General features: G+C 50.9%; 93 protein-coding genes, 1 pseudogene and 1 riboswitch (1 of these 95 running past the window's edge). Of the genes and pseudogenes, 25 read left to right on the forward strand and 69 right to left on the reverse strand.

Features of this window, described 5'->3' with window-relative positions:
* Positions 1 to 154 precede the first annotated feature (154 nt).
* Positions 155 to 685, forward strand: coding sequence for a hypothetical protein (locus WFK81_RS08890; protein WP_336786056.1), 531 nt, complete (start codon positions 155 to 157; stop codon positions 683 to 685).
* Positions 686 to 796: 111 nt separating this feature from the next.
* Positions 797 to 1,135, forward strand: coding sequence for a L,D-transpeptidase (locus WFK81_RS08895; protein ID WP_336786057.1), 339 nt, complete (start codon positions 797 to 799; stop codon positions 1,133 to 1,135).
* A gap of 23 nt (positions 1,136 to 1,158) precedes the next feature.
* On the opposite strand, the gene WFK81_RS08900 is transcribed toward WFK81_RS08895, so the two are convergent.
* From WFK81_RS08900 to WFK81_RS08925, 6 genes are all read right to left on the reverse strand, one after another.
* Complete coding sequence (locus WFK81_RS08900) at positions 1,159 to 1,944, reverse strand: glucosaminidase domain-containing protein (protein WP_336786058.1); 786 nt, start codon at positions 1,942 to 1,944, stop codon at positions 1,159 to 1,161.
* A gap of 147 nt (positions 1,945 to 2,091) precedes the next feature.
* Positions 2,092 to 2,892, reverse strand: a complete 801-nt coding sequence (locus WFK81_RS08905) for a TatD family hydrolase (RefSeq protein WP_336786059.1) — start codon at positions 2,890 to 2,892, stop codon at positions 2,092 to 2,094.
* A gap of 21 nt (positions 2,893 to 2,913) precedes the next feature.
* Entirely contained in the window at positions 2,914 to 3,663 is a 750-nt protein-coding gene (locus WFK81_RS08910) for an ABC transporter ATP-binding protein (RefSeq protein WP_336786060.1), read from the reverse strand.
* Positions 3,660 to 4,436, reverse strand: a complete 777-nt coding sequence (locus WFK81_RS08915; RefSeq protein WP_336786061.1) for an ABC transporter permease — start codon at positions 4,434 to 4,436, stop codon at positions 3,660 to 3,662. Before WFK81_RS08915 ends, WFK81_RS08910 begins: the two co-directional genes overlap by 4 nt.
* Entirely contained in the window at positions 4,426 to 4,728 is a 303-nt protein-coding gene (locus tag WFK81_RS08920) for a thiamine-binding protein (protein WP_336773078.1), read from the reverse strand. The genes WFK81_RS08915 and WFK81_RS08920 overlap by 11 nt, the downstream gene beginning before the upstream one ends.
* A gap of 31 nt (positions 4,729 to 4,759) precedes the next feature.
* On the reverse strand, positions 4,760 to 5,794 hold the full coding sequence (locus WFK81_RS08925; RefSeq protein WP_336786062.1) for an ABC transporter substrate-binding protein: 1,035 nt from the start codon (positions 5,792 to 5,794) through the stop codon (positions 4,760 to 4,762).
* Between the two features lie 146 nt (positions 5,795 to 5,940).
* Positions 5,941 to 6,053: riboswitch (TPP riboswitch) on the reverse strand.
* A gap of 190 nt (positions 6,054 to 6,243) precedes the next feature.
* Between WFK81_RS08925 and WFK81_RS08930 the strand changes: the two genes are divergently transcribed.
* Positions 6,244 to 7,557, forward strand: coding sequence for a glycosyltransferase (locus WFK81_RS08930; protein WP_336786063.1), 1,314 nt, complete (start codon positions 6,244 to 6,246; stop codon positions 7,555 to 7,557).
* Positions 7,558 to 7,617: 60 nt separating this feature from the next.
* On the opposite strand, the gene WFK81_RS08935 is transcribed toward WFK81_RS08930, so the two are convergent.
* The gene (locus tag WFK81_RS08935) at positions 7,618 to 8,571 is read right to left on the reverse strand and encodes a GDP-mannose 4,6-dehydratase (RefSeq protein ID WP_336786064.1); all 954 of its coding nucleotides are present in this window, start codon (positions 8,569 to 8,571) and stop codon (positions 7,618 to 7,620) included.
* Entirely contained in the window at positions 8,568 to 9,620 is a 1,053-nt protein-coding gene (locus WFK81_RS08940; protein ID WP_336786065.1) for a mannose-1-phosphate guanylyltransferase, read from the reverse strand. Before WFK81_RS08940 ends, WFK81_RS08935 begins: the two co-directional genes overlap by 4 nt.
* Before the next feature lie 304 nt (positions 9,621 to 9,924).
* On the opposite strand from WFK81_RS08940, the gene WFK81_RS08945 reads away from it, so the two are divergent.
* Complete coding sequence (locus WFK81_RS08945; RefSeq protein WP_336786066.1) at positions 9,925 to 10,494, forward strand: hypothetical protein; 570 nt, start codon at positions 9,925 to 9,927, stop codon at positions 10,492 to 10,494.
* Positions 10,495 to 10,551: 57 nt separating this feature from the next.
* On the opposite strand, the gene WFK81_RS08950 is transcribed toward WFK81_RS08945, so the two are convergent.
* The 3 genes from WFK81_RS08950 to WFK81_RS08960 are packed head-to-tail and all read right to left on the reverse strand — an operon-like array spanning position 10,552 to position 13,286.
* Positions 10,552 to 11,490 carry a GT-D fold domain-containing protein gene (locus WFK81_RS08950; RefSeq protein ID WP_336786067.1) on the reverse strand — a complete coding sequence of 313 codons (939 nt, stop codon included), beginning with the start codon at positions 11,488 to 11,490 and terminating at the stop codon, positions 10,552 to 10,554.
* 52 nt (positions 11,491 to 11,542) lie between these two features.
* Complete coding sequence (locus tag WFK81_RS08955) at positions 11,543 to 12,319, reverse strand: glycosyltransferase family 2 protein (RefSeq protein WP_336786068.1); 777 nt, start codon at positions 12,317 to 12,319, stop codon at positions 11,543 to 11,545.
* Positions 12,288 to 13,286, reverse strand: a complete 999-nt coding sequence (locus tag WFK81_RS08960; RefSeq protein WP_336786069.1) for a glycosyltransferase family 2 protein — start codon at positions 13,284 to 13,286, stop codon at positions 12,288 to 12,290. Before WFK81_RS08960 ends, WFK81_RS08955 begins: the two co-directional genes overlap by 32 nt.
* A gap of 397 nt (positions 13,287 to 13,683) precedes the next feature.
* On the opposite strand from WFK81_RS08960, the gene WFK81_RS08965 reads away from it, so the two are divergent.
* Genes WFK81_RS08965 through WFK81_RS08975 form a run of 3 tightly spaced genes read left to right on the forward strand, consistent with a single transcriptional unit; the run spans position 13,684 to position 16,670 of the window.
* Complete coding sequence (locus WFK81_RS08965; protein ID WP_336786070.1) at positions 13,684 to 14,367, forward strand: class I SAM-dependent methyltransferase; 684 nt, start codon at positions 13,684 to 13,686, stop codon at positions 14,365 to 14,367.
* A gap of 5 nt (positions 14,368 to 14,372) precedes the next feature.
* A complete protein-coding gene (locus tag WFK81_RS08970) occupies positions 14,373 to 15,467 on the forward strand; it encodes a glycosyltransferase family 61 protein (protein WP_336786071.1) in 1,095 nt (364 codons plus the stop codon).
* Positions 15,468 to 15,497: 30 nt separating this feature from the next.
* Positions 15,498 to 16,670, forward strand: coding sequence for a glycosyltransferase family 4 protein (locus WFK81_RS08975; RefSeq protein ID WP_336786072.1), 1,173 nt, complete (start codon positions 15,498 to 15,500; stop codon positions 16,668 to 16,670).
* A gap of 6 nt (positions 16,671 to 16,676) precedes the next feature.
* Here WFK81_RS08975 and WFK81_RS08980 read toward each other — a convergent pair whose 3' ends face one another.
* Positions 16,677 to 18,581: a DUF4214 domain-containing protein gene (locus WFK81_RS08980; RefSeq protein WP_336786073.1), complete on the reverse strand. Its 1,905-nt coding sequence runs from the start codon at positions 18,579 to 18,581 to the stop codon at positions 16,677 to 16,679.
* Positions 18,582 to 18,771: 190 nt separating this feature from the next.
* Here WFK81_RS08980 and WFK81_RS08985 point away from each other — a divergent pair, with 190 nt between their 5' ends.
* Positions 18,772 to 19,425, forward strand: a complete 654-nt coding sequence (locus tag WFK81_RS08985; RefSeq protein WP_336786074.1) for an acetyltransferase — start codon at positions 18,772 to 18,774, stop codon at positions 19,423 to 19,425.
* 27 nt (positions 19,426 to 19,452) lie between these two features.
* Positions 19,453 to 20,571 (forward strand): DegT/DnrJ/EryC1/StrS family aminotransferase, encoded by a 1,119-nt coding sequence (locus WFK81_RS08990; RefSeq protein ID WP_336786075.1) that lies wholly within the window; start codon positions 19,453 to 19,455, stop codon positions 20,569 to 20,571.
* A gap of 69 nt (positions 20,572 to 20,640) precedes the next feature.
* On the opposite strand, the gene gmd is transcribed toward WFK81_RS08990, so the two are convergent.
* The gene (gmd, locus tag WFK81_RS08995; protein WP_336786076.1) at positions 20,641 to 21,756 is read right to left on the reverse strand and encodes a GDP-mannose 4,6-dehydratase; all 1,116 of its coding nucleotides are present in this window, start codon (positions 21,754 to 21,756) and stop codon (positions 20,641 to 20,643) included.
* Between the two features lie 370 nt (positions 21,757 to 22,126).
* Between gmd and WFK81_RS09000 the strand changes: the two genes are divergently transcribed.
* The gene (locus tag WFK81_RS09000; protein WP_336786077.1) at positions 22,127 to 23,695 is read left to right on the forward strand and encodes an FMN-binding glutamate synthase family protein; all 1,569 of its coding nucleotides are present in this window, start codon (positions 22,127 to 22,129) and stop codon (positions 23,693 to 23,695) included.
* A 205-nt stretch (positions 23,696 to 23,900) separates the two neighbouring features.
* On the opposite strand, the gene WFK81_RS09005 is transcribed toward WFK81_RS09000, so the two are convergent.
* Entirely contained in the window at positions 23,901 to 24,467 is a 567-nt protein-coding gene (locus WFK81_RS09005) for a GNAT family N-acetyltransferase (RefSeq protein WP_336786078.1), read from the reverse strand.
* A 182-nt stretch (positions 24,468 to 24,649) separates the two neighbouring features.
* Here WFK81_RS09005 and kduI point away from each other — a divergent pair, with 182 nt between their 5' ends.
* The 3 genes from kduI to kduD are packed head-to-tail and all read left to right on the forward strand — an operon-like array spanning position 24,650 to position 27,005.
* A complete protein-coding gene (gene kduI, locus WFK81_RS09010; RefSeq protein WP_336786079.1) occupies positions 24,650 to 25,483 on the forward strand; it encodes a 5-dehydro-4-deoxy-D-glucuronate isomerase in 834 nt (277 codons plus the stop codon).
* Position 25,484: 1 nt separating this feature from the next.
* Complete coding sequence (locus tag WFK81_RS09015; RefSeq protein WP_336786080.1) at positions 25,485 to 26,252, forward strand: DeoR/GlpR family DNA-binding transcription regulator; 768 nt, start codon at positions 25,485 to 25,487, stop codon at positions 26,250 to 26,252.
* A 3-nt stretch (positions 26,253 to 26,255) separates the two neighbouring features.
* Positions 26,256 to 27,005 (forward strand): 2-dehydro-3-deoxy-D-gluconate 5-dehydrogenase KduD, encoded by a 750-nt coding sequence (gene kduD, locus WFK81_RS09020; RefSeq protein WP_336786081.1) that lies wholly within the window; start codon positions 26,256 to 26,258, stop codon positions 27,003 to 27,005.
* Positions 27,006 to 27,142: 137 nt separating this feature from the next.
* Here the strand turns inward: kduD and WFK81_RS09025 are convergent, their stop codons facing one another.
* Entirely contained in the window at positions 27,143 to 27,463 is a 321-nt protein-coding gene (locus WFK81_RS09025) for a YheC/YheD family protein (RefSeq protein WP_336786082.1), read from the reverse strand.
* Positions 27,464 to 27,470: 7 nt separating this feature from the next.
* Between WFK81_RS09025 and WFK81_RS09030 the strand changes: the two genes are divergently transcribed.
* Positions 27,471 to 27,740, forward strand: coding sequence for a hypothetical protein (locus WFK81_RS09030; RefSeq protein WP_336786083.1), 270 nt, complete (start codon positions 27,471 to 27,473; stop codon positions 27,738 to 27,740).
* Positions 27,741 to 27,818: 78 nt separating this feature from the next.
* On the opposite strand, the gene WFK81_RS09035 is transcribed toward WFK81_RS09030, so the two are convergent.
* From WFK81_RS09035 to WFK81_RS09090, 12 genes are all read right to left on the reverse strand, one after another.
* Positions 27,819 to 29,240 (reverse strand): M56 family metallopeptidase, encoded by a 1,422-nt coding sequence (locus WFK81_RS09035; RefSeq protein WP_336786084.1) that lies wholly within the window; start codon positions 29,238 to 29,240, stop codon positions 27,819 to 27,821.
* The gene (locus WFK81_RS09040; protein WP_336786458.1) at positions 29,237 to 29,596 is read right to left on the reverse strand and encodes a BlaI/MecI/CopY family transcriptional regulator; all 360 of its coding nucleotides are present in this window, start codon (positions 29,594 to 29,596) and stop codon (positions 29,237 to 29,239) included. The genes WFK81_RS09035 and WFK81_RS09040 overlap by 4 nt, the downstream gene beginning before the upstream one ends.
* 198 nt (positions 29,597 to 29,794) lie before the next feature.
* Positions 29,795 to 30,631: a carbohydrate ABC transporter permease gene (locus tag WFK81_RS09045; RefSeq protein ID WP_336786085.1), complete on the reverse strand. Its 837-nt coding sequence runs from the start codon at positions 30,629 to 30,631 to the stop codon at positions 29,795 to 29,797.
* A 4-nt stretch (positions 30,632 to 30,635) separates the two neighbouring features.
* Positions 30,636 to 31,529: a carbohydrate ABC transporter permease gene (locus WFK81_RS09050; protein ID WP_336786086.1), complete on the reverse strand. Its 894-nt coding sequence runs from the start codon at positions 31,527 to 31,529 to the stop codon at positions 30,636 to 30,638.
* A gap of 140 nt (positions 31,530 to 31,669) precedes the next feature.
* A complete protein-coding gene (locus tag WFK81_RS09055; protein ID WP_336786087.1) occupies positions 31,670 to 32,998 on the reverse strand; it encodes an ABC transporter substrate-binding protein in 1,329 nt (442 codons plus the stop codon).
* 117 nt (positions 32,999 to 33,115) lie between these two features.
* Positions 33,116 to 34,675, reverse strand: a complete 1,560-nt coding sequence (locus tag WFK81_RS09060; protein ID WP_336786088.1) for a response regulator transcription factor — start codon at positions 34,673 to 34,675, stop codon at positions 33,116 to 33,118.
* Positions 34,672 to 36,432, reverse strand: a complete 1,761-nt coding sequence (locus tag WFK81_RS09065) for a cache domain-containing sensor histidine kinase (RefSeq protein ID WP_336786089.1) — start codon at positions 36,430 to 36,432, stop codon at positions 34,672 to 34,674. Before WFK81_RS09065 ends, WFK81_RS09060 begins: the two co-directional genes overlap by 4 nt.
* A gap of 132 nt (positions 36,433 to 36,564) precedes the next feature.
* Positions 36,565 to 38,037 (reverse strand): rhamnulokinase, encoded by a 1,473-nt coding sequence (locus WFK81_RS09070; protein ID WP_336786090.1) that lies wholly within the window; start codon positions 38,035 to 38,037, stop codon positions 36,565 to 36,567.
* A 12-nt stretch (positions 38,038 to 38,049) separates the two neighbouring features.
* On the reverse strand, positions 38,050 to 39,309 hold the full coding sequence (rhaA, locus tag WFK81_RS09075; RefSeq protein ID WP_336786091.1) for an L-rhamnose isomerase: 1,260 nt from the start codon (positions 39,307 to 39,309) through the stop codon (positions 38,050 to 38,052).
* 20 nt (positions 39,310 to 39,329) lie between these two features.
* The gene (locus WFK81_RS09080) at positions 39,330 to 41,399 is read right to left on the reverse strand and encodes a bifunctional aldolase/short-chain dehydrogenase (RefSeq protein ID WP_336786092.1); all 2,070 of its coding nucleotides are present in this window, start codon (positions 41,397 to 41,399) and stop codon (positions 39,330 to 39,332) included.
* Between the two features lie 151 nt (positions 41,400 to 41,550).
* Complete coding sequence (locus tag WFK81_RS09085; protein ID WP_336786093.1) at positions 41,551 to 42,603, reverse strand: Gfo/Idh/MocA family protein; 1,053 nt, start codon at positions 42,601 to 42,603, stop codon at positions 41,551 to 41,553.
* Between the two features lie 13 nt (positions 42,604 to 42,616).
* Entirely contained in the window at positions 42,617 to 43,504 is an 888-nt protein-coding gene (locus WFK81_RS09090; RefSeq protein WP_336786094.1) for a sugar phosphate isomerase/epimerase family protein, read from the reverse strand.
* Positions 43,505 to 43,627: 123 nt separating this feature from the next.
* On the opposite strand from WFK81_RS09090, the gene WFK81_RS09095 reads away from it, so the two are divergent.
* Entirely contained in the window at positions 43,628 to 44,557 is a 930-nt protein-coding gene (locus WFK81_RS09095; RefSeq protein WP_336786095.1) for a helix-turn-helix domain-containing protein, read from the forward strand.
* A 33-nt stretch (positions 44,558 to 44,590) separates the two neighbouring features.
* Here WFK81_RS09095 and WFK81_RS09100 read toward each other — a convergent pair whose 3' ends face one another.
* The 3 genes from WFK81_RS09100 to WFK81_RS09110 all read right to left on the reverse strand — a co-directional run bounded on the left by WFK81_RS09100 (position 44,591) and on the right by WFK81_RS09110 (position 47,826).
* Positions 44,591 to 45,364: an IclR family transcriptional regulator gene (locus WFK81_RS09100; protein WP_336786096.1), complete on the reverse strand. Its 774-nt coding sequence runs from the start codon at positions 45,362 to 45,364 to the stop codon at positions 44,591 to 44,593.
* Positions 45,365 to 45,500: 136 nt separating this feature from the next.
* Entirely contained in the window at positions 45,501 to 45,854 is a 354-nt protein-coding gene (locus tag WFK81_RS09105) for a hypothetical protein (protein WP_336786097.1), read from the reverse strand.
* A gap of 28 nt (positions 45,855 to 45,882) precedes the next feature.
* The gene (locus tag WFK81_RS09110; RefSeq protein ID WP_336786098.1) at positions 45,883 to 47,826 is read right to left on the reverse strand and encodes a primary-amine oxidase; all 1,944 of its coding nucleotides are present in this window, start codon (positions 47,824 to 47,826) and stop codon (positions 45,883 to 45,885) included.
* A 224-nt stretch (positions 47,827 to 48,050) separates the two neighbouring features.
* Here WFK81_RS09110 and WFK81_RS09115 point away from each other — a divergent pair, with 224 nt between their 5' ends.
* Both WFK81_RS09115 and WFK81_RS09120 read left to right on the forward strand, forming a co-directional pair.
* Positions 48,051 to 49,466: an ammonium transporter gene (locus tag WFK81_RS09115; protein WP_336786099.1), complete on the forward strand. Its 1,416-nt coding sequence runs from the start codon at positions 48,051 to 48,053 to the stop codon at positions 49,464 to 49,466.
* Positions 49,467 to 49,468: 2 nt separating this feature from the next.
* Complete coding sequence (locus WFK81_RS09120; RefSeq protein ID WP_336786100.1) at positions 49,469 to 49,813, forward strand: P-II family nitrogen regulator; 345 nt, start codon at positions 49,469 to 49,471, stop codon at positions 49,811 to 49,813.
* 42 nt (positions 49,814 to 49,855) lie between these two features.
* On the opposite strand, the gene WFK81_RS09125 is transcribed toward WFK81_RS09120, so the two are convergent.
* Both WFK81_RS09125 and WFK81_RS09130 read right to left on the reverse strand, forming a co-directional pair.
* On the reverse strand, positions 49,856 to 50,557 hold the full coding sequence (locus WFK81_RS09125; protein ID WP_336786101.1) for a type 1 glutamine amidotransferase: 702 nt from the start codon (positions 50,555 to 50,557) through the stop codon (positions 49,856 to 49,858).
* 130 nt (positions 50,558 to 50,687) lie between these two features.
* Positions 50,688 to 51,425, reverse strand: a complete 738-nt coding sequence (locus WFK81_RS09130; RefSeq protein ID WP_336786102.1) for a DUF4184 family protein — start codon at positions 51,423 to 51,425, stop codon at positions 50,688 to 50,690.
* A 169-nt stretch (positions 51,426 to 51,594) separates the two neighbouring features.
* Here WFK81_RS09130 and argC point away from each other — a divergent pair, with 169 nt between their 5' ends.
* Positions 51,595 to 52,548, forward strand: a complete 954-nt coding sequence (argC, locus tag WFK81_RS09135; protein ID WP_336786103.1) for an N-acetyl-gamma-glutamyl-phosphate reductase — start codon at positions 51,595 to 51,597, stop codon at positions 52,546 to 52,548.
* Positions 52,549 to 52,648: 100 nt separating this feature from the next.
* Here the strand turns inward: argC and WFK81_RS09140 are convergent, their stop codons facing one another.
* The 11 genes from WFK81_RS09140 to WFK81_RS09190 form a co-directional block, all read right to left on the reverse strand.
* Complete coding sequence (locus tag WFK81_RS09140; protein WP_336786104.1) at positions 52,649 to 57,577, reverse strand: S-layer homology domain-containing protein; 4,929 nt, start codon at positions 57,575 to 57,577, stop codon at positions 52,649 to 52,651.
* Between the two features lie 345 nt (positions 57,578 to 57,922).
* Positions 57,923 to 60,331 (reverse strand): WD40/YVTN/BNR-like repeat-containing protein, encoded by a 2,409-nt coding sequence (locus WFK81_RS09145; protein WP_336786105.1) that lies wholly within the window; start codon positions 60,329 to 60,331, stop codon positions 57,923 to 57,925.
* Between the two features lie 200 nt (positions 60,332 to 60,531).
* Positions 60,532 to 62,724: a cadherin-like beta sandwich domain-containing protein gene (locus WFK81_RS09150; protein ID WP_336786106.1), complete on the reverse strand. Its 2,193-nt coding sequence runs from the start codon at positions 62,722 to 62,724 to the stop codon at positions 60,532 to 60,534.
* Positions 62,725 to 62,867: 143 nt separating this feature from the next.
* A complete protein-coding gene (locus WFK81_RS09155) occupies positions 62,868 to 63,329 on the reverse strand; it encodes a hypothetical protein (protein WP_336786107.1) in 462 nt (153 codons plus the stop codon).
* 335 nt (positions 63,330 to 63,664) lie between these two features.
* The gene (locus tag WFK81_RS09160) at positions 63,665 to 64,120 is read right to left on the reverse strand and encodes a GyrI-like domain-containing protein (RefSeq protein ID WP_336786108.1); all 456 of its coding nucleotides are present in this window, start codon (positions 64,118 to 64,120) and stop codon (positions 63,665 to 63,667) included.
* A gap of 4 nt (positions 64,121 to 64,124) precedes the next feature.
* Entirely contained in the window at positions 64,125 to 64,931 is an 807-nt protein-coding gene (locus tag WFK81_RS09165; protein ID WP_336786109.1) for a class I SAM-dependent methyltransferase, read from the reverse strand.
* A 146-nt stretch (positions 64,932 to 65,077) separates the two neighbouring features.
* Complete coding sequence (locus WFK81_RS09170) at positions 65,078 to 66,127, reverse strand: ABC transporter substrate-binding protein (RefSeq protein ID WP_336786110.1); 1,050 nt, start codon at positions 66,125 to 66,127, stop codon at positions 65,078 to 65,080.
* Between the two features lie 33 nt (positions 66,128 to 66,160).
* Positions 66,161 to 67,123 carry a galactofuranose ABC transporter, permease protein YjfF gene (gene yjfF / locus WFK81_RS09175; RefSeq protein ID WP_336786111.1) on the reverse strand — a complete coding sequence of 321 codons (963 nt, stop codon included), beginning with the start codon at positions 67,121 to 67,123 and terminating at the stop codon, positions 66,161 to 66,163.
* A complete protein-coding gene (locus WFK81_RS09180) occupies positions 67,116 to 68,156 on the reverse strand; it encodes an ABC transporter permease (RefSeq protein ID WP_336786112.1) in 1,041 nt (346 codons plus the stop codon). Before WFK81_RS09180 ends, yjfF begins: the two co-directional genes overlap by 8 nt.
* A gap of 4 nt (positions 68,157 to 68,160) precedes the next feature.
* Positions 68,161 to 69,666, reverse strand: coding sequence for a sugar ABC transporter ATP-binding protein (locus tag WFK81_RS09185; RefSeq protein ID WP_336786113.1), 1,506 nt, complete (start codon positions 69,664 to 69,666; stop codon positions 68,161 to 68,163).
* A 75-nt stretch (positions 69,667 to 69,741) separates the two neighbouring features.
* Entirely contained in the window at positions 69,742 to 70,803 is a 1,062-nt protein-coding gene (locus WFK81_RS09190) for an ABC transporter substrate-binding protein (protein WP_336786114.1), read from the reverse strand.
* A 245-nt stretch (positions 70,804 to 71,048) separates the two neighbouring features.
* On the opposite strand from WFK81_RS09190, the gene WFK81_RS09195 reads away from it, so the two are divergent.
* Genes WFK81_RS09195 through WFK81_RS09205 form a run of 3 tightly spaced genes read left to right on the forward strand, consistent with a single transcriptional unit; the run spans position 71,049 to position 75,369 of the window.
* Positions 71,049 to 72,842, forward strand: a complete 1,794-nt coding sequence (locus WFK81_RS09195) for a sensor histidine kinase (RefSeq protein WP_336786115.1) — start codon at positions 71,049 to 71,051, stop codon at positions 72,840 to 72,842.
* A 14-nt stretch (positions 72,843 to 72,856) separates the two neighbouring features.
* Entirely contained in the window at positions 72,857 to 74,410 is a 1,554-nt protein-coding gene (locus WFK81_RS09200) for a response regulator (protein ID WP_336786116.1), read from the forward strand.
* Positions 74,407 to 75,369 (forward strand): sugar ABC transporter substrate-binding protein, encoded by a 963-nt coding sequence (locus WFK81_RS09205; protein ID WP_336786117.1) that lies wholly within the window; start codon positions 74,407 to 74,409, stop codon positions 75,367 to 75,369. The genes WFK81_RS09200 and WFK81_RS09205 overlap by 4 nt, the downstream gene beginning before the upstream one ends.
* Before the next feature lie 48 nt (positions 75,370 to 75,417).
* Here WFK81_RS09205 and WFK81_RS09210 read toward each other — a convergent pair whose 3' ends face one another.
* From WFK81_RS09210 to WFK81_RS09250, 9 genes are all read right to left on the reverse strand, one after another.
* Positions 75,418 to 76,698 (reverse strand): glycoside hydrolase family 27 protein, encoded by a 1,281-nt coding sequence (locus WFK81_RS09210; protein WP_336786118.1) that lies wholly within the window; start codon positions 76,696 to 76,698, stop codon positions 75,418 to 75,420.
* Between the two features lie 137 nt (positions 76,699 to 76,835).
* Complete coding sequence (locus tag WFK81_RS09215; RefSeq protein ID WP_336786119.1) at positions 76,836 to 77,726, reverse strand: helix-turn-helix transcriptional regulator; 891 nt, start codon at positions 77,724 to 77,726, stop codon at positions 76,836 to 76,838.
* 2 nt (positions 77,727 to 77,728) lie between these two features.
* Positions 77,729 to 80,332: a LuxR C-terminal-related transcriptional regulator gene (locus WFK81_RS09220; RefSeq protein WP_336786120.1), complete on the reverse strand. Its 2,604-nt coding sequence runs from the start codon at positions 80,330 to 80,332 to the stop codon at positions 77,729 to 77,731.
* A gap of 138 nt (positions 80,333 to 80,470) precedes the next feature.
* Positions 80,471 to 87,016, reverse strand: a complete 6,546-nt coding sequence (locus WFK81_RS09225) for an OmpL47-type beta-barrel domain-containing protein (protein WP_336786121.1) — start codon at positions 87,014 to 87,016, stop codon at positions 80,471 to 80,473.
* A 170-nt stretch (positions 87,017 to 87,186) separates the two neighbouring features.
* Positions 87,187 to 88,359, reverse strand: coding sequence for a serine hydrolase domain-containing protein (locus WFK81_RS09230; protein WP_336786122.1), 1,173 nt, complete (start codon positions 88,357 to 88,359; stop codon positions 87,187 to 87,189).
* Positions 88,360 to 88,447: 88 nt separating this feature from the next.
* Positions 88,448 to 90,820 carry a glycoside hydrolase family 95 protein gene (locus tag WFK81_RS09235; protein WP_336786123.1) on the reverse strand — a complete coding sequence of 791 codons (2,373 nt, stop codon included), beginning with the start codon at positions 90,818 to 90,820 and terminating at the stop codon, positions 88,448 to 88,450.
* Positions 90,821 to 90,861: 41 nt separating this feature from the next.
* On the reverse strand, positions 90,862 to 91,695 hold the full coding sequence (locus WFK81_RS09240; RefSeq protein ID WP_336786124.1) for an amidohydrolase family protein: 834 nt from the start codon (positions 91,693 to 91,695) through the stop codon (positions 90,862 to 90,864).
* 16 nt (positions 91,696 to 91,711) lie between these two features.
* Positions 91,712 to 92,728 carry a zinc-binding alcohol dehydrogenase family protein gene (locus WFK81_RS09245; RefSeq protein ID WP_336786459.1) on the reverse strand — a complete coding sequence of 339 codons (1,017 nt, stop codon included), beginning with the start codon at positions 92,726 to 92,728 and terminating at the stop codon, positions 91,712 to 91,714.
* A gap of 16 nt (positions 92,729 to 92,744) precedes the next feature.
* Positions 92,745 to 93,680, reverse strand: coding sequence for an aldo/keto reductase (locus tag WFK81_RS09250; protein ID WP_336786125.1), 936 nt, complete (start codon positions 93,678 to 93,680; stop codon positions 92,745 to 92,747).
* 136 nt (positions 93,681 to 93,816) lie between these two features.
* On the opposite strand from WFK81_RS09250, the gene WFK81_RS09255 reads away from it, so the two are divergent.
* A complete protein-coding gene (locus WFK81_RS09255; RefSeq protein ID WP_336786126.1) occupies positions 93,817 to 94,683 on the forward strand; it encodes an AraC family transcriptional regulator in 867 nt (288 codons plus the stop codon).
* A gap of 224 nt (positions 94,684 to 94,907) precedes the next feature.
* Here the strand turns inward: WFK81_RS09255 and WFK81_RS09260 are convergent, their stop codons facing one another.
* On the reverse strand, positions 94,908 to 95,048 hold the full coding sequence (locus WFK81_RS09260) for a hypothetical protein (RefSeq protein WP_336786127.1): 141 nt from the start codon (positions 95,046 to 95,048) through the stop codon (positions 94,908 to 94,910).
* Here WFK81_RS09260 and WFK81_RS30960 point away from each other — a divergent pair.
* Positions 95,010 to 95,273 carry a phytanoyl-CoA dioxygenase family protein gene (locus tag WFK81_RS30960; protein WP_442956048.1) on the forward strand — a complete coding sequence of 88 codons (264 nt, stop codon included), beginning with the start codon at positions 95,010 to 95,012 and terminating at the stop codon, positions 95,271 to 95,273. The genes WFK81_RS09260 and WFK81_RS30960 overlap by 39 nt on opposite strands.
* A gap of 8 nt (positions 95,274 to 95,281) precedes the next feature.
* Here the strand turns inward: WFK81_RS30960 and WFK81_RS30965 are convergent.
* From WFK81_RS30965 to WFK81_RS09275, 3 genes and pseudogenes are all read right to left on the reverse strand, one after another.
* Positions 95,282 to 95,557 (reverse strand): annotated as a pseudogene (locus WFK81_RS30965) (AraC family ligand binding domain-containing protein); the annotation flags it as partial.
* 46 nt (positions 95,558 to 95,603) lie between these two features.
* Positions 95,604 to 96,521, reverse strand: coding sequence for a nucleoside hydrolase (locus tag WFK81_RS09270; protein WP_336786129.1), 918 nt, complete (start codon positions 96,519 to 96,521; stop codon positions 95,604 to 95,606).
* A gap of 84 nt (positions 96,522 to 96,605) precedes the next feature.
* On the reverse strand, positions 96,606 to 97,430 hold the full coding sequence (locus WFK81_RS09275) for an AraC family transcriptional regulator (protein WP_336786130.1): 825 nt from the start codon (positions 97,428 to 97,430) through the stop codon (positions 96,606 to 96,608).
* A gap of 116 nt (positions 97,431 to 97,546) precedes the next feature.
* On the opposite strand from WFK81_RS09275, the gene WFK81_RS09280 reads away from it, so the two are divergent.
* Positions 97,547 to 100,660, forward strand: coding sequence for a glycoside hydrolase family 2 TIM barrel-domain containing protein (locus tag WFK81_RS09280; protein WP_336786131.1), 3,114 nt, complete (start codon positions 97,547 to 97,549; stop codon positions 100,658 to 100,660).
* 46 nt (positions 100,661 to 100,706) lie between these two features.
* On the opposite strand, the gene WFK81_RS09285 is transcribed toward WFK81_RS09280, so the two are convergent.
* Positions 100,707 to 101,390, reverse strand: a complete 684-nt coding sequence (locus tag WFK81_RS09285) for an HAD family hydrolase (RefSeq protein ID WP_336786132.1) — start codon at positions 101,388 to 101,390, stop codon at positions 100,707 to 100,709.
* The gene (locus WFK81_RS09290) at positions 101,387 to 102,205 is read right to left on the reverse strand and encodes a hypothetical protein (RefSeq protein WP_336786133.1); all 819 of its coding nucleotides are present in this window, start codon (positions 102,203 to 102,205) and stop codon (positions 101,387 to 101,389) included. The genes WFK81_RS09285 and WFK81_RS09290 overlap by 4 nt, the downstream gene beginning before the upstream one ends.
* A 127-nt stretch (positions 102,206 to 102,332) precedes the next feature.
* Between WFK81_RS09290 and WFK81_RS09295 the strand changes: the two genes are divergently transcribed.
* On the forward strand, positions 102,333 to 103,205 hold the full coding sequence (locus WFK81_RS09295) for a dihydrodipicolinate synthase family protein (RefSeq protein ID WP_336786134.1): 873 nt from the start codon (positions 102,333 to 102,335) through the stop codon (positions 103,203 to 103,205).
* Positions 103,206 to 103,245: 40 nt separating this feature from the next.
* On the opposite strand, the gene WFK81_RS09300 is transcribed toward WFK81_RS09295, so the two are convergent.
* The 11 genes from WFK81_RS09300 to gntK form a co-directional block, all read right to left on the reverse strand.
* Positions 103,246 to 105,216 carry a glycoside hydrolase family 127 protein gene (locus tag WFK81_RS09300; RefSeq protein WP_336786135.1) on the reverse strand — a complete coding sequence of 657 codons (1,971 nt, stop codon included), beginning with the start codon at positions 105,214 to 105,216 and terminating at the stop codon, positions 103,246 to 103,248.
* 35 nt (positions 105,217 to 105,251) lie between these two features.
* Entirely contained in the window at positions 105,252 to 106,034 is a 783-nt protein-coding gene (locus WFK81_RS09305; RefSeq protein ID WP_336786136.1) for an HAD family hydrolase, read from the reverse strand.
* Positions 106,035 to 106,057: 23 nt separating this feature from the next.
* Positions 106,058 to 107,098 (reverse strand): Gfo/Idh/MocA family protein, encoded by a 1,041-nt coding sequence (locus tag WFK81_RS09310; RefSeq protein ID WP_336786137.1) that lies wholly within the window; start codon positions 107,096 to 107,098, stop codon positions 106,058 to 106,060.
* Positions 107,095 to 108,132: a zinc-dependent alcohol dehydrogenase family protein gene (locus WFK81_RS09315; protein WP_336786138.1), complete on the reverse strand. Its 1,038-nt coding sequence runs from the start codon at positions 108,130 to 108,132 to the stop codon at positions 107,095 to 107,097. The genes WFK81_RS09310 and WFK81_RS09315 overlap by 4 nt, the downstream gene beginning before the upstream one ends.
* A gap of 80 nt (positions 108,133 to 108,212) precedes the next feature.
* Positions 108,213 to 109,223 carry a LacI family DNA-binding transcriptional regulator gene (locus tag WFK81_RS09320; protein WP_336786139.1) on the reverse strand — a complete coding sequence of 337 codons (1,011 nt, stop codon included), beginning with the start codon at positions 109,221 to 109,223 and terminating at the stop codon, positions 108,213 to 108,215.
* 105 nt (positions 109,224 to 109,328) lie between these two features.
* A complete protein-coding gene (locus WFK81_RS09325; protein WP_317978605.1) occupies positions 109,329 to 110,162 on the reverse strand; it encodes a carbohydrate ABC transporter permease in 834 nt (277 codons plus the stop codon).
* Positions 110,159 to 111,064, reverse strand: a complete 906-nt coding sequence (locus tag WFK81_RS09330; protein WP_336786140.1) for a carbohydrate ABC transporter permease — start codon at positions 111,062 to 111,064, stop codon at positions 110,159 to 110,161. The genes WFK81_RS09325 and WFK81_RS09330 overlap by 4 nt, the downstream gene beginning before the upstream one ends.
* Positions 111,061 to 112,521 carry an ABC transporter substrate-binding protein gene (locus WFK81_RS09335; protein WP_336786141.1) on the reverse strand — a complete coding sequence of 487 codons (1,461 nt, stop codon included), beginning with the start codon at positions 112,519 to 112,521 and terminating at the stop codon, positions 111,061 to 111,063. Before WFK81_RS09335 ends, WFK81_RS09330 begins: the two co-directional genes overlap by 4 nt.
* A 309-nt stretch (positions 112,522 to 112,830) precedes the next feature.
* Positions 112,831 to 113,991: a MalY/PatB family protein gene (locus tag WFK81_RS09340; protein ID WP_336786142.1), complete on the reverse strand. Its 1,161-nt coding sequence runs from the start codon at positions 113,989 to 113,991 to the stop codon at positions 112,831 to 112,833.
* A complete protein-coding gene (locus tag WFK81_RS09345; protein ID WP_336786143.1) occupies positions 113,981 to 115,129 on the reverse strand; it encodes a benzoate/H(+) symporter BenE family transporter in 1,149 nt (382 codons plus the stop codon). Before WFK81_RS09345 ends, WFK81_RS09340 begins: the two co-directional genes overlap by 11 nt.
* 145 nt (positions 115,130 to 115,274) lie before the next feature.
* Positions 115,275 to 115,343, reverse strand: partial view of a gluconokinase gene (gene gntK / locus WFK81_RS09350; protein ID WP_336786144.1) — the final stretch only. The gene runs 1,470 nt beyond the window's last position; 69 of the gene's 1,539 nt are visible here — the last part of the coding sequence; its start codon lies beyond the right edge, outside the window; its stop codon occupies positions 115,275 to 115,277.

Genomic DNA, 115,343 nt, shown 5'->3' on the forward strand with positions numbered 1-115,343 from the left:
GGGTATGTCAATGCCGGAATTGATTAATGGTGAAAGAACGCTTAGAAATGAGCGTCCGTTTTTTTGTAAAACAGGCTGTTTCCCCACTGCTAAATCCATTCATTTTGGTATATAGTTACAGTACCACTTTTAATAGACGGGGGGTTACGGTCCTATGAACCAAATCGGCAGCTATATTGTTCCCTTACTCATTATTCTGTTTGTCGTGTACCGGCGCTTGAGGCGTTCGGTAGGTTTTCAGCCTTTCAATCCGGGCAGGCTGAAAATGCGCATCGGTATCTTCAGCATCATTGGCGTTCTGCTGCTGGCCTCCGGCTTCCCGCATCCCGCGATCTACATTTCCGATGCCATCGGTATCGCCTGCGGCGCGGTCATCGCTTATTATGCAATCAAGCACAGCCGCTTCGAACAGCGCGAGGATACGTTGTATTACCGTACGCATGTGGGCATCGAGACGCTGGTCGTCCTGCTGTTCATCGGAAGAATCGCCTTCCGGATCATCGAGATGTTCGGCACCGGAGGCTCAATCGCCATCAATCCGGCGTTAAACAACGAAACGGCCCAAATGCAGCAGTATACGAATGATCCGCTGACCGCGGCAACCTTCTTCCTGCTTGTAGCTTATTATATCGGCTATTATACGTTTATCCTTCGCAAGAGCGACGAGAAAGCGGCGGTAAGCTAAAGAAGCGTTCCTTCGGGAACGCTTTTTTTCATGCACCTATAATCGTAACCTTGCGGCTTGTCACGAATATCATGCCATAAGCAATAAAAATGATGATGAGGGGATTGCAACATGGCCGTTTACCGTATAATCGTCGATTTGTCGGACCGGATGCTTCATCTGCTTGACGGAAATGTTGTCGTGCACTCTTATCCGGTTGGCATAGGCAAGATGGTAACTCAGACTCCTTCTGGGGAGTATAAGATTATTAACAAACAGGAAAATCCGGGCGGACCTTTTGGCGTGCTATGGATGGGTTTGTCCAAACCGCATTATGGCATTCACGGCACAAACGACCCTTCCTCCATCGGAAGAATGGTATCGCATGGCTGCATCCGTATGTACAACGAGGATGTGCTCGCTTTATCCGACCTTGTGCCGATTGGAACCCGGGTCACGATTCGCCCCTGAAAGCAAGAAAAAGCGGCAGTCTCTTAAGGGAGGGCTGCCGCTTGCAAAGTGACCGTCTGGGTCGCCTGTTCCCACACCGCCTTGCGGTTTAATGCCGCCGCCAAGTCTCTCATCGTTACATAGCCGGTTGAAATATCGAGCCGGGATTCAAGCGGTTGGCCATTAACCGTTACCTCGCCTCCGGTCCAGCCGATGACGGCTGCAAGCGACTCTCCCAGCGCCCGGGCAGCAACCCAGGTTGTTCCTCCCTCTAAGTATCCGACCGCGGCAACTAGACCGTCTACGAGAATGGGAACCGTCTGCGAAGATCGGAACATCGTTGTCGAAGGTGAGGAAGCAAAGGCCGTATCATACTGCTTCAAGGAATATTGGTTAATGAGCGCAACCAGCTTACCCGGATAAGCAGGATCTGTCGCATAACCGCTCACATACAGCATGTTTGCTTGTTGTTCGGGTGTCACGGCTGCCCGGACGCGGACGTAGCGAGGCGTCGCAAACAACAGATCCTGATCCTTCATGAAATGATACACGCTGTTATAAACACGGAACGAGGAATTCATGCTGACCCTTGTTCCGTCAACCACTTCCCAGGTTCCTTTTACCACCGCTTCGCCATGCCAATAAGCATTGGGAGTGCCCGATCCGACCTTAATACCTCCGAGATTGTACCAAGGATGAATGACGCCGCCCGTTTCCAACATACACTGCGCAAGCCGCAAGGAAGGAAAAATCGATGATCCTTCGCGTCTGACCTGCAGAACAGTCGGGACAAGCGCAGCAATAAACTGCGACCTTGTAAGAATCGCCATCCGACCTCCTCCTTTTCTATCAAACTATCATAGAAGCTGTCCCTCCCAGTTTATGGCGTCCCGATCCAGTCTGTAACGGTAACAGCCGCATTAGTAACAAAAAACTCCGTTATGCCCATCATCGGGACTAAACGGAGTTGCTTGATTTTACAGACTATAAAATTCACGCGTATTCCGAAGCAGCTGCTCCCGCACTGTCCGCTCCGGAAGCTGCTTGATCGCGGCGATATGCGCGCAAACATCATGAACCATTTGCGGCACGGTCATACGGCCCTCGTATGAGCCTTCGAAAGGCCATGGTCCGTCCGTCTCCACCATCATTTGTTCCAAAGGATATTGCTCAACCAACGACCTGATCTCTTGCTCGTAGGCAACGTCCGGCGTAAGCGAGATCATATAGCCGAGAGAAACCATCCGCTGGATTGTGGCTTCATCTCCCTTAAACCAGTGGAAATGGACCTTCTTCACCTGATGACGCTCCATGATATCGCAAGCCTTAGCCCCGTCTTCATATACCGCATGCAGAATGATCGGACGGCCGAGTTCCGCCGCAAGCCCTGCAAATCGGTCAAGTAATACGAGATACGGCGCCTCGTCAAAAGGCTGCCCCGCCTCTTCCGCAGAAGTCCGGGAATAATAAGGCAAGCCCACTTCGCCAATGGCGAACGCTTCTCCGGCTGCATGTTTGTCCCTTATCCAGGCAAACAGATCATCCTGTTCCGCCTCCGGAAGCACCGGCTGCTCGGGATGATAGCCGTATGCGGGAAACACCCGCCCCGTGAACCGCGCGGCAAGCGATGCGTTTGTCCTGCAGGAATCCAAATGCATCGATACCGCAACAACCGCTTCGATTCCCGCTCCAAAAGCCTGCTCCAGCATAGCTTGCCGATCCGCTTCTTCATAGGAATCAAGATGAATATGCGCATCTATTGCTTTTCCCGGTTCCATTATAATCACTCCTCCTTCCGCTTAATGAAGAAGCTCGTGAATCTGTTGCTTCAATTCATTAAACAACGGTTCCCGCCATAACTGCGGGGAACGCGGTCTTTCGAAAGGCACTTTAATTTCTTCCAAAATGACCGCCGGCGCAGATGACAATACGATAATCCGGTCAGACAGCAGTAAAGCTTCCTCAATGCTATGCGTAACAAGGAGTACCGCTCGTTTGTTTTGCTCCCAAATCGACATCAGCCACTGCTGCATCTGCTGTCTCGTTAATGCATCAAGCGCGCCAAACGGCTCATCAAGCAGCATTAAGGTATGGGGGGACAGCAGCGCCCGCAGGAAGGATACCCGCTGCTGCATCCCGCCGGATAATACATGGGGATAAGAATCGGCGTATTCCTCAAGACCGATGCGTCCCAGCCATTCCCGCGCCTGGCGCCCCGCTTCCCTGCGCTCCACGCCCGCAACATCAAGCGCGAGCTCAATATTGGCCGACACCGAACGCCAAGGCATCAGGGAGGCCTGCTGAGGCATATACGAAATATGCCCCCGGCTGCCGGTTACCTGCTTGCCTTCAATCCAGACTTCGCCGGCTGACGGCTGCTCGAGTCCGCCAATCAGCTGGAACAACGTTGTTTTCCCGCTTCCGGATGGACCGATGATGGAGACGAATTCGTTCTCGGCCACGCTTAGCGACAAGCCGTTCAGAACATTTTTCCGGCCGGAATCAAAGCTTTTATGGATCCCTTTTAGTTCAAGCGCTGGAGCCGTCATGCTCTTCCCTCTCCTTTCGCCGGACGCCACCGGATGACCAATCTCTCGATGAGGGCAACCAGACCAAACAAAGCAAGGCTTAGCGCCACGATCAAAAATACGGAAGCAAATACCCTTGCCGGCTCATAACCCTTGGACGACAGAATCATATAGTGGCCTAATCCTTTGTCCGCTCCGAGCCATTCCGCAACAACGGCGCTTAATACGGCGTAAGAAGCGGCGATTTTGAGGCCCGAGAATAAATGGGTAACGGCATTAGGCAATTCGAGCCGCGTAAACAGCTGCCAATCCCCTGCTCCAATCATCCGCATGTAATTGCGAAGGGTCGGGTCGGTGTCCTTGAAGCCATTCAGCATAGCGACGGATACCGGAAAGAAACAGACGATCCAGACCAGGATAAGCTTGGGCAGAACGCCGTAACCGAGCCATATCGTTAGAATCGGGCCAATCGCGATAACCGGCACGTTCTGCGTTACGACAAGCAGCGGATAGACGGCTCTCCGTACAAAAGGTATAAGATGAAGGATAGCGGCAAGGATGATGCCGGCTGCCCCGCCTCCGCCAAATCCGATAAGCGCCAGCTCTACCGTTGACCAGGCATTGTCCATCAAGCGCGGCCAGACGTCTAGCATTTCTTTTACGATAGATGTCGGCGATGGGAGCTGCCACTCGGGAACAACGCCGACATCAACCGACAGCTGCCACGCAGCAAGAATAAGGATGACGAGCAGCAGAGAAGGCCAGACCGCATGATACCAGCCTTTATTGCCCATCCGGATACTTCTCCAGCAGCCGGCCCATGGAAGCCCCGTTAGCCGGATTGAAATATACTTTCACCTGCGAGATGACGGAAGGACAGCCCATTTCGGTCATGGCTTCATTCATGGATTGCACGATTTCAAACAGCTGCGGAAGCTCGCCTTCCATTGTTGTCTCCAGCGGAGCTACCCGGTAAGGCACACCGGATGCTTTAATAATCTCGATAGCGCGGTCCACGTACGGAATAACGCTTTCCCCGTTTGGTGTTGTTGGCAGGATTTGAATACTTACAAGCGCGTTAGCCATCATCGTCAGCTCCTCTTATCCTATTGTTTTTCTAAGCTTTCGGCAGGAAGTCGTTCGTGAACGCTTTATCGGCATCCAGCTCTTTCTCCAGCAGCTTGTGGTCGAACATCCACCCGGAATAGTTAACCCAAACTTCCTTCTTCTGCACGCCCCACTGAGGAGCGTCATCCGTATATTTCGGGCTAAGCCACTTCTGGCTTGCGCGAACCAGGTCGGCATTCAGATCCGGCTCCGCCTTGATCAGCACTTCCGCCGCATCCTCCGGATGGTCAATCGCAAATTGATAGCCCTTAGCGGCACCTGCAACAAACGCCTTAACAATCTCCGGTTTCTCGGCGATCATTTTCTCGCTAGTTTCCAGAAGCGGCGTATAGTAATCAAGCTTTTCGCTATAATCGGTCAAATAAACCATGTTCAGCTTCTCGCCGCGCAGCTCTGCTTCAACGCCGGTCCAAGCATAGTAGATCCATGCAAAATCAATGTCGCGCTTCACGGCCGTGAAGAAATCCGTGTCGCCGATGCTGAGCATCTTCACTTTGGATACATCCGCATTCTCTTCCTGCATCAGAGAGCCGATTACCGCTTGTTCTACCGGTGCTCCCCAACCGCCGTAGGTTTTGCCTTCGAACTTCTTCGGAGAGTCGATACCCTTGGAAGCCGGCGAAGCGAAGCCCGAGGTATTATGCTGGATCACCGCAGCAACGGATACAAGCGGCACACCCGCGATACGCGCCATGGTAAGCGACTCTTGGTAGCCGACGCCAAACTCCGCTCCGCCGGAAGCTACCATTTTATCCGCGCCGTCCTGGCCGGGCTGAATAATCTCGACATCAAGGCCTTGCTCTCTGAAATAACCTTTATCCCGCGCCACGTACAAGCCGGTATGATTCGTGTTGGGCGTCCAGTCCAGAACCACCTTCACTTTGGTCAACGGCTTGTCCGCTCCATTGCCCGCAGGCTCGCTTTCCGTATTCTTGCTGCTGTTCGAGCCGCATGCGGCCAGCAGCACAACGACCGCCAGCATGGCGGCAACAACAGCATACCTTCTCTTTGCACCCGATCTCATCTTTCTTTCTCTCCCTCTCTGCTTCACTTTGACGTTTGCTATTACGGCCGGACTACCTTCTGAAAATAAAAAAAGCCCTCCGATTTCCGGAGAGCCATACAATTCGTCAGCTTTATTACAGGTCTGCCTGTTTCCTTCAATAAAAGGCACACCTAAATAACAATTCCTACGCTGGCATTATCCAGATCAGGTATAAGGGTCGGAATTTTCTTCGGAATTCCCTCTCAGCTGGCCTCAACCAGCTCCCCGGTGCTATTCACTTACGTCAGTAAACCTCATTATACCCTTTTTGCTCGAAAAAGCCAGCTTCCTTTTAAAGAATCGTAGATTTAGGTTTAGACATACGCCGTTTTTGCGCCTGGTGGGTTGTTGTCCTTATAGTCGGGTGACCGGCTTGAATAGTATGTAGTCGAGTGCATATCCGCTAATATCGAGAGGATTGAACCGGGGTGAAAAGAAGACGCAAGACGGGCAAAAAGCCGCAGCGGCCGAACAAATCGAAGTCCAGAAGACGAAGACCGGGAGGCCGGTCCAGATCATACCGCAGACGAACCGACAAGCCGCAATCAAGGCGAAAGCAACATCGCCGCTCCAAAAAGCGCAGCTCCGGGCGGTCTGCCGAAGCGAAACGGGCAATGCCTCCATCCGACGCTTCCCGGGAGCCAGGCGTAAATATTATCGGTTTTGTTCACGCGGAGATGGGAATCGGCGAATCCTCGCGGCTTGCGGCAAAAGCGGTCGATACGGCAGCCATTCCGTTTGGCCTGCTTAATTTTCCGCTTGCCGTAGCCTCGAGGATGTCCGATTACAGCTGGTCGCATAAGCTGCTGGACAAAGCCCGGTACAATACCAATATCTTTCATATGAACGCCGACTTTATGCGTCCTGCGCGCGAGCATTTCGGGGACGAATTGTTCAACAGCCGGTACAACATCGGGTATTGGCATTGGGAGCTGCCGGAGTTTCCGGAAGAGCATGCGGAGGGCTTCAACCATGTGAACGAGGTATGGGTGTGCAGCAAATTCGTAGCCGAGTCCGTCTCCAAACGGGCTTCCGTTCCCGTTATCACGATTCCCCACTGTATCCAGGTACAAGTTGCGCCCAATATTAACCGCGCTTCCTTCGGGCTGCCGGAGAACCGGTTTCTTTTTCTTATGATGTACGACGTTCAGAGCTCGACCTTGCGCAAAAACCCAAAGGCGGTAATCGAAGCCTTTAAGCTGGCCTTTGATAAGAACGATCAACGTGCAGGACTTGTCCTTAAAGTAAACAATGCGGACTTCCGCCCAAATGAGCTCGCCGAGCTGAAGAAGCTGATTGCGGAGCGGAGCAACATGTATTTAATCGATAGAGTGTTGTCCAGGCATGAAGTGAACGCCCTGCTGCAGTGCACGGACAGCTATGTCTCCCTTCACCGTGCCGAGGGCTTTGGTCTTGGCCTAGCGGAAGCGATGTATTTGGGCAAGCCGGTCATCGCGACGAATTGGTCCGGCAATACGGAATTTATGAATGCTGCCAATTCTTGCCCGGTATCCTACCAGCTCGTTAATATCGGCCAGGATTGGGGACCTTACAAGAGCCATCAGATTTGGGCGGAGCCTAATGTAAGTCACGCCGCGGAATACATGCAGCGTCTCGTATCCGATACGCGCTGGCGGGAATCGGTTGCCGCAAGCGGCATGAGGACCATTCATAATGATTTCTCGCCTGCCGTTATTGGCCAACGGATCAAAAACCGGTTAAAAGAGCTGAAGCTGATCTAATGCAATACAAGGCCTGCCCGGCGGGAGAGAGATTGCTCTTCCCCGCCGAGTCAGGTCTTATCAAGCCAGTTCATTGCGCCAATAATTCAATAAATCCTTCAGCGTCTCCTCGAACGGAATTTCCGGCTTCCATCCGGTCTGCTTATAAAACTTGGCATAATCGCCTACGAGCACCTTCACATCGGAGGGACGAAGCCTTGTTTTGTCTTCTTCTATCGTAATATCCACCGTACTATAGCTGAGCAGCGTTTGAATCACTTCGCGAATCATATGGGATTGACCGGATGCAATATTGTAAATTTCGCCGGCTTCGCAATAGTCCAGCGCCATCCGGTAGGCTCTTACGACATCCCGCACATCGGTGAAGTCTCTGCTAGCCTCCTGATTTCCCACATACAATACCGGAGGTTTTAGTCCCTTCTCGATCTCCGCAATTTGCTTGGCGAAATTCGAGCTTACGAACTGCTCGCCTCTGCGGGGGCCATGATGGTTAAAGGTCCGCGTTCTGACAATATGCTGTCCATAGGTTTTGAAGTATTGATAGCCCAAGTAGTCCTGTGCGATCTTGCTTACCGCGTACGGACTTATCGGTCGAAGCGGGTTAGTCTCTTTAACCGGCACCTCATCCGCTTCCACATGGCCATACTCCTCGCTGGAGCAGGCAATTAGCACTTTGGTGGATATGCCAAGCTTTCTTATTGCTTCCAGCAAATGAACCTGCCCCATAATATTGTTGGTCATTGTCTCAGCCGGAGATTCCCATGACAGCGGCACAAAGCTTTGCGCCGCCAAATGAAAGACCAGGTCCGGCCGTACCTCGGCCATCATGCGCTCAACCGCTTCGGGTTCCATCAGCTCGCACTCATACAGGCACATATCCGGCAGCAGATGGCGAATATGGCGCAGCGAACTGTGACTCCGCATGGTTCCTGTCACTTCAATCCCCTCGCCGAGCAAATGCTCGGCAAGATGACTGCCTACAAACCCGGTTATCCCTGTAATTAGTGCTTTCATCCCTGCCGCCCCTCTTGATCGGCAGTGAGCGCGGCGATGGCATGCTTGACATTTTGTTCGTCCGATTTTCGGCAAATCAGCAAGCCTTCTTCAGTCGAAACAATAATCAAATCCTCAATGCCGATCGCTACAACCTGCTGCTGCTCCGAATAAATAATGCTGTTGCGCGTAGCAAACGGGTATATTTGCCCCAGCAGCAAGTTCCCGTCGCCGTCGGTATTGAATATCCTCTCTAGCGAGGTCCAAGTTCCTACATCATCCCAAATAAATTCGATAGGGATCGTATAGAGGCGCTCTAGCTTTTCTACCAGGGCAAAATCGATAGAAAGCTTCTGCAAACGGGCATACGAATGCCTGAACTCTTCATCCTCCAGATCAAATATCGACCACATCTGCGGCTGGTACTTCATCATGTAACCGGCGATCGTTGAAGGCTTCCATATAAAAATACCGCTGTTCCAATACATATTCGGAAGCTCTATCAGCTTCTCCGCTTTTTCCTTGGTTGGCTTCTCGATAAATGCTTTAACTTCTTTGATCCGCCCCCCAAACCGGTCGGCATGTTCCTCGGTTTCCATCGTTTCGATATAACCGTACCCCGTTTCGGCTCTAGAGGGAACGATGCCAAGCGTTACGACTACGCCGTCCGCCTTGGCTGCCTGTTCCGCCGCCCGCAGTGCATCCATCAATTCCTCCGTATCCGGAATGTACTGGTCCGAAGGCGCCGTAACCAGTACGTCATCCAGCTCCAGCTTCATGAAGTAACTGGCTGTCAATGCAATGCAAGGCGCTGTGTCTCTTTGCGCAGGCTCCAAAATAATACGGTCTTCCCCCAGCTCTGGAAGCTGCTCCTTCACGATGGGCAAATAGTTCTCACTTACGGCGACGTACACCTTTTCCTCGGGCAGACAGGAACGGAACCGAGCATAGGTTTGCTGCAGCATCGTGGCCTCTTCCGAAGCTAATGTCAGAAACTGCTTTGGCTTCGCAACCGTGCTTCTTGGCCAAAAGCGCGTACCCTTACCTCCTGCCATAATAACAGCGATCATAGAATTTCACCTCGAAACGGTAAATCTTCTTCTATTGAAACCTCTCTTCTAGTCAAGCCGGAGCTCCTTCCTTAACCGGTGCCGGATTGATAAATTACATATCTACAACTTATGCTTTGATAGAGCAATCCTAATGGACGAATAGCCAAAAGGGACGGAAATCAGGCATATGACTCCGCCCAACTATCTGAATCGAGCTAATCCTAATCTAGCAAAATAGACAGTCGTTCAAGGCAAATACCGTCTTCTCTATGAATCTCGCAACATATGATAGGGTATATTAACTGAAAGGAGAGGATTAGATATGGGAGAAACAGGTTTGACAGGCCTTACCGGTCTGACTGGAGCCACCGGTCCTACAGGTCCTACCGGCCCTACAGGTCCTACTGGCCCAACAGGTCCTACAGGTCCTACAGGCCCTGCCGGTCCAGGTGCTGGGGTATACGGAGCTAACGGAGGTGTCTTCCCGCTTGGTGCAATCGGGATCATCGGAACGGTCATTCCGCCGGTTGAAATTCTTGCCGTCCCCGTTACGGTGACTTCGGTAGCAGCCAATAAAGTAAAAATCGACGGGGTTGTTGACGTTGCGCTGTCCGGTACAATTCTTGGCGTATTGCTCAACCCAACGATCACCGTAGATCTGCTTCGCGACGGCGTTGTTGTAGCTTCGGTTACAAACACTACTTTCGCAACGGTAGCTCTTGCCGCAGTTCTCGATCTTGAAGTAACGATTCCTATCACTTACTTCGACACGCTGTCGGTCGGCGCTCACGAATACACGCTTGAAGTAGCCGTTAACTCGATCTCGGTAGCGATCACTGGTGCTACTGCTTCGGTTCAATACTCCTCGCTTGCAGCTTCGATCGGCGTCTAACCAAAACCCAAACAGCCTTTTCGCATCCAACGGAAAGGCTGTTCCTCTACATATTGTTTAGAGGGAGGCATCCCCCTTGATAAGCGCATTGGCAAGATGCCCGAAATCGATAGCCACGTTTCCCGTTAGACGGGCAAGCTCCTCGGTTATTAACACGGCTGCGATACCTGCGGAGACAAGCGCGATATCGAAATCGTACTGCCGGGCCAGCGCCGTAACTCTGGCAGCATCGCGAGCACCGTTTACCGGGGCGACTATCCCGGCGATGTGTATGCCATGCCGGGCAAGAACGGCGGCCAGCTGTTCCGCCAAATTGCCGATCAGAAGAACACGCCTGTTCTGAAGGATCGGCAGGAGGCAGCCTGCTGTGCATAAACTGTAATTAATAAGGGAATCCGTCCATTGGCGCTCCCGGAATGACAGGCCATAGGCTTTAAAAACCGGCGAAACAAGCAGCTGATAATTAGGCATTCTTGTTCTCGGTATGCCAACAATATCGGCTCGGATAACCGCCTCCGCCAATTGGTTGCGGATTTCAAGATCCGGCACACTAACTCCGGCATATTCCAGAAATTTCCCTTCCCTTCTTACTTGATCAACCGGCATAACGATTTCTTGAGCCATGGTAAGCAGTTCTCCGTCCCCCAGCCTCACGACAGATAACGGCTGCTTCTTCTCCATGGCATGAAGAATGGCATCGCTGACCTGTTCCGGAAGCAAAAGAGGAATGGCATGCTCCGTATGCATGCTTAACCCGGTTGCTATTATTTGCTTAAGGGAAAGCTCCGGAAAAATCATGTTTGGCGGCAGAAGCTGATCTACCAATTCCTCTCCGCCTGCATATTTCCCCTCCCGGTAACCTTTCTCGTAATCTTCCAGACAGCTGGCTTGCAGATTGGACTCCGTTTTGTTTCCCTCCGCTTCTGCTTGCTGGGCCGTGTCAGAGGGGGGTGTTGTTGCGCCTAGTTCTGCCGGAGTCCCGTTAAATTTGGGCAAGGCATGGATTGTACGCCGTTTTCTTCTTGTCGGTTTCTTTCGTTTCCTTGGTCTACCTTTTTTGCGAGGCGTCCTGTTGCGCATGACGTTCCCCCTTGCTGTTCTCATCGTGTAATTCAAGCGGGTCGATTCCCCATTTATCCGTAAACAGCTGCCGATTCCGTCTTACTAAATCCTCCAGATCCTCTCCTGCATAGCTGCGAAAAGAAGCACTGCCGTGATGATAGACAAATGCATCCTTGGCGATAGCAACCCGGTACCCTGCGAGATATGCCCGGTAACAGTAATCATCATCCTCGAAATGTCCGGGCGAGAACCGTTCATCGAGTACCCCGATCGTCTGCATCAAGCTGCGGGTAAACAGCATGCAAAAGCCGATGATTCTTTTTACGAATTCGCGTTGCCCATTCTCATCGATTTGTAATTGCGCGGCGAATTCGTCATAACGGCCAGTCATTGCGGTCTGCTGCCTGCCGCTTGCATAGTTTGTCATCGGTCCGACCAGCCCGATGGAAGTATCCGAATCGAGCACGCTGTGCATGCTGCTCAACCACCCGTCCGTAACAAGAACATCATTATTAAGCAGAAGCAGCCGTTCTCCTCTTGCTAGTCTCATCCCCCAGTTGCAGGCGGCCGGAAACCCCGTATTGATCGGCAAGGAAATGGCAATAATCCGTTCACGCTTCAAGTATTCAAGCGTACCGTCCGTTGAGCCGTTATCAATAACAATAAGCTCGTACGGGTCCTTCGTATGCTTCCGGATGGTTGCTATGGTCTCGCGCAGAAGGGGGAATGCGTTACAGGTCGGTATAATGATGCTTGTTAACACCTTTCGCACGCTCCCTTTTGCGCAAATGATCGGTATATTTGAGACGCGGGTTTTCCTCCCGCATCGCCCAGCCCAGCGCTTCCAAATGATCGCCCATAATCAACCTCGAGATCGGATTGTTTGCGCCGACATTATCCTTGCGGTGCCTGTTCTTCTTGAATACATCGATGCTGCCGCCAATTCCGATTCGCAAGCCTCTCTGCAAAGCGATGGCTTGCGCTTTGGGCGGAACGGCCAGATTGGCGGAACCGATTACCTCAATTGCCTTTCGGCTTAAGGCATGCGGAACCGCCGTCATGGAATTCACATTCAGGTCATCCCGTCGATTGGAGCGGTTCAGAAAATACTTCATAATCGAAACTTCATCCCAGTCGGAGAACATGCCGATGTAACGGGAAAGATCATTTAAAGCGACATCTAGGCCCCGATCTACTTCTGTGACAAAGCTTAGCTGCTGCTCAGCGGCAACCGGGATATCCGCGTCAAGAAAAATGACAACATCCGAGGTTGTGATTTTCGCTCCGATCGCTCGCCCTACATCATGGCCCAAAGCTTCGTTATAGTGGAGAATAATCGCTTTGCTGCTTGTTCTCGCCATCATGAAGCTCGAGTCGGTCGATCCGTTCACGACAACGACAATCTCATGAAGGGGCATTCGTTCCAGCTCCCGAATGGTTGACAGAATGGACAATTCCTCGTTCATGGCCATAACAACGGCGGCCACTTTCTTATTCGTCGGAAGCAGTACCCAATTAGGGGTCGCTTCTAATGGATGCGCGGAAAAACAACCGTCAACGAAAGCTTTCATTACCGGAATATATTTGCCGGCGGCAGTCGCTTTTCTAATTAATCCGCTTTCTTTGAGCCAAAGTTCCTGCACATGCTGCTGAAGGTCCGCCTCTTCATCAAATGAAGAAGTTTGAGCAGCATTTCTGCCGCGCTCCCAGGCCAATGTGGGTAATTGCATGTAAGAAGGTTTTCCCCTATCCGCAAGTCCCCGCTTGATGTTTTGAGGCTTGGATTTCCTCGTGCCGGCCGGTGTCGTGCGCCGCCTCTGCCGGGATGTCGCCGGTTTGCCAGAGTAGGCTGCTTTTCTTTTCCTGGCGAGGCTTTTCATATTAACACCTCGTTACTCTGATTGTGTCTTTCTGATTGTTTCCTTCTATGTTCCTGCCAATAGAATCTTCTTAGCGTCTGCCTCTGACATTGTATGTACGGACAATAGAATAGTAACGGCTTATGTACGGCCTCCCGCTTCATAAATGTGTATTTCGCCTGCACGTTTGTCCCTGACCTCTTATAGCAGACGAACATAAAATATTGCAATTCTTGTGCTTCTATAACGATAGATGGGGAGTTGACATATGGATTGGAAGTTTTACAGGCCAGAATTCGCAGCCGACCATGCACCGGAAATACCTGCGGGAATGATGACTGAAGGAGCTTGGTCCGGACACCGCCGCTTCGCGTACGATCTCGTCCGTTTCTCCAAACCGAAAGTAATCGTAGAGCTTGGCACCCTATACGGAACTTCTTTTTTCAGCTTTTGTCAGGCCATTAAGGATTCCGCTCTCGAAACCGCCTGCTACGCCGTGGACACATGGCAGGGCGATCCTCATACAGGGATGTATGGGCAAATCAATGACGGCATATATCAAGCGGTTCAATCGTTCAAAAACAGGGAATTTCCGAATGTCGGCACCCTGGTACGGGCCACCTTCGACGAAGCGCTGCCTAAGTTCCCGAACAATGCTATCGATATTCTTCATATCGACGGCTATCACGCTTATCATACGGTGCTTCATGATTACGCGAGCTGGCTGCCGAAGCTGGCGCCTAGCGGCATCGTCCTTTTTCATGACACGGCAGTCAAAATCATGGATTTTGGCGTTCATATTTTGTGGGATCAGCTTGCAGCCATCCATCCCCACATGCAGTTTCAACATTCCAACGGCTTGGGCGTGCTCTTTCCGAAAGGCGTGCCGGACAAATTCCAAGGTGTTCTTGCCCAGCAGCACAAGCTCATTCTTCGTTATGCCAGAGGGTAAAGATCATGAAATACACCATACCCAAAGAAAGTTACAAGAAGGCAAAGGATTGGGCGCAAACCCTTCCCGCAAACGAAGCCAAAGAACGATACAAAGTGATTTATCCAGCCGAAACGATTCAATTGCCATCTCCAAGAAGCGTTGACCCTCACCGCTGGATTTCAACCTGCCAGTATGATGAAGCTTTTGTCGTCAGCATTCCCGAAGGAAGGCTTATGACAAGCCACCTGTACGTGATCACGCCGGATAACAAACGGCTTGGCGATCTGGAGCTATATGACATCGGCTATGAGAACATGGTTCTTGAAGAACCTGACTATTATGCCGGAACCGTAGCCTCCTTGTTCTGGGGCTGGAACTTTCCAACGCCCATGAACCGCGGCACGCACGCGGTATTTGGGCACTGGTTCTTTGATATTTTGCCCCGCATTCATCTGCTGGAGAAAAGCGGAATATCGATTGACAAATACGTATTGCCCAAGCTTACCTATTCGTTTCAATACGAGTCATTAAAGCTGCTTGGCATTCCTTACAAGAAGATCATTCAGGCCGATCAAACGGATTTCCATCTGAAAGCAAAGACATTGATTGTACCGGCTGTACCGTTAATGATTGGAAAATGTCCGCCCTGGGCCTCGCATTATATCGCGGATCAAATGAAGAACAAGCGCAAAATCCGCAAACGCAATGGTTACGAGCGGATTTATATCACGCGTGAGGATGCCGAAGCCCGGCACGTGGTGAACGAAGACGAAGTGCTCCGCTACCTGCACACAAAGGGATTTAAGAAGATTGTGCTCACTCCAATGACGACAGAGGAAAAAATCGAAGTCTTTGCTTCGGCCAAAGTCATAGTGGCCCCGTTTGGCAGCGGCAGCATTAACGTTGCCTTTTGCGAACCCGGTGCATCCCTGATTGAACTGGCTCCCGTATCCTTTGTAGACAACTATTTCTGGAAGCTATGCTGCCATGCGGGATTGGATTATTACGAGCTGTTATGCAAGGTTGAACCCCAGGCGCATGTCGGCGCGGACAATATCATTGTCGATATCGGAAAGCTGGATCATTACATGCGGCTGAACGGCATCGTAAATGCTTAAACGTATTCTTAAATTACAGGAGGATAAAGCATGAATATCCTGATATGGTCTAATCAGTTCTCGATCGGCGGAGGGATGCGCCTCTTGTACAATCTGACAGCAGCCATTGCCCGCCAGCCGGGAGTAGAGCGAGTCAGACTAGTCGTCGCACCAAATTCGCCGCTTCGGAATTATGCGGAGCTTCAAAAAACGGGGAATATTGAAATCTGCTACAATAACTATCCGATTAACCATCCCCATTCCAGCTACCTGCTTGCGAATATGAACGTGGTATATTTCTTCTGGCCGCACACCGAACAATTTCAATCCATTGACCGACCTACGGTCTGCACCTTCCATGATACAACGATCTTTGACTTCGTTCCGCCGTTTATGAAAGGCGACGAGTTGTCGTTTCATTGGAGACTATCCAAGAAGTGGATCGATCATACGTCTTCGGTAGTTGTATCATCCCAGCATGTCAAGAACAGACTTATCGCCCATTTCGGCAACCGTTCGGAACAGGCCTTTGTGATCCCGCATGCGATCACTCCGATTCCAAATATCTACAACCGCAAGGTATCGCCGGAATTAGAGGCCCGAATTCCAACCGACTATATTATTTATCCGTCGAATACTTCTCCCCACAAAAACCATAACAACCTGCTGATGGGCTTTGCCAAGTCCCGTTACAAAAGAAAATACCCGTTAGTCTTAACCGGGTATTTGACCGATAAATTACGGATTCCGTTCCCTGACAGCACGTCCGAAGTGAACTGGATACCGACGCTTGTATCCACCATGAAGCGGACTGGTCTTCTTCTCGACCGGCAAGTCTACCCGCTTGGATTCGTTGGGGACCACGACATTCCGGCCTTGATCAAAAACGCCAAAGCTCTTGTTATGCCTAGTCTCTCGGAAGGCGGCGGCAGCTATCCGGTTGAAGAAGCTTTACGCCTCGGCACGCCGGTGCTCTGCTCGGATATTCCGGTTATGCGGGAGCATCTGTCCAGGCATAGCGCCAAGATTGCCTGGTTTGACCCGCATAATCCGGATTCCATTGCCAAAGCGCTGGATGATTTGTTTGACGATTACGACACTTATAAATTATCGGCCTTGCAGGGCGTCCATGACGCCACGCAAACCTGGGACGATATTGCCAAGCAGTATATTGAAGTATTCCGGATTACCTTCTGGCGCTACTACGGCAAGATTCTCTATTAATATGAATTAGATTCGGCTAATGATCGCCGCATAATCCAGAGCAACATCCGCCCATCTCCTATGCAGAAGGTTTGTTGCGGCTGCCTTCTGCTCGGGTACAACCGACTTCCCTTGCAAGTACAGTCTGCCGATGGATTCAGCCATCTCGACCGGATTGAAAGGATCAAAGGTCGCAAAGCTGCTCATATCCGGAATAACCTCCTCGACAATTGACAACCGGCCGAACGCAACCGGGGTATCCATCAGCAAAGATTCAACGATCGGGAATGGGCAGCTACCCTCGAACAAGGTTGGCACAACGACCCCTGAGGCATATTTGTACAACGATGGCAAGTCGGCAGACGGAATACGGCCTATAAAGACGATAGATGCTCGAATAGCAGGATCAGCAATAGCGTTTAACGCTTCTGTTATTTCCTGCTGCCTCGGGCGGTTAATCAAGTCATCCGTAAATATAAGCTTTAAACCGGAGGCTCTGCCCAGGTCCGTAAGCCGGAAACGGTGGAACGCGTCAATCAGCCGCTCATGGTTTTTGTGCAGCCTGATAACGGACGGGAAGGTCACATACGGGCCAAACAAATTGTATTTGACGCGGAATTCTACCTCCGTTTTAACGCCAAAGCTTGAATATTCCTCATGAGGCGCCGCAAATCGAACCACTTCCGTCTGATGAACCGGAAGATTCAAATACGTTAGGCCTTCATGATTGCGGATATACTCGGAATCAAACACAACAATCGCAGCATTCCTCGTTATTTTTTCCGCCAAAGAATGAATGTATTGAAAATGATCCATATCCTTCGAATACAGGTCCGGGAAATGCATATAAACCAGGTCATGAAGACAAACGATGTAAGGCCGGTGCAGGTATTGGGCCAGCCCCATGCCGACGTAAGGCACAATCCAGACATCCGCCGGCACAACCCTGTTGATAGTCGCCATGCTGTCGGAACGGTAAAAGTACAAACGGCTCGGATACATGGCCTTGAGCGGCGCGAAGATGGTTTCCGTCTCTTTCACATTGGCTTCCGTTGTTGCGATATGAAGATTAAAGCCGTTTGGCAAGCCTAACAGGCCTTCTGATAGACGGACGAAGAAACGTCCGATTCCTTCTCCGTCCATCGCAATTTGAGCGCCGAAGCATAGGAAAAGGCCGATATTCAAATTACCTGCAGCCCTAGCGTTTACCGCAGCTCTGGACTTTGGGGCGGGCGGATTTAGGGAATGCAGCAAATTCTGCGCTTCCTCCGACATCAGCAGCCGTGCCAGCAGTCCTTGCCTGGACACTCCTTGATGGACAGCGAGAACATCGTTTGCGACATTCGCGTCCTCCGGTTCGCGGCCTAATAGCTCGGCATAGATACCGTGGATAAAGTCCAAAGTATGGGCGGGGTATAAGCCCTGCAGATTAAAGGCTGATGTGTTATGCTCTCCGGACGGTTTTCTCGTGAATACCTGCTCGGCTTCGCCGCTCTGCATAATGGATGCTGCAACGGCGGTTCTCGTCAAATTGCCTGCTTCAAGCTTGCCTTTAAATTCGTAGAAACCTGCTGCATCCGGCTCGCGCTGCAGGAACTGCCGATACAGCTCCCATAAAAAGTCTTCATTATCCAGTTTAAATGCGAAATGCAAATAATCGATCATCCGGCTTCCAGCCGCGAGACTTGCCCGAACTCTCGTATTATTCGATCTTAGGCGGGCTAAATCTTCCGGCGAAAGGGAAGGTTCATCGGAAGCGACGGCTGCCGGCACGGCTTTCTTCTTTCTTTTGCTTGTTTTTTTGCCGCGCAGACGCCTTCTTCCTCTTCTTCTTGCAAGTCTCCTCGGCTTTCCGTTCTTCCGCCGTTTGCTTCGTGCTGTTCGGCTGCGCAAGCTGCGTCTGACCGACCTGCGTTTCTTCTTTCGCTTCATTGGCCTGGCCTCCCATCACTATTCATCTGTAGATAGAGTATTGTCACGGCCCGAAAAAGCAACGGCTCACGCCCGAGCCCTCTGGGGATTTCAACCATATTTGCCGAATTAGACGCCTGTCTAGCCGAAATTGAAGCATTTTATTGGCGATTGAATATGATGGGGATATGCGTAAAAGGAGTCGATCGTTTTGTTTCATCATGCCCTGCCAAATAAAACCGTCATAATCGGTGCCGGCGGACACGCCAAAGCGATTGTGGATATTTTGCGGCTTGACCCGCATGTGGAGCTGGTTGGATGCATCGGCCATGACCGGGCGGCAACCGTACTCGGCTTGCCCGTTCTTGGCGGTGACGAGCTGCTGCCTGAGCTGCTTAAGCAAGGGATCCGTCATGCCTTTGTGGCGATCGGAAACAACGCAAGGCGGCATGCTCTTGCGAAGCATGCGGAAGCTCTCGGGTTCGAGCTGGTCAATGCGATTAGCGCGCATGCCTATTTGGCTTCCGGCGTTACTCTCGGCACGGGAGTAGCGATTATGCCGGGATGCGTCATACAGCCGGATACCCGAATCGGCTCATATAGCATCATTAATACCGGAGCTACCGTTGATCACGACGGGAATATCGGCATTGCCTGCCATATTGCGCCGGGCTGCCATTTATCCGGCAACGTGACGGTTGGCGACGAATCCTTTCTTGGCACCGGTACGTCGGTGATCGACGGCATGCGAATCGGAGAAGGCTGCATGATTGGAGCCGGAGCGGCCGTAATCCGGCCGATTCCTTCGTTTTCGCTGGCTGTTGGCGTGCCCGCCGTTGTCAAACGGACTTTAGTTAAAGAATGAAGGTAACTCGGAGGGAGGCATAATTTCATGGTCAACAAATTTTATCCGGTTGCCGTACCCGTATTTAACGGAAATGAAAAGAAATATGTCATGGATTGCATCGATTCGACCTGGATCTCTTCTGCCGGAAAATATATAAACGACTTCGAAAAAAATTTCGCCGCTTATTGCGGCACCAAATATGCCATTTCCTGCAGCAATGGCACTACCGCCCTTCATCTGGCGCTTCTGGCGTTTGGTGTTGGACCGGGCGACGAGGTTATCGTACCGACCGTCACCTTTATCGCTACCGCAAACGCCGTTGTCTACTGCGGCGCAACGCCCGTCTTTATTGATTGCGAGCCCGAGACATGGAACCTTGATCCCGAGAAGATCGAGAGCTTGATCACGCCTCGCACCAAAGGCATTATTCCGGTTCATCTCTATGGCCATCCGGCCGACATGGATGCCGTCGCCAGCATCGCCAAGAAGCATGGCTTGTTTGTTCTCGAGGATGCTGCGGAAGCGCTTGGCGCGGAGTACAAAGGGAAACGGACGGGATCCCTTGGCGATATCGCAACGTTTAGCCTTTTTGGCAACAAAATCATTACGACCGGCGAGGGCGGCATGATTACAACGGACGATGAGCATCTGGCGAACAAGATGCGTACGCTTCGCGGCCAAGGCATCGATCCTGTGCGCAAATACTGGTTCCCGGTTGTCGGGTACAACTACCGCTTAACGAATCTGCAAGCAGCTGTCGGGTGCGCTCAGCTGGAAAACGTGGATTGGCATATTAGCGAGAGAAAAAGGGTTGCCGGACTTTATTACGAGAATCTCAAAGATGAACCTTCACTCACGTTGCCCGTCGAAATGAATTGGGCAAAAAACGTATATTGGATGTTCAGCATTGTTCTGAACGATGCCGATGAAGCCCGAAGGAATGAAGTAATGGCTCAGCTTAAGGATGACGGCATCGAGACTCGGCCATTCTTTTACCCGATGCATGTACTGCCGCCTTATCAAGGCATGCAGCCGCATGAAGATTTCCCCGTTGCAAACCGCATAACCGCGCAAGGCTTTAACGTCCCTACTTACGGCGGACTAACCGAACAGGATATCCAGCATATCTGCAACCGGATCAAATCGCGCGTTCGCGGCGTGTAACGCGTATATAGAATGAAGAAAGCCCATCTACTTATCCCCGAGGATTGTAGATGGGCTTTGTTATTTCGCTTATTCCGTATCCAGACTTACGTCGTATCCCAGCTTGCGCAGATTGACAACCCGCCGCGCATCCTCCAGATCACCCGCGACCATTTCGCCGACGAGATCCTTCAGGCTGCTTACGGGCTGCCAGTTCAGCTTGGTCCGTGCTTTGGTTGAATCCCCGATCAGAAGCTCCACTTCGGACGGCCGGTAAAATCGAGGGTCTACTTTGACGACGGTCGTACCATTCGGAATCCGGTAATCCGGATTGACGCAGGCTACCACGTATCCGTATTCCTCCGCCCCTTCTCCGTCGAAGGCTACCTCGATGCCCGCTTCCGCAAAAGCAAGGCGCACAAACTCTCTTACCTCCGTTGTTTGGCCGGTAGCGATGACGTAATCCTCCGCGGTTTCCTGCTGGAGAATCCGATACATCGCATCGACATAGTCACGCGCATGACCCCAGTCGCGTTTTGCCGACAAATTGCCAAGCGCCAGCACGTCCTGCAGCCCGTACGCGATCCGTGCAACGGCACGGGTTATTTTCCGGGTTACGAAGGTTTCTCCGCGAACCGGGCTTTCGTGGTTGAATAAAATCCCGTTGCAGGCATACATATTGTACGCTTCCCGGTAGTTCACCGTAATCCAATACCCGTACAGCTTTGCTACCGCATAAGGACTTCTTGGGTAAAACGGCGTCGTTTCGCTTTGAGGCACCGCCTGCACCAGACCGTAGAGCTCAGAGGTAGAAGCCTGATAGATTCTGGTCTTCTCCGTCAGCCCCACAATCCGGACCGCCTCAAGCAGCCGCAAAGTTCCGATACCGTCCGCGTTAGCCGTATACTCTGGTGAATCAAAGCTGACATGAACATGGCTCATTGCCGCCAGATTATAAATCTCGTCCGGCTGAATCTGCTGGACCAAACGAACCAGGTTTGTGGAATCCGTTAAATCTCCGTAATGAAGCAGCAGCTTCTTGCCGTCTTTATTCGCTTCGTCGGCAAGGCGGTCGATCCGCCCGGTATTCGCAAGCGAGCTCCGGCGCCTAAGTCCGTGTACGATGTATCCTTTCGCAAGCAGCAGCTCAGTCAGATACATCCCATCCTGCCCGGTAATCCCTGTAATGAAGGCGACCTTATTCATGGTTCCCTCCGTCGTCGTCGTATTGAGCAGGTCGGTGTCCTGCTATCTTCCATATGGTATGACAGGACAAACCGCCTCGGCATCGGACAAAGAACTATTTTCAGCCAAAATGAAATACTGCGCTTAAGATCAATACTATTGCCAGAACTACATATAGAATGAGGGATATCAGCAAAGCCGTCCGTCTGTTCATAGCATCGTCCCCTTCTGCATCGATATACTTTTTATTGTATGCTGGCGGGACATTCGCTGAGTTTGTACGGCGGTTATTTTTGTACGGGTTGTATTCATCCGGAAAGCATCCCCAATCCCGCTGTGATATAATGAAGACCTATGACGTTATTTCTCCAACCGGGAGGGTATACCATCTATGCTGCTTTCCATTTTACTTATTTTGGTTGCCATTATCGTGCTGCCTCCAGTTATCTTCTTCAGTTACATGTACGCTCTGTCAAAGAAACCTAAGCATTCCATTATTCGTTCGCATCCTTTCCTTGGCTGGCTCCGCTACTTGTTAGAGAAGCTGGGGCCCGAATTCCGGCAATACTGGTTTGACAACGATACGGAGGGCAAGCCGTTCTCGCGGGCTGATTTTGTCGGTGTGGTGTACGCGGCCAAATACCGTACGGATCTGATCTCCTTCGGCGGCCGCCGGGATTATGAGAAACCCGGCTTTTACTTGTCCAACGCCATGTTTCCGAAGCTGACGAGCGAACTAAAGATCGATAACGACACCATGCTGCCGGGAAAAAAATATGTCATCACGGACGAAGGCGTCTTCACGCGCCAGGAAAAGTTTATTTCCGAACAAGTGAGGCCTTGGCTCCTTCATGATGACGATGCGCTAATCGTGGGTGAAGACAGAGAGCAGCCGTGGAAGCTGAAAGGTTTGTTTGGCGCCTCCGCTACTTCTTTTGGCGCGGTTGGAGAGAACTACATTCAATCGACCGGCAGCGGTGCCAACATGGCGGGAGGCTCCTGGATTAATACGGGGGAAGGCGGCGTGGCCGATGTCCATCTGGCTACCGGCGTGGATGTCGTTTCCCAGATCGGACCGGGTCTATACGGCTTCCGGGACGAGACGGGCAAATTCTCCATCGAAGCGTTTAAGCGGAAAGCCAGCCATTCCAACATTAAAGCCTTCGAACTGAAATTCCACCAAGGCGCGAAAATTCGGGGCGGACATCTGGAAGGCTCCAAGGTAAACGAAAAGGTAGCTGCGGCTCGCCTTGTTCCCGTCGGCAAAACCGTCAATTCGCCAAACCGCTTCGAGTTTCTGACTAGACCCGAGGAAGCGCTGGAATTTATCCAAACGCTGCAGCGGGAAGGCGGAAAACCGATTGGCGTAAAAATCGTCGTTGGCGATCCAAAGCGGCTTGAGCCGTTTTTCCAAGCCATGATCGATATGAATATCTATCCGGACTTTATTACGGTTGACGGCTCCGAAGGCGGGTCCGGCGCTACCTTCAAAGCAATGGCGGACGGCATGGGGCTTCCGTTATTCGCCGGTCTGCTCATCCTTGACGATACGGCGCGAAAATTCGGCGTCCGGGACCGGTTCAAAATTTTCGCCTCCGGCAAGCTTATTACCCCGGACAAAGTGGCTATCGCTCTTGCGCTTGGCGCCGATGCCGTTAATTCGGCCCGCGGCTTTATGATGGCGAACGGCTGCATTATGGCGCTGCAGTGCCATACCGGCAAATGCCCGGCAGGCGTAACCACTACGGACGATAAGTACCAGGAAGCGCTCGCCCCGGAAGAAAAACAATGGCGCGTCATGAACTATATCCTCCAGATGCGGGAAGGACTCTTCTCCCTGGCCGCTGCTTGCGGCCTGAACAGTCCGCGCGAGTTCCGCCGGGAGCATGTCGTGTTTATGACCGACAACGGCCATACGGACCGCGTCGTGGATTTGTATCCGTACCCGGAAACGGTATAAATAATAAGGACTGTTCCAAAAGCTGGAACAGTCCTTATTATTTCATCGTACGTTGGATTCCCTCCAATGAAATCTGGATAAGGGAAACGATTCCGAGGTTTACGTTGGTTTCACTCCAATATAAGGGTCATGAATGAGCTGTTATTGTTCAAATTGGATTAATTATCGCTTATCATGATTTATATGGTTGGTCCAAACCTGTCGCTTATCTTTGAGAGGCTTCAGCAGAGGTTTTCTTGTAATAACGATAGCTCTCATCCTCGATCTTAATCTTTTTCTTAAATACAAATCCGCTTTTCTCAATCACCCTCATGGAGGCCGTATTGCGGATAATGGCCAGCGCCACTAAACTGTCGATTTTCGTATGCTGAAACAAGTACTCCACCATTCCTTTCACCGCTTGCGTCGTATAGCCTTTATTCCGGTGCTTATTTGAAATCGCGTACATGATTTCCCGCTCCGGAACGGGCAGCTCGTCTTTCATTCCCGTACAACACCAGCCAATAAATTCGCCGCTCGATTTCTCTATAATCCCCAGCCTTAATCTCAGGTCACCTACATCCCCGCCTTCGGACACGGCCTTAATGAACCTTGCATTCTCCTCCAGTTCATAATGAACAAACCATTCTTCCCTTTGCTCCCTGGACACGTTCCAGCCCGGCAGAAACTCATAAATTTCCGGCTGCCAGGTTAAGGCATGCAGGCTTTCCAGATCATCTATCGCATACTCCCTTAAATAAACAGCTGGACATTCAATTCGGATTTGGCTCATAACTATCTCCCCCAATGCTCTGCTTTCCCCACTATAGCAAGCAGCGGCCTCCTCCACATTGCCTTCTTTCATTAAAAATAAACTTTCCGTTCAAATTTAGGGTTGCAAATCCACCTCCCCCAACTTAAAATGAACTTATACGAACTCAAATAAACATATTTGAACAATGGAGGTTATTTTACATGGAAATCCGTTACGCATCGCATCCTCAAGAGGTAAAAGCATTTGATACAACACGTCTTCGTCAAGAGTTCCTGCTCGAGACTCTTTTTGTTCAAGACCAGCTGACCCTTACTTACTCGCACGTTGACCGCTTTATTATTGGCGGCGCCGTACCGGTAAGCCAGCCAATCAAGCTTGAAGCCGATACCAAAACCATGGGTGCGGCAACCTTCCTGGAGCGCCGCGAGATCGGCATCATTAACGTTGGCGGCCGCGGTTCGGTTACCGTTGACGGCACTGCTTACGATATGGAGAACAAAGACTGCCTCTACATCGGCCTCGGCGCGGCGGAAGTTGTTTTCACAAGCGCGGACTCGGCTAATCCGGCTAAGTTCTACCTGAACTCGACTCCTGCTCACAAAAACTACCCTACGGTGAAAGCGTCGATCAGCGAAGCTTCCCCTAACCATCTCGGCGCTCTCACAACAAACAACGAACGCACAATTTACCGTTACATCCATACTGGCGGAATTCAAAGCTGCCAGCTGGTCATGGGCCTTACGATGCTGAAGCCGGGCAGCAACTGGAACACAATGCCTTGCCATACGCACAACCGCCGTTCGGAAGTATACCTGTACTTCGACATGCAAGAAGACGGCAATGTCTTCCACTTCATGGGCGAGCCGCAGGAAACACGCCATCTGGTCGTGCGCAACGAGCAAGCGATCCTGTCGCCTAGCTGGTCGATCCACAGTGGTGTAGGCACAAGCGCTTATACGTTTATCTGGGGTATGGCCGGCGAGAACCAAATCTTCGAAGATATGGACGCGGTTGCACCTCAAGAACTGAGATAGCATGAATGCCGTGCGCAGACATGAATTAATTATGGAAGCTCTGCTGGCGAGCCGCGAAGTTACCGTTCAGGAGTTAAGCGAGAGACTGAACGTGACGGGCAAGACGATTCGCGAGGATCTGGCAAGGCTTGAAGAAAAAGGACTGCTCCTTCGCATACACGGGGGAGCAGTCCTTGCCCAAACGGGCCAGCTTGGCATATTGTCTCAGCAAGAGCCGCTTGTGCGGCATTCCTCCGAGAAGACCGAGATTGCGGAGCTGGCGCTTACTTTTATCGATCCGGGCGATATTATCGCACTGGACGGCGGCAGCACAACGCTCGAAATTGCGAAGAAGCTTCGAAATCAGCCGCTTACCGTCGTAACGAACGATGTACACATCATCGCCGAGCTGTCCCGGAAGGATGAAATCCGGCTGGTTGTGCCCGGCGGTTACCGTGTCCGCAATATGCTTGCAGGCTCGGAAGCCGAAGCCTACATCCGGAAGCTGAATATTAAGAAAGCTTTTTTGTCCGCTACAGGCGTTCACGCGGAATTTGGTTTCACGATATATACAGGCGACCTGACTGCATTCAAGAGAGCCCTTCTCGATACGGCGCAAATCTCGTATGCGGTTGTTGATCACCATAAATTCGGCCAAGGCGCTTTGTTTACCTTTGCGGACTTTCATGAGATTAATACGATTCTGACCGACTCGGGGATAACATCGGACACCGCTAGGCAATACCGGCAGACCGGTGCAAATCTTGCGATTTATGAAAGGATGAACTAATCGATGTTATTTGATTTGACAGGCAAAACAGCAGTTGTAACCGGTACATCCGGCGGTCTTGGCCAAGCCATGGCGCTTGGTCTGGCAGAAGCAGGCGCATCCATCGTTGCGATCTCTTCCTCGAACAGCAACGCTACCGTCGCCGCAATCCGCGAGCTTGGCGGGCAAGCGGAAGAAATCTCCGCCGACCTCAGCAACGCCGATATTCTTGAAGATGTATTTAACCAAGCCTGCGGCTTCTATGGCAAAGTGGATATTCTCGTTAACAATGCCGGTATTATCCGCCGCACGCCAGCTGCCGACCATGCGGCGAAAGACTGGTATGATGTGATCGACCTGAACCTGAACTCGGTCTTCTTCCTCAGTCAACTGGCTGGTCGTCATATGCTGGAGCGCGGCAGCGGCAAAATTATCAATGTCGCATCGATGCTCAGCTATCAGGGCGGTATCAACGTTCCCGGCTACACGGCAAGCAAACATGCGGTTGCCGGCGTAACAAAAGCATTAGCGAACGAATGGGCCGGCCGAGGCGTACAAGTAAACGCAATCGCCCCAGGCTATATGACCACCAACAACACGGCTCCAATCCTGAAGGATGAAGCCCGCACGAACTCAATTACCGAACGGATACCTGCCGGCCGTTGGGGGACGCCGGATGATCTGAAAGGTCCGGTTGTTTTCCTCGCTTCCTCTGCATCCGACTATTTGAGCGGTCATATCCTCAATGTAGACGGCGGCTGGATGGCACGCTAAAGTATCCTCCTAAATACGAAACGAGCCTAAGAAGCGATTCTAAAGGCTCGTTTTTCTTTATTTTCCGTATTTATTTGTGCCCGACAGTTTAAGGCGAGTAACCCTGCCAAGCTCCTATCCGTATATTAAACCATCGGTCAAGATCCATGCTTGCACAAATAATGCGCGTATTGCATCGGCCGCATATACACCGCACTTTGCTTGCCAATGCTATTATATAGCGTTTTCTGCGGCTTTCCGTTAAGCTCAATGATCCAAGCGCGTTCCTTGTTGTCCAACGCAAAATCAACGCTGAATTCTCCCAAATGATAAGTGTTGTTTTCGTCCATTATTTCAGCGCATCTTAAACTGAGGTCGTGGATTGAACGAGTAATGCGATCGGCTGTATCGGGTGAATATAGCTGATTGAATAGATCTTGCGACAAACAAACCTTGTCGTAAATGCTTGTATTAAACATAGTTTGGTTGACCGGCTATGTAACATGGACACCGAGTGCTAACAATGTAACTTTAATTGTAACCATCGTTCGTGATGATGGTGCTGTCATTGCTACTGCAATCGATACGCCATCGATGGCTAACAGTGCATTTACGACTGCTCTCACTACTTGTGATGAAGCGCCGTTGACCGGCACTCATACCTATTCTCTGCGAGTTACAGGGACAGGGTTGACCGGAGGGCAACACATCACGATAAACTTTGCTGGTCTTACCGCTGCCGTTTTAAGCACTTAAATCATAGTGATTCCCAGCGGCATCGAAAGCCCTTTCAGAATGACAACAAACCCAGTACCTCGCCGGTACTGGGTTTGTTCATGCATTTTGAAATTGTTTAATTCGATCGATCAGATTCTTAAGGCTGGATTCATCTTCGGCATATTGCCTGACATCTCCTCCGAGCAGATACTCGGCTTCCCCCCTGGTCATGGTGACGCTGTAAGCATTAGTTACGGTAAACGTGATCGAATCCACGTTATCGATCAGACTAAGCAGCATAATGGCATTCCGGTAAAAACCGTCTTGGTTTGCTTCCATTTCTTCTTCCGGATGTAAGTCATCCGTTCTATCATAATTAACCGTAACCCCGTAAGGCTGCGACTTGGTTTGAAGAGAAATCCCCTTCCCTTCCAGGCCAACCGGCTTAGGCATAGCCCCAATCAATCCGCCTACCTTTACGTGATTTCCGACATACAGGGTTTTATTTTTCATCAGTTTATCAAGGTCGTATCCGGAATACGTCTCTTTGTCCGGGGTTACGGGCAGCATCGACTGCTGCAACGGCTTTGGATTGGCCGTGAATCCCGTAACAAGCACGGCAACAACAAGCATGGAAGTTGCTATAACCCAGGAAGTAGGCTTGCGGTAGGCAAGAATATTCGTAATCCTTGCTTTCACGTCGCTTTCTCCAAAAGCAAGGGGCCCGCCCATTGGCCATCTGCTTCCGTTCATGGATATGGTTAACAACGTGGAAGCATAGCTTCTTTTTTCCCCGCCCCCCATCTGCTTCATCACCCGTTCATCACAGGACATCTCCATGTCTTTGCTCATCAATTTATAGGAAATCCATAAGACAGGGTTAAACCAATGGATAACCAGCAGCAAATATGCAGCAGGCTTGATCAAATAATCCCGTCTACTGATATGAACCTGTTCGTGGGCAACGATATAAGGAAGCTCTTCCTTAGATATACCGGTCGGGATATAAATTCTTGGCTTCAAAAAACCAAATACAAACGGCGATCGAATCCGATCCGTTTCAAAGATCCGATCCTGTACAAGCGTTGCCGTTCTAAGCATGGACCATAGTCTAAGGTACATGACAATACTGTACAGCAAGATAACCGCAACGCCCGTTACCCAGATCAGGCTTCCCAGCCATAAGATAAGCTGCATCGGATTTACGCTCGCCAAAGGCGTGGCAGACGGAAGAGGAACAAGCTGCCGAAGGCTACGAATTCCGATATCCAATACCGGACTTTTTTGCATCCCGATATCCTGCGGCACATATTCCATCAGACCTGTCGCGGAACTGCTCCGGGGCCGTACGACTTGCAACAAGCTGAAGCCGGCCGTAAAACTGACGGGAACGAGCAGTCTTAATGCTACAGCCAACCAGAGAAAGTAGGAAAATCGTTTGGGCAGACGCTTGAACAATAATCTCGCCAGCATGACAGCGACAGCCACATACCCCGCCGTAATGCTCATATTAACAACCGTAATAAACATACCCGTCATTGCGTGGACTCCTCAATGATCTGCTTCAGCTCCTCCGCTTCCTTCCTCGACAGCTTCTTCCCGCCAAGAAACGCCGTCAGAAACTGCGGCAAAGAGCCGTCAAACGCTTTTTCGACAACCGTCTGGCTTTCATACTTCTGTGCTTCCGTTTTCTTAATAAGGGACGTCACAACGGCCTGCTCATTCTGTAAAATACCGCGCTCGCATAGCTTTCTCAGGACGGTGTATGTCGTTGATTTGCTCCAGCCCAGCTTCGATTTGCTCAATTTCACAAGCTCCGTTGAATTAATAGGTTCATTGTCCCAAATCAAACATGCAAACTTGTATTCCGCGTCAAATAACTTATAGGCTTCCAGCCCCATCGCCTCCCAGTAGGTTTATCTCAATAAACCTTATACAAGAAGTTTATTGCAATAAACCTTCTTTGTCAAGACGAAAAGAGTTTGGTTATGTATAATCGATCAGACGCCGTTTGGACCAAAAAAATAGGGGCCGTCCCTAAGTCATATTAATGACTATTGAGACACCCCTATATGGAGTCCGATTCCCTATTCCTACTTCAAACCGCTTGTACTGATCCCCTCGACAATATGCTTCTGGAAGAAGAAGAATACCGCGAATACGGGAAGCAGGCTGACAATCGACATCGCGAACATGGCGCCCCAGTTGGAAAGCGTCTCCGCATCGAGATACATTTTAAGGGCCATCGATACGGTGTACATCGAAGGCTTATTCAGATAGAGCAACGGACCAATCAGGTCCTCCCAGCGCCAGTAGAACGAGAAGATCGCGGCGGTTGCCATGGCTGGGATAATCAGAGGCAGAATGATGCGGTAGAACAGCCGGAACTTGCCGCAGCCGTCAATGGTGGCCGCTTCGTCCAGCTCGCCTGGAAGGGTCCGGATAAACTGCACCATCAGGAAGATAAAGAACGGTGCTCCGAAGTACGCCGGAATAACAATCGGCTTGATCGAATTAAGCCAATGAAGCTTGGAGAACAGAATATATTGCGGAACTAGCGTTACGTCATGCGGAAGCATCAGCGTCACCATCATAATCGCAAACCAGAACTTTTTCCCCCGGAAATGGAGCCGGCCAAAGCCAAACGCTACAAGCGCGGAGGATATTACCGCGCCAATGGTTGCGAGAACAACAAGCACAAGCGTGTTCGTAATGTAAGTACCAAACGAATGGCCGCCAATTCCTGCCCAGCCGTCCGAATAGTTCGTCCAGATCCATTTGTCCGGAATCAGACTGCCGGAGGTGGTAAAGATCGTTTCGCTCTTCTTGAAGGAGCTCATAAGAAGCCAGATCACGGGATAGATCATCAAAATAGCGCCGCCGGCAGCTGCGATATGATAAATAGGCCATTTCCATTTTTTCGCCAGCATAGGCTTACCCCTCCTTCGACTCGTAGTGAACCCAGTATTTAGATGACAGGAACAGCACGGCTGTCAGTACCGATACGATAATCAGCATGATCCAGGCCATTGCCGATGCGGTACCCATATCGAAGAATTGGAAGCCTTGGCGGAACAGATACAGCGAATAGAGCAAGGTGCCGTCCAGCGGTCCGCCTGTTCCTTTGGAAATAATGTAAGCCGGAACAAACGTCATGAAAGCTCCGATTGTTTGCATAATGGCGTTAAACAATATGATCGGTGTCAGCATAGGCACCGTTATTTTAAAGAATCGGTTAAATCCGTTTGCGCCGTCTACGCTTGAGGCTTCGTATAAGCTGACCGGTATGTTCTTCAAGCCCGCAAGGAAGATCAGCATCGAAGAACCGAACTGCCACGCCGACAAGGTAATCAGCATCCAAAGCGCTGCCATCGGATCGGCAAACCATCTGACCGCATCCAGGCCTACGGCTTCAAGCAATCCGTTGATAATCCCTTTATCGCCGTACAGGTTGCGCCACATGATGGATACGGCTACGCTGCCGCCGATAATGGATGGAAGGTAAAACAAGGTCCGATACACGCCGACCGCTCTCGAAGCGGTATTAAGCAGCATGGCAACCATAAGGGCGAAAAACAAACGAAGAGGAACTCCGATAAATACGTACAGGAACGTAACTTTTAACGATTTCCAGAACTTCTTGTCGCTCGTGAAGAGGTCATGGTAATTATCAAAGCCAACCCAAGAAGGGGTAGTGAACAGATCGTAATCGGTAAACGACAAATAGAGGGATGCCAAAATCGGGACAAAGGTAAATACAAGAAAGCCGACAACAAAGGGGCTGATAAACGCGTAACCCGTCAAATCTCTTTTAAAGATCGCTTTCATTCGGACCAACTCCTGCGCAAGATTCGCTACCGGTGAAACGGCTGGCGCCCAGGAGGAGCAGCACACGTTTCGCGGTGAAATATAAGCCTTTTATAAAGGATGGCTGGCCGCCAACGGCCAGCCATTCCTGCCTGTCATTCTTATTTGTTTTTGGCTAATATCGCATTGGCTTCCTCGCGGAATTGCTTAGCGGCATCTTCCGGCGTAATTTGCTGGAAGTCCATTTGCTCCGCAAGCGAGCTGAACAATGTAATAATCTCTGCTGCGCCAATCGGATCCGGCGGATCCATTTGCGAGCTGTTGTCTTGTGCCCAAGCCACATAATCGAATACTTGCTGTTGAGCCGGTTCAAGCGTTGGTTTGATGGCTTCAATAACTTTGCTGTTGACTGGTACGCCGCGGTCGCCTTTGATCAGCTTGTTGGCGTCGATATCATTCACGAAGAAGTTGATAAAGTCGGCAGCCGCTTCTTTTTGCTTGGAGTTCTGAGCGATCGAGAAGTACATGCTTGGCTTCAGATAGAGACCTTTCTGGCGATCCGGACCAGGCATATTAGCCATTTCGAGCGGACGGTTAGCCACTTGCTGAATGCCGACGAACTGGTTCGTCCATTGCCAGATGCCAACCTGCTGGCCTTTTACCATCAGGTCGTCTTCAAGGCCTTTAATTTGTGCTTTTACGTCCGGCGGTGGAGTATCTCCGTCTTTCACGAGTCCGGCCAGCGGCTTGAAGAAGTCTACGAACAGCTGATCATCCTCGTAACCAAGCGCATTGCCTTCCGCGTTGTAGAGATGCTGCCCTTTCGTGCGCAGGTAGTAGCCGAAGAATACTTCCGGACGGAAGCCATTATCGAAATAGAGACCCGCTTCCTTCGCTTTCGATGCAAGAGCAAAGTAATCATCCCAAGTCCAGTCATCCGCCGGCTTGTCTACGCCCAGCTTTTTCAGAAGCTCGGGATCGTATTGGAAGTTTACGGTGTTGACGCCAAGGTTAAAGCCATAAAGCTTGTCGCCTAATTTACCGCCGGAGATCGCATTCTCCGAAATATCCGTCGTGTCAATCTGGTTGTTCAGGTAAGGCGTAAGATCGGCAAGCTGACCTTTGGAACCGTACTGCGACAGGTAGGAAATATCCATCTGCACAATGTCCGGCAGTTCGCTTGCAGCCGCTTCAGGAGCAAGCTTCTTCCAGTAATCATCAAAGTTGGCGTATTCGGCTTCAATCTTTACGTTTGGATGCGAAGCCTCGTACATTTTGATAACTTCCAGAGTGTAATCGTGACGAGGCTGCGAGCCCCACCAGGCGATACGCAGCGTAATGTTTTTCCCCGCGTCCGATTTGCCTGCATTTGCAGAAGTGCTTGCACCCGCATTGGCAGATTGATTTGCGTTGTTATTGTTGCCTCCGCCGCATGCCGTAAGAGTCGTAGCCAAGATGAGTGCGATTGCCGCTGATAGCTTCTTTCCCATGTTTCTAGCGCCCCTTCCTCAAACCATGTAAGTGTTTACATTTCCTATAGTACAGTTAAAAAGGAGAGCCCGGAATCGAATAACCAGTGATTTTTCGTCAAAAAACAGACATCTTGCTTAGGACGTTTTCTTGAAATCCGATGGTGACTTCCCGGTATATTTCTTAAAGACCTGGCTGAAATAGTGGGGATTATCGCCAAAGCCCAGCTGCTCCGCGAGTTCAAATACTTTAACGTCGCTGCCTGCCTCAATTAACTCAAGCGCTTTGTCCATTCGCGTTTTCATGACATAATTCGAGAACTTATCCCCCGTCTCTTTCTTGAACAGCTTGCCTAAATAATCCGCGTTCATGTACAAAATCTCGCTTGCCGCCCATTGCAGGGAAAGGGCCGGATTGCCCAAATGCTCGCCGACAATGTTCATCATCTTCTGAATGATGCCGGAGTGCCGGCAGGATTGAATCTCGTAATTCTCCTGGCAGATCCTCTTTGCGGCATCCTCCACAAAGCTTTGCAGCGCCTGCAGGGTGCTGAGGGATTCAAGCTTGGCCAGCAGCTGCAAATATTCGTTCATCCGCTTTGGTTCCGCCTGCCGGATTAAAGCTACATACAGAGGAATCACGTACGATTTGGCCGTGGAGTTATCCAGCCTAAGCTCCGCCAAAATCCGGAATGCCTCCTCGAGCTCCTTGTTTACCTCTTCCCAGTTGCCTGATTTGGCAGCCATGCAGAGCTGCGTATCGTCAAACAAAAAGGACTGCTCTTCGTGCTCATCCTGCTGCTGGATATCCCGGACCGTAATAAGGCTTCCCCCGCCCAGATAGAAGCGATGGTTCAGACAGCTTCGCGTATCCATGTACATCTTCCGGGCTTCCGCCAGCTCGCCGGCGTCACTGATCGCAATGGTTGTATCCAGCTTGAAATATCCCGTGAAGGTCCGTTTAACCTCCGCCAAAATGTTGAGAAGCTCGCTTTCCGGATACTGGTCCCTTATCAGGATAAGCAGCTGGCTGCCTATCGTGGTGCTGAGCAGAATGGTAGGCTTTCCGATAATATCTTCGGCGATATTTTTCAGCGCAAAGAGATGATCGAACTCAAAAGGACCCTCAAGCTGGCACAGCAGCAGCCTGGCTTCCAGATTCTCGAGCTGTATGCCGAACAGCCTGCCGTACTCGTCCCATTCGCGGCGCCCGTATCGCTTGTTCGTTACATACTCTTTCAGAAACTGCTCCTTTGCGCTTGGCAGCACTTTCTTCAACTCCTCCTGCATCCGCAGCAGGAAGGCATCGGTATGCCTCTCGCGATCAAGCTGCTCTACGACGGACGCAAGCGCTTCGGCGATTGTATTCTCGTTGCAAGGCTTGAGCAAATAATGCTTAACCCCATACTGCATCGCTTGACGGGCATATTCGAAATCGCCAAAGCCGCTCAGCATAATGCAGGCAATATGCGGATAAGCCTCTTTCACCCGCTTCACCAGGCTGAGACCGTCCATGCCCGGCATGCGAATATCGCTGATAATAATATCCGGCGGCTGAGTCTCGATAAATTGAAGGGCTTCCAAACCGTTGCGCGCCGTACCGGCAAGCTGCGTTCCGTATTTATCCCAGTCCATCAGAGACGCGATACCTTCCAGAATAATCCTTTCATCGTCAATCAACAGCACTTTATACTTCATGTTCTCTCCCCCATTTCGATCGGCAGATACAAGGTAATCCGCGTGTCTTGCTGCGGAACGCTTTCTACCCGAATGCCGTATGCTTCCCCAAACAACATCTTGATACGGTCCTCAATGTTGCGCAGGCCGATTCCCGTTCCTCTTGGCTGGATCTCTCCGCTTCTAAGCTGATCAAGGACATCCGGGGCAAGCCCCGGTCCATTATCCGCTACGGTTATCGCAATGCCGCCTTCATGTTCTTCTGCCGTAATCGTGATTACGCAAGCTTCGATCATTTGCTCAAGCCCGTAATGGATCGCGTTCTCGACAAGCGGCTGCAGGCTCAGCTTCGGCACGTAAATCCCTAGCAGACGGTCCGGGATCCGGTTCTCGAAGATAAGGCGTTCTTCGAACCGGATATGCTGGATCGCGATAAAATGGCTGACCAGCCTCATTTCATCCTCTAGCGTCACGGTTGGCTGCTTGTGGCTGATCGTGCTGCGCAACAAGTAACCCAGTGACTCAACCATAATGGAGATCTGCTTATGTCCGGCGATTTTGGCTGACCAGTTAATGGACTCCAGCGTGTTGTACAGGAAATGCGGATTAATCTGCGCCTGCAGCGCTTTGAATTCCGTATCCTTGATCGTCAGCTGTTTTACATAATTTTCGTTGATCAGCTCGTCAATCCGTCCCACCATCATCCGGAAGTTGCGCTGCAGCTGGCCGGCTTCATCCTTCGCGAGGTTGCGCTCCTCCGGTTCTTCCGCAAATTCGAAATGCCCGAGCTGGATCCGCTTCATTCTCTGATTCAGCCGTTCAATCGGCCCCGTTATGGAGCGCGAGAAGCTGAGCGCAGCCCCCAAAATTAAAACGGAGAGTAAAATATAAACGATAATAACGGTTGTTTTAGCCGATTCCGTTGTATGGAATATCTGATCGTAAGGCATTACGTTGACATACATCCAATCCAGATAGCCGGAGGAATAATAGGTGATGAAGTATTTTTTGCCGGATAACGAGACAATCTTGAAGCCCTGCTGCCCCGATAGCTGCAGAGAGGTCAAATCCATGCCGCCCGGCTGGTCATGAGGATAGACAAGATGGCCGTCCTTCTGCATGATCGCAAAATAGGCTTTCGAGTTATCCGCCGAGGTTACAAGGTCGCTATAAAGCCTGTCAATGTCGATCCTGACCGCCATATTGCCCAGATGGTCCAGCTCCAGCCCGTCCACCCTGCGGATTTCCCGGCCGGCGATCAGAGCGTTATCCCCGTAATCCGGAAAGACAAACTGAATGCCGCCAAACTTAGTATTGGTCTCATGCACGACCTGATCGGTTCTCTCCTTGGAGAGATTTATCATTTTGTATCCGTTTCCATATTGCTTCGAAAAAACATCCATCACATGAAACGACAAAATATATTTCTCGTTGCTGGTGAACGTTAAGAGCCGCTGGCGTATATTAACCGCGGTGAGGTAGTTGCTGTACTCGGAGCCGCCTGCCTTGATCTCGCTCAGGTAATCCTGAATGTAGCTGTCCGTCGCTATCTTGAAGGAGATTTTCTCCATATTGCGGAGTTCCTTCTCGACGCCAAGAGAAGCGCTGTTCAGAGCGCTGGCCGATTGCTTATAGATTTCCTCGTCGTAAGCGTGGAAAGCGTATTTCATCACCGCAAAGGTTGCAATGCCGATAACCGCCATCATAAAAGCTAGCAGGACGATTATTTTATACTTGATCCGCAAATTATAATAGAAAGCTAATAACCCCTGCCTCAAGATGTATCCCCCCCAGTCATCATGCGCAAGTATTAAATCATAAGAAAAGGCAGCACGCACAGCGAGTGAATCCCCGCAGTACCGCTGCCCGTAAATACATGCTCTTACACAAGGTCACTGGTGGATAGACTTTTATCGGAGCGCTGTAATCTCCAGGAATCGTCCGAATCCATCATACCATGCTTCCCCTTGTTCGGGGCCGTAAATCGTAACCGGGAAAGAATCCCTGATAACACGCCGGGCTTCCCATATGTCCGCGAACTCGCCTCTTGCAATCCATTGAACCGCCAGATTCCCGATCGCGCTGCCTTCCGCGGGTCCCGCCCATACCGGCTTGCCGATTGCATTTGCCGTCCACTGGCAGAGCAGCGTATTATGAATGCCGCCGCCAACCATATGAAGACCGTTAAACTGCTGGCCGGACAACCGTTCCGTCAGTTCAAGCACATAACGGTATTTGAAGGCGAGGCTTTCCAGAATGCAGCGAACGAGCGTGCCAACATTCTCCGGAACCGGCTGATTCGTCTTCCGGCAATATTCCTTGACTCTCGCCGGCATATCCCCAGGCGCCATAAATACCGGACAATCCGGGTCAATAAAGGCTGTGAACGCCGGGGCTTCTCCGGCAAGCTTAACAAGCTCTGGGAAGCTGTAATCCTCTCCGGAACGCTCCCACTCTCTTCTGCTCTCCTGCAGAATCCACAAGCCCATAATGTTCTTCAGCAGACGGTAAGTGCCGCCAAAGCCGCCCTCATTCGTAAAATTAAGCTGCTCCGCTTCCGCCGTCATAATCGGCTCCTGAATCTCGGTCCCGAGAAGCGACCAGGTTCCGCAGCTTAAGTAAGCGAAGGAACGTTCAAGCGCCGGAACCGCCACAACGGCCGATGCCGTATCATGCTCCGCAACGGCATGAACCGCTATCGGGCCAAGCCCAAGCTCTTCCTGAACGGATGGCTGCAAATTCCCGGCCGGCGAACCAGGCTGAAGCACTTGCCCGAACAAGGACTGCGGCAGGCCAAGATACTGAAGCAGCTCCTCATCCCATTGCTGCTTGAGCGGGTTGTACAGCTGAGTCGTCGTTGCGTTGGAAAACTCGTTGTACATTTCGCCCGTCAGGAAATACCGCAGCAAATCCGGGATCATCAGGAAATGCTTCGCTGCGGCAAGCTGCGGAGATTGATTCAGCTTGGCCGCATAGAGCTGGTAAATCGTATTAAACGGCAGGAACTGAATGCCCGTCCGCTTGAAGATTTCCGCAGGCGTTAATTCCTCCTGAAGTCTCTCCATCATTCCGGCGCTTGAGCGGTCCCGATAATGAAGCGGATTGCCTAGCAGACTCCCGTCAGCAGCGATAAATCCGTAATCAACCGCCCAGGAATCAATACCGATGCTAAGCGGCCGTATCCCCTTATGCTTGGCCTTAAGCAGGCCTTGCTTGATCTCGTGATACAACCGCAGAATATCCCAGTGCAGACGGTCGCCCGTCTGCACCGGATCGTTAGGAAAGCGGTGGAGCTCTTCGGTTACGATCTTGCCGTCCTTCAGACTGCCTAGAATCGCTCTTCCGCTGCTTGCTCCGAGGTCAAACGCTAATATGTCCGACAACCGGTCGTCCTCCTAACCGCGCTTCAGCAATACGTTTTGTTCGTATTCCTTCACTTCGCTAATCCATTGCTCTCGGACCGGAACACCCTTCGTCGCGCAATAGTAATCCCAGATCGCGCCAAACGGATACGACTTGAACTCTTCGGTGAGCGCAAGGCGGGTCGTGTAATCGCCTTCCAGCTCGATTTTCTTCAGTGTTTCCACCGGCTCGAGCATCGCGCGGAGCAAAGCCTTGATGGTGTTGCGCGTGCCGACTACCCAAGCCGCCACGCGGTTAATGCTGGCATCGAAGAAATCAAGGCCGATATGGGTTGTGCCCAGCAGATCATGGCGAACCAGCTCTCTGCCGATCTCCAGCAGCTCATCGTCCATAATGACGACATGGTCGCTGTCCCATCTCATCGGGCGGCTTACGTGAAGCAGAATGCCGCTTGTGAAGAGAGCAAGGGAAGACAATTTATTCGAGATGACTTCCGTCGGATGGAAATGCCCCGCATCCAGACAGATCAGCTTGTTATTCTGCAAGCCGTAGCCCATATAAAATTCGTGGGAGCCAACCACATACGCTTCCGAGCCAAGCCCAAACAGCTTGCTCTCCACCGCATCCAGGTTGTAATTAGGATCAAGCGGCTCGGCAAACACTTCATCAAGCGAAGCCTTCAGACGTTTGCGCGGGGTCATTCGGTCAACCGGATTATCCTTGAAGCCGTCCGGAACCCAGACGTTGGTCACGCAAGTCTGGCCCAGCTGCTCGCCAAAGTAAGCGCCGATGCGGCGGGAAGCCTTGCAGTGGTCAATCCAGAATTGGCGGATCTCCGGATCCGGATGACTAAGCGTAAAGCCGTCGCTCGATTTCTCATGCGAGAAGCAGGTTGGGTTGAAGTCGAGTCCAAGCCCCTGCTCCTTCGCCCAGGTTACCCAGCCTTCGTAATGACGCGGCTCAAGCTGATCCAGCTCAACCTTTTCGCTCGTATCGGTATAGATCGCATGAAGGTTTACTTTATGCTTGCCCGGAATAAGGGAGAAGGCTTTCTCCAGATCGGAGCGAAGCTCCTCCGGCGTTCTTGCCGCGCCCGGATATTGGCCGGTAACCGAGATGCCGCCGGTCAATTCCTGATCCGCGTTCAGGAAGCCTTTTACGTCATCGCCTTGCCAGCAGTGCATGGAGATTTTCACCTCCTCCAGCTTGCGCAATACTTCATCCGTATCAATCCCGTGCTGGGCGTACAATGCTTTTGCCGCTTCATAAGCTTGCTTTACGTTTTGATCCATCTGTATGGGTACCCTCCTTATTAGCGTGTGAATGCAGCCGGTACACCGCCGTCAATCGTCAGCATACAGCCGGTTGTTTTATCCGATTTCGAAGATGCGAAGAAGGCGATGCCTTCCGCAATGTCTCTCGGATAAATATTGACGAGCAACGTAGTCCGTTTGCGGTAGTGCTCTTCCAATTGGTCAGGCTCGATGCCGTAAGCCGCGGCACGCTCGTTGCGCCATGTGCCGTTCCAAATCGCGGAGCCCTGCAGAATCGCATCCGGCAGAATCGTATTGACGCGAATGCCGAATTCGCCGCCTTCCGCCGCGATGCAGCGTGCCAGATGAGCTTCCAGCGCTTTTGCCGAGCTGTAAGCCGTAACGCTCTTGCCTGCGAAGATCGAGTTTTTGGAGCCGATGAATACCATGTTGCCGCCAAGGCCTTGCTGCTTCATCAGCTTGAACGCTTCGCGGGCAACAAGGAAATAGCCGGTGCCAAGCACGTTAATATTCAGATTCCATTCTTTGAGGGAGGTTTCGTCAAACGGGCTGGACGTTGCCAGGCCTGCGTTGTTGACGATAATATCCACCCCGCCGTAGACGAGAGCTACTTCCGCATAGGCAGCCTGCACCGCCTGCTCGTCCGTAACGTCCATTTTCACGGCGTAAGCGCGGTTCTCGCCGTATTTGTCGTTAATTTCTTGCGCAACCTTCTGCGCGCCTTCGAGATTCAAGTCGGCCAGCACGACATGCGCGCCTTCCGATACGAGGCGGCGGGCCGTCTCGCTGCCGATGCCGCCGGCACCGCCCGTAATGAAGGCAACCTTGCGGGAGAATTCGGCTTCAGCCGGAGCCAGCGACAACTTGTAAAGCTCAAGCGGCCAGTACTCTACGTTGTACGATTCGTTCGCGCTCAGCGATACGAAGCTGCCAAGCGCCGTAGCGCCGCGCATAACGGAAATCGCGCGATGGTACAAAGCGCCGCTCACTTGCGACAGCGCCCAGCTCTTGCCCGTGTTGATCATGCCAAGACCCGGAATGAGGATTACGCGCGGAGCCGCTTCAAACATGACGTCGCCTTCGTTTTTGTTTTCCTCGAAATAAGCTTTGTATTGCTCTTTATAAGCGGCAACGCCTTCAATCAATTTCGACTTCAGGCCGTCGATATCCTCCGCGTTAGGCGTCCAATCGATAAAGAGCGGAACAACCTTCGTATGAACGAGATGGTCCGGGCAAGCGGCGCCTACCTGAGACAGCTGCGGAGCGTCCGCGCCGCCAACGAAAGCAAGCACATCGTCTTGGTCGTCGAACGACAGGATCATTTTCTTCGCGTCGGATACGGCACCGCGGATCGTAGGCATCACCTGCGATACGATTTGACGGCGAACCTCGGCCGGAAGGGCTTCATGCTTCACGCCGCCGAACAATTTGTCTTCATTAACGCGCGATTCGATGAAAGCTTCTGCTTCATTAATTATCTTGATCGTCTGAGCATAGCATTCTTCGGACGTTTCGCCCCAAGTTACAAGGCCATGCTTCTCCATCAGAACCAGCTCTGCGTTTGGATTAGCCAATACGCCTTCCGCGATCATTTTCGAGAGAGTAAAGCCGGGACGCACGTAAGGCACCCATACGAAGCGGTTGCCGAAAATTTCTTCCGCCAGATGGCGGCCGTTATCCGCGCAGCACAGGCTGATAATCGCATCCGGATGCGTATGGTCTACGTGCTTGAATGGCAGAAAGGCATGCAGCAAAGTCTCGATCGAAGCGCGCGGATGCTTCGCGTCAATCATGCAGTTGCCAAGGTAAGCAACCATTTCTTCGTCCGTCATCGCATCGCGTTCGAACAAAGGACGGATATCTTCCATGCGAAGACCGGTGAAGTTCGCCGCTTTCATCGAACCAAGATCCGAACCGCTGCCTTTCACGTACATCACTTCAATATCGCGGCCGCGGAAATCTTTAACCGTCGTTTTCGTTGAAGTATTGCCGCCAAAGATATTGCACACGCGGCGGTCTGCACCGATCAGGTTAGAGCGATAAACCAATTGATCAAGTCCGTTTGTGAATTCAGATGCTTGAGATGATTGCCATAAGCTTTGTACCATTTTGTTTACCTCCGAATACGTTGTTTTATCTTTATGTTTTGATAGTAACATGTTTGTTTATATTTGAAAACAAAAATATTTCGGGCATAAACAAATATATTCAAAAATTAAAAGAGCGGGAAAGCTCCCGCTCCCCGCTCCTGCCAATCGGCTACCTGCGAATAAAATCCGCAATCGTTACTTTTTGCCCCGTCCGCGCGCTTTCCAGCGCCGCATTAACCATAGCCATGCTGTATTGGTTATCCCGGCTGTCGGTTTCCGCCCTGCGGTTCTCCTCCAAGGAGAGGAACATCTCGTCCAGGCAGCCCGGATGCCCGGTTCTTTCCGAATGGGCATTGTATACCGCGGAATCCGCCTCTACCCGGACAAACGATTTAATGAACTTCCCTTCCTGAGGTTCCGGCGCAATCACTTCCGCATACGGCGCATCATGCCCGTTCCAGATCGCCGTACCTTTCTCGCCCGTGATTCTCCAGTCTGCTTCCCAGGATGTATTGGCACCTTCCGCACACCAGGACCCGCGGTAATTGAACACCGAGCCGTCTGACATTTCGAAGATGCAGACTGCCGCGGCTGCCCCTTCGTACCAAGACCCCGGCGGGTTAAATTCGTGGCAGTACACCGACACCGGATCTGCTCCCAGTATAAGACGCGCCTGGTCAAACGTATGGATCGCCATATCGAGCAGCAGCGGACTTGCCATCGTTTCCCGGAATCCGCCGAAATGCGGCCCCAGGAAAAAGTCTGCGTTTACAAAGCCGGGTTTGCCGATCGTACCCGAGTCCAGCAGATGACGCAGCGCGCGAATACGGGGATCAAACCGCCGGTTTTGCATGACGGCATGCGATTTTCCCGTCTCCTCCGCAATCCGAATCAGATCCTTGCACTCCTCCGCCGTTTCCGCAAGCGGCTTCTCTCCAAAAATATTGCAGCCAAGCTGCATAGCCGTGCTTGCGATCCGGTGATGGCTCGCGGGTATCGTCACGTCAAAAACAAGATTAGCGCCGGTCTGCTGAATCGCCTCGGCAAGATCGGTGAAGGTAGGGCAGTTCAGCCCCTTCTTTTCCCTCATTTTCTCGGCAAACTCCTGCTTGATATCGACTAAAGCGACAATCTCCGTATCCTCACGCTCGATGGCCGTATCGATCCAGATGTTCGACATGCCCCCGCAGCCCGCTACTACAACTTTATATGTTGCGCTCATTCCTATGCACCCCTTATTTCGGATTCGGCACAAACTGTCCGCCGCGGCATTGCTTCAAATAATTCAAGGCGTGGACTTGTCCCGTCATCTCCAGCTCGTCTCGGTAGACCGGATCATGCCAGCCTTCGATATCGATCGTTCCTTGATAGCCGGCTTGTCTGAGAATGGTAATAATATCCGTCCAGTTCGTATCGCCAAAGCCCGGCGTCCGGTGCCACACGAATTCCTTTGGACCATGAATGCCGTATTCCTTGACGATATCCCATGCGATGGTTGCGTCCTTTCCATGAACGTGGAACACTTTGTTCACCCATTTGCGGAGCTGCGGAATCGGGTCGATCAGCGAAACCATCTGATGGCATGGCTCCCACTGCAGACCGATATTGTTGGATGGGATCGCGTTAAACATCATTTCCCAAGCCGTCGGGTTATGCGCAATGTTCCAATCGCCGCTCTCCCACGTTCCGCCCATATCGCAATTCTCGAACGCGATTCGGACTCCCTTATCCGCCGCTCGCTTGCCCAGCTCACCGAATACCTCCGCATACCGCGGGATAGAGCTGTCAATCGATTCGCCGGTCAAGCGTCCGGTAAACCCGGATACGATGTCCGTCCCGAACAAATGCGCGTGATCAATCAGTCTTTCCCAGCTTGCAAGGGTATCCGCGTTATTGCCCGCTCCGGTCAACGGATTGCCAAAGATGCCAACCGTCGATATAATGAAACCGTATTCATCGGACAGCTCGCGAACCCGCTTCGCCGTCTCAACCAGATCCGTATCGCCCGTTGTCTGCCAGAACGTCAAGCTATACGATTCGAAGCCGTGAGGCGCAATCTGAGGAATAACGCGTACCGCGTCGCCTCCTCCAACCAATGTACCGATCCGAAGTATATTCGTCATATCATTACCACTCCTATTTTGGTGGATTAATTTTGAATGCAACCTCAGTATAACGCGGGAAAACGGACGATTCTCGACCATTCTTGTGTTTTACTAGTCCTATATTGTGGAGTTGAGTCTTTCATGAGCTATCCGAAGGAACTGCGCGAGAATACTCGAATAGACGAGAAAATGCATCCGGTTCAAATTTTTCAGAACCGCGCTTTTCAGAAGAAGCCGGGCGAGCTGATTCTTTATCTGCATTGGCATGAGCATTTCGAAATTATCTTCATGCAGCAGGGCAGCGCCGTCTTTCATATCGACAGCGGATCATACGAGGCTCATCCGGGGGATGTTTTATTTGTGCCCGCCGGAGCGCTTCATGTCGGCTATAGCCTCTGCGAAGGAGATCTATCCTATCTGGCTATCGTCTATAACAGCTCCCTCTTCCAGAATTGGATGCAGGATTCTCTTCATACGAAATATGTCCTGCCTTATTTGGAGGGCCGCGTACAGCTGCCGGTCAAGCCGACCCGGCTTGATCCCTCCTGCGCGGATTATTATTACTTGCTGGAACAGGCCAATTCGGAATTTACGGCGAAGCAGCCCGCCTATCAGCTGTTGGTGAAATCGCAGCTTCACATGCTGCTCACGCTGCTGTCCCGCAAATTTCTGCCGCAGCAGCTTCCGGAGCAGGCGACCCATCAATATGTACACAACCGCGAACAGTTCAAGACATTAATCGAGTACATCGAAGTTAACTTCGCGGACAAGCAGACGGTCGCCGACGCGGCAAGAAGGATGAACCTGAACGTCCATCATTTCTGCAAAATGTTCAAAAAGCTGACCGGCCGGACATTTATCGACTACGTCAATGTATGCCGGGTAAATGAAGCGGAACGGCTGCTGCTTGCCGGAGACCTTTCCATTACCGAGATTGCGGGGCGCGTCGGCTGCGACAACTCCAATTATTTTACGAAGATGTACAAAAAGTACAAAGGCGTTGCCCCTTCCCAGCTCAGAAAGCAGCTGACCGACGCAAACAAAATCCCCTTGAGCGAGCCAATCGCCTAAGGGGATTTTTATTGAATAATCGCCGATTCTTCATTACTCGCTGATTCGGTACAAATGACGGTACCCTAACTCTTGAGAGATCAGATCCGCGTATTTCTTCACGTAATAGCTGTATTTCTCGATGTTCTCCGCCGTAAAACGCAAGGTCGGGCCAGCGCAGTTGAGCGAACCGATCACCGTATTCTCGTAGGAGAAGATAGGAGCGCCTATCCCCGTTGTCCCTTCCGTTGCTTCGCCGGAGGTAATCGCATACCCGCGCTTGCGAATCTGCTCCAGATCATTGGCAATATAGTCCCTGGTCAATGGCCGCAAGGAAGGCAGTCCCTCCCAATCAATCTGATTCAGAATGGATTCCCTCGAAGAAGATGTCATGTAAGCCAGTATTACCCGATTGGAGGCTCCGATGACAAGTGGCAGCCTAAGCCCGATCGGCTCGGATATTTTGAGCAGCTGGGGAGAATCAATATTGTCGATATATACGCCTTCGGTGTTCTCGCGGGTAGCCAGGTAGACCGTTTCCTTCGTCTGCTTCGACAGTTCCTCCATAAAGGGCCTCGCAATCGAGCGGAACCGCAAGCTGTCCCACATTAGAAACCCGTATTTCATAATCGATAGGCCAAGCTTGTATTTCTTCGTTTTGCTGTTCTGGGAGACAAAGCCATGCTCCGACAAGGAAGCGAGAATGCGGTGTACGCTCTGCACCGGCATATCCAGTTCGCGGCTGATCTCCGTCACGCTGACTTCCTTCTCGCTCCCCTGCGGAACTAGATAATCCAGTATATGTATCGCCTTCGAGATCACGGACATGAGCTTCGCCTCCATGTCATATTTTCGAACATCCCTAACACTTCTTATTGTAGAATGGACGTTTATCGTTTGGCAATTCATTCTTTCACGGGGAAAAAGCTGATGCTTCCTGACACACATCAGCTCTCCCGAAGCTTTAAAACGATAGTATGGTATATATCCCCACACAAAGAACGGCTAAAGAAATCGTTGCACATACAATCGAATGTCCCGTGTGACTGCCAGTCTTCATAACGGCCGCTATCAGCTGCCGGACAGCAAAATATATGCTTGCCAGATTAATAAGGAATAAAACCATCATTACGGTACTCATCAGAAAAGAGCTATTGGCACCCGTTTCCTGATGGTGATGATGCATTTCGCTGACCGTCCCCATTATGAGAGGCATCGTCAGCCAATGAACGAGGTGCAGAATAAGCACGCCGGACACGGACACCATCGACAGCACCGAATATTTCGACTCCAAACTCAAATGCCGAAGTTTGATCATTAGATATGCCTCTCCCTTCTATGCCAGCTCAGCTCTGGCAGCCGTCTGCCTTCACCGCGCTGCCGCAATATTTTTTCTTCGACTGCGGAGGAAGATTAATCGCCGGGCTTTGATTAAAGAAGCTGACCGGCTTCAGCATAAAGCCGATATAAGCGGCAGGCATGACCGGCCAATCCTCCGGACGGGGTACGTGGGTATGACCCATCGTGTACCATACGACAACGTCGGTATTTTTAATATCCCGGTCCTTCTCCACCCAAGCGGACAAGCCGTCTCCGCCGAGATGCTGGTTCGGATATTTGCCGGAGGCGTACATTTCATCTTCATCGTATGGGGTAACCCACAGATGATGCTTAATAAAGCCGGCACGTTTAATGAGACTGGAATTGTCCGAAGCAAACGGGAAGCAGTTCTCCCCCGTCACGATTTTGAAGCCGACGGATTGGCCAAGCTCATTTTTCACGTTATCGTTAACAAACTTCCAATATCTCGCCGTCTCCAGCTTAATGTCCCGTTTCGCCTGAAGCTCCGTCTCCAGCAAGGTGGATTTGGCATAAAAAGCGTTCTCTCTAGGGTTGTTCTCGCCTAGCTCCTCCGATACGACGTTGACTTCATAGACCGAATTTTCGTTGCCATCAATTTGCATATCGAGACGGACGTTGAAGAAATGCTGATGGTTAGGCGCATAAAGATCCGGCCCCACCATATTGCCGTACTTCGGCGTTTCTCCCGGGTGCAGTCCAGCCGTGGACAGAATCCCCGTCAGCTTCACCTCGAATTGAATATTGCCGTCCTGATAGAGATACCAGAAAAATCCGTATTCATAGTTGGCTACCGTTGAAATAGAGGAGATGACTAACCGGCGGGAACGCCTAACTTCGACGTCGTTTGTCCGCCAATCCGTATGCTTCCATAGAATGCCGAAGTCTTCCTCGTGCATGCAGATGGCGTTTTTGATAACAAACAAATCCCCTTTGCTATCCGTCATAACCCCGTCGAAATACTTGATATATCCTACGCAGTCGCAGCCAAGCTCCAGGCTGTTCGCCAATTGGCCAATGCCGTATTCCCCGCTGTCGAACGCGTTTTTCCGGTTCTGAATTGGACCCGGATCGCCATAAGGCACAACCATCTCCGACAAGGAGCCGCGATACAGCACCGGACGGTCGCGGCCTTGATCATGATAGGACAAGGTGTGCAGCGTTAGACCTTCGCGGGCGTTAAAGCCGATTCGGAACTTCCAATTCTGCCACTCGATCTCATGCCCGTTAATCGTAAAGCTTGGACCTTCAGGCTGCGTAATTTCAACCGGCTTGATCCCGCTCCGCAGCGGCCCTACCCGGTCCGGCGTATAGTTGAACTCCTTCTCGGGAATTTTCGTATATTCATATTCTTCAACCCGAAGCACTTCCATCGTATTCAAATCTATGATTGGAACAAGCGGCAATGGACGGGCATATCCGTTATCCTTCTCATCGCTGCGCAGGAAGCATAAAGGTCTGGCTAACCGTAAGGTCGCATCCTCTTCCGTTCCCCAGTTGCCCGGCGACCACAAATCTACCATAACGAGCTCCGGCGTGTGGATGCCGAGCCGCTCCAGCGCTTCAATAAACAGCGGACTCTTGCGGACGGCAACCTCGCATTCCGCCTGCTCATCCAACATAATCGTTGGCTGAACGCCAGGCACATGCACCCAGGAGACAACCTTTTGCCCGGTAAGAGAGACCACCGCTTCATAAGTTGCATTCTCTTTCCTGTTCAAAATAATAATAAACGCTTCTCTTTCAAACGGTTTGGAGCCGTCAAACTCCATGACAATCTCCTTCTTGGGCTCTTTCAACGCAACATGCACAAACCGGTCGGATTCGGTTAATTGCTGCTGCTCTTTCAGAATGCGTACGGCGGCGCTTATTTCTTCCCGGCTAAGCGGCTCCAGCGGGTGATTCGCTAACGATAAAGTAAGTGGTGTCATTTCAATCGCCTCTCTTCGTTTGATTAATGTTAACTTATGTGACAATGATATCCCGTCTTTCATCTCTGTCAAACCTCTGTTTCCCGAATATTGAGAAAATTAGAATTTGATTTATCCGAATTTTTCGATTTTCTCACATATCGGGATACTCCCGTTCTCTCTATTTGGATTTCCGATCATAATTACGTCAAGAAAGATAACATATAAATATAGGAGGGACTTACATGCTGACATCCTGGAAAAAGTACTTATCAATTGCTTCATTGATGACTCTGCTCTTCACCGCAATACCCTTAACCGCCTTCGCGGAAGGAGAAACCGCCGCTATCGATACCGGGGATACGACTTGGATTATCGTCGCAACCGTACTCGTCATGTTTATGTTCATGCCGGGACTCGCTTTGTTCTATGGCGGACTTGTTGGCCAGCGGAATATCCTGTCTACCGTCATGCATAGCTTGAGCGCCTTTGTGATTGTTACGCTTGTCTGGGTGCTGTGGGGCTATAGCTTCGCGTTTGGACCAGGGGTGGGAGGCGTATTCGGAGGATTCGAGTTTCTCGGCTTCCAGCATGTCGGCATGGATGCCAAGGATGGCCTGACGATTCCGCATTTGATCTTCGCCATGTATCAGGGTATGTTCGCGGCCATAACAACAGCCTTAATCTCCGGCGGAGTAGCCGAGCGGATCAAGTTTAACGTATGGGTCATATTCGCCGTTCTGTGGGTTACCTTTGTATATGCTCCAATGGCGTTCTGGGCTTGGGGCGGCGGCTGGCTTTCGAAGCTTGGCGGACTCGACTTCGCCGGCGGAACGGTCGTTCACATTTTATCCGGCGTAAGCGCGCTGGTTGCCGCTCTGGTTGTAGGCAAACGCCATTCCTTTCCTAACCGGACTCTTCCTCCCCACAATCTTATTTTCTTTATGATTGGAGCGATGTGCCTCTGGTTTGGCTGGTTTGGCTTTAATGCGGGCAGCGCCCTTGCATCCGGCGGATTAGCAAGCCTTGCCGTTGTTACAACGCAGGTTGCTGCCGCGGCAGGCGGCGTACTATGGATGATCATGGAATGGAGATTAAGGGGAAAAGCAACAATGGTTGGCGGCGTAACCGGCATCATTGCCGGACTTGTGGCTATTACGCCGGCAGCGGGCTTCGTATCGGTGCTCTCGGCCATTCCAATCGGCGCTCTTGCAAGCGTCATTTGCTACTGGGGACTTCATGTTGTCAAAGCCAAGCTGCAATACGATGATTCCCTTGATGTATTCGGCATTCACGGGATTGGCGGGATTTGGGGAGCTATTGCGACCGGCATATTCGCCAGCGCCAAGGTTAACCCTGCAGGTGCAGACGGACTTATCCACGGCAATGCCAAGCAAGTCCTTATTCAATGCGTTGACGTGCTTGTCGCGATTGGTCTTGCGGCAGTTGGCACCTTCGTCATCTTGAAGGCAATCTCTTTATTCACAACCTTGCGGGTGTCGGAAGAGCAGGAATTAACCGGGCTTGACCTCAGTCTTCACGGGGAGAATGCCTATAACACCTTTGAAGCGATGAACAGCGGCATTCCCGTAAGGCCGCAAGCGGAGTATCAGCCTGCAGGAACCGTGCTTACCGCGAGTCCCGAGATGAAAGGAGTGTAACCATGAAGCTGCTGACCATTATTATTCGTCCTGAAAAATTAAGCAGCGTGACAGCCGCCCTGCACTCGATCGGAATCAGCGGCATGACCATCAGCGATGTCCGCGGCCAAGGCATTCAGAAAGGAACACGGACCTTATACCGCGGAGTGGAATATCAGACGGATTTCATATTAAAAAATAAAATCGAAACCGTCGTTAGCGACGACCTCTATGAAGAAGCGGCAGAGGCCGTTATCGAGGCGGCAAGAACAGGCGCCATTGGCGACGGCAAAATATTCGTCACGGAAATTGCCGACGCGATCCGGATTCGGACCGGCGAACATGGCCCGGCTGCGTTAGGCCAATAAACGGATGAACCCTCCCGATTGCGAAGCCGGGAGGGTTCTCTATTAGGGGGCTTTGACAGGCGATAGTGCCGCCTGATCCAGCACTTGATGCAAGATATGGAAGGAAGCGGCGACGCGATGCATATTGCGGCGAATCTCTTCAGCGGATTGGATATAGGGCGCATCAACCAGCTCGCTTGCCCAACGCGTTACCATTTGCTCCATGCAAGCAGGCGTAGTCTCGAGATGGAACTGCAGGGCTAGCACATCATCTCCATACGAGAAGGCTTGATGCCCGCAAGCCTCCGAGGTGGCAAGAAGGCTTGCGCCTTCAGGCAGGTCAAACGTATCGCCATGCCATTGGAACGAGTGAAACTCGGCCGGCATTTCTTTCAGCCAAGGGTGTTCTTCACCGATGCGCTCAATGCGGTGCCAGCCGATTTCTTTAAGCGTATGCCGGTACACTTTGGCGCCAAGAATCTCCGCAAGCATCTGAGCGCCCAGGCAGATTCCCAATATTTTGATTCCGCGGTCCATCGCCGATTTTACAAACCTTTTCTCATCCGCAAGCCAAGGGTATTGCTCTTCTTGATAGACGCTCATTGGCCCGCCAAGAATAAGCAGCAGCTCGGTTGTATCCAGCCACTTCTCATCCAGTTCTACCGCCGGGTTAACAACCGTAAGCTGATGTCCGCCCCATTGCGCCCACTCCGAGAAAGTGCTTGTATCGTCAAAGTCGAAATGCCGAAACGCCAGTATGTTCATCCCAATTCCCTCCAGTGTGAAACATGTCTGTTGTCTATAATCTAATTGTAGAGATGAATTCGGTAAGACTCGACTCGATTTTCTCACATAGTGGGAAACGACAGGAATTAATTCGTTTAAGATGAGAGGACTACGTTCTTCTGTAAATCATGGAAGCGGCCACGAGGCCAACGCAGACTCCCGAAACAGGCGCAACGGCCAAAATACTGATAACCGGCAGACTGCTTGCATTTAATTTCAACCCCGTGAGCAGCACCGCCCATAGGAACACAACCATCCAATATAACCATTTCTGATAGGAAGGCACGGTAAGAATATCTTCATTCTTCGGATTGCTTTTATGCAGCTTGATTAGGACCGTTATCGTTATGACCGCCAGTCCCAGCAGAGAAAAGCTGTACTGCAGCATTTTAAATAAAGGCAGATCCAGAAAGACAATCCGGTTCAAAATATCCAAATGATGGACAAAATAACCTCTCTCATGGGTAAACCCGTCCACCAGAATATGCGTATAGAACCCGATAATCACGGAAAGCAAATAAAATAACCACGCCTTGAAGCTTCTCATATCCCAGCTGTCGATCAGATGGTAGGCGCGTTTATCCAGATCAAATAACGACGGCAGATGAAGAGCAAGCGAGGATTTGACCACATAATGAAACAAGAAGCCAAGTACAAGGCTAAGCGGAATAACCTGCAGGAATAATCCGGCAGCCGTATGCCCGATAGACTGATAAGGCTCCAGCCGTACGAAATACTCCATATCCGGTCCCATGCTTCCCAGCACCAGACCCGTAACGCTCAAAAGTTTGCGGTTTATCTTTTTTAACGGATAAGCGAATATCGGATGAGCTAACGTATAAGGCATCCCTTCGAGCTCCAATCTATACTTTATTTCTAAAGGTTATAGACGAACGTAACAGCAAAAGGTTACAGGATTTTCATAAATTTGAAAAAGACTGGTCATCTAAAGAAGTTGAGTGTATATTTATTCATTATAATGTATTAATATTCTATAGTGGAGGTTGTTAAGAAGAATGAAGTACACCGTATTTGTGGATGGTCAAGAAGGGACAACCGGCCTTAAGCTGCTTGATTATTTATCCCGGTTTTCATCTATTGAAGTTCTAAAAATTAACCCCGAGAAAAGAAAGGACCCCAAGGAGCGTGAAAAACTACTTAATGAAGCGGATCTCGCATTCCTCTGTCTCCCTGATTCAGCTGCCAAAGAATCCATCTCGCTTGTCAAAAATGACAAGACGAAATTAATCAATGCAAGTTCATTATTCAGAACGGACAAAAACTGGGTATATGGGTTGCCGGAATTAAAGCAACAGCGGGAACGGATACAATCCTCATCGAGAATCTCCGTGCCAGGCTGCCATGCCACCGGCTTTATCCTCTCCGTTAGACCCTTAATAGAATCCGGTCTCCTTCAGAAGGACTATCCCGCTTCCTGTTATTCGATCTCTGGTTATACGGGGGCCGGAAAAAGCGGGATTGACGAATACGAGAATGCTGACTCAGATTCCATCAATAAACTCCGGGTACCGAGGCCTTATTCGTTGCTGCGTAAACATAAGCATTTGCCCGAAATGGCCATGTTTTCAGGACTTGAGTATGAGCCATTGTTCACGCCTATCAAAGCGAATTTCCCCCAAGGGCTGGCAATGACCGTTCTGTTAACGGGGAGAAGCATGGCTAAACAGGCCTCCGCAAAAACGGTGCATGAAATATTGGCGGCTTATTACGAATCGGAGCGATTTGTTCAAGTTATGCCTTACAATGCGGAAGCCTACCTGGAAGACGGTCATTTTCTGATTGACGAATGCAAGAACACGAATCGGTTAGAAATATTTGTATTCGGACAGGGCGATCATATTGCGATTGTTTCGAGATACGATAATTTAGGCAAAGGCGCTTCGGGTGCCGCTATTCAAAATATGAATTTGATGCTGGGATTTGACGAAGCATCCGGGCTGATCCTCTAATAAAAAGAAGGAGGTGCCCCATTAGTCATTAAAATGACGATGGGACACCCCTTTCGTGTTCGGGTTAAATAGCAACCTACGCAGGCCTCTTTACTGTTTATTAGCCTTGAACCGTCGAAATCAGTCTGAACAGAATCGTTGCTGCTTCCGCGCGCGTTGCTGTTTTATCCGGGTAATAGTTGCCTTCCGGCGTCCCTTTGATTAGTCCGGATTTCAGCGATTGCGCCACCGCGTCAGCTGCCCAGGCGGCGATGTCGCTGCCATCCTTCAAGGATGCAAGCTGATCTGCGCCGGCAGCTTGCGACTTCCCTACAAAGGCAAGAACATTAGCAGCGGTTACGGCCAGCTGCTGTCGTGTAATTTTGTCATTCGGACGGAACGTTCCATCCGTAAAGCCTTGAATGAGTCCCGCTTCTGTCGCTGCCGCTACCGCGTCGGCATACCAGGCATTTGCGGTTACATCCTTAAAGCTGCTGTTTGCCGGGTTGCCTGCTGTCAAACCAAGAGCTCGCGTCAGCATCGCTACCCACTCCGCGCGGGTCAACTGCTGCTCGGGAGCAAATCGATCGACGGTTTCACCGTTTAGAATTAAGCTCGAAGCAAGAGTGCTAATCTCTTTTTCGGCCCAATGCCCTTTTGTATCGGCAAACGATTTGTTTATTGCCAATACCGCGTAGACGCTGTTATGATTCGTGCGAATTACCGCGGTTACGTTACCGTTCGCATCGGCAACAAAAGTCGTTGGCACCGGAGTTACAGAGCCGTCCGAACCGATTACAACCGCTGCGGTTGGCTTCAAGGCAGGCTTGCCAAGCGGAATCGTACGAGTTACGTACTGCTTGCCAAAGTTCTTGACCTCTTGCCAATTCGAATGGCTGCCTACCCATACGTTAAATTGAACGGGAGCTCCAACTAATGTACCATTTTTCTGCTGCAAAGCCAGCTCGCCCGCATGCTTAATCGCATCGGATACCGCGCTGATTGCCACGCGAAGCTGTTGTCCGTTTGTTACGGAGCTGTTTAGCAACGCCTGCAAAGGAAGCTCATACGCTCCTAGACCGGATTTTACCGAGAGCGTCAAAGACTTGTTGTTTTTCAAAAGCTCGGCAAGCGTAGCGACAGGGAATTCTGCCTGCAGATTGCTTTGCCCTTTCAGCTCAGTCAGATCGATTGTAATGGAATCCGCTTTGCCGCCCTGAGCTGCGCTTGCCAGAATAGCCGAATCCACTTTTACAACAGACGCCGACTCTCCGTTAGGAGCTGGTTCCGTTGTTGCCGTAAACCCGCTGATCGTAGATCCTGTTCCCGAAGTCGTGACGACAGGTCCGGTCGTTGCGCCTCCGCCAGCGGATGGAATTGTTGTTGAGCTGCCGCTTGTAACGGTTACGGTTGCTGTGGCGGTGAAGCCGCCGTCTTCCGTTGTAACGGTTATTTCGGCCGTACCTGTTCCTTTTGCCGTTACCACGCCATCCGTTACCGTTGCAACCGAAGAATTGCTGCTGCTCCAATACAGATTATGGTTCTCCGCGTTGCCCGGTTGAATCGTTGCAGTGAGCGTGCCCGTCTTGGTGTTGGTCAGATCAAGAGCAAGCTCAGCTTTATTGAGCGTTACGCCTGTTACTCCGACAGTAGCATCTGGATAACGATAGACCTCGAAATCGTCGATAGCCGCCCAATTGCCGGCTTTTGCATCCGAGAAAACACCGATTTGCAGCTTGCCGTTCGTCACCTCAATACGGTCGATCGCAAACGGAGTGTAGACGCTGCCGCTTGCGCCTCTCATGTCTTTCGTAAGCTGCGGCGCGTTCTCGCCGTAGCCCGATACCTCAAGCTGGAACTTGTTTTGTCCTCCGCCTGTTCTTACCCACACTTGAACCTTATACACGCCGTTCGGAACGGTAAGCGTCTGATAGTTCGATTGCTGGTAAGCCGAACCGGACCAATGGGTCATTTTATATTTGCCGCGCGGGTTATCGTTGTCGATGGACGAAGCATTCGACTGCGTACCCGGATGCCATTCCTGCCATGGAGCAAGGGTAGCTTTGCCATTGCTGTCGGTTGTTTCGAAATCGAGATTGTTGCCTGGGAAAGGTACCAGAACGCTTGCCACCGTAGGCGTCTCGGTGACCGCATTGCTGGCCGCCGATTCGTTGCCTGCTTGGTCTACCGCTTTCACCGTAAAGGTATAACGAGTGCCCGCTTTCAGGTTGGTCACCGTATAGACGGATGAAGGAGCAGGATCAACCGATGCCCGTCTAAAGCCGTTGACATAAATGTTGTACTTCAGGAAATCGGTCTCGACATTTGGTTCCCAAGCCAATTTAACCTGTTCGATTCCCGGCTCCGCAGTCAGGCCAACCGGTGCCGACGGTGCCACGGAATCCGCACCTGCCGCTGTTGTTGCGTTTACGGAAGCGCTTGCCGCAGATTCGCCGTTAGCGTTAAATGCCGTAACGCGGTAGGAATAGGCCGTCCTGCCGCGAAGCCCTTGGTCTGCATAGCCGGTCGCTTCTCCGGCCGCGAGTCCAATCAGCCGGTAATCCGGATATACCCCGTTTGCCGAAGTTTCCGAATCCGTTGTGGAACGGTAAATTTTATAACCGTCTACATCCGCGGATGCCGTCCAAGACAGCTCGATGTTATGTCCGCCCGAGAGGTTGGCGCCGACTCCTTGAGGTGTCCCCGGAGCGCTCGCGCCTTGTGCTGCCGATGGAGCTTTTGCAATAACCGGAATCAATTCCGCATCGTCAAATGCAGCCCATTCGCCGCCTTTATTGCGGGAATGAATTCCCAGCTCCACTTGTCCGTTTGTCACTTGAATTTCAGGAATAACGATTTGCGTCCACGATCCTACATAAGCCGTTGTTGCCGCTGCAACGCTCAGATCGGCGCCGCCGTATTTCTTCGCTTCCAAGCTTACGTTCGTGTTGCCGCCCTTTTGATACCAGACGGAAGCTTTATAAGTTCCGTTAGGAACTTTCACCGTACGATAGGTGATCTGTTCATACGGCGTGCTGCCGCCTAAATAATGCGTAAGCTTATAGGCTCCCGTTCTTGGATTATCTCTGTCCGCCTTTTGAGCGGATGCTTGACCTTCGGGCGTCCAGCCATTCCATCCGGCAAGTCCGCCTTCTTCAAAGCTGCCGCCGATGCTCAAATAGTTATAGCTGCTTTGCACGAAATCATATGAGAACTGGAACCAGTTTAGATTCACTTTGCCTCGGAACACGACATACAGCTTGTGCTTGCCGGATACGGATTCCGCTTGAGCGGCTTTCGTAATCCATGCCCCGTTTGTATCCGTGAGATCCACGCCGCCGACGTATGCCCCATCCGGACGGTCGAGACGAAACTCGATGCCGCTGTCGCCTTGCGATTGCGCTCTGACCTTCACGCTAGCCGTGCCATTCAGAAATTCAACGTTATCGAATGCGATGAAGCTGCCATCCGCCGTTGTACCGACAGATTTGCCGCCGCCGGCGTCCGTGGTCACTGCCGTTGTTACGCCGTTCATTTCACTGTAATCCTCAGCCTGCAGGGCAGCATATGGGCTGATTGCAGCCGCGCTGTCCTGCGTTCCGCTCCATACAAAGCTGGCTACGGCGCCGGCAGGAAGCGTATACGCGAAGCTTTTTGATCCCCAGCGTACTTTGAAGTCCTTCGGCTGGTTCGACGAGTTCAGCGCTACCAGTACCTTGGAGCCGTCCTTATTGACGAACGCAACATCCTCGATGCTGCCCGCGCCAAATGTATTGGACTTGATCCGCTGTGCTCCCGGCAGAACAAATTTGCTTGCCTGGCCAAAAGCATAAAACTCTTCGTTGTACTTGACTTCACCCGTGCCGCTGTTAACCGTTACGATACCGCGGCAGTCCGAACAGCCGCCTACATACGGACCATGATTCTCGTCAAGCGCAATGTTCCATTTGAGCGATGTACGCGCCCAGTTGCGGGTAGCGCCAATGATGAGATTTTGAGTATCCCACTGCACGTTGCCGGCAAAATCAGGCGCGAATTCACCGCCGGAGCTCTCCGTGAAATAGATGTCTTTGTCCGGATGCTGGTCATGAACAAGCGATTGCGCGCTGACATTGCCCGAATAGCCGTGGAAGGCAGAACCGGCAATGAACTTCTTCGCATCCGGGTCGTTAAGAACCTCGATCGGGTAGTCCGGCTCACTCCAGTTATGATCCCAGACAACAATTTTGGTATCGATCTTAGCCTCTTCAAACGCAGGTCCCAGATAATCCTTCACGAACTTGGCTTGATCCTCCGGTTCCATTCTCATTCCAGGGTAATCGGCCGGTTCGAAATGCGGTTCGTTCTGAAGCGTAACGGCCTCAATTGGAATTCCTTCCGCCTCATAGGCTTCTATAAATTTGACGAAGTATTGCGCGTAAACCCCGTAATACTCCTCTTTCAGCTTCCCTTTAACCGATGAGTCCGTTGTTTTCATCCAACCCGGCGCGCTCCAAGGCGTGCCCATAATTTTCAGATCCGGGTTGATTTGCAGCGCCTGTTTAAGGAACGGAATAATGTATGCGCTGTCATGAGCAACCGAGAAGTGCTCCAGATTCGGATCCGTCTCTCCCTTAGGCATATCGTCATACGTATAAATGCTGGTTGCAAAATCGCTTGCGCCCATCGGCAGCCGCATATAACTGAACCCAACGCCGTCGCCTTCGCGGCTGAAAAGCTTATTCATCAAAGCGTTTTTCGCCTCGTTATCCATTTTAGAAATGACATACGCTGACGAATCCGTTAGAGCGCCTCCGAAGCCGTCAATCGTCTGATACTTCGTATTCTCGTCTACGTCAATCGTCAGCTCTGCAGGCGCGCCGTTCGTTTCGAATGCAACATCCGGCTGCTTGGCGATCAGATTGCTCTTGTCGCCGGTTGTCATCCACACATTAACCGGATCACCGGCAGCTGCCGATACCGCCGGCAACGAAGTACCGGTAAAGCTCGAGACGACAAGACCTGCGACCAGGGTCTGCGCGGCCATCCGTTTCCACATACTTGCTCCCATGCTTCAAGCCCCTCTCAAGAAAGTTTTTTGCAATGCTGAGTAATGCTGTTTCTAATAGCCGACTAATAATAAGCTTGGTTGGTTACACCTCCTCATTTCTCTTGTTGATCCCCATGATGTATGTCTTGTTGCTTTCCTGAATTGGATAATATCATCAATTGAAATCGATTTCAATAAGTTGATTAAAAGAAATTAACCGCTTTCATGAGAAAAGTACCGTTTTATAGCGTTAAATATATAAAAACTCCTAGTGCAATGCGGATCCCTATATGAAATCGATTTCAGGAACTATCAAATAAAACACCCGGTACAATCTCTGCACCGGGTGTCTATTACAACTCTATATTATTTTTGTTTCGATCCGCCATTCTTAGGTTTGTTGTCCGCGATATCCCCTCGCACAATGCCAAAACCGTTCGTACCGATATATACGCGCCCGTATACGCGCGGATCGCCGGTAATGGTTTGAGTTGCATTCGCGTATTGATGAAGGTCATCATTAATTCGAATCCAGCTGCGGCCCGCATCATCCGACCGGTAGAATCCAAACTTGCCGTTGATACGCCCATTCGTATATATCGCCATATCCGATTTACCCGGTGCTGCCTTGCCAAAGCCGATCATCGCTGCTTCCTGAACATTTTTCAGCTTCGTAAAGGTGGCACCAGAATCGGTAGAATGGAAAACGCCGTATTCGCTTTGCGTGTTCGTATTATCCTTCGCCGCAACCAGCCAAATATCGCCTTCAACGCCAGGAACCGCTTTAAACTTGCTGTTCAGCTTTGATGGCAAGTTAACCGCTTTGACCGATTTAACAAAGGTTGCTCCGCCATCCTTGCTTACATAGAAAGCCCCGTCCGCAAAAGCATAAAATTTGGAGGAGTTTGCGCGGTCGGAGGATACCGCAGCTCCCTCCGGAATGCCGGCCGAAGCTGTCCAGGTCTTGCCATGGTCATTCGAGTAGCTTACCGGTCTGCTTTGGTCTGCCGAAGCGCTTTTCGGAGCCCATACAATAATATTTCCGTTGGCGCTAAGAGCAACCGTTCCGCCTTGCGTTTTATCCCCGTCCGCATCTGTCCACGCGTTGGAAGCAGGTGTCCAGGTTACACCGTTATCCGTGGAGACGCCTAACCGGGCATCTTTATTCTCCGCATTGCCTACGCGAACGATTAAGTTCGGATTCAGCTCGGCGTAATCCAGATCCGTGCTTGTTCCAATGTAAGGATTCGTAATCATGGTTGGCGCTTTGTCCAAGTCTTCATGCCGGAAGCCGCCAATGTCGCCCATTGCGCTGATCAGATGCGCGCCGTCCGGAGGGCTGATCAGACCGAGGACAGCCGTTTCCTCAATGCCATCCGCGTGAACGGACACCTTCACCTTATCGCCGTTATTAAGGTCTAATGCGGTCAAATTATCCGCTTCGAATAGCGTAGCCCCTGTTCCGTACAGAAGCCGGTTCGGATTAAACGGATCAATCTCGAGATCGCCGATCATCCAGCCAAACTTCGGATTCTGCTCGACATCGGTCGGACTCGACGTTCTGCCCCAATCCAGCCATGGGGATTGTGAGTAATCCAGATCATACTTATTCACCCTCGAATAGCTTTCCCCCATCGTCCAGAAGGACGTCCAGGTCGCTCCACCGTCCGTGCTGCGGAAAATATGCTCATCCGGCCACCACATATTCATCGTTGCGACCATAACCGTATTTGGATTGGAAGGATCTACCGCAAGCCCTCCAAACGGATAGGAGGGTACCGCACTGGCATCGGTTGGCGCAATGACAGCCGGACTGATATCCGTCCATGCCCCGCTTTTCGTGTCGAGTTTCCAGACCGAACCGGCTTTCGTTCCGTTCCAGGCCGGGCCGTCGTACGGACCAATCGCGCTGTTATAAGTAATATACAGCTTTCCGTCTGCCGTAAGTACGCCATGATGAGGGACAAAACCTTCATGCGGTTGTCCGGCAACCGGTGCCCAGGTAGCGCCGCCGTCCGTACTCTTGTAAATGCTTTGCTCCGTGTCCGCAACTCCCACGTAAATCGTCTGCGTCGTTTGCGCCGATTTCTTATGCTTTGCATCAGCCTTTTTCCCGGTTGTTGCATCAAAGGCAATCCATACAGGCCCTACCTCTCCGCCATAATAATCCTTCACGTTCTGCCCCGCCGTAAAAGAAGTGACTTTGTTCCAGGTCGCGCCGTAATCGGTGCTTCGCCACAACCCGTTGCCGTTGCGCGCTCCAAAATACACTACGCTGTTATTGTTCGGATCAATCGCAAGACGTTCGCCCATCGAACGGCCGGGCATATTGCCTCCGAATTTGAACGGCAGAACGGTTTTTTTCCAAGTCTCCCCTTTATCGGTGGACCGCAGCATAACCCCGTTCTGATCCGTAAAGTCATTCGAATAAGTGCCAGCGGCAATATAAACCCGGTTCGGATCTACCGGATCGGTTGCAAGGCTTTCCACGCCGGCCATATTCCAATTGTCATAGCCGACCCAATCAAGCAGCTGCTTCCAGCTATTCGTTTTCTTGTCCCAACGGTAGGCACCGCCAATGTCCGTCCTGACATAAACAAGATCCTTCTCGGAAGGATTGTAGATGATTCCGGGGACAAATCCTCCGCCAACCGTCTTTACCCTCCCCCAGTCATAAGCTTGCGATTTGCTGCCGGATGAGGCCATAATTCCATTGCTGAATAAACCAGATACTAGCGCGATAATAGCAATGATACCTGCAACCTTTTTCTTCATTACACCTTCTCCTCTGTTAAAGTATAGTTTAGCACATAAATTGTAAACGCTTTCCTGTGCCGCTGTTATCGTACAACGAAATCAATTTCCATGAATACCCTTGGTTTTATATGTAAATTCAGTTCATAATTAGCGGTAATGATTCGAGTTCGGTACATAAAAAAGCTTCTTCGAAAAGAAACATTCGAAGAAGCTTTCCATTAATGCGATTTGTTGTATTCGAGCAAATGAAGCACCATCGTTACAGCCTCTGCGCGTGTGGCCGCAGCCAAAGGCGTAAATCGGTTTGTGCCGCGACCGTTTGCAATGCCGGCGTCGCGAGCAGCCTTCACAAATGGTTTTGCCCAAGAAGCAATATGACTATCGTCCGCAAAACCGGTAGAAGCCGTTGCTGCCTGCTCTCCAACGGTGCGCATGAGAATGACCGCCATTTCCATCCGGGTTATTTCCGCATTGGGCCGGAAGCTGCCATCCTCATACCCCGTAATCAATCCCTTCTGATACGCAAGATTTATTGCATCTACTGCATATGGAGCAATGTCGGCTTGATCCGAGAAGGTATGGCTGCCGGCTTGCGTATCCGCATGCAGGCCTAATGCCTTGGTCACGATAACGGCAAAATCCTCACGGGTCACTTGCTGATCCGGACGGAAGCTTCCGTCCGGGAATCCGCTTATCCAGCCTTGCTCGGCTCCGTCAATAATCAGCTTCTCTGCCCAATGCCCCGCAGTATCGTTAAAGCTGACGGGCTGGGCCGGAGGATTTGGCGTAGGAGCAGGCGGCGAAGTTGGCGCATATCCTCTATTAACGATAATCGAATAGATTTGTTCCGCCCCGCTTTGGGCGGTCACCTTAATTTGTATCGTATTGCTGCCCTGATTCAAATTAAGCGGAACGCTGTCCACTCCGCTTGCAAGGCTGGCATACGCACCGTGATTCAAGCTCATTTCCGCGGCAGCGTGACTTTCGGCGACAACCGGATTTAAGGTAATCGAATCAACCGTATACGCAACGCTTGTGTTATAGGTGAAAGTATTTTCGTCAAATGCTGGGTCCACTGTCCCTGAAGATAACGTCAAGCTGCTGAGCTTGGCATTGCTGCTTTGCCGTTCGATGCGAATGGTATAGATTTTCGCGTTGCCGTCATCCGCAGTAACTTTGATATGCAGGATGTTTAATCCTTCTTGCAGCGGTATCCCTGGGCTGTCCGTATTATCGGCCAGGCTGATATAGGAGCCGCTGCCGGATTGCCATTCTACCTTGGCTAAGGAATCCGCCAGCTTAGGCTTAAAGGTCACATCCGACGCTGTGCTTGGCACCTGAACATCGTACTCCGTCGTTGCGCTGTCAAAAGACGGAGCTAGGCTTCCGGCCGATAAGCTTAAGCCGGACAAGTCCGCATTCGAGCTGCGGCGATGGAGGCTAATGCTATAGGTTTTTACGGTGCTGCCATCCTGTGCCGTTACTTGCACTTTAATGAGATTGTCTCCTACAGCGAGCGGCAAATTCGAGCTTGCCGTTCCGCTAATGACCGCTTCAGGATTTCCGCCGTTGACGCTTACTTGAATCGTAGCGTGGGCTTCCGCCGAGGTTGGCGTTACGGTCGTTGACGATACGCTGTTGGCAACCTCGGCTGCATAGGAGGTTGTGCCGCTTGAGAATAACGGAAGAAGAGAAGCGACAGAAAGATTCAATTGGGATAGATCGGCATTTGTGCTTGCCGCTGCACGGATTACGTTAACCGTGTAGGTTGTTACCGTACTGCCATCTGCCGACGTCGCCATTATGGAAACGTAGTTGCTGCCGACATTAAGATTAATGGCATCGCTCGCCTGACCGCTTATCGCAGCAAGGCCATTTATTGTCGCCGAAGCATCCCCATCCGTAAAAGTTGGAGTCAGAGCAATCGATGAAGTCGTATACGGGACATTCACTGTGTAGCTTGTATTAGCGGAATCAAAGCCTGGCGATAAAGCCCCTTCCGACACGGTTAGTTTCCTGACGGAAGAATCGTTTGGCAGCGGCCGGTGTACATGGAAGCTGATCATTCGGGTGGCCGTTTGATCGGCGGAAGTAATTTTCGCCTCTATTAAGTTCTGCCCCGGGTTCATGAATAAATTGCCGCTCGAAACCCAGTTACCTATCGAATTCCATGTACCGCTATTTACCCGGTATTCCAGCTTCGTTTGATTATCGTTCACCAACAAGGCAATGTGGGAATTTGGATTCGAGCTTTTATCCATGTAAACCTCGTAATCCGAAACATTGTTCGAAAACGACGGATAGAGCTCGCCACCCACGCTTACTGCTTGTACGCTGACATCATTGCCTGCCGCGGCAGCATGCCTAATTGGCAATGGCAGCAGGAGACAGACCAGCAAAAAAATTGTCATTATTTTTCTAAGCTGCATGTTGGATCATTCCTTTATGTATAAAATATTCGCTATATTCTTACCAAATTATATGATAAACGTTAGGGAATGGATAGATCTGAATAACAAAAAAGACGCCCCATAATTGGAGCGTCTGCTATCATTCAAGTCCCTGCGGTTCCCGCGCTGCTTGCCGCCTTCTGCATGGCATGCATGCCGATAATTACGGCAATAAGCTCGTAGGAATCCAGAAATTCGCATTGATTATCCAGCACGAAAGCACCGGATGAAAACCAACCGTTAACTTGTTTGAATTGGGCGACTACGTTATCGGATTCATCTATTACATCGTATTCTCTCGAGAAGGCCGGCGAAATAATCTCGTAATCGCCGCGCCCTATCGTTTCGTAGGAATATTTCTTCGAGAAAAACGCCAATCTGCTTCTCAGCACTCCCGCTTCCTCGCCATCGGCTCCGCTGACCTCCCACTTGCCCGAGAAGAAGGGGAACCTCCCGTTATAGAGCAGTTCTCCGCTCGCACCGTAGATATCGATGGCAGAGCTAAAAGCGCTTCTCATATCGAGCTGCCCGACCTGCTGCTCCTGCTCGTTTAAAATCTCCGTCACACCGGCATTCCAAAAATTTTCACGAAAAAATAATTGCAATTCAGTCGCCCCTTTCGCGTGCCGTGACTATTCCTATTTATGTTAAGTATAACGCTGGTACAAGTCAAAATGTTTCATTTTTCCCGCAAATCCGACGCCTTATGGGTGAATATCAGCAAAAAGAAGGCTGCCATTCCGACTTAATGATCGGATTACCCGCTATAGTTGGATTTATTTAATACCATATGAAGATAGCGTAGAAGATTGTGGACTTGTACCTACTAGGTTTGCTCTCTAGCAAAAAATGGTGTAATGCCTCTTGCAATCTATAACTCTACTCTCTTCCCAGAGAGCAGCTACAAAATCGGAACAAACACATCCGCATTGCGAACATGCTGTTCTTCCCCAAAGCGGAATACTTCAAGCGCTAGAGATCTTGTATTGTTTATAAGACTCATAACTTCCAAGGTGGCTTTGATTAATGCATACGGATCCTGTTCGGCAGACCGTACCTTTGCATAACGCTGGCTTGGAACAGAAAAACCGATCATTCCTTCGGGAACTTCGTCAATTCGGGATACTTCCATGCTATAGATATACGTAAACAGAAAATCGTTGGCAAAATGAGAGCAAACATAACTGCCTGAATTAATCACATTCGGAATCTCTTTAATTCTGGACAGAAAAAGATCATTAACCTCCTGGATGCTTTTGGGATTTACGCGCCTGAACGCATTTGTAACCGCCACTCCCACATAATGCTTCTCTTCCAATGTAACAATCTCGACCTGTTCCAATTGCTTTTCGGTCACGCGATCACTTCTCCCCATTCGGATTTGGATATAGCGGCGCCAAAGCAGTATCAATCTTGTCGGCAACAAGCGTATAGAACTCGGGAACATTCGGGCTCTCTGAACTCGGAATTTCTTCAAAGGCTCGAATAAATAAACCGGCAGCTCCAGCGGCCGACAAAATATCGCCAACCGTCCAGCTGCAAGCCAGTACTTTACCGAGGCCTTCCCTTTCTTCCTCCGGCAGAAGCTTGGCGAAAGCAACATCGCCCTCCTTAATCCCTTTCTCGAAGTAATTGCCGCTTGGCTTGGTGAGATTGCTCGAGGTTGCCCAAGCTCGTGCAAAAGGATGGAAATCCGTCAGCAGAAATCTACCGTTCGTACGCAGCCTCCGGCGAACAACATCAAAAATCGCGTGCAGATCGGAGAAGTAATGCAGGACGCCAAACTCCATCAGGACAAAATCGAATTGTCCAAGCTGTTCCTCATTCGGTATCGACAAGGCATCCGAGCAGATGTAATCCAGCGGAACCCCGGCGGCAGCGGCAACCTCCAGCGCATACCGCTGATTTTCCGCCGACAAATCCACGACCGTAACCTCCGCTCCCTGCAGGGCTAGCGCGATCGCCTTTCTCCCATGCGAACCCAGCAGATTTAGCACCCGCTTCCCAGCCGGATCTCCTATGTATTTCAACCAATACCGCAGATTATAGGCGCCCGTCTGTCTTAACGTCTTGGCCAATTCAACAGGAGTACCGTACTGCCTGATCCATGCATCGTATGCTTTCGTCTCCCATGCAATCTTGTTCGCCTTTACTAACCTCTCTTGCACACCAATCTCTCCTCTCCTGATGCGTCTCCGTAAAGCTTCATAAGGTAAACTTCCAAAGATAACCAGATCTATTATATACGAGACGAAACACGGTAAAAAGAAAAAAATCCGCCTTAAGCGGATTTCTGTCTGATTATCCCTATTGGCTAAAATTTGCGTTTGCTTATCTCTTGCGCCGCTCTCTCCTGCGTAAAGACATCCTCCGGCGGCACCATTCGCTTAGGCAGCGTCCTTCCGGCCATAATCTCTTTGGCCGTCTGCATGAGCTGAGGCCCAAGCAGCGGATTGCACTCGACCACGGCGTTCAGCTTGCCTGCAGCAAGCTGCTGCAGCGCCTTCCGGGAGCCGTCAACCGAAATCACGATAATATCGATACCTGGTCTTAGGCCTGCTTCCTCAATAGACTCAATGGCGCCAAGAGCCATATCGTCATTATGAGCGAATAATACTTGCGGACGCTCGTCTTCCGGAACCTCCAGGAAGGTGCGCATGACCTCCCTCCCCTTCTCCTCCGTGAAGTCGGCGGGAGCGCTTTGCGTAATCACCATATCTTTCCTTGCCTTAATAACGCTGCGGAATCCTTCTCCCCTCTGAATGGAAGGCGTGGAGCCTTTGGTTCCCTGCAGCTCCGCGATCCGGATCGGACCGGGCTGGCTGCGCACCAGGTCAAAAAGATATTTGCCCGCCTTTACGCCTTCTTCGTATAGGTTAGAGCCAATAGTCGTGACGAATAGGGACGTATCCTTTACGTCAACCGAGCGGTCCAAGATGACTACCGGAATCCCGGCTTGCTTTATCTCCCGAAGAATATCATCCCAGCCGGATTCCACGACCGGGGCAATAGCGATTACATCCACTTTCATCTCAATAAAAGAGCGGATGGCTTCGAATTGCTTGGATTGGGACTGCTCCGCATTTTTCATAACTAACCGAATACCCGACTCGGCAGCCGCATCCCGGACAGAGGCCGTATTGGCAAGGCGCCATGCGCTTTCGCTTCCCAGCTGGGAAAATCCCAGGGTAATAGGCTTCCCGGGATTTATATTTGAAGCTGAGGTCTTCAGCCATTCGCTTATAGCTGGCGGCGCTTCGCTGTCTAAGGGCGGCGATGAAACAGGCGCTTCCTCCCGGGAAGTGCAGCCTTGGAGCAGGAGGATCATGAACAAACCAAATAAAAGATACATTAGCTTCTTCATTACCGCACCGCCCCCTTGAAATTACGAAATAGCTTATGTTTTTAACGTGACCCGCCGGTCACTGAGCAGCCTCTGGAAGAGGATAAACACAAACAATAACAAACCGATAACGATCTTTGTCCACCATGAGCTTAGCGTTCCTTCGAAGCTTATTATAGTTTGGATAACCCCCTGTATCAATACGCCGATTAAGGTTCCCGCGACGTACCCGACGCCGCCGGTAAGCAAAGTTCCGCCTATAACAACCGCTGCAATCGTATCAAGCTCCAATCCCATGGCATGCAATCCGTACCCGGATAACATGTAGAAGGTAAACACCACTCCAGCAAGCGCCGAGCAGAAGCCGCTGAACGTATAGACTAATATTTTCGTTCTGGCTACCGGCAGCCCCATTAAGAGCGCGGATTGTTCGCTTCCCCCAATCGCATACACATTGCGGCCAAATCTCGTGTAATGCGCTAAATAAATAGCGGCAAGAACAACAACCAACGCTATAATGACGTTAATCGATACATTTCCGCCGGGTAACGATACCTTGGTTTGAGCCACCTTGGTGAAAAAGCCGTTTGTTACCGTAATCGTATCGATACTGATAATGTAACAGATCCCTCTAGCCAGGAACATTCCGGCAAGCGTAACGATAAACGGCTGGATTTTGAAATAATGGATTATGGCCCCAAGCAATGTCCCGAATAAAGCTCCACAGATAAGAACCATCGGAATAACAATCGCAGGCGACCAGCCGTGCCTCTCTACCAAAGTGGCGCAAATCATCGTGGTTAGGGCAATAACGGAGCCGACCGACAGATCAATGCCGCCTGAAATAATGACGAAGGTCATCCCAACGGCCGTAATAATTAGAAACGAATTATCGATGAGCAGATTATACAGCACTTGCGCGGAGAAAAATCCGGTGTAGCGGAATGATCCCGCCGCGAACATGACGGCTAGCAAGCCAAAGGTCACAAGGACTGGAACAAATTTTCGGTTAAGCATGGCGGGTAACCTCCTGTTCAGCAGGGTAATTCCTCTTTTTCCAGCGGGTAGTCAACGTCTGGCGGAACGCCTCGGATTGAATGAGGCATACGGCAAGCACAACAAAGGCTTTGACGACAAGCGTAATTTCGGGCGGAACGCCAATCATATAGATGGTGGTGGTCAAAGTCTGGATGATTAATGCCCCAACAACCGTTCCCATCAAGTAAAACCGTCCGCCATTCAGAGAAGTGCCGCCGATTACGACTGCCAGAATGGCATCCAGCTCATACCATAGACCGGCGTTGTTTCCGTCCGCGCTGGATACGTTCGAGCTTAGAATAAGTCCTGCTATTCCCGCGCATAAGCCGCAGAACACATAGACTGTCAGAATAACGGTTCTGGAGCGAAGGCCTGCAAGCCGGCTAGCCTCCGGATTGCTGCCAACGGATTCAATAAACAATCCGATGGCTGTTTTTCGTGTCAGCAGCGAGGCAATGAGCAGAACGGCCGCAACGATAAAAATAGAAAACGGCAAGGAAGCAAGCGAACCCGCGCCGATATATTCGTAGTTCGAATTGGATACGGTTATAATTTGCCCGCTGGTAATTAACTGCGCAATACCGCGCCCGGCAACCATTAAGATAAGAGTCGCAATAATAGGCTGAATACGCGTGACCGTAACAAGCGCGCCATTCCACATGCCAAGCACGATAGACAACCCGATGGATGCCAACACCGCCCCAACTACAAGCAGCATGGAGCTTTGATCCGTGCCTTTGCTTATGGTTAGACAAGCCATTGCGCCGGAAATCGCAACGATGGAACCAACGGAAAGGTCAATTCCGCCCGTTGCAATGACAATGGTCATTCCGATAGAGACCAGAATTAAAGGAGCCCCGAAATTAAGAATATCAATCAAGCTGCCGTATAAGTTGCCGCCTCGGATCACTAGGGAGAAGAAATCCGGCGAATAGATAAGGTTAAATAACAGCAGCGCTCCAAGCACAACTAACGGCCAGAACAAATGATGCCGGTACATTTTGCCACCCATAGCCTTATCCCCCTGCCATCGCTTGCATAATTTGCTGCTGGTTCACTTCGCCGCTGCCAAGCTCCTTGACTTTGAAGCGGTCTCGCAGTACAGCCACGCGGTCGCTGACGCGGATGACTTCTTCCAGCTCCGAAGAAATAAAGAGAACCGACATTCCCTGCTTCGCAAGCGAGAGAACCAGCTTCTGAATCTCCGCCTTGGCTCCGATATCGATCCCTCTCGTTGGTTCATCCAGGATCAAAAGGTCGGGTTCCGTCAGCAGCCAGCGGGCAAGCAGTACCTTCTGCTGATTGCCGCCGCTCAGGTTCTTAATCAGATGTTCGGGGTTTGGAGGATTAATGTTAAGCATCCGGATATACCGATCCGCGATTTCGTCCTGCTTCTTGCGGGATATCGGCCGGAGCCAGCCTCTTGCTGCCTGCAAGGCTAGAATAATATTTTCCCGTACAGTCAGGTCGTCAATAATACCCTCGGTCTTCCGGTTCTCCGAGCAATAAGCAATGCCAAGATCAATAGCGCTTCTTGGCGATTTCACCGGACTGCCGGATTCCCCGGCAAGCAGCTTCCCTTGATCAGGCCGGTCTACGCCAAAGAGCAGTCTTGCCATCTCCGTCCGGCCGGAGCCCAGCAGGCCTGCTAATCCAACTACCTCTCCCTTGCGGATCTCAAGATCAAACGGGTTAATTGCTCCTTTTCGGCCAAGCGAGGTTGCGGTAATCATCGTGTTCCCCACTGTATCCCCGGCCTCTTCAGACAGCTTCGGCAGCTCTTCCAGCAGCTTAAGATCCTTGCCAATCATCTTCAGAACAAGCTCAATGCGCGGCAGCCCGGCTGCCATATACTCCCCTTCCAGCTCTCCGCCCCGAAGAACGGTAATCCGGTCGGACATTTCATAGACCTGATCGAGGAAATGGGTAACGAACAGAATAGCCAATCCGTCGTTTTTCAACTTGCGCATGATGCTGAACAGCTGCTGTACCTCATTTTGATCCAGACTGGAGGTAGGTTCGTCGAGAATAAGCACTTTAGCGGAAATGCTTAGCGCCCTGGCAATCGCAATAAGCTGCTGGATAGCGACGGAATAAGCGTGGAGCGGCAGCGTAACGTCAATGCTCAGATTTAGTCGTTCCTTCAGAAGCTGTGCGGCTTCCTTGTTCATCTTCTTCCAAAGAATTCTGCCGAATTTTCTTGGCTCTCTCCCAATATAAATATTTTCGGCGACCGTCAGGTTCGGACATAGATTCACTTCCTGATAGACGGTGCTGATTCCGGCTCTCTGCGCCTCTAACGGTCCGCCTATCGAGACAGTCCGATTCTCGATCGTAACCGTACCTTCATCGATAGAGTAGACACCGGTTAACACCTTAATGAGGGTCGATTTGCCTGCTCCGTTCTCTCCCATCAGCGCGTGAACCTCGCCCGGGAACAGCCGAAAATCCACATTGGACAAGGCCTTTACGCCGGGGAACCGCTTGGTTATTCCGGACATTTGAAGAATAGGTGCTTGCATGCTGCTCTCTCCTTTCCAAGAGAAAAAGCCGCCCAGCGGCAATCTGGTGCTCCAGGCGGCTTTCCCTTCTTTTTATTAGTACTGGCGGCTCGGCAAAGCTTCCTTCGCCTGCTCGGATGTGAAGGTTGTTTCGTTCGTTACGATGCGCGCATCAATCTCTTTGCCGTCTACAACCGCTTTAGCGGCTTCCATCAGCTGAGGACCAAGCAGAGGATTGCATTCCACGATAAAGTTGATCTTGCCGTCTGCCGCGGCTTGCATACCGTCTTTAACCGCGTCTACCGAAATAATGATAATGTCTTTGCCCGGCACAAGACCTGCGGCTTCAATCGCTTGAATTGCCCCTAATGCCATGTCGTCATTATGCGCGTAGAGAACGTCGATATCTTTATGCGCCTTCAGAAAAGCCTGCATAACTTCCTTCCCTTTGGCGCGAGTAAAATCGCCGGTCTGGGAAGCGATAATTTTGAGCTTGGGATTCGAAGCGATTGCGTCCTGGAAGCCTGCCTTGCGGTCATTCGCAGGAGCGGAGCCCGTTGTTCCTTGCAGCTCGACGATATTGACATCCTCCTTCGTATCCTTGTATCGGTCGAGCAGCCATTGACCGGCTTTCTTGCCCTCCTCAATAAAGTCCGAGCCGATAAAGGTCTTATACAGCGACGTATCGGCCGAATCAACCGCACGGTCCGTCAGAATGACCGGAATGCCTGCATCCTTCGCTTCCTTCAGCACCGTATCCCATCCCGATTCCACTACCGGGGAGAAGGCGATAACATCAACCTTTTGCTGAATGAAGGAACGGATCGCTTTAATCTGGTTTTCTTGCTTCTGCTGAGCGTCCGAGAATTTCAGATCGAACCCTGCTTCTTTCGCCGATTCCTGAATCGACTTCGTATTGGCCGTACGCCATCCGCTCTCCGCTCCTACCTGCGAGAAGCCAAGAGTAATTTTCTTCCCGCCCGAACCCGTAGCGCTCGCTGTTTCTTGAGCTGCAGCCGTCTCGGCCGGCTTATTTGTCGCATTTCCCGAATTGTTCGTGCTGTTTCCGTTATTGCCCCCATTACCTCCGCAAGCGGTTACAATAGACACCATGACAGCAAGCGTTACCGCAAGTCCCCATCTTTTCTTTCGCTTCATCCGGTTAATCCTCCCTTTTCGTTCACCATGTCTGGCGTGAATCAAGTATAGAGCCGTTCCGTACGGCGAAAATATGGAGTCGGTTTGGAGAATCGTTGAATCCTTTATGCGTCTACCGGACACCCGGGATCGGAAAGTGTAATTTTTTATGCAAAAGGTGTACTATACCGCGAATCTCTTAAAAGAATGAAATTTCATGCTATAATGGGGAAACAAATTTCATCCTCAATTGGAGCGAGCAGCCAATGAAGCTCATCAAATGGATTACGTCAAGCCTTAGGGCCAAATTGCTGAGCATGTTTATTATTCTTACCGCGGTTCCTTTACTCGTGGTTGGTCTCATCTCCTATCAGAAGTCGTACAACACGGTTTCCGACCATAGTAAAGCTTCAACCCAGCTGGCAGCCGACCAATTAGCACGCAATTTGGATATTTTGTTCGGCGATACCGAGAGAATTCTCGAGATGGGAAAAGATCCGCAGGTGCTCCAATTTCTCTATTCGCAATCCGAGACTTATCAGGAAGCCAAATCCATCCTTCAGACGTTCAAGTTCTACCGCGAAACCTATAAGTACGACAAAGTACTGAACATATCGATGGTCAATTTTTACGGAAAAGGCATCAGCGAACGGAAAGGCGTCTTCCAGCTTGACCGCAACCCGCTTCGCAATCCGTATTTTCAATATTTAACGCAATATCCCGATGCGGTCCTGCGGATTCCGGAATCATCGGCATCCGATTCGAACCGCCTTGACGGGTTCACTTACCCGGGACAGAATGCTTTGTCCATTATTGCAGCGATCAAACAAAGGATTACCCATGAGGTGATCGGTTTTATCGTCATAGACCTCAATGAAGCGATGATTGACGATTTTCTCAAAAATACCGTCATCGGCAAGACAGGCTTCTTCTATATCAATGATCTGTACGGAGCAACCGTGTTCCAGCCTCAGTCCTCGTCGTCCTCGCCCGCTATTCTGGAACAAATCGATCAAGAGCCGATGACCGCTGCGAGCGACAGCTTTGTTCTCTCGACCAAAGCAAAGCCCCAATTCATCGTGTACAGCACCTCGCAAATAACCGGCTGGAAAATTATCGGCGTTGCGCCGTTTCAGGAAATTATCGCAGAAGCGAACGGCATCAGACAGCTTATTATTGTAAGCGTTGCGCTTAGCGCGGTCTTTGCTTTAACGCTGTATTTTTTCCTGACGAACCGCCTGACCCACCCGATCCAAATTCTGATGAACAAAATGCGCAAAGCCTCCAGCGGGTATCTGGATGCGAAGGTCACGCCAAGCGGAACGGATGAAATTGCCGACTTGGGAAACAGCTTCAACCGGATGATTGAAGAGATCAAAAGCCTGATGGAGAAAAACCGGCGGGAGCAGGAACAGAAGCAGATGGCGGAGCTGCGGACCCTTCAAGCCCAGATTAACCCCCATTTTCTGTATAACACCTTGGACTCGATTATTTGGATGGCGGAAGCGGAGAAAAAAGAAAGCGTTATCAAGCTTGTCAAAGCTTTGGCGCGATTTTTCCGATTAAGCTTGAACAAAGGCCGGGACTGGATATCGATTAAGACCGAGCTGGAGCATGCCCATACCTACCTGGTCATTCAGCAGATGAGATATCATGATATCTTGCAGTACGAGATTGAAGTTGATCCCGAGCTGCAGGTGTACCCTATTCTGAAGATGAGTCTGCAGCCTTTGATCGAGAACGCCATTTATCACGGCATCAAAAACAAGCGCGGCCAAGGAATGATCAGAATCAGCGGTCATGTGGAGGACCGCGATCTGGTTCTTACCGTCGAAGACAACGGGATTGGAATTAGACCCGAGCGCCTCGCTGAGCTTCAGAAGGAACTCGAGCTGCCTGTCGATTCTCTTGCCGTCAAGCAGGATGACCAGGAAGGCGGGTTTGGGCTGCAAAACGTGCATCAACGGATCCGGTTGTATTTCGGCCAGCGCTATGGGGTTGAGATCGAAAGCGTCTACCGGGAAGGCAGCAAGATTTCCGTTCGTATTCCAAAAAAATAAGGATGGTCATAACAATGAAAAAAGTGATGATCGTTGACGATGAAATATTGATCCGCGAAAATATCCGAAGCTGCGTTGACTGGACGAAGGAAGGCTTTATTTACTGCGGCGACGCCCCGGACGGAGAAATCGCTTTGCCGCTTATCGAGGAGCAGCAGCCGGACATTCTGATTACCGATATCAAAATGCCGTTTATGGACGGCCTTGAATTAACGGCCATTGTCCGGAAACAGCTGCCTCATATCAAAGTCATTATCATGAGCGGCCATGATGAATTCCGTTATGCCCAGAATGCGATTCGGCTTGGTGTCGAGGATTACTGCTTGAAGCCGGTCAGCGCGGCCGAGCTGATTGAGCTTCTCCGGAAGGTCAGCGCTAAGATTGATGAGGAGCAGAAGAAGATCAAAGGCCAGGGGGTTACGAAAGAAAGACTTCTCGCTGACCTGTGCGGCGGATTAATGGGTACACCGGAAGCGATCGAAACGGCTAAAGAGCTGAATCTCACCCTCGCCTCCCGCTTCTATGCCGCCGCTATTCTGGATGTGAGAACCGCTGATTCTGCCGGCAACGACCAGCAGCTCTTGACCAGCGTCAGGAACGAACTTGATCGACGGCTTGAACAAGCGATCGAATGCTTATCCTTTTACCGAAGCAAGACAGAGCTCGTCTACATTTTCAAAAGCAATTCCGCGGAAAGTCTAACGGAGTTTCTCCATACCTTCAACACATATACCCGGTCACAGCTCGAGCAGCAGTTAGGTTGCGAGATTTACGCCGGAATGGGCAGTCAACAAGAGCGGATACAAGGCATTCATATTTCTTATTTGGAGGCGGAAGAAGACAAATATATTAGCCGGCTTGCCCGGCTTAACCAAGCTTCGCTTCATGACATTCACGAGCCGATGGACATTGTCATTAACCGTAACCGGTTCCTGGAGTTTGCGAAGATTGGAATCCCTTCCGAGAGGGATGCTTTTGTGAGGGAATTTGCGGCTCCGTTAAAATCTCTTCCCTTTAAGAGCAGCTACAGCTTCTATCTGTTCAACGACCTGACCTTGGAGGCGCTTCGCTGCGCGAAGCAAACCTTCCGTACCGGTGAGGATCCGGGCTGCAGCGCGCCCCGGCTTCAGCAGGAGATTAAAAAAATAGCTAGTTGGGAGGACTGCTGCTCTTATTTGAATAGTCTGCTGCAAGAGCTCTGGCTATGGCGGTCGGAATCCTCCGACAAATACGGCGATGTAATCAAGCAAGTGAAGGAATACCTTCAAGCCCAATACAATAATGAGCAATTATCGCTCAAAATGATGGCTGCCCATGTGAGGGTCAGCCCCAGCCATCTGAGCAAAGTATTCAGCCAGGAAACCGGTCAGACGCTTACCGAATATTTGACGCAGATCCGAATCGGCAAGGCAATGGAGCTGCTTAAGACGACCCGCAGCAAGTCTTTTGAGATTGCTTTTGAAGTGGGCTATAATGACCCTCATTATTTCTCCAATCTGTTTAAGAAAATGACGGGCATGACGCCCAAGGAATATCGCAACCAAGGAGAAAAGGATGAGACGGCATGAGACGGCTGACGGGACTTTTTAAGCTTTTTATCATCATTGCCTTACTGCTTGGCGGCTGTTCCAACAGCGGGACAGGAGAACAGTCCTTGTCTGCCGCTCAAGGCTCCCCTTCGCCAAACCGCAGCTTTTCCAAGGATAAAACCTTTGGCATTATTTATCCGATGACTTATCCGACTTATGAGCTTATTACGCTTGACGCTAACGAAACCGCAGCCAAAAACAACGTGGCGTTAATTGTTAATGCGCCGGATGAGGCGAATACCGAGCAGCAAATCCGCATTATGGAATCCATGATCAAGCAAGGAATCGACGGGATTGCCATATCCCCCGTCGATTCCGAGGCGCTTGCTCCCGTCATAAATAAAGCAGAGGCGGCCGGGATTCCCGTCGTTACCTTCGAATCAGATGCGCCAGACAGCAAACGAACTTCCTATATCGGAGCAGACAACTTTATGACCGGACGCCAAAGCGCCATGACGGTCAGTCGTCTTCTTGGCCATAAAGGCATGATCATTGTGGAGAATGGCATGGAGGAAATGCTGGGAATGAAGCAGCGGTTGGAAGGCTTTCTCGATTATCTGGCGCAGGAATCGTCCATAGACGTGCTGGAGATTCATCATAATAAAGGCAGCGAAGAGCAAGCGATGAGCGATATCGAGACGATGATTGACGCCCATCCCCACTTTGATGCGATGGTAGGACTCGACTATATCTCCGCTTCTGCCTCAACCTTGATATGGAAGGCGAAAGGGTTGAACCGGCTGGCCATATCGATGGGGATTACCTCCACAAACAAAGATGCTTTGATAAACGGACAGCTTGCTGCCGTCATCTCGCAGAACGAGACGACTTGGGGACGGTCGATTGTGGAGACCCTGCTCCGGGCAAGTAACGAAGAGAAGGTAGATTCCATGATAAATACGGGGATTACTGAGCTTAGCGCAGACCAGTTGAAGTAACGCTCAAACGAACAATGGCGAACCCCTTGGAGTTCGCCATTCCTTGTTCTAAACGGTGTCGAGTCTGTATAAAGCAGCACCATGCGGCGCAATAACCGAGGATAAGATAGAGTTGGGAGCTCCTTGAGCCTCGCCGGTCCAGAGGTTTTTCGCGCTTGCTTCTCCGTCCATACCCAAATCCCCGAAGGACACGGATACCTCCGTTTCTTCTTCACCCGTATTAAACAAAGCAACATAACGTTCCCCGTCTCTGCCTTCCGCTGTCCATACCACCCGGTCGCCAATGCGCGATACCTGTCTTGCTCCATTGCTGGTACGGTGCATGTGCAGCACTTCCGGGTTTGTTAACAGGGATAACGTCCATTCGTCATTATCCCGCATCTCGCCGCCCATCATAAGAGGGGAACGGAAAATCGACCACAGAGTCATCATTGTCAGCTGCTCGTCGCGGGTGAAGTTCGTCATGCGGTCCGGGTGCGAGCAGCGCACGCCGATGCGGCCAAGCGGCAGCATATCGCAATCCGGCCAGTTGCCCGGCTTCGGACGCCCTTCCCAGGTTTTGCAGCGGTCGAACATATCGAGCAGCAGCGGCCAGCGGTCCCAGAAGTCATCCGTCATCCGCCACAGATTTGCGTTCTGCTCCAGGAAATCCGCATGCTTCACGGGTGCGGGACCAGGCGATAAGCTCAGCACAATCGGACGTCCAACATGATCAATCGCTTTGCGGATCAGCTCAATCTCGCCGAGATGCGCCCCGCCATGAAGCCAAGAGTCGGCGATATCATCCACTTTGATGTAATCAACGCCCCACTCGGCGTACATTTCGAAGAGCGAGTTGTAATATTCCTGCGCGCCTGGCTTTTTTGCGTCTACCCCGTACATATCCGTATTCCAGCCGCAGAAGGAGCAGGTATGGGCAATATCGCGTGCCGTTACCGAGGTGCCTTTGATTGGCGTATTATCATGAACAGCCTGCCGCGGAATACCGCGCATTATGTGAATGCCGAACTTGAGTCCAAGGCTATGCACATAATCGGCAAGCGGCTTGAAGCCTTGTCCGCCTCCTGCGGACGGGAAACGGTTCACTGCCGGAATAAGCCGGGAGTAATCATCCATTTCGAGCCGGACAAAGGGACGGTAAAGATCCGATACGGCTCCCGGTTCGTACCACTGAATATCGACTACGACATACTCCCAGCCGAAAGCCTTCAGATGCTTCGCCATATAGTCGGCGTTACCTCGCACTTCGTCTTCTCTAACGGTTGCGCCGTAACAATCCCAGCTGTTCCAGCCTAGCGGCGGTGTTGGGGAAAATTCAAGATGCTGCATAATGACCCTCCTGTATTTGAAGAATGCATAGAAATGAATTGCTGCTATATTCCTATATTAATTCCTATCAGAACGGGTCATCTACAGTAATCTAACTTCAATCATAGTAAAATATTGCGGTCTTCCGGCTGATGCAATTAGTCGAAATAAACCCGGTTATAGACGAGCTGGCCTTCTCCATGGCGGAAATGACCCGGCGTCTCCCCCGTTATTTTGCGGAACCATTTAATAAAATAACTGCCGCCGGAATAGCCTACCTGCTCCGCGATCCGCTCAATACTCCAATCGGTATCCTTCAGCAGCCGCATCGCTTCTTTAATCCGTACCCGATTCAGATAGTCGTTAGGCGACATGCCTACCGTCTTGGTGAATTGGCGAAGCAGATGATATTTCGACAAGCTAAGCCGATCCGCCAGCTGGTCAAGACTGATCATATTTTCATAATGGGTATCCATATAAGCGACAGCCTCTTTCACCTTAAGCGGCCATTCCCTTCCATCCTCCCGTGGAGCAAGGGCAAACCGGCATAACTCGGAAATGAACTGATACACATAGGAAGAAGCGGTATATGGCTCCTTGATCCGGCCGGCATGGGCTTCCTCGTACATGCTCTGCAGCAGCCGGATCGGACGGCTTCCTGCCGGAAGGAAGGGAGTTTCGCCCAGCTGCTTCTTTACCTCCTCCCAGTTGGGGAGAATGAGAGAGGGACGAATCAATACGAATATAAAGGACCAGTGCGATCCTTCGGACGGAAAATAATAGCGGTGATCCCCGGGAATCTCCGTCATAAACGCTTGACCAGCCTGAATACGGAAAGTCTCCGTCCCTCTCTCGTAAATCCCTTCCCCGTCAAACGTATATTGAAATAACAGCAGCGGTCCGTCGTTCCGGGTCAATCCGTCCCAGCGGTAATGCTGGTCTCGAATGACATCCGTTCCTATCGCAAACAGGTTGCATAAGGCCAGATGCTCCGGCGTTGTGAAACGGAATCCAAACGTGCCCGTACTTGCCAATTGACCTGCGTTCATATTTATTCCCCGCTTAATTCGACCAGCCCGTTCAACTGGCGGGCTGCCGCAAGTGCCTGTGTCCGAGAAGATACGCCAAGCTTCGCGTAAATTCTGGACAGGTATACTTTTACCGTACCTTCCTTTAAAGCCAGCTTGGCCGCGATTTGTTTGTTCGGAGCTCCTTGTCCCAATAACTGCAGGATAAAGGTTTCTTGCTCCGTTAAAGGCTCGACCAATATTGCTTGCGGCTGGGAAAGATTCTCCTGCTGCGGGAAGCAATTCAGCAGCTGCTTCACGTAAGCTGGCGATACAGGCGGCAACTCATCTTGTCCAGCCTCTCGCTGCCGTTGCTCCGCATACATCTGCAGCAGCTTCTTCATTTGAATCCCCTCGTCGACAAAGCTGCGGATATAACCGTTCGACTCCCCGATGACAAGCGCTTCATGAAGTAGCTGCAAAGCGGCACCGCGATTGCCGCGCTGGTATTCCGCCAAGGACTGCACAATACCGATCTCTGAACGAACAAGGAAGCAATGGTCCTGTTCGATCGAGGATTGAATTAATTCCAATTGCCTCAAGGCCTCGGTTATTTTTCCTTGTGCAGTCAGTATTCTGGCATAGACGGTATATTCGGTCCAGCGGTTGGAGGCCGGCTGAATGCGGTCTGACATGCGCAGCCTGGTAATCTCCGCTTTTGCTTCCGCGAGATTGTCTTCCTTCAGGAAGAGATGGGCACGGCTTGCCCTCAACGGATACAGCCAGTGATATTCGCCTTTTTGCTCCGCCATTTGGATGGCTTCGTCGATTGCTTCATGCGCTTTCCGAAACTGGCCGTTAGCGGCATAAAGGCGTGACAGTGTAATTCGATTAGGAACAAACAAGCCTGCGGTATGCCTAGCCCTGTCGGATTGCTCGATTTTACGGACCAGCTGCAGGCTGTCGCTTTGCCTGTTCCATTCATAATAACCTTCGCTTAGGGCTTGAACGACATACAAATTAATGAGCGACTGCCCCCATCCGTGCTGCTCAAGCACGGATACGAACCGCTGACCGATCCGTTCGGTATCGGCCGACAAAATACCCTTCAAGCCAAATGCAGTTCGCCTGACAAGCGGCTCAATCATATTGTAATTAAAGTTGTAGAAGATAGGATCCTCCGGAAGCACCCCTTGAAGCCGGTATCCGACAAACGAATCCCATTGCTCGTAACGCCCCGTATAGAAAAGCAGGTTCGATTGAAGGAACAGCATACCTCCCTGCAGCGGTTCAAGCTCAGCCGCGGTCTCGGGCTGTTCGTATCTTTTCTCCAGCTTCTCAACCGTCTCCGCGGAAAAATGCATCTGTCCCATCAACAGATGCGCAAATGCCTGATACATTAATAAACTCGCCGGTATCGGGATATGCTCCGAGACAGCCTGTATGCGTTCAAGCAAAGAAGCAAGCTCGCCTTGTTTGAGCGCATCCGGAATATATTCTTCCAATCTCTCGGCAGCTTCCTTGTAGCTTTCTCCGGCTATCGCATGGTCGATTGCCTTATCAAGCATCCCTCTGACAGCAAACGCCAAGCTAGCCGCATGGTGATCCTTCAACCATTGCTCGCGGCTCCGGGAGCGGTGGCGGTTCTTCAAAAAATCGGCAAATAGCGAATGATAGCGGAACCAGCCATTATGATTATCCAGCGGAATAACAAACAAATTAAGTGCTCGAAGCTGCTCCAGCATCTCACGGCTGTCCGAGCGGCCAAACGCGCGATTGCAGACCTCCGCATCCATTCGGTCGAACACGCTTGTCTGCAGCAGGAAGTCCGTCACGTCTGAAGGCAGCTTGTCGAGCACCTCCTGGAACAAATAAGACGAGACCTTTTCGTTGCTTCCGTCAAAGCCAGCGATAATCCGGTCAATATCCTGCTGAGCTCGAAGAGATATAGAGGCCAACTGAAGCCCCGCAACCCATCCCTCCGTTTTCTCAAACAGCTTGCGGGTATGCCATTGCTCCAAATAAATCCCTGCCGATCTGCAAAACTCTTGCGTCTCCTCCTGGGTAAAATGAAGCTGCTGCAGGCCGATATCCGTCCGCTCCCCTCTTGCCAGCCATTTCGCCGCGTCAAAGGAGATTTCCCCACGGCTTGCGATAATTATCCGGTGATGGGGAGGCAAGTATTCTATAAAGTAAGACAAACTGTTATGAATCTCGGCTAGCTCAATATGATGATAATCGTCCAGCACGAGCGCTATTGGATCTTGAGCGGCAGCCAGCTCGTTCAGAAGCGTATCGATGATCGCGTTTACCGTTGTGCCCGTTACGAGAGCTCCAACGGCGGATAGCGAATCCGCTAAAGAGAGTGGGCCCGTTTCCATATAAGCATTTAACACATACCGCCAAAATCCCGCTGCATCATTATCTCTTTCGTCCAAGGACACCCATGAGGTTTGAATGCGGGCGGATTGCGCCCACTGTGCGATTAACGTGGATTTTCCGGAGCCCGCCGGGGCGCACACCGTCACCATTCGGCCCTGCATCCCTTGTTCCAGCGAATCAAGCAGTCTCTTTCGGATAATAAGATTTTTCTTAACAACAGGAAGCCGTATTTTTGTTTTTAATAGGATAGGTTCAGAGAATAACATACGATCTCCTTCTAAGTCCGACATATCATCTTTATTATACTGAAATTTCGACATTATTTGCTCAAAATAGTTGGAGAGGCCGGGTGATTAAACAGAAAAAACCATTGCCTGGCCGGCAATGGTTTTTTCGCCTTTCTATTAATTATGATAAAAATCAATGATTCGCAGCAGCAGCACTGCTGCCTCCGCTCGAGTAGCCTGACCTGACGGCACGAACCTGCCGTCTCCTCTTCCTTGCAATATACCTGCTTGCTGCAAAGCGGCTACATAACCCGCTGACCAAGCTGGAATATTCGAAGCGTCGGAGAACAAATCCTTCGCCTTCTCCGTCTCAACCGGCTTCATTCCCGCCGCTTTCGCCAGCATGGTCACGAGCTCCGCGCGGGTAACCTGCTCATTCGGCCGGAACGAGCCATCCGCATAACCATTCACAATCCCGAACTCTTTTGCTCTGGCTATAGCTTCGGCTGCCCAAGCCGGAATGCCGTCTTTATCCGAAAACTCCGATTCCGCTAATGCGGACGCGGATTTATCAATCACCGCATTCATAAGCATCGTGACGAACTCCGCCCTCGTGACCTGTCCTTCAGGCCGAAACGTGCCGTCGTCAAACCCATGAACGATACCGCAGGCGTATGCATCCTTAACCGTATTCTCCGCCCAATGTCCGGACATATCGCCGAGTTGGAATGTGCCGTCAGCCGACGGCTTACATGCGATAAGCTCAAGCTTGCCGGGCTTCTCCGGTTCCACCTGAGGCGGATTAACCGGATTGTATCTTGTAATTTTTACCGTATACGCAAGTACCGTTGTCCCATCCTGAGCCGTAACGCGAACCGTAATGGTTTGAGTGCCAACCGACAATTCAATGCTTTCGCCCAGAGGCTCACCTTTTTCATTCAAAATATCGACTTTAGCATTCGTATCGCTTGGGACAGCCGTCAATTTTGTTTTTGATACCGAGTAGGCGACTCCCGCTGTATAATTCAGCGTTGCCTCCTTGAACGGCTCATTTATTTGGATGTCGCTTAGCTTGAGGGTGCTCAAGCTCGCATTGCTGGATACAATCTCAAAGCCATATTCATGGGTTAGGCCACTTTCGTTGCCGGCAGCATCCTTTGCTTTCGCCTGAACATGATGTCTTCCAATAGCGAGCTCCTCCTTTGGCACAAAGCTCCACGTGCCGCTGTCATCGGCTTCCGCTTTACCAACAAGCTCGCCATCCAGCTGAATGGCAACCTCAGCGTTTTTTTCCGCTGTTCCGGCTATTTCAGGTTTTGCCTGGTTCGTCTTTGAACCTTCATTCGGCTTATTGACCAACGGCACCGATGGGGCAGTCGTATCAATGACAATATTTAGCTGTACGGTCTCCTCTTTCACATTGCCTGCGGCATCGGCGACTTTGACCTTGATCTGATGAATGCCGTCATTTAGGCTATCTGCAGGAACAAAGGACCAGTCCCCTTCTTCATTTACCTTAAAAGGCTGAATTGCCGATCCGTCCAGCGTCAATTGAATCCACGCTCCCGCCTCGGCACGACCGCTTACCGCCGGTTTGCCCGTATTCAGCAAGGCTCCTTCGACAGGAGCGGATATGATGGCCAGTTCCGGAGCTGCCGTGTCGATCGTAAACGGAATTTGCACGGATTCGGATCCCGTATTCCCCGCTTCGTCTACGGCCACAGCATGGATGATATGATCGCCGTCCCGCAGTGCTTCTGTAAGGGTAAACGACCATTCGCCAGAATCGTTTGACTTTGTTTCGCCTTTCTTTTGGTCGTCGATATAAATGGATACCTCTGCGCCTGCTTCTGCCGTACCGGAAATGGCGGCCATATTCATATTCGTGACGGTTCCTTTTGTTGGAGCAAGGATAACAGGCGCATCCGGCGCCTTTGTGTCAATCGTCCACGATACGGCATTCGATGCTTGGCTGACATTGCCAACGGAATCCTCGGCAGTTGCTTTCACGATATGATTCCCGTCAAGGAGAGGCACGGTTAATGCGATGCTCCAAGTACCTTTTTCATTTGTTTTTACCGTTCCCGCCAATGAATCATCCACATATAAATCGACTTTCGAATCCGCCTCCGCTAGTCCTGTCAGCACAGGCTTGTTGATGCCCGTTACAGCACCATTGACCGGGGATTGAATGACCGGAGCTGCAGGCGCTGTTGAGTCAACCGTAAAAACAAGATTAACCGTCTGCGCGGCTTCATTTCCCACGGGGTCTTTAATCCCTATCTCTGCATAATGCATCCCATCCGTCAGCGCCGGAACAGGTTTGTACTTCCACTCCCCGTTACCTTCCGCGGTTACGGCAGGCATCAAGCTGCCGTCAAGCATTACCGTAATGATAGAGTCCGGTTCTGCAGTTCCCGAGAACACCGGTGCGTTATCGCTTATGGTTTCATTATCTTTTGGCGTTAAAACCACCGGTAATAAGGGCGGCGTTCTATCGATGCGAACCTTCTCTTCGGAAATAGGACTACTATTGCCGGCTTTATCGATCGATCTGGCCTGCACGATGCTCTCTCCCTCGGCCGTGATGGTCAATTCCCCTTCATACGATGCCCAATCCTTCTCACCGGCTCCGGCGATGCGGTATTCTGTCCTGTCAATTCCCGAATCACCGCGGTCCAAGCCAGCCGTAATCGATACCTTTACGGCGTTTGCATTTGTCCAATTGATAATCTCGGGCTTAACACTTGGAGCTGTAGGCGAAGATCTGTCGATTTGAACGATCGTTTCCCGTATGGCACCGATATTCCCCGCACGATCGATCGTTCTAGCGCTGATCGTTGTAACTCCTTCCGCTTCAATATCCACATCACCGGTATAGGAGGTCCAATCTTTCGTAACAGCACCGGATAAACGATACTCCGTTCGGCTTCCTCCCGATCCGCCTTGGTCCTCGCCCGCTGTTACGGAGAAATTAACCTTATCCGCCGAAACCCAGCCCGATTTGCCGATAAGTATAGCTGGCGCTGTTGGAGCTGTTTTATCCACATAAATGTTTAAGCTTGTCATTTCGCTTCGATTTCCCGCCTGATCCACCGTTCTTGCGTGAACCGTTGTCAGGCCTTCCGCACTCACGGTAAATTTCCCGGCATAGGCCGTCCAATCCGCATTAACCGCGCCGGACAAGCTATATTCGGTTTGGCTTACCCCGGATAATGGATCTGCCCCCGGCATGATCGTTACGTCAACGTTCGAATTCGTCCAATTGGCGGCGGATGCTTCCACATCCGGCCGCTCTGGAGCTGTCCGGTCAATTAGAACCGTTACCTTAGCAGCTGTTCCAATATTGCCGGCCATATCCATTGTTCTTGCATACACTTCTGTTCTGCCTTCCGCCGTAACTATAATTGGATCCGTGTAAGGCTTCCAGTCTGAGGTGACTGCGCCGGACAAGCTGTATTCCATTCCCTTAACCCCGGAGCCTCCGCTATCCGTACCGGGCGAAGCGGTCACCGTCACATGATCGGATGCGTTCCAGACCGACACATCAGTCGTCAGCGACGTTGCTCCAGGGGCCGTAAGATCGATCGATTGAATTTCTTCCGACTCTTTGCTGATATTGCCGGCCTTGTCTATCGTCCTGGCTGTAACGGTGGTTTTTCCTTCCGCCGTTACTTGGATCGGAGTCGAATAAGTCGTCCAGTCGCGCGTAGTTGCGCCCGACAGTTTATATTCAACCCGATCCGCCGATGAGGCATTGTCCGCCCCGGCGGTTAATGTCACGGAAATCGAAGATCTCGACCAGGCGCCTCCCGCCGGGCTTATGGCAGGCGCAGCAGGAGAAATTCTGTCGATCCGCACAACTTCTGTCGACACGGGCCCTACATTGCCAGCATAATCGACGCTTCTGGCGCTAATCGTGGTCTGACCTTCCGCAGATACGGCAATTTGCCCCGTGTACGTCGTCCATGCAAGCGAGGAAGCACCGCTTAAGCTATATTCCGTACGGTTGATGCCGGAGCCGCCATCCGTTCCTGCCGTCACGGTAACCTTTACCGAAGCGGCATTCGTCCAGTACGGCATGTCCGATGCAACCAATGGCGCAGCTGGTTTTGTTTTGTCCACCTTAACGATAACCGGAGCCGCCGCACTGGCGTTACCGGCATTATCCGTTGTTCTTGCTTCAACGGTTGTCTGGCCTTCCGCACTTATCGACAAAGCCCCGGAATACGTTGTCCAATCCTTGGTTGTAGCCCCGGAAAGCTTGTATTCCGTTTTGCTTACACCCGAACCTGTGTCAGTACCCGCTGCGACGGTCACCGCCACATCCGATGCGCTCCAATCCAATTCCGAAGGCGTAATGACAGGCGCGGTTGGTTTTGTTTTGTCTATGGATACCAACGCAGTCTGTTCGGTGCTTTTATTTCCCGCTTGGTCTACGGTTCTGGCATGAATCGTTGTCTGTCCTTCCGTACTGATCAATACAGTTCCCGGATAAGTGGACCAATCCACCACCGTTGCTCCGCTTAGGCTGAATTCGGTCCGGGCAGCCCCCGAACCTCCGGTATCCGTTCCCGCTGCTACTGTAAACATTACGTTGGAAGCCGTCCATGAGCTGATAATAGGCGTAATAACCGGAGCCTCGGGCGGCGTTCGATCGATTTTCACTACAGCGGTCGAGACCGGCCCAATGTTATTGGCATTATCCACGGTTCTGGTACTTATCGTCGTTTGCCCCTCCGCACTGATCGTCACCTGCCCGGTATAAGTCGTCCAGCCTAGCGTTGACGCGCCGTTTAAGCTATATTCGGTCCGGCTGACGCCGGATCCGGCATCCGTACCTCCTGTAACCGTAACCTTTACCGAAGCGGCATTTGTCCAGCTCGCCGTATTCGGTGCTACGGTAGGTGCCGTTGGCTGGGTTTTATCCACCTTTACGATTGCGGTCTTGCTTGTGCTGATATTACCGGCATTATCAATGGTTCGTGCTTCAACGGTTGTCTGCCCCTCCGCTCCGAGTAAGATCGGACTATTATAGGTCGTCCAATTCAGGTTAGAGGCGCCTGTCAGTTTGTATTCGGTCCGGTTAACGCCGGAACCTCCCGTATCTGTGCCGGCCACGATAACGACCACAACATCCGCACTGCTCCATGAACCCGAGGCAGGCGTGATGGTTGGCGCTGCGGGCCCTGCCGCGTCGATCTTTACGACGGCGGTCCCTTCGGCGCTAATATTGCCTACTTCATCAATATCCCGCACATGGACCGTTGTCTGACCCTGCGAGGATACGATGAGCGTCCCCGTAAAAGCAGTCCAATCAGCGGTTGTTGCTCCGGTCAGACTATATTCTCTACGTTGCACGCCCGAACCGCCTGGATCCGAAGCGGCCGACAGGGTAACGGTTACCGCACCCGGGCTCCATCCGTTTGCCGACAAATTAACGGTTGGGGTAACGGGAGGCGTTTGGTCAATCTTTACGACCGCGGATTCCGTTTTACTGATGTTCCCAGCGTTATCTATCGTCCGTGCCGAAATAGTTGTTTGACCTGAACTTGAGATTTTAATAGGACCTGTATAAGTCGTCCAGCTTAAGGTTGTTGCACCGGTCAAGCTGTACTCCGTCCGGTTAACCCCTGTTTCCGCATCCGTTCCCGGCACTATGGACACGTCTACAGCGGATGCGCTCCATGCGCTGCCGGCCCCCGTAATGGTTGGGGCTGTCGGCGGATTAAAGTCGAAGGTCAATTTATACATCTTGGTATTGTCCGTGTAATCCCTATCATTGTACCCGCCTAATATATAAACGTCTGAACCGATAGGGATGAGACTGGCATTCGTTAAATGATTCGGATTTTCAACATCGCTTGTCCAAGTATTTGTCGCCGGATCATACAAGTAGAAATTATAATTCCCCATGACCAATACTTTCCCGTTCGCAAGCGTCACTTGCGAATGCCTGAAAAAGATGTCCATTCCGGAATAGGGCAGACTTGCGACCTTAGTCCACGTATTAGCTGCCGGATCGTAAATATAGGAATCAAAGGAATATACATACCCGCTAAGACCGCCGGTCAGCAGCACTCGTCCGTCCTTCAAAGTACTTTGTGCGGCTCCATATATCCCCCTAGGCAAAGGGGCGACTTCGTCCCATCGGTTGGCGGTAGGATTAAAAATGTAGGCATTATCATAAAGAATCGAACGACTAGCGAAAAAAACCTCGTTTGCTCCGCCTACGGCCAATACCCGGCCGTCAAGAAGCGTGCTCTGAGATTGTCCCAACACCGTATGAGGGAAGTTCGCAGCATTTGTCCAAGCGTTTGCGGAAGGATTGTATATGCGGACAGCATCGTTGTAGACGTAGCCCACATTATTCATGAACGCATCCCCTCCAATGACAACCACGTTACCGTTTGGCAGCATGGATTGCGCATGATAAGCCACCGGTAAAGCAGGCGCATTGGAAGACCAGGTTTGAGTACCCGCATCGAAGACGTATGAGTTCTTCGAGAAGGAATTGTTTCTTCCGCTCTGCCCCCCGGTTAAGAGAATTTTGTTCCCTCCAAGCGCACTGGCCGTAGCTCCGGGAAGCAGCTCCGGCGGGTTAAAAGACGATGGCAGCTCCTCCACCGACACAGCGGCAAATGCCGTTTTTTCACCTCCCGTTGGCAAAAATACAAATGCAATTGCGATAAGCAATAAAATGCAGCTTAATTTACGAAACACAACCTTCGTCCTCCTCTTACTGAATGAGCAGGACAAGCTTAGCAAAAATCATTTTCGGAGCCAATTAACTTTAGTTAACTGCATCAAATATTTTTTACAACCGGACATATCCGGAAAGCCATCCTGGAAACTAAAAAACGCCGCTGCCCAATGGGCAGCGGCGTTCCTATTTATAATGTGCTCATTACAATATTGCGGAGCTTCCGTGTCAGCGGCGTTGTGCCTGCATCCTTTTTCTGGATCATTAGCAAAATCGTCAATCCCTCTTGCGGGAAATTGCCGAAGTATGCGCCTAACCAGCCATCCCAGCCATACTCTCCCGAGCTTGCCAGAATTCCCGCTGTTTGCGTGTCCGTCACAACGCGCATCAAGTTCCCGTAGCTGTGACCGGCCAGCGTATGCCAAGAGTCAAACGCAAGCTGCTGACGGGCATTTAACGTTCCCGACGTCAAATATTGAACCGTTCTCGGACGCAAGATTTGTACGCCGTCCAGGCTTCCTTGGTTCAACAGCATGGTGGTGAATTTCGCCGCATCATCAATCGTGGAGACAAGTCCCGCGCCTCCGGATTCGAAAGCGGGGTCACGGTCCATCTGATGAATAATGCCCAGATGATTGCCCCTAAAGAGACTCATGCCGTCTTGCTCGCTTGCGTACGTTTTGACAAGGCGTCCTCTCTTCTCTTCCGGCAGCCAGAAGCCCGTATCCTTCATGCCAAGCGGGCCAAAAATTTCCTTCTGCAAAAACTCGCCAAAGCGCATGCCGCTTACCACTTCAACGATAGCGCCAAGCACATCGGCCGATGTGCCGTAAGCCCAGGAAGTTCCCGGCTGGAATGCAAGCGGTCCTTCGCCAAGCTTGTTCATTGCTTCCACGGTACCCATCGGAGATTCTCCGAGCAGTCGCTCGTTAATCTCTCCGAACAATGCCTCCGTTGCTTGCCCCGCCGCGTTATCGCCGCCGTATACAAGGCCGCAAGTCATATCGAGCAGGTCATGAATATTCATGTCCCGCTCCACCGGCATCAGTTCGCCGTTCACCTCGGCCTTCTGATTATTGAAGCCCGGCAGGTATTGGCTGACCGATTCGAACAAATCAATTTCTCCGCGCTCCACCAAGATCATGACTGCCGTTGCCGTAACCGGCTTTGTCATGGAGTACAGGCGGAAGATCGTATTGCGTTCTACCGGGCGTCCCGCTTCGCGGTCGGCCAATCCGTCTTCGTGATAAAAGACTTCTTTGCCGTCTTTAATGACCATAAAGTTGGCGCCTGCTATTTCGTTGTTATCGATGCTTTTCCTAAGCGTTTTTTTAATCTGGCTGACTGCTGTCTGATCCAACATGATTGATAATCTCCTTCACTCTCAATTGCATTCTATGACCAAAGGAGTATTCGTTATTGAAGTGGGAAACTCCTTTACAATAACCTTGCTATGCCTTAATCAGTTGGTATCGTCCGCCGGCAACCGTCTTGAAGGACAATAGGCCTTGCTCGTCCAATATTGCTGTAACCGCAATGCCATCCGACTCCACACGAAGCGCAGCAGCAGAACGGATCCGGCAGACTCCGCCCGAGTTGGAAACGATATCCCCGGTTTTAATGGATCCTTCTTCCCACTGCAGCGATACGTCGAAATGGCCTCTCGCCCGCAATCCCCTCACATATCCTTGCGGCCAGGCATCCGGAAGGGATGGCAGCAGCTCCAAATAACCCCGATGGGACTGCACAAGCAGCTCGGCGATGCCCGATGTCGCAGCGAAATTGCCGTCTATCTGGAATGGCGGATGGGCATCAAACAGATTGCTATATACGCCGCCGTGATGATAATTCGTGTTGCCGTCCTCTACTAGAGTCAACAGGTTGGACAGCAGCCCTAAAGCACGGTTGCCGTTGCCGAAGCGCGCCCATAATCCGACTTTCCAGCCTAGACTCCAGCCCGTCCCGCCGTCTCCGCGAATTTCTAGGGAACGCTGAGCTGCTTCCATCAGCTCAGGAGTCTCCTCCCATGACAGCTGTCGTCCGGGATAGACGCCAAACAAATGAGAGACATGGCGGTGGAATGGATCCTCGTCTTCGAAATCCTTCGACCATTCCTGGAGTCTTCCGTTGTCGCCGATTTGCAGCGGGTGCAGCCGGCTTCGCGTATCCGCCAGCCGCTCTCTGAATGATTCATCAACGCCAAGAATCGTTGAAGCCTCGATCAGATTCGTGAACAGATCCCAGACGAGCGACAGGTCCATGGTAGATGCAGCGCTGACTGCAGCCAGCCCTTCCGCCGTACGGAACTTATGCTCCGGGGATGTGGATGGCGAAGTAATTAATCGTCCATCCTTGTCTTCATGCAGCCAATCCAGGCAGAATAGCGCTGCCTCTTTCATGACCGGGTATGCCTTATCCCTCAGGAACGTCTTGTCTAATCCAAATGCGTAATGCTCCCATAAATGCTGGCAGAGCCATACGCCGCCCATCGGCCAGAACGCCCAGCTCGGATCTCCGTGACCGTAATCGCCAGCAGGCGAAGACATGCACCAGATATCGCTGTTATGATGGGCGGTCCAGCCTGCAGCTCCATAGTTCGTTGAAGCGGTCTTCCGGCCGTTCTTGGCCAAATTCTCGATAAAATCCAGCAGCGGGGTGTGGCAATCGGCCAAATTACAGGTTTCCGCAGGCCAGTAATTCATCTCTGCATTAATGTTAAGCGTATAGTTGCCGCTCCATGGCGCTCTTGTCTCTTCGTTCCAAATCCCTTGCAAATTTGCGGGCTGGGTTCCTTTGCGGGAGCTTCCGATCATCAGATAACGACCGTAATGATAGAGCAGCTCGACAAGTCCCGGGTCGCTTGCCCCGTAATCCCGGATGCGCGCATCCGTTGGATAATCGGGCGGCGCAGCCGATTCGCCAAGACTAAGCTGCACGCGATTAAACAGCTTCTGATGATCCTCAATATGTCTTTGCAAGAGCGAGTCATAGGAATGCTTCATTGCTTGCTCCAAATAAGCGGAAGCTGTCGCCGACTCGTCCTTGCCTTCGCTTCCCGGTGAACGGTCATAGCCGTTAAAGCTGGTTGCCGCGCTGAAAATAAGCGTGACAGCCGTCGCGCCCGTCACGCGTAGTCCGTCATGGCTGTATGATGCTTGTCCTTCTTCCAGCCGGGCTGCCAATCGGCCTTCAAACCGCATCGCGTTGGCGCTGCCCGGCTCGCCATACTTAACGGGCATGTCCGTGTCGTAGTAACTCGGGTCTACATGTTCCGGCGCATCACCGCGCAGGATCAGGCCATCTTTGTCAAAAGCCGTCTCATACCGCAGCGGGCTCTCAAGCCGGGCAAGAAAATTCAGCTTTCCCGGGTGACTCGCTTCAAGACGAAGCACAGCAACCTGATCCGGATAAGATATAAATAGACGTCTTGAATAAGTCGTGTCGCCGATTTGATACTCAACCGTTGAGGTTGCGTCATCAAGATGGAGCGCTCTCCGGTAATTTTTCATCGCGTTTCCGTGCAAGAACTTTATATAGAGATCTGCCATCGGCAGGTAGGATTGCGTATAAGTCCCCATCATCTGTTTGCATAATCGGTCGGCTGCCGCATATTGTCCCTCTTCGATCAGCTTTCTGACTTCGGGAAGCACTTTGACAGCGTTGTCATTGTCTCCGTAGCGGGGGCCGCCGGACCAAAGCGTATCTTCGTTTAACTGGATGCGTTCCATTTCCGGTCCGCCAAACATCATAGCGCCAAGACGTCCGTTGCCGGTTGGCAGCGCATCGGTCCATCTGACAGATGGACGGTTGTATTGCAGCTTCATAGCAGGCATGCTCCTTTTTATAGAGGGATAAAAGGTGAAAGTTACGATTTAATTCCGTAAAACCTAGCACAGTTCCCGCCTAATACAAGCGATTTTTCTTCTTCGGTAAAAGCTTCCAGGTAATGTTTTACGATATTTATCGTCTGCTCGTAGGTACCGCTTAAGGTGCAGACCGGCCAGTCCGAGCCAATCATCAGCCTTTGGGTTCCAAAGCATTGAAACACGGTATTGAGATAGATTGCGAAATCTTCTTCCCGCCAATTGCCCCACTCGGCCTCCGTAACCATGCCCGACAGTTTGCATAAGACATTGGGATTAGCCGCGAGTCTTGCGAGATCCTGAGCCCACGGCTCGAATCCTTTATTCGCAATATCCGGTTTCGCGATATGATCAAGCACAAAAGGCTGATTAGGGAACATCTCTACAAGCTGTGCAGCATAAGGAAGATGCTTTGGGAACAGCAGCAAATCATAGGTTAAACCGTAGTTTTCCAGAGAGGCTATGCCATTCCTGAAATCCTCCCTCAAAAGAAAGCGGTCGTCCGGCTCATCATGCACAACATGACGGACTCCTTTAAGCAAAGGATGATTGCCATACTTTTCGAGCTGCTGCCTAATTTCCGGCGAACACAAGTCTACCCAGCCAACAACGCCTTTGATTTCAGGGAATTGCTCGGCCAGGGACAAGAGCCATTCCGTTTCTTGAAGAGACTGCCTGGCTTGAACGGCAATGGATCCGTCGAATCCGTTTTGCAAGAGCAAGGGTTTCAAATGCTGCGGCAGAAAATGGGTCTGAATCGCCTTGTGCTGCCCGGACATCCAGCCGTAATCCCGCTCGTTATACATCCAGAAATGCTGATGGGAATCTATTCTCATGAGCTGCCTCCTTTTCCTAAGGCCATTCTATCATCGCTTTGATCACTTTGTTAGAAGGATCAAGCCAGGATTCGAAATGGTCTGCCATTTGGTCAAACGGCACCAGATGAGTCACGTAGCTGTTCACATCAATCCCTCCGGCACGGATAACCTCTAATACATGCAGGCAATCTTCCTTCGTTGCATTGCGGCTGCCCATAATCGTCAGTTCCCGTTTATGGAATTCGGAATCATCGAAAGAAATATGGCCTTTTACTAATCCCACATACACAAGCGTTCCGCCATGCGCCGCGTAACGAACCGCTGTCGACATCGAATGGGTATTCCCCGTTGCATCGAATACGATGGTTGGATAATCGCCATTCGTCAAACCCTCCAAACGAGAGAACGGTTCATCCAGCGCATTAACGGTATGATCCGCCTTCGCCCATTCCTTGCAAAATGCCAGACGCTCGTCATTCACGTCCATCGCAATCACATTCGCGCCGGCATGCTTGGCGAGTGCCATGATGCCAAGCCCGATTGGACCTGCTCCGATCACAAGCACCGTATCGCCGGCGACCAGTCCCGACCTCCGGACGGCATGCGCTCCGATACTGAACGGTTCGACAACGGCCGCTTGCTCCAGGCTGAGCCCGTCCGCATTGAGCAGATGCGTAACGGGAACGGAGATTTTCTCCCGCATGCCTCCATCCGCATGTACGCCAAGCACTTGAATGGATGTACAGCAATTTGTCTTTCCTTGCCGGCATGCGACGCATTTACCGCAGTGCAGGTAAGGAATAATGCTGACTTGATCGCCTGTTTTGAAGCCTTCCTCGTTATCCCCGATTTGTTCAATAATACCCGACAGCTCGTGGCCAAGAATACGCGGATAGGTGAAAAACGGCTGATTTCCTTTATAGGCATGCAGATCCGTTCCGCAGATGCCGACCCGTTTAACGGATACAATCGCTTCGCCTGGTGTAAACACCGGCTCTTCGAGATCCGCATATCTGAATTGCTCAACTTGCTCGCATACAATCCCCTTCATTGCGCAGCCGCTCCCCTTATCGCTCATTGTAATACGGTATACCGCTTGCCCATGTCTCGTTCATAATCGGCGCAAGAATTTCTCTTATTTCCTCAAGCAGCCCAAGGTTTATCGGCTCATTGACCCACATTGCATTCTTCACAATGTTCGATGGATTAGCCGTGCTCACTAGCGTTGTTGGAATGCGCTCGTTCATGGTAGAAAATTGAACGGCAAGCTTAGCAATATCCTCGCCTTGCGCTGCGCAATGTTCCGCTGCCCGCTTGCAAATCTCTTTTACCTTTCGGCTGGCGGGATGCCATTCCGGCGTGCCGCGTGTTCCGAGCAAGCCCATCGATAAAGGCGATGCGTTTACGAGTCCGATTCTCTTTTCTTCAATTATAGGGAAAATCGTTTCCAGTGTTGTGTCATTCAAGGAGTAATGACAATACGAGATGATGGCGTCGATATCAGCATTAGGCAGGAACTCTTCAAACAGGCTGAGCGGCAGTCCGCAAATACCGGTATTGCGGATTTTCCCGTCGGCCTTTAACCGCTGAATGGCGGGAATTGCCTCTTCATATATGATAGACGGCTCTACGAATTCAATGTCGTGAAGGAATAGAATATCCAGATAATCGGTATGCAGGCGCTGCAGACTCTCTTCCACGCTTGCGATAATGGTTCCGCTTCTGAAATCAAACACATCGGCCCCGTATCTGCCTGCTTTTGTAGACAAAAAGTAACGATCGCGCGGAACGCTCTTCAGCGCCTGGCCCAATACCGTTTCCGCCTTCTTCAGCCCGTAATACGGCGATACGTCGATCAGATTAATGCCGGCATCTAAGGCCGCATGAACCGTACGGATGCTTTCGTTGTCATCGGTTACGCGAAATACGGAGCCCAGCGAAGAAGCGCCAAAGCTAAGTGCCGACACTTCCAGGCCGGTCTTACCAAGCTTTCTATATTTCAATGAATCTCACCTCTTAATAAATAATATAAGCTCATTCTACACCAGCATAATCACACATGAAAACGCTCTAAACCTGTTATTTTATGCTCTAATTTGTTATCATCGGAGTAGTTATTGGAGAAAGGAAGACAAAGTCATGCCAACCATACACAAACGCTTTGACGAAACGGATAAATTTCCGTTCAGCCTAGTCTATCAGGATACGAAATCTCCGCAACGGGAGCTTCCCGACCATTTGCATGACTGGTACGAGATTGTATTTGTGTATTCCGGGACAGGAACCTTCTTCATTAACCACAGCTTTTACGAAATGAATCCCGGCGACGTATTTCTTATTCCAGGCAATACGGTCCATCGCGCGTTCCCGGATGAGTTCTCGCCCGTGACTTCCAGCGCGATCTTCTTTGCGCCCCGGTTCATTCAGCCGATGGAATTCGGCGAATCCCATTCGCTCTTGCGATGCTTCGAGCAAGCCCGGAAAAGCAAAAGCTATAAGCTTGATACTTCCCATGACGAACGATTAGCTTTCTCCAGCCTTATCGACGTTATGAATCAAGAGTGGCTTAACCGGCTTCCGAGCTATCGGGCGGCTATTGCGGTAAGGCTCTATGATTTTCTTATTGCCTTGAACCGGATGGCGTTGCCGGTTGCCGAGCATCCGCGCAGCTCCAGCGCCGAACCGCCGCCATGGATACGGACGATTCTGGATTACATTGACGCTCATATCGGATCGCAGCAGATGAGTCTTGCCGAATTATCCTCGAGAGCATCCGTAACGTACGCCCATTTCTCGAGAGTGTTCAAACAGCATACCGGCATGAACGTAAGCGAATATATTCTGATCAAAAAAATCATGTTAGCCAAAGAGAAGCTGATGCTGACGGGCGATACCATCTCCTCCGTTTGCCTGTCATGCGGTTTTGAAAGCGAATCCTACTTTTATAAAAAGTTTAAACTGATTACCGGGATGACACCCGTGGAATACAGGCGCAGCTGCCGGTAAAGTCTTTTTTTTTGCTTTTAGCGATTTCCCCTTGTTTTTCGGTTGATTCACCAAGAATAGTAGGCATCCAGCCTATATGCTAAGGATGAAATCACATGATTTGAAGGGGTGAACGTTTATGTTAGACCGCACGAAAGTATTGACCGATGAGCAAGTACGCTATTACCGGGTGAATGGATTCGTACAAATCGATGACATGTTGTCCGCGGAGGAAGTCGAGGAGCTTAGGGGCTAGAGTGTTGAATCAACGGGTAAATACTTGGCGGGATCATGGAGGAATGGCCCGCTTTGTTTTGTCCCGCCGGTTTGCGGATGCTGCCAAGCAGCTGTCCGGAGCAAGCGGCCTGCGGCTCTTTCACGACCATGCCCTGCTGAAGATGCCGCAGGATTCGAAACCAACACCTTGGCACCAAGATTTGCCTTACTGGCCAATGAACGAGCCCGGCGCTTTGTCCATCTGGATTGCCTTGGATGATGTGGACGAGCATAACGGATGCTCCAGTATCCCTCGGACCTCCAGTATTTGCCGGGGAGACAAGGTAAGCTTCGCTTGGAAGGATACCTCCGACCGCAAAAACGGCTCCATGTAGTAGACAACCTCCATCCCTTCGCCCCGATCGATCCTATAGGCATGATCCTTTCCGGGCTCTATGATAAACACGTCTCCGGCAGCGATAGAGAACGTATGTCCTTCGTATTCGTGAAGTCCCGAGCCTTGGCTAATAAAGACGAGTTCTACGAATTCATGGCGGTGCAGCGGGATAATCGTGCCCTGCTTGAGCTCGTAAGGTTCAATATGAAAAAGAAAATGTTTGCTTTCCAGATGCTGATCGCTCTTTAGCACATCGCTCATACGGGTCCCCCGTCCGTTCATTAGGCGCTTTGCAGCTTGCAAAGCGCCTTTGCTTGCCAATCAGGAATCAACGGAATTGTTTGATCTTCAGGAACAGATCCTTAAACACCGCATCGCGGTCAATATAACGAACATAACGGATGAGATGTCTCGACGGATCTATACTCCACCGAAAGTCATCCGATAGGCGGGGACTAGAATGCAGCTGCGATGGCGCCCAATCCGGATTATTCAGCCATGCTATCGTAGAGATATCCCAGATAACGCGGGAGTAGGCAAAATGGTCATTCGTGCAATCCCGGTAAGTCTCGTACAAATATTGCCCCAGCTCCCCCTCCGGCTGCACGTAATCCCGGATTTCGGATAACGTGGTCCGCAGATTCGAAGCAACTCCCATGCAAGGGATAAGAACAAGCGGCACGCCGCTGTCCATAATAACTCTGGAAGCATGCAAGTCCTGGAACAAATTAAACTCTCTTGTATCTCCCCACTCCAACGTATGGCCGCCAAGCCACACCACCACAATCTTTTCAATAATATCCGGTTCTATTAGAATAGCGCTTGCTACATTCGTAATCGCGCCTATAGCCACGACATACAGCGGATCGTCTGCCTCACGCTGCATGGCTCTCTTGATCAGATCATGGGCTGCATCGCTCTCAACGGGCAATTCGGCCCCAGACAAGTATTGCTCCGAGCCGCGAAAGGCCGGAACGTCTTCGCGCTTCAGCAGCTTTCTTATTTTCAAGATCTCGTTATAGCTTTTTGTCATGCCGTCGCCTGGGCTGCTGGATAATTCGTTGAAGAACGGAGCGGCGTATAAAGCCTCGACTTCCATCTTCTCGTTCGAAAGCAAAGAATAGGCTACGGCGAATTGATCGTCAATTTCGTTAAACGTATCGGTATCGAGAACGATATGAACTTTCCCGGGTGGCGGGGCTAATCTTTGAACCACAAATGATTCGGACAGCTTCGGATACAACATTTCCTATTCCTCCATCGACAACCCATATTGTGTAAGCCCTTGCAAAATCAACTCTAAGCCGTTTCACCCCTAGCGTCAATGCGATTACGGAACCAATCCGTGAAGCTTCTTGAACGCTTCGGGATTCATTCCGTTCAGCTTGCGGAATACGACGCCGAAATAGCTCGAGCTCTCAAAACCTACCCTGCCCGCTATCTCGTACATTCGCATCGCGGGATGCTGGAACATAAGCTGCTTGCTCCGCTTAATGCGCTGCTGATTAATGTATTCCATTGGCCTTATGTTCATCGTCTGCTGGAACATTCTGCATAAATATTGCGGGGTAACGTTCGCCACATCCGCCAGTTCGGTAAGCGTCAACGGTCTTTGCAGATTGTTTTCTATATATTGAAGGACCGGCTTCACCCGATCGAACTCCTGATCCGAATAGGACGGAGACAGCAATTGATACTTAAGATCGATTAACAGGCCGTATAGAAGCTTCGATCGTTCGAGGTTGGCCTCCTGATCATTGTCCATGGCCAAGGTCAACATCTGTTCCAGCGATTTAATAAGCGTGTTGGCCTTTAACCTGCCCGTACCCGATTCGCTAATTCCGGCGAACAACAGCATTTGGTCCGCTTCGCGGCCGTTGAAGGAAACCCACGATACCTTCCATTTCTGACTTAACGGCCTATAGGAATGAGGAGTATCCGGATAGAGAAAAAAAACATCGCCTGCTTCCACTTTATACACCTTGCCGTTCACAACGACCTCTCCAAACCCCTCCAATACTTGATGCATCTGATAATCGGGAAAGCCTTCCGGGCGTTCGGTTTCCATTTGATGCTCCCAGTAGCCAACCGTTGTTGCAAAGAGCGGAAGGCCGGATGTTTCATCCTGCGAACAAAAGAAATAATTACCTTCCATCAGGAAAACCTCGTTTCATATTTTAAGAGATGAATGTAAAATCCTTATATTTTATAAGTATACATTCCTCACTATAATATGAATATACTATCATTGAGTTTTAGGAGATGAGAAATTTGCGAGCCAAGCTTAACTACCAACCGCCTGCAAACGGCTACCCGGAATGGAACAATAACCCGGAAATTTTCCAGCTTAATCGCCTTCCTGCACACGCTTCCACCATGTCGTACCTTTCTGTAGAAGAAGCGCTCATCGGAGATAAAACCGCCTCCGAACGCTATTATTCATTAAACGGAATCTGGAAATTCGCTTTTGCCGAAGTCCCCGAGCAACGCATTCGGAACTTCTATCAGGCGGATTTTGACGCGAGCAGCTGGACCGACATGCCGGTTCCTTCCCATTGGCAGTTCCACGGCTTCGATTATCCGCAATACATTAATGTCCGTTACCCTTGGGTGAACTCAGAGCCTGATTTGCTGCCTCCTTTTGCCCCGACCAAATACAATCCGGTAGGCTCCTATATCCGCAGCTTCGAGGTACCCGAATCCTGGAACGGTCAGCCGGTATACCTGAGCTTCCAAGGCGTGGAATCGGCTTTCTACGTCTGGCTGAACGGGGAGCTTGTCGGGTACAGCGAGGATACCTTCACACCGTCGGAATTCGATATTACTCCTTATTTAATCGAAGGCGAGAACAAGCTTGCGGTTGAGGTGTACCGTTGGTGCGATGCGAGCTGGCTGGAGGACCAAGATTTCTGGCGCCTCAGCGGTATTTTCCGCGATGTCTATTTGTACACCAAACCAACGTTGAACATCTCCGATTTCTTCGTGCGCACCAACCTGGATGAAGAATACCGCGATGCCGAGCTTACGATCGATCTGACTTTGGAAAATTACTATAATACCGCTGCGAGCGGGATTCGCGTGGAAGCGCAGCTCTACGATGCCAATCAGCAGGCCGTATGGACTGAACCGATGGCGGCTGCCGATTCGTTTCATGGCGATGGCGAGCATCAGCTGCTGTTGGCGGGACGTGTAGACAATCCGCTCAAATGGAGCGCCGAAGCTCCGCATTTGTATACCCTCGTTCTCACGCTTTCGAACGAAGTTGGCCTTATCGAGACGCATAGCTGCAAGGTAGGCTTCCGGGTATTCGAGTTAAAGGACGGCCTGATGCAAATTAACGGCAAACGAATCGTTTTCAAGGGGACTAACCGCCATGAGTTCTCCTGCGATACCGGCCGTGCCTTGTCCAAAGCCGATATGATCAAAGATATCATTCTCATGAAAAGCCATAACATTAACTCGGTTCGTACCTCGCATTATCCGAACCAATCGGTCTGGTACGAGCTTTGCGATGAATACGGGCTTTATGTCATCGACGAGACGAATCTGGAGACCCATGGCTCCTGGCGTTACGGCCAGCAGGATCTTCCGGCGCATACGGTTCCGGGCAGCCATCCGGAATGGCGCGAGAACGTGCTGGACCGGTGTAACTCGATGTTCCAAAGAGACAAGAACCATCCGTCTATCGTCATTTGGTCGCTTGGCAACGAATCGTTTGGCGGCGATAACTTTATAGCCATGCATGATTATTTGAAGGAAGCTGACCCGACGAGACTGGTGCATTACGAAGGCGTTTTCCATTACCGTCCTTCCGAGGCTGCTTCCGATATCGAATCCACCATGTACGTAAGGCCTAACGAAGTGGAAAGCTATGCGCGCAATAACCCGAAAAAGCCTTATATCCTGTGCGAATACTCCCATGCGATGGGCAATTCCTGCGGCGGACTTCATAAATACACGGAGCTGTTCGATAAATACGAGATTTTGCAGGGCGGATTTATCTGGGATTGGGTGGATCAGGCGATCCGGACAAAGACGGCTGACGGCGTAGAATATCTGGCTTACGGCGGCGATTTCGGAGAAGAAGCGCATGACGGCAATTTCAGCGGCAACGGCCTGCTGTTTGCTGACCGGACCGTTACGCCAAAGCTGCTGGAAGTGAAAAAATGCTATCAGAACATCGCGATTTCGGATATCAATCTCGCGGCCCGGACGGTTCGCGTAACGAATAAAAACTTGTTTACGGACCTTGGCGAATACGATCTGAAATGGGAAGTTCAGCATGAAGGCAAAACCGTTCAGAAGGATGTGCTGAAGGTGTCCTTGGCACCAGGCGAGACAACGGAAGTAACGATACCATACAGCCCTTCGTTCTGCGAGCAAGAAGCGATTCTGACGATTTCCTTCGTTATTCCGGAGGAGTCGAAATGGGCGGAAGCCGAACATGAAGTCGCTTGGGAACAGTTTGTATTGTCGCCGCGCGTGGTGGAGGTCTACAGCAACGTTACCGATGCCGTTCATGCTCCGCTGCAATTAAACGAAGGACCGGAATCGCTGCAAATCGGCAACAACGTATTGTCGGTTACCTTTAACCGTCTGACTGGCGATATCGTGTCCTACCGTTCGGGAGACAAAGAGAACTTGCTTGAACCGATTCGTCCTAACTTCTGGCGCGCGGCTACCGATAATGACTTCGGAAACAAAATGCCGGAGCGCTGCTCGGTTTGGAAGAATGCAGGAAGCACCAAGCAGCTTATTCAGTTTACTTGGACCATGGCACAAGACCGCTGCCATGTGACAACGGTACATCAGCTGGCAACAAGTCCCGTATCTTTGCTTACGATCAGCTATACGGTTCATTCGAACGGCTCGATTGATATCCATGAACAGCTGCTGCCTGGCGGCGAACAACTGCCTGAAATCCCGGAGTTCGGCATGCTGCTCGTTCTTGACGGCGGTCTGGATACATTCTCCTGGTATGGCTTAGGACCGCAAGATAATTACTGGGATCGTAAAACGGGCGCTAAATTAGGCCAATACAGTAGTATGGTTAAAGATCAATTTGTCCCATACCTGCGCCCTCAGGAATGCGGCAATAAGACCGATGTCCGTTATGCAGAGCTTACAAATGGAGCCGATGGAAACGGCCTTCGCTTTGACAGCGCTGCCGTTATGGAGGTCAATGCCCTTCCATGGACGCCTGATGAGCTTGAAGCTAGCGACCACCCGTACAAACTGCCCGTCTCGTCCAAAACGGTCGTACGCGTAAACGACAAACAAATGGGCGTTGGCGGCGATGACAGCTGGGGTGCCCCTATTCATCCGGAATATAAGCTATTCGCCAACCGGCCTTACAGCTTATCGTTCACGATTTCTTTAATCTAAAGCAAAGAACAAGACCATCCCGACGGCAGGATGGTCTTGTTTATTTCTATTTGGAGATCAGCGCAATTAATTGGGACGGGTTTCTTAGCTTGGGAAACTCCGTCCATTTCCCCGCTCTTTCTTCGGAAAGAAACCAAGTTGCTTGATAAGCCTGCAGGCCGGAGATTGACGCGCCGGCTAATTCATTAGAGCCTCCGTCGCCAATAAATAAGGAGTCGGCCGGCGACACCCCGATACGTTCACAGGCAAGCTTGTAAATACCCGGCTCAGGCTTGGCGGTATTTACCGCATAAGAGAAAATCACGTCATCAAAATACGGGGCTAGTCCGCTGGTTTCCCATGAGGATACCTCTTCCGGCGCACAGTTGCTGATGAGACATAATTTAATTCCTGCCGAGCGGAGCTGTCCAAGCATGTCCAGAATAGTCGGCTCTATCCGGTTAAACGGAACCGACTTGGAAACAATTCGTTCATTATGAATGTTATCTATGATTTCTTCGGCTACTTCATGCCCAAGCGTACTCATAATATCTCTTAATACGGAAGGGAAATCCGGGAAAGTTCCGTTCATTCTGTGCTCCTGCCTCTTTCTCCACTCCTGCTCGAACAGCTTTGTATCTACCCCGAGCTGCCCGACAAAATAATTCGAACGCGGCGCTTTCCGTACGCCGTTCTCAAACTCGGTAATTAAGGTCTCGAACAAATCAAAGAACACGGCATGGACTTTCAACAGGATCCCTCCAGGTCGTTATGGTAAAAGGGAGACAAATATTTTAAGCCAATTTTATTTAGATGCAACAGGCGCTTTTCCAATTCTAGCAATATAGGAAGCGAAACCTTTGCTTTATCAGGAGATATAAGATCACGGACAAACAACAATAGCTCTTGAATAGACAATCTCGAAGTCTCTTTAATCGTCAGACCATTTATCGTAACAGACAAGCATTCCGTGTCGTAATGACTGCTTTGGCTGCAATCCGGGCAACGAACCGGACCTGAAAAATATTCAATAGCTTTTAGATTGCCTTTGCTTGTTGTGCCGGAGTCTCTCAGAAACTTAACATCGTTCACGCAGCCCCAGTAGAAGCCCTGTTTGAGTTTAGATTTGTGTTTATAAGTTAGGAGCTCTTTCTTATAACCGTACAATAAAATCTCGATAAAGAGAGGATCTTGCTCTGCCAACGGACGATCATAGCTGATGCCCAGTACCTCGGCTAATTGCTTAATCATTTCGACCGGTCCGCAATTTGTGCCTGCCCATAATAGTACGGCTCCGCGCTTAAGCGACAGCTCGGAGGCAATCATGCGGCGGGGGTCAATGTCTATCCTTGCCGGACTGCCGCTGCATGTCGAGCACTCTCCGTTTGTTTTCCGTTCTGAGAATTGATCCGCTTCCCATCTACTGCCGTCATCCGTTAGATTCCCGCTCCAAGCATATAGTTGCTTTAGTCTTTCCTGCACACTTGTGATAATGGCAATTAGAGAACTGCGAGGATTAAACTTATCCGTTGCTATCATGGTTTGCTGCATGCTCAGCGCCGCCACCCTCCCTAATATTGGAAATAATATCTATCACCAACTATAACGAATTCCAGCCTTCCTAACAATCATTCAGTATGCTAGTATAGCGAAAAAGAATACGTTCTTACTTCATTAAGGAGGCACAGCAAATATGTCTACATTCCGTTTCTCGTCTTATAGCGTTGCGATCATTACGCCTTTCCGTCAGGATGACACGATTGACGAACAAGGAATTCATCAATTGGTTCGATATTATGTAAAACAACAGGTTCCTGCCCTGCTAGTTGGAGGCTCAACCGGGGAGCAGCACTCCTTGTCCTTGGAGGAGAGAATACTTCTCTATCAACTGACCAGGCAAGCTGCCCCTGCAGACATTCCTTTGTACGCGGGAGTTGCGGCGATCCGGACTCGTGACGCGGTCCGACTGGCGAAGGAGGCTGAAAAAGCCGGACACGCGGCGATTATGCTTGGCTTTCCGCCTTATGTCCGCCCAAGCCAACGTGAAGCCGCTTTATATGTTGAAGCGGTATGTTCAGCAACGGCGTTGCCCATGATGCTCTACAATAATCCGGTACGAACGGGATTTAATTTGGAGCTTCAAACCCTAATAAGCTTGGTGAAGAAGTTCCCTCAAATTAAAGCGCTAAAAGAAGCCGGCAATCCGGACGTTGTCAAAGGCGTTACCGAGAAGCTTGGAGAAGATTTTCAAGTGTTGTCCGGAATCGACGCTACCATTGCAGATTATTTCGCAAAAGGTTATAACGGCCTGACGAGCGTCGCAGGCAGCCTCTTCCCTACAGAAATGAAAGAAATCGTTAGTCGGTTAGGCTCAGGGCAACAGGCAGAAGCTTCTTTAAAACTTGAAAGTGTTCAGCCTAAGTTGAAGCTGCTAGGGGACATTGGTTGGGTGAGAGTCATCCGTCATCACCTTGTTGCCCAAGGAATCATCGCCGGCGGCTTCCGCGAACCTCTCACCCTTCTAAGCCCGGAGGAAGAAGCAGCCGTACGTACTGTCTTGCAGTAAAACATCCTTGCAATTAAATTGCAATGGCGCCTTCTCCATTCTATTCGATTATGCGGTACAGCTTATTCTCCCAGCCTTCTTGGCGGACGGGATGCTCATGCTGCAGCCAGAGGACCATCGTGCCCCGGGAACGGTTATTCCAGTATGGATACGGAACCGCCGTAATCCGACGGCCGTCCGCATCCGTTGTCCGGATAATAACGGCGCCGTCGAAGAAACTTGCGTCATGCTCCGTTTCGAATACTGGCTGAGGCGGCAGCTTGCGGTCCATATGATTCTCTCGCAGTGCTTCGCGAGAATAGAGTACCTTACCGTTTTCCAATTTTTCGTTATCCACCGACTCCAGACAGTACAACACCGGTCCACGACGGATAGCCGCATTGTGCGCATGCGTCGTAACATTCGGATGAACCTCTACCAAATGAACGGGCATATCCAGGTCAAGTTGAATGCGGTCCCCAGCCGACCATATGCGATTCAAAACGGCATATCCGTTTTCCAACTCATAACTTACTGCTTGATTGTTCACGCGGATCGCATATTGCCCGCACCATTCCGGAATGCGAAGCCTCATGTCAAACTCGGCATCCCGCTCCGGCGTAACCGCAATTCCAACTGCTCCTGACCATGGATAATTCGTCTGCTGCTTAACCGATACAGGTACATCTCCGATAAGCAATTCGCTTTCGCTTCCGATATACAGATTAACGAACGCTCCCTTGCCGTCATAGGCGTAAATATAAGAAGCCAACTCAGGCAAAAGCTTCATGATCATCGGCGGGCAGCAAGGGCAGCTATGCCATTCCCAGCGGTTATGGCCGCCTTTGCTGACGAGCGGATTCTCGTAGAAGTATTTATGCCCGTCCATCGAACGGCCCGCCAGTACGATATTGTAGATAATCGTCTCCAGCTTATCGATATAGCGGCTTTCTCCGGTAGCAAGGAACAGATTCCAGCTGAAAAAGCCCATGCCAACGCCGGCGCAAGTCTCCAAATAACCGTTATCCGGCAATTCATAGTTTGCGCCAAACTTCTCGTCATGATGAACTGCGCCAACACCGCCGGTAATATGCGATTTCTGGTACGAAATATTATCCCATAGCTTCTTTGCGGTTTCCAAGTAAGGCATTTCACCCGTGCATAAATAGAGAGCCGTCAGACCCGTGTACAACAACGTCGCGCGAACCGCATGCCCGACCGCTTCCTCTTGCTCCAGCACCGGCTTATGATCCTGCGCATATTCCCCGCCATGCGAATATCTGCCTTCATGATTGCCCCGGTTGTGAATCCAGAACGTAGCAAGCTCCAGATAATCGGAAGCAGCAAAAGGAACCTTCATCACCGTGCCAAGCTCCGGCTCATCCAAAGCAAGCTGATACAGCTTCAGAACTGCCTCCTCCGGCAGCGAGTGGGCCGGGACGATGTTCCGTTTTGGCGGTGGCCCCATCATGCCGCTCATATGGTTGGCATATTGAACCGCTGCTTTGAGCAGGGTTGTTTTGCCCGTTGCCTTATAATGATGAACGGCTGCTTCAATCAGGCAGCCCGCATTATAGACATCATGCTGCCATCTCAGGAATCCGCCATTCTCGCCCCAGCGCTGGCCGGGACGGTCCAGCTGCGTATACGTGTTCAGGTATCCGTCGCCGCCAGCTTCTTGGGCTCGGACGATTTTCTCGATAATATCGTCGACTCTAACATCCAAACGCTCATCCTGAGATACGGCTAGAATATCGGAGATCCCGCGGATGGTTTCATAGACGAGTCCGTCGAACCAAGGCTCCCCGGAATGGAATCCGCCTGTTCCCTCCGCCACAAACTCAAAATTCCGCATCGCTCCGTCATTCTCGAATTTATGAAGCACATCATAAGCGGTTACTTCATGCAGCACCTTTAATTTCGGCTCCCAGAATGCGTCCTGGATTCGGACGGCTTGAACGGGCATGTTGTGCACCGTCTGATACTTGTAGGTTGTTGGTTTCTTATTAAGCTGGGTTGCTTTGGAAGTCACGCTTGGACACCCCTTCGCATGAAATGGAATTGTATTCATACCGCAAGCAAAACATTTAAAGCTTGACCAACGGTGTCCGCCCGATGGGTGGCCGTTGTCAGCACTGTATCGTGGGAATGGGACATGGCAAAGCTGCGGGAGCAAATGCGGAACATTGCCAAATCATTAAACGAATCGCCAATGCATGCCGTCTCTTCCCTGCGGATATCTAATAATTGCATTAGAGCTTCAACAGCCGCGCCTTTATCTACGCCGCCGGGCATGACATCAATGCCGTCAGGGTCGGAGAACGATGCCGTAATCCGGTCGGCGAACCGCTCATCCAAAGTCTCAAGCATCCGCTCAAGCAGCGGAACCTCGCCATAGATGGAAAACTTCGTGACGGGCATTCCGTTTGCCATATCTTCAATGAGTTGGCGGCGCTCGATTAACGGTGTCAGGAAGCGCGTGCCTACCAACTCCGTCTCTGCCGTTTGCCTGGCAACGTAATTGCCCTCGCTGCCGCAAATAACGGTAACCAGATCGGACGGTGCTGTCAGCTGCTGCAAGGCAAGCGCCAGATCAGCCTGGAACGTGCTGGCCCGAATGACGGCTCCACCCTGATCCATAATGGTTGCCCCGTTCTGGCAAACCGCGTAACAAGGGACCCCAAGCAGCTCCATGACAACCTTGATCTCCTCATGCATCCGTCCGGACGCCAGACAGATATGGACGCCCTGCCGGTGAGCCAAGCGGATGGCGTCGATATCCTCCTTGCGAATCTGTTTGTTTCTGTCCATCAAAGTGCCGTCAATATCCGATACAAAGAGCTTAATCAACGTTCATCCACCTCTTCGCCTTGTTACTTCTCCACGCGTACCCGGCGTCCAAGTTCATAGGATTGAATCGCCGCTTCCGCGATTAACAACGCCCGGTAACCCGCCGAGGCATGAACCGGGGGCGCTTCGCCGTTACGCAAAGCCTGAAGCAGCGCTTCAATATGGTTATCAAACGTACGGTGAAACTCACGGTCCGCATCGTTGAAATAACCGGCTTCCCAGCTTTCCCCGACCTCATTGCCTGCGGCATGAAACGTATATTTCTTCACCGTGTCCTGAATGACGCAGCGGCCAAGCGAGCCGTTAATCTCGACGCGGTGCGTATCCGGGTAGGCATAGGAAGAATCATAGCTACCGACCAGACTGCCCACTGCTCCGTTCTCGAACCGCAAGGCAAGCGACAAGGTCCGATAGCCGCCGCCCGTCTTATCCGTCATTTCCGCCATAACCGATTCAACCGGACCGCATAAATATTCCAGCATATCAAAGCCATGGCACTGCGTTTCGATGAGATTGGCATGCGGATGATCGCTGCTTCCTTCACCGCCGAAGCGCCAGGTTGCGAAGGAAAGCTCGCCGAGCTTTCCTCCCTGAATGGCAGTATGCGCCAGTTGTACCGGCTTGGCGAACCGGTGGTTGAAGTTGATGGCGAAAAATACGTTCCGCTTAGCCGCTTCATTAAGCAGAATGTCGGCTTCCTTCAAGCTGAACACCAGCGGCTTCTCGACCAATAACGGATAACCGGCCTGAATAATCTCCAACGTCGCTTCGAAATGCCCTTGATTCGGCAGGCACATGCTGACCAAATCCGGCGTTTCTTTTTCAAGCATATCGGCAATTCGCGTATAAGCTTTGGTTCCGAACAACTCCGCTTTTTCCACCGTCCGGGCAGCGTTGCGTCCTACGATTGCGCAGAAGTCCACGTCCGGTCTCTCTTCCCAGATCCGTGCATGCTGCAGGCCCCAGCTGCCCGCCGATTGGAAACCTTCCGATCTTCCGCGGCTGCTTACTGCTCCTCCGGCACCGATTAAGGCTACTTTGAGCTTTTTGTCTGCATTATTCATTGTTCGATTAACACCTTTCCGGTATTGCCTTGGAAGAAGAGCTCGTAAGCCTCCTGAATTTGATCCAGCCCGTATCTATGCGTAATAATCTGCTGCAAGTAAGGAAGATGCTCAAGAATAAGGGCATGATTCTCTGCCAGCTCGTTATATTGGAAATATTCGCTTCCGAGCACCGCGCGTTCGGGAGCAATCAGATCATTCGATACGCCGAGATTCAGCTCTTGCCCATGACCTACGCAGACCAGCACGCCGCGCTGGTTAAGCACATCGAGGGACGTACGGCGGCCGGAGGTTTTGCCGCTTGTATCTATGGCAATATCCGTGCCTCCAAGACCGGCAGCCTTGATGACCTCCTGAACCGACTGATTCGTCAGCTGCACCGGAATAGCTCCCATCTTCTCCGCAAGCTCCAGACGGTAATCGACGTAATCCATAATAAAGACCGGAGTTTCTTCGCCAAGCAGCAGCTTTGCCATGGCAAGCACGCCAAGGCCGATAGGACCGGCTCCCGCAATAAGAACGGACTGAATATCCGGATGAACCAGCTTCGCGCGCTTAATCGCGTGTCCTCCCGTGCCCATAATATCCAGAAGCATGGTTGCGTCAGCTAGCGGAATAGACGGATCGATCGGGAAGAAGACGTTTTCATTAACAACGATATAAGGCGTATAACCGCCATCATGCGTAAAACCGTAATCCGCTCTCTTATTTAAGCATTGGTTCGTGAAGCCCAGCTTGCAGCTGCGGCACTCCCCGCAGAAGTCCATCAGGAACACAACGCCAGGCGTCCCGATTGCCGTTGTGGCGCCATCACCGGCACCAACGACAATCCCCGCCGCTTCGTGACCGGGAACGGTAACGCTTCCGTCATAGAACTGACTGCGGTCCGAGCCGCAAAGAGCGTTGGCCTTTACCTGCAGCAGCAGCTGTCCTTTGCCCGGTACGGGTACCGGCTTCTCGCCGTATTCGATTTTACCTTGGCCTACAAAAAGCGGAATGTTCATTGTTTGTGGTACATGGATAACTTGACTCATCTTCTTCCATCTCCTTAACCGTTCACATTATCGTTCATGTATGAGGGTAAAAAGGGCCGCATCCCGTATCCCATCTGCGTTTATCTGGTGCTTTCCCTTAAAACCAGCTTGGTATCGATAATCTCGTTAAATTTCTGCTTCGAATCCGGATGATTGATCTTGTGCAGAACAATATCGACGGCCCGTTTGGACATTTTGCCCTTGGAATTGCTGACCGAGGACAGCTGGAACGGTATAAAAATCCGCGACTGGATATTGTCGAAGCCGATGACCGAATAATCTTCCGGCACTTTGAAGCTGTACTTGCTTAATACATATGCCGCTTCCCAGGCAATTACATCATTAAAGGCAAAGATCCCGGTAAACGCCGTCTGCTGCTCGATTAGCTGCTTCATTACCTGCCTTGTATCTCCCGCGGAAGCCCCAACCTCGATAATCAGCTCCTCGAGCACCGGCAAGCCCGCTTCCTCATGCGCCCGCTTATAGCCTTCAAGCCGCTCCTGCGCACTGGAAATCCGGATGGGACCGTTCAGGAACAACACTCTCTTATGTCCGTTGTCGATCAAATGTTTGGTTGCGAGATACCCGCCCTTCTCATCATCGCAGATCACGTAATCGAATTCCGGCTCATCCTTGAACCTTCTGCCGATCAGCACGAACGGCACGCCGTTCTTCTGCAGAAAACGGATGTTATCGGCTCCGCGCTGGGAAGGACAGATGATGATCGCATCCACATTTTTGCCGATAGCGGTGTAGATGGCCCTCTCTTCCATCTCGTAGTCATCTTCCGTGTTAATGACAAAGATCGTGTAATGATGCTTGCGCGCCGACTTCTCGATTTCCTTCACCATAATGCCGAAGTGCGGGTTGGCTACATCGCTGACGATAACCGCAATCGTGCGGGTCAGACCCGACCGGAGCGAACCGGCAACCGCGTTGCCGACATATCCCATTTCCTTGGCTAATTCCTTAATCATCTGGCGGGTGGAGGCTGCGATATCCTCTTTGTCCTTCAGCGCTCTTGAGATGGTGTTGACCGAAAGCCCGGCTTTGACGGCCAGATCCTTCAGTGTCACTTTCCTGCCTTCCATGCTTTCTCCCCCAGCTACTAGAATGTGTTTGCTAGACTCTCTTGTTTGATAAATAGATTAGCACTTGAAATTTTTGGAGTCAATTATCTAGAGGAGAACAGCTTGTTAACCTTTTAAACCGGTCATGACGATACCTTCTACAAAATATTTCTGCCCTAGGAAAAAGACCAGCATCGCCGGCAGAAGCACGACGGTTGTCGCTGCCATCATTAAATGCCACTGCGCATTATACATGCCCTTGAAGGTTTGCAGCCCCAGCGCAAGGGTATAAAGTTTCTCGTCGCTCAAATAAATGAGCGGACCCATAAAGTCGTTCCAGCCGTTCAGGAAAGAGAACAAACCGACTACGACAAGCGCCGGCACTAGAAGCGGCAGCATAATCCGGCTGTATATCCGGAAGTAACCCGCCCCGTCCACCAGTGCGGCTTCATCCAGTTCTTTCGGGATGGTCATAAAAAACTGCCTGAGCAGGAATACGTTAAACGCACCTCCGCCGAACCATGCCGGCAGCGTCAACGGAATAAACGTGTTGGTCGCCCCAAGCTTCGCCCATCCCACATATTGAGGGATTAACGTCACTGCTCCAGGAAGCATCATGCTCGTCAGGATGACCATAAATACGAGGTTTCTCCCCGGCCACCGCAGTCTGGCGAACGAATAAGCGCAGATCGAGCTCGACAGCACAACCCCGGAAACTTCCAGCACAACGATAATAAAGGTGTTCAGAAAATACCGGTTGAACGGCAGAATCGTAAGCGCCTCCCGATAATTGCTGATCAGCCAGTCATGGGGGATCCAGATCGGCGGGATGACAAAGATATCCGACTGGTCCATAAACGAGCTTCGAAGCAGCCAATAGAAAGGAAACAGACAAAGGCAGGTTCCGGCAGCGAGCAGCAAATAGATGATGGATTTGGATAATAACCGGCCTCTAATCATCGTTTCCCCTCGCTTTCGCTGTACACCCATAAGGCGGATGTCTTAAACACCGTCAAGGTCAACGCGAGGATAACCAGGAACAAAATCCAGGCAATTGCCGATGCGCTTCCCATACTGGAGAACTCGAACGCTTCGCGGTACAGGTAGTAAGAGTAGAACAACGTTGCGTTATTCGGCCCGCCCTGCGTCATAATGTAAGCCTGCCCGAACACCTGAAAGCTTCCGATGAACCCCATGATTAGATTAAAAAAGATCGTTGGCGTCATAAGAGGTATCGTAATGAAGAACAGTTTATGCAGCGGACCGCCGCCGTCTACCTCTACCGATTCATACAAATGCTTCGGAATGCCTTGAAGCCCGGCCAGGAAAATAACCATTGTTCCCCCGATCGTCCATAGGCTCATCAAAACCAGGGACGGTACGGCCAGATTCTCCGAATAAATCCACTGCAGTCCAGGGATCCCGAATACTTTGAGCAGCTGATTAAGCAGACCAAGATCCGGATCGAACAGCCACAGCCAGATCATCGACGAAGCTACGGCAGGCACAATCGTTGGCATGTAAAAGACGGTGCGGAAGAACGCCTTCCCTTTAATCGGATGATTAAGCAGCAGCGCCACCATAAACGCCAGCATAATCTGCAAAGGCACGCTCAGGATGACATAATAGGCCGTAACGCCTAGCGACTTGCAGAATAACGGGTCCGTTCCGTCGAACAAGTCGGCATAGTTGGAGAAGCCGATCAACTTCAAGGGAGTGATGACGTTGTATTCCGACAAGCTGAATATAAAGCTTGCAATCATCGGCCCCAGGACGAAGATCAGAAAGCCGATAATAACCGGTGACGCAAACAAAATGCCGGCCCGGGCTTCTTTATTCCAAAGCTTCCTCCCGGTGATCATCGCTCCGTATAAACCCCTTTCAGCTCTTTCTCCACTTGAGGCTTGATCTTGATTAATGCTTCCTGCGCCGTTGTTTCGCCGAGCCAGACCTGCTCAAGAGCCGGGTCGATAATGCTGTTGATTTTGGATAAATTCTTCACGTAATAGGAAGTGTTCGGGAAGCCGTTATCAAAGGCATTTCTCATCACCGCATCCTGGTAGCCCTCCGGGTGAGCCGGATTACCGGTTGCCCATTTCGCCACCAGATCCGCATTTTCGTACCATTTTTTCAGAACCGGCATCCATAGTCCGCTTGTTTGCAGCTCCAGCGTGTTCTCCGGATTCATCATCCATTTGTACAGCATCCAAGCTTCTTCCGGATGTTTGGTATTCTTGAAAATAACAATCGGCTCGCCCAAAGTCATCGTTGCTTTGTTCTTCATAACAGGAGCAACGCCAATTCCGAAGTTCAGCTTTTTCGCCGCGCCAAGATCAACCAGACTCCACTGGCCGTCAAGCGTCATTGCCACCTTGCGTGAGGACAATGCATTGGCGCCGGATGGGATATTCTTCGACTGGGTTGGCGATGGGGCGACATGGTATTTGTTAATCAGATCGGCCCATTGCTGAATCGCTTCAGCCGCTTCCGGATCGGCCAGCTTGAACTGTGTCCCGTCCTCGTTCACGAACTGCCCGCCGTTTGAAACAACTCCGTTCATGTAGGCCCAGAGAGGCATCGTTACCCCGAATTGCTTGATCGACTTCGGATCAAAATCCGGATCAAGCGCATTTCGCCCTTTTTGGTCCAGCGTCAGCTTTTGCGCGGTCTCCACAAATTGATCCCAAGTATACGCCTCGTCGGCTTTTGTTGGAGGGAGCGGAAGACCGGCGTCCGTAAACGCCTCCTTGTTGTAGAACAAAGCGAAGGCTTCAAGCGCGCCGTTTACGCCTGCCAGCTTCCCTTCCTCCCAGTAATACATCGTGTTTGGCAAAATATCGTTTACGCTGACATCCGGATCATTCGCAAGGAAATCCATGATGTTATAGATTCGGCCTTGCGACGCCCATTCCAACGCAACATCGCCATTCAAGAGTCCAATGTCCGGCATCTGATTCGAAGAGGCCATCGTTGTCAGCTTAGTCGTATAGGAGTCCGGGATATGGAGCGTATTAACCTTGATCCACGGATATTTCTCCGTAAACGATTTAATCGCCGCTTCCTGCACCTTCTTCTCGTTCGGGCTTCCCCAGAACGTATACTTTAGCGTCACCGGATCATGCTTCACCGGTTCTTCCCCGCCGGCGTTGCTGGCCGGAGTATTTGCTGAAGTTGCTGCGGAATTGCCAGAGGTTTCTTTCACATCCGAATTACCGTTCGTCCCGCTATTGCCATTATTCCCGTTGCCGCTTCCGCAGCCGGCCATCAAGACCGAAAGCGCTAACAAAGTTACCGATGCCATACCTGCCGTTTTTCTCATAGACTTACCTCCCTCAAATTGGTTAAAGATCCCCACTCTTTTTCTTTCAACCAATGTTGCAAGTCATGATGAAGTTTTTGCGTTTTGAGCTCTCTTGCACCTCCATTTACGTTAACATTATCGTTAATGTAGCTTACAGCGTCATTATAAAAGGATTATTAAGGAATGGTCAATTCTAGAAATCGGACATTTTCGAGCAAGCCATCAACGTTGTTGCGTCACAATTTTGGAGTAATATTCCAGGATAGCTAACATAAAAAAGCCGGCTCCAATTTGAATTTGGAACCGGCAAATGACATTGCTCGACAATTATTCAATTGTCTTCATCACGTTTTCAAGTCTATTCAAGCCTTCTGTCAAAATCGCGCGCGAACAGCCGATATTAATGCGAATAAACCCGTCTCCGGCTTTCCCGTAAGTCGAGCCCTCGTTAATCCGAAGGCCTGCTTCGTCAAATAATCTGCGGCTCAGCTCGTCCGACCCAATTCCGAGACTTCGGCAGTCTACCCACATTAAGTACGTCGAGTGCGGCGTGATTACCTTTAACTTTGGCAGTTTTTCTTGAATATATGAAAGGAAATAGTCACGGTTGGCTTTCAGATAAACCAGCAGTTGATCCAGCCACTCTTCTCCCTTATTGTACGCAGCGATTAATGCTTCCACCCCAAATGTGTTTGGTTCATGAACGCCTTTCATAAGCAGATCCTTCTTGAATTTATCCTTGTATTCCTTATTGGCGGTAATGATGTTCGCCATCTTTAATCCGGCAATATTAAAGGTTTTGCTCGGAGAGGTACAGGTGATCGAGTTGAACGCGTCTATCGAAGCAAACGGAACATAAGGCTGTCCTTCAAACACCAGATCCCTGTGAATTTCATCGGCTACAACAAGAACCCGATGCTTTTGGCAAATGGCACTTAACCGCTCAAGCTCGTCCTTCCGCCACACTCTTCCTACCGGGTTATGGGGATTGCACAAAATAAACAGCTTAACGGCTTCATCCGAAGCCTTCGTCTCGAAATCCTCAAAGTCGATCTCATACGAATCGCCCGTATTAATCAGTTCATTCTCGATAATCTCGCGGTGGTTATTGGAAATAGTCGTATAAAAACTGTTATATACCGGAGCTTGAATAAGTACCTTGTCTCCCTGGCTCGTAAAAGCTTGGATAATAGCTGCCAACGCAGGAATAACGCCGGGACTAAAGGCAATCCATTCTTTTTCAATATGACAGCGATGTCTCTTCTGCCACCAATTGATTTCCGCCTCGTAATAAGCATCCGGTAAATGGGCATAACCAAATACGCCATGCTGCAGCTTGCTCTCCAATGCCCGAAGGATGGGATCCGTTGCCTTGAAATCCATATCCGCAACCCACATGGGTACAATATCTTCTTTGTCCTTCGCCGAATCCCACTTGAAGCTATTCGTATTTTTCCGGTTGATCACTTCGTCAAAATCATACTTCATCTTGCATGCCACCTTTTCTGTTCGCGAACTTCTGCCTAACATATAATAGCACAACTCCCGTCAGCAATGCCCATAAGGGAGCCGATATGCCAACCCAATTAAGATGCGAAGCAGCCAGGACAAAGGTAACGGTGGACGGAACGATGTATGGACGCAGCTGCATGGCCGATTTGACTGACTTCATAAAAAGGCCAATCAAAGGAATACCGGTCATCAAAGCGATAAACGGAGCAGGCAAAACTTGAATCCAGCCGATCAATTTCGATGAGAACAGTCCGAATAGAATGACCAAGCCGTTAGAGGTTATTGCTGCGCCAATACGTTTCGAGGGATTGCCAGCTTCGGGACTGCTGCAGAGAGCCGTCATCATCCCTCCCACGTTCGCCGCATGCCCGCCAAATAGGCCGGCAGCCATAGAAGCCAAGCCCGAAGCGCTGATAATACGGTTGACCGGCGGATCGTACTCATGGCTTTTTAGGGCAGTAAGACTTACAGCCAGATCATTGCTCATCACGATAAACGACAAGGGGATTGCAATGGAAAATATAGCGGCAGTCGAAAATTCGGGAATGATCGGCGCGGGAAGCTCAAACGGTAAACCTTGCACAGCCGCCCATGGAAGTCGCTGTTGAAGAAGCAAACCAACAAATCCCATGATCATTGCCCATAAAGCCGGCGACAGAAACCGAGTATAACGAGGAATCAACCAATACCCGGCTGCGGCCAGGATGCCGCATAGAGGAAGCTGTACGGAAGACGGAATCATCCCCCAGACATAGGATAACAGCAGCCCGGCCAGCAAGGCATCAATTATGGGCTTGGGAATCAAGGGCAAAGCCCTGCCAAAAATCCCCGTACTGCCAGCCGCAATCATGATCACTCCCGACAGGATAAATCCCCCGGCTAATTCCGGCAGCGTATAATAGGCGGCAACGGACCCGATGTAGGCAATCCCAGTAATGGAATGGGCTCCCGCAAAAGGCATTTTATACTTAAGAGTGAGTATCGTATTTAACACACCGCCAGCGACATAAACGGCAAAAAACCAAGATAAAAGCTCATGATCGGACATTCCGGCCCGATTCGCCGCTTGGACAAGCAGGATAGCGCCTCCGGTACAAGCAAGCATGGCAGACATTATTCCCGTAGTGAAAAATCGCAAGGCAAATCCCTCCTTCAGCCCATAATAGGATCAAAGGGAAAAACGGTAACCAGCCAATTCGAAGAAACTTCTGCCATCCACCCATAAAAAAAGAGCCCGCTCGCGCAGGCTCTTTCCTTGTTTAAGTCCACTTTTTCTGATAAGCGGCAATTTCTTTGTATTCGGACGTAAGCAGTCTGGATATGCGGAC

The organism is Paenibacillus sp. MMO-177, from assembly GCF_037147795.1.
In the GTDB taxonomy this organism is placed as follows: Bacteria; Bacillota; Bacilli; order Paenibacillales; family Paenibacillaceae; genus Pristimantibacillus.

Bases quoted from the DNA above. Each gene is read 5' to 3' on its own strand.
- WFK81_RS08890 (WP_336786056.1), top strand. From the start codon at position 155: ATGAACCAAATCGGCAGCTATATTGTTCCCTTACTCATTATTCTGTTT.
- WFK81_RS08895 (WP_336786057.1), top strand. From the start codon at position 797: ATGGCCGTTTACCGTATAATCGTCGATTTGTCGGACCGGATGCTTCAT.
- WFK81_RS08900 (WP_336786058.1), bottom strand. From the start codon at position 1,944: ATGGCGATTCTTACAAGGTCGCAGTTTATTGCTGCGCTTGTCCCGACT.
- WFK81_RS08905 (WP_336786059.1), bottom strand. From the start codon at position 2,892: ATGGAACCGGGAAAAGCAATAGATGCGCATATTCATCTTGATTCCTAT.
- WFK81_RS08910 (WP_336786060.1), bottom strand. From the start codon at position 3,663: ATGACGGCTCCAGCGCTTGAACTAAAAGGGATCCATAAAAGCTTTGAT.
- WFK81_RS08915 (WP_336786061.1), bottom strand. From the start codon at position 4,436: ATGGGCAATAAAGGCTGGTATCATGCGGTCTGGCCTTCTCTGCTGCTC.
- WFK81_RS08920 (WP_336773078.1), bottom strand. From the start codon at position 4,728: ATGGCTAACGCGCTTGTAAGTATTCAAATCCTGCCAACAACACCAAAC.
- WFK81_RS08925 (WP_336786062.1), bottom strand. From the start codon at position 5,794: ATGAGATCGGGTGCAAAGAGAAGGTATGCTGTTGTTGCCGCCATGCTG.
- WFK81_RS08935 (WP_336786064.1), bottom strand. From the start codon at position 8,571: ATGAAAGCACTAATTACAGGGATAACCGGGTTTGTAGGCAGTCATCTT.
- WFK81_RS08940 (WP_336786065.1), bottom strand. From the start codon at position 9,620: ATGATCGCTGTTATTATGGCAGGAGGTAAGGGTACGCGCTTTTGGCCA.
- WFK81_RS08945 (WP_336786066.1), top strand. From the start codon at position 9,925: ATGGGAGAAACAGGTTTGACAGGCCTTACCGGTCTGACTGGAGCCACC.
- WFK81_RS08960 (WP_336786069.1), bottom strand. From the start codon at position 13,286: ATGCAATTACCCACATTGGCCTGGGAGCGCGGCAGAAATGCTGCTCAA.
- WFK81_RS08965 (WP_336786070.1), top strand. From the start codon at position 13,684: ATGGATTGGAAGTTTTACAGGCCAGAATTCGCAGCCGACCATGCACCG.
- WFK81_RS08970 (WP_336786071.1), top strand. From the start codon at position 14,373: ATGAAATACACCATACCCAAAGAAAGTTACAAGAAGGCAAAGGATTGG.
- WFK81_RS08975 (WP_336786072.1), top strand. From the start codon at position 15,498: ATGAATATCCTGATATGGTCTAATCAGTTCTCGATCGGCGGAGGGATG.
- WFK81_RS08980 (WP_336786073.1), bottom strand. From the start codon at position 18,581: ATGAAGCGAAAGAAGAAACGCAGGTCGGTCAGACGCAGCTTGCGCAGC.
- WFK81_RS08990 (WP_336786075.1), top strand. From the start codon at position 19,453: ATGGTCAACAAATTTTATCCGGTTGCCGTACCCGTATTTAACGGAAAT.
- gmd (WP_336786076.1), bottom strand. From the start codon at position 21,756: ATGAATAAGGTCGCCTTCATTACAGGGATTACCGGGCAGGATGGGATG.
- WFK81_RS09000 (WP_336786077.1), top strand. From the start codon at position 22,127: ATGCTGCTTTCCATTTTACTTATTTTGGTTGCCATTATCGTGCTGCCT.
- WFK81_RS09005 (WP_336786078.1), bottom strand. From the start codon at position 24,467: ATGAGCCAAATCCGAATTGAATGTCCAGCTGTTTATTTAAGGGAGTAT.
- kduI (WP_336786079.1), top strand. From the start codon at position 24,650: ATGGAAATCCGTTACGCATCGCATCCTCAAGAGGTAAAAGCATTTGAT.
- WFK81_RS09015 (WP_336786080.1), top strand. From the start codon at position 25,485: ATGAATGCCGTGCGCAGACATGAATTAATTATGGAAGCTCTGCTGGCG.
- kduD (WP_336786081.1), top strand. From the start codon at position 26,256: ATGTTATTTGATTTGACAGGCAAAACAGCAGTTGTAACCGGTACATCC.
- WFK81_RS09025 (WP_336786082.1), bottom strand. From the start codon at position 27,463: ATGTTTAATACAAGCATTTACGACAAGGTTTGTTTGTCGCAAGATCTA.
- WFK81_RS09035 (WP_336786084.1), bottom strand. From the start codon at position 29,240: ATGACGGGTATGTTTATTACGGTTGTTAATATGAGCATTACGGCGGGG.
- WFK81_RS09045 (WP_336786085.1), bottom strand. From the start codon at position 30,631: ATGCTGGCGAAAAAATGGAAATGGCCTATTTATCATATCGCAGCTGCC.
- WFK81_RS09050 (WP_336786086.1), bottom strand. From the start codon at position 31,529: ATGAAAGCGATCTTTAAAAGAGATTTGACGGGTTACGCGTTTATCAGC.
- WFK81_RS09055 (WP_336786087.1), bottom strand. From the start codon at position 32,998: ATGGGAAAGAAGCTATCAGCGGCAATCGCACTCATCTTGGCTACGACT.
- WFK81_RS09060 (WP_336786088.1), bottom strand. From the start codon at position 34,675: ATGAAGTATAAAGTGCTGTTGATTGACGATGAAAGGATTATTCTGGAA.
- rhaA (WP_336786091.1), bottom strand. From the start codon at position 39,309: ATGGATCAAAACGTAAAGCAAGCTTATGAAGCGGCAAAAGCATTGTAC.
- WFK81_RS09080 (WP_336786092.1), bottom strand. From the start codon at position 41,399: ATGGTACAAAGCTTATGGCAATCATCTCAAGCATCTGAATTCACAAAC.
- WFK81_RS09085 (WP_336786093.1), bottom strand. From the start codon at position 42,603: ATGAGCGCAACATATAAAGTTGTAGTAGCGGGCTGCGGGGGCATGTCG.
- WFK81_RS09090 (WP_336786094.1), bottom strand. From the start codon at position 43,504: ATGACGAATATACTTCGGATCGGTACATTGGTTGGAGGAGGCGACGCG.
- WFK81_RS09095 (WP_336786095.1), top strand. From the start codon at position 43,628: ATGAGCTATCCGAAGGAACTGCGCGAGAATACTCGAATAGACGAGAAA.
- WFK81_RS09100 (WP_336786096.1), bottom strand. From the start codon at position 45,364: ATGTCCGTGATCTCGAAGGCGATACATATACTGGATTATCTAGTTCCG.
- WFK81_RS09105 (WP_336786097.1), bottom strand. From the start codon at position 45,854: ATGATCAAACTTCGGCATTTGAGTTTGGAGTCGAAATATTCGGTGCTG.
- WFK81_RS09110 (WP_336786098.1), bottom strand. From the start codon at position 47,826: ATGACACCACTTACTTTATCGTTAGCGAATCACCCGCTGGAGCCGCTT.
- WFK81_RS09115 (WP_336786099.1), top strand. From the start codon at position 48,051: ATGCTGACATCCTGGAAAAAGTACTTATCAATTGCTTCATTGATGACT.
- WFK81_RS09120 (WP_336786100.1), top strand. From the start codon at position 49,469: ATGAAGCTGCTGACCATTATTATTCGTCCTGAAAAATTAAGCAGCGTG.
- WFK81_RS09125 (WP_336786101.1), bottom strand. From the start codon at position 50,557: ATGAACATACTGGCGTTTCGGCATTTCGACTTTGACGATACAAGCACT.
- WFK81_RS09130 (WP_336786102.1), bottom strand. From the start codon at position 51,425: ATGCCTTATACGTTAGCTCATCCGATATTCGCTTATCCGTTAAAAAAG.
- argC (WP_336786103.1), top strand. From the start codon at position 51,595: ATGAAGTACACCGTATTTGTGGATGGTCAAGAAGGGACAACCGGCCTT.
- WFK81_RS09140 (WP_336786104.1), bottom strand. From the start codon at position 57,577: ATGGGAGCAAGTATGTGGAAACGGATGGCCGCGCAGACCCTGGTCGCA.
- WFK81_RS09145 (WP_336786105.1), bottom strand. From the start codon at position 60,331: ATGAAGAAAAAGGTTGCAGGTATCATTGCTATTATCGCGCTAGTATCT.
- WFK81_RS09150 (WP_336786106.1), bottom strand. From the start codon at position 62,724: ATGACAATTTTTTTGCTGGTCTGTCTCCTGCTGCCATTGCCAATTAGG.
- WFK81_RS09170 (WP_336786110.1), bottom strand. From the start codon at position 66,127: ATGAAGAAGCTAATGTATCTTTTATTTGGTTTGTTCATGATCCTCCTG.
- yjfF (WP_336786111.1), bottom strand. From the start codon at position 67,123: ATGCTTAACCGAAAATTTGTTCCAGTCCTTGTGACCTTTGGCTTGCTA.
- WFK81_RS09180 (WP_336786112.1), bottom strand. From the start codon at position 68,156: ATGGGTGGCAAAATGTACCGGCATCATTTGTTCTGGCCGTTAGTTGTG.
- WFK81_RS09185 (WP_336786113.1), bottom strand. From the start codon at position 69,666: ATGCAAGCACCTATTCTTCAAATGTCCGGAATAACCAAGCGGTTCCCC.
- WFK81_RS09190 (WP_336786114.1), bottom strand. From the start codon at position 70,803: ATGAAGCGAAAGAAAAGATGGGGACTTGCGGTAACGCTTGCTGTCATG.
- WFK81_RS09195 (WP_336786115.1), top strand. From the start codon at position 71,049: ATGAAGCTCATCAAATGGATTACGTCAAGCCTTAGGGCCAAATTGCTG.
- WFK81_RS09200 (WP_336786116.1), top strand. From the start codon at position 72,857: ATGAAAAAAGTGATGATCGTTGACGATGAAATATTGATCCGCGAAAAT.
- WFK81_RS09205 (WP_336786117.1), top strand. From the start codon at position 74,407: ATGAGACGGCTGACGGGACTTTTTAAGCTTTTTATCATCATTGCCTTA.
- WFK81_RS09210 (WP_336786118.1), bottom strand. From the start codon at position 76,698: ATGCAGCATCTTGAATTTTCCCCAACACCGCCGCTAGGCTGGAACAGC.
- WFK81_RS09215 (WP_336786119.1), bottom strand. From the start codon at position 77,726: ATGAACGCAGGTCAATTGGCAAGTACGGGCACGTTTGGATTCCGTTTC.
- WFK81_RS09220 (WP_336786120.1), bottom strand. From the start codon at position 80,332: ATGTTATTCTCTGAACCTATCCTATTAAAAACAAAAATACGGCTTCCT.
- WFK81_RS09230 (WP_336786122.1), bottom strand. From the start codon at position 88,359: ATGTTGGATCAGACAGCAGTCAGCCAGATTAAAAAAACGCTTAGGAAA.
- WFK81_RS09235 (WP_336786123.1), bottom strand. From the start codon at position 90,820: ATGAAGCTGCAATACAACCGTCCATCTGTCAGATGGACCGATGCGCTG.
- WFK81_RS09240 (WP_336786124.1), bottom strand. From the start codon at position 91,695: ATGAGAATAGATTCCCATCAGCATTTCTGGATGTATAACGAGCGGGAT.
- WFK81_RS09245 (WP_336786459.1), bottom strand. From the start codon at position 92,728: ATGAAGGGGATTGTATGCGAGCAAGTTGAGCAATTCAGATATGCGGAT.
- WFK81_RS09255 (WP_336786126.1), top strand. From the start codon at position 93,817: ATGCCAACCATACACAAACGCTTTGACGAAACGGATAAATTTCCGTTC.
- WFK81_RS09260 (WP_336786127.1), bottom strand. From the start codon at position 95,048: ATGGTCGTGAAAGAGCCGCAGGCCGCTTGCTCCGGACAGCTGCTTGGC.
- WFK81_RS09270 (WP_336786129.1), bottom strand. From the start codon at position 96,521: ATGTTGTATCCGAAGCTGTCCGAATCATTTGTGGTTCAAAGATTAGCC.
- WFK81_RS09275 (WP_336786130.1), bottom strand. From the start codon at position 97,430: ATGGAAGGTAATTATTTCTTTTGTTCGCAGGATGAAACATCCGGCCTT.
- WFK81_RS09295 (WP_336786134.1), top strand. From the start codon at position 102,333: ATGTCTACATTCCGTTTCTCGTCTTATAGCGTTGCGATCATTACGCCT.
- WFK81_RS09310 (WP_336786137.1), bottom strand. From the start codon at position 107,098: ATGAATAATGCAGACAAAAAGCTCAAAGTAGCCTTAATCGGTGCCGGA.
- WFK81_RS09315 (WP_336786138.1), bottom strand. From the start codon at position 108,132: ATGAGTCAAGTTATCCATGTACCACAAACAATGAACATTCCGCTTTTT.
- WFK81_RS09320 (WP_336786139.1), bottom strand. From the start codon at position 109,223: ATGGAAGGCAGGAAAGTGACACTGAAGGATCTGGCCGTCAAAGCCGGG.
- WFK81_RS09325 (WP_317978605.1), bottom strand. From the start codon at position 110,162: ATGATTAGAGGCCGGTTATTATCCAAATCCATCATCTATTTGCTGCTC.
- WFK81_RS09330 (WP_336786140.1), bottom strand. From the start codon at position 111,064: ATGATCACCGGGAGGAAGCTTTGGAATAAAGAAGCCCGGGCCGGCATT.
- WFK81_RS09335 (WP_336786141.1), bottom strand. From the start codon at position 112,521: ATGAGAAAAACGGCAGGTATGGCATCGGTAACTTTGTTAGCGCTTTCG.
- WFK81_RS09340 (WP_336786142.1), bottom strand. From the start codon at position 113,991: ATGAAGTATGATTTTGACGAAGTGATCAACCGGAAAAATACGAATAGC.
- WFK81_RS09345 (WP_336786143.1), bottom strand. From the start codon at position 115,129: ATGTCTGCCATGCTTGCTTGTACCGGAGGCGCTATCCTGCTTGTCCAA.